At 36.4% G+C, this 115,343-nt stretch carries 121 protein-coding genes, 2 tRNA genes, 1 other RNA gene, 2 pseudogenes and 1 CRISPR repeat array (2 of these 127 cut by a window edge); of the genes and pseudogenes, 17 read left to right on the plus strand and 109 right to left on the minus strand.

Annotation, left to right across the window (positions count from 1 at the left end; all coding sequences use genetic code 11):
- Window positions 1-1,727, minus strand: partial view of an LTA synthase family protein gene (locus IGL93_RS07935; protein ID WP_033625033.1) — the 5' portion only. 109 nt of this gene lie to the left of the window's left edge; the window shows 1,727 of its 1,836 coding nt (coding positions 1-1,727); the start codon lies at window positions 1,725-1,727; the stop codon falls past the left edge of the window.
- Window positions 1,728-1,935: 208 nt separating this feature from the next.
- On the opposite strand from IGL93_RS07935, the gene IGL93_RS07940 reads away from it, so the two are divergent.
- Window positions 1,936-2,085 (plus strand): hypothetical protein, encoded by a 150-nt coding sequence (locus IGL93_RS07940; protein ID WP_002357118.1) that lies wholly within the window; start codon window positions 1,936-1,938, stop codon window positions 2,083-2,085.
- Window positions 2,086-2,235: 150 nt separating this feature from the next.
- Entirely contained in the window at window positions 2,236-2,595 is a 360-nt protein-coding gene (locus IGL93_RS07945) for an iron chaperone (protein ID WP_002400669.1), read from the plus strand.
- Between the two features lie 199 nt (window positions 2,596-2,794).
- Here the strand turns inward: IGL93_RS07945 and IGL93_RS07950 are convergent, their stop codons facing one another.
- The 29 genes and pseudogenes from IGL93_RS07950 to IGL93_RS08090 all read right to left on the minus strand — a co-directional run bounded on the left by IGL93_RS07950 (window position 2,795) and on the right by IGL93_RS08090 (window position 31,692).
- Window positions 2,795-3,145, minus strand: a complete 351-nt coding sequence (locus IGL93_RS07950) for a DUF2200 domain-containing protein (protein ID WP_010775947.1) — start codon at window positions 3,143-3,145, stop codon at window positions 2,795-2,797.
- A 73-nt stretch (window positions 3,146-3,218) separates the two neighbouring features.
- Window positions 3,219-4,223, minus strand: coding sequence for an SIS domain-containing protein (locus IGL93_RS07955; protein ID WP_002369188.1), 1,005 nt, complete (start codon window positions 4,221-4,223; stop codon window positions 3,219-3,221).
- Window positions 4,217-5,293: an SIS domain-containing protein gene (locus IGL93_RS07960; protein WP_010713284.1), complete on the minus strand. Its 1,077-nt coding sequence runs from the start codon at window positions 5,291-5,293 to the stop codon at window positions 4,217-4,219. Before IGL93_RS07960 ends, IGL93_RS07955 begins: the two co-directional genes overlap by 7 nt.
- Window positions 5,294-5,303: 10 nt before the next feature.
- Complete coding sequence (locus IGL93_RS07965) at window positions 5,304-6,137, minus strand: PTS system mannose/fructose/sorbose family transporter subunit IID (protein WP_002384383.1); 834 nt, start codon at window positions 6,135-6,137, stop codon at window positions 5,304-5,306.
- Window positions 6,118-6,909: a PTS mannose/fructose/sorbose/N-acetylgalactosamine transporter subunit IIC gene (locus IGL93_RS07970; protein WP_002357107.1), complete on the minus strand. Its 792-nt coding sequence runs from the start codon at window positions 6,907-6,909 to the stop codon at window positions 6,118-6,120. Before IGL93_RS07970 ends, IGL93_RS07965 begins: the two co-directional genes overlap by 20 nt.
- Window positions 6,910-6,924: 15 nt before the next feature.
- The gene (locus IGL93_RS07975) at window positions 6,925-7,395 is read right to left on the minus strand and encodes a PTS sugar transporter subunit IIB (protein WP_002357106.1); all 471 of its coding nucleotides are present in this window, start codon (window positions 7,393-7,395) and stop codon (window positions 6,925-6,927) included.
- Between the two features lie 11 nt (window positions 7,396-7,406).
- On the minus strand, window positions 7,407-7,826 hold the full coding sequence (locus IGL93_RS07980) for a PTS sugar transporter subunit IIA (protein ID WP_002389037.1): 420 nt from the start codon (window positions 7,824-7,826) through the stop codon (window positions 7,407-7,409).
- Window positions 7,827-7,897: 71 nt separating this feature from the next.
- Window positions 7,898-10,669: a sigma 54-interacting transcriptional regulator gene (locus IGL93_RS07985; protein WP_010707389.1), complete on the minus strand. Its 2,772-nt coding sequence runs from the start codon at window positions 10,667-10,669 to the stop codon at window positions 7,898-7,900.
- A 143-nt stretch (window positions 10,670-10,812) separates the two neighbouring features.
- Window positions 10,813-11,028 (minus strand): hypothetical protein, encoded by a 216-nt coding sequence (locus IGL93_RS07990; RefSeq protein ID WP_002357102.1) that lies wholly within the window; start codon window positions 11,026-11,028, stop codon window positions 10,813-10,815.
- A gap of 221 nt (window positions 11,029-11,249) precedes the next feature.
- Window positions 11,250-12,887, minus strand: a complete 1,638-nt coding sequence (locus IGL93_RS07995) for a DUF6119 family protein (RefSeq protein WP_033789360.1) — start codon at window positions 12,885-12,887, stop codon at window positions 11,250-11,252.
- A gap of 70 nt (window positions 12,888-12,957) precedes the next feature.
- A pseudogene (locus tag IGL93_RS08000) lies at window positions 12,958-13,041 on the minus strand (toll/interleukin-1 receptor domain-containing protein); the annotation flags it as partial.
- 354 nt (window positions 13,042-13,395) lie between these two features.
- Window positions 13,396-14,694, minus strand: a complete 1,299-nt coding sequence (gene eno / locus IGL93_RS08005; RefSeq protein ID WP_002357098.1) for a phosphopyruvate hydratase — start codon at window positions 14,692-14,694, stop codon at window positions 13,396-13,398.
- A 131-nt stretch (window positions 14,695-14,825) separates the two neighbouring features.
- Window positions 14,826-15,581 (minus strand): triose-phosphate isomerase, encoded by a 756-nt coding sequence (gene tpiA, locus IGL93_RS08010; protein ID WP_002362045.1) that lies wholly within the window; start codon window positions 15,579-15,581, stop codon window positions 14,826-14,828.
- Between the two features lie 48 nt (window positions 15,582-15,629).
- The gene (locus IGL93_RS08015; RefSeq protein WP_002357094.1) at window positions 15,630-16,823 is read right to left on the minus strand and encodes a phosphoglycerate kinase; all 1,194 of its coding nucleotides are present in this window, start codon (window positions 16,821-16,823) and stop codon (window positions 15,630-15,632) included.
- A gap of 126 nt (window positions 16,824-16,949) precedes the next feature.
- Window positions 16,950-17,951 (minus strand): type I glyceraldehyde-3-phosphate dehydrogenase, encoded by a 1,002-nt coding sequence (gap, locus tag IGL93_RS08020; RefSeq protein WP_002357093.1) that lies wholly within the window; start codon window positions 17,949-17,951, stop codon window positions 16,950-16,952.
- Between the two features lie 39 nt (window positions 17,952-17,990).
- Window positions 17,991-19,028 (minus strand): sugar-binding transcriptional regulator, encoded by a 1,038-nt coding sequence (locus IGL93_RS08025; protein WP_002357092.1) that lies wholly within the window; start codon window positions 19,026-19,028, stop codon window positions 17,991-17,993.
- 420 nt (window positions 19,029-19,448) lie between these two features.
- Window positions 19,449-20,327 (minus strand): YitT family protein, encoded by an 879-nt coding sequence (locus IGL93_RS08030; RefSeq protein ID WP_002357090.1) that lies wholly within the window; start codon window positions 20,325-20,327, stop codon window positions 19,449-19,451.
- A 142-nt stretch (window positions 20,328-20,469) separates the two neighbouring features.
- Window positions 20,470-21,039 (minus strand): TIGR01440 family protein, encoded by a 570-nt coding sequence (locus tag IGL93_RS08035; protein WP_002365825.1) that lies wholly within the window; start codon window positions 21,037-21,039, stop codon window positions 20,470-20,472.
- Complete coding sequence (locus IGL93_RS08040; protein ID WP_002395212.1) at window positions 21,036-21,542, minus strand: ECF transporter S component; 507 nt, start codon at window positions 21,540-21,542, stop codon at window positions 21,036-21,038. Before IGL93_RS08040 ends, IGL93_RS08035 begins: the two co-directional genes overlap by 4 nt.
- A complete protein-coding gene (locus IGL93_RS08045; protein WP_002385835.1) occupies window positions 21,526-22,362 on the minus strand; it encodes a bifunctional hydroxymethylpyrimidine kinase/phosphomethylpyrimidine kinase in 837 nt (278 codons plus the stop codon). Before IGL93_RS08045 ends, IGL93_RS08040 begins: the two co-directional genes overlap by 17 nt.
- 149 nt (window positions 22,363-22,511) lie before the next feature.
- A complete protein-coding gene (aspS, locus tag IGL93_RS08050) occupies window positions 22,512-24,281 on the minus strand; it encodes an aspartate--tRNA ligase (RefSeq protein WP_002360034.1) in 1,770 nt (589 codons plus the stop codon).
- Between the two features lie 17 nt (window positions 24,282-24,298).
- Window positions 24,299-25,600 carry a histidine--tRNA ligase gene (gene hisS / locus IGL93_RS08055; protein WP_002362049.1) on the minus strand — a complete coding sequence of 434 codons (1,302 nt, stop codon included), beginning with the start codon at window positions 25,598-25,600 and terminating at the stop codon, window positions 24,299-24,301.
- Window positions 25,597-25,818, minus strand: a complete 222-nt coding sequence (locus IGL93_RS08060) for a hypothetical protein (protein ID WP_002383130.1) — start codon at window positions 25,816-25,818, stop codon at window positions 25,597-25,599. The genes hisS and IGL93_RS08060 overlap by 4 nt, the downstream gene beginning before the upstream one ends.
- A 139-nt stretch (window positions 25,819-25,957) precedes the next feature.
- Entirely contained in the window at window positions 25,958-26,404 is a 447-nt protein-coding gene (gene dtd, locus IGL93_RS08065) for a D-aminoacyl-tRNA deacylase (RefSeq protein WP_002357080.1), read from the minus strand.
- A 23-nt stretch (window positions 26,405-26,427) separates the two neighbouring features.
- A complete protein-coding gene (locus tag IGL93_RS08070) occupies window positions 26,428-28,641 on the minus strand; it encodes a RelA/SpoT family protein (RefSeq protein ID WP_002357079.1) in 2,214 nt (737 codons plus the stop codon).
- 214 nt (window positions 28,642-28,855) lie between these two features.
- Window positions 28,856-29,608: a 16S rRNA (uracil(1498)-N(3))-methyltransferase gene (locus IGL93_RS08075; RefSeq protein ID WP_010775951.1), complete on the minus strand. Its 753-nt coding sequence runs from the start codon at window positions 29,606-29,608 to the stop codon at window positions 28,856-28,858.
- A 1-nt stretch (window position 29,609) separates the two neighbouring features.
- Window positions 29,610-30,557, minus strand: a complete 948-nt coding sequence (gene prmA / locus IGL93_RS08080; RefSeq protein ID WP_002357075.1) for a 50S ribosomal protein L11 methyltransferase — start codon at window positions 30,555-30,557, stop codon at window positions 29,610-29,612.
- A gap of 15 nt (window positions 30,558-30,572) precedes the next feature.
- Window positions 30,573-31,058, minus strand: coding sequence for a DUF3013 family protein (locus IGL93_RS08085; RefSeq protein WP_010713278.1), 486 nt, complete (start codon window positions 31,056-31,058; stop codon window positions 30,573-30,575).
- Complete coding sequence (locus tag IGL93_RS08090) at window positions 31,015-31,692, minus strand: DNA-3-methyladenine glycosylase (protein ID WP_002364174.1); 678 nt, start codon at window positions 31,690-31,692, stop codon at window positions 31,015-31,017. The genes IGL93_RS08085 and IGL93_RS08090 overlap by 44 nt, the downstream gene beginning before the upstream one ends.
- 128 nt (window positions 31,693-31,820) lie before the next feature.
- Here IGL93_RS08090 and IGL93_RS08095 point away from each other — a divergent pair, with 128 nt between their 5' ends.
- The 4 genes from IGL93_RS08095 (at window position 31,821) to IGL93_RS08110 (ending at window position 34,355) form a co-directional block, all read left to right on the plus strand.
- A complete protein-coding gene (locus IGL93_RS08095; protein WP_010775952.1) occupies window positions 31,821-33,098 on the plus strand; it encodes a replication-associated recombination protein A in 1,278 nt (425 codons plus the stop codon).
- A gap of 72 nt (window positions 33,099-33,170) precedes the next feature.
- Window positions 33,171-33,364: non-coding RNA, 6S RNA (ssrS, locus tag IGL93_RS08100), on the plus strand.
- A gap of 7 nt (window positions 33,365-33,371) precedes the next feature.
- Window positions 33,372-33,704 carry a hypothetical protein gene (locus tag IGL93_RS08105; RefSeq protein WP_002357068.1) on the plus strand — a complete coding sequence of 111 codons (333 nt, stop codon included), beginning with the start codon at window positions 33,372-33,374 and terminating at the stop codon, window positions 33,702-33,704.
- Window positions 33,705-33,881: 177 nt separating this feature from the next.
- Entirely contained in the window at window positions 33,882-34,355 is a 474-nt protein-coding gene (locus IGL93_RS08110; protein WP_002357065.1) for a universal stress protein, read from the plus strand.
- 111 nt (window positions 34,356-34,466) lie between these two features.
- Here IGL93_RS08110 and IGL93_RS08115 read toward each other — a convergent pair whose 3' ends face one another.
- The 47 genes and pseudogenes from IGL93_RS08115 to IGL93_RS08345 all read right to left on the minus strand — a co-directional run bounded on the left by IGL93_RS08115 (window position 34,467) and on the right by IGL93_RS08345 (window position 69,620).
- Window positions 34,467-35,654, minus strand: coding sequence for an acetate/propionate family kinase (locus IGL93_RS08115; protein ID WP_002357064.1), 1,188 nt, complete (start codon window positions 35,652-35,654; stop codon window positions 34,467-34,469).
- A gap of 24 nt (window positions 35,655-35,678) precedes the next feature.
- The gene (locus IGL93_RS08120; protein WP_002425943.1) at window positions 35,679-36,686 is read right to left on the minus strand and encodes a class I SAM-dependent methyltransferase; all 1,008 of its coding nucleotides are present in this window, start codon (window positions 36,684-36,686) and stop codon (window positions 35,679-35,681) included.
- Between the two features lie 128 nt (window positions 36,687-36,814).
- Window positions 36,815-37,168, minus strand: a complete 354-nt coding sequence (gene comGG / locus IGL93_RS08125) for a competence type IV pilus minor pilin ComGG (RefSeq protein ID WP_002362054.1) — start codon at window positions 37,166-37,168, stop codon at window positions 36,815-36,817.
- Window positions 37,168-37,602: a competence type IV pilus minor pilin ComGF gene (gene comGF / locus IGL93_RS08130; RefSeq protein ID WP_010707381.1), complete on the minus strand. Its 435-nt coding sequence runs from the start codon at window positions 37,600-37,602 to the stop codon at window positions 37,168-37,170. The genes comGG and comGF overlap by 1 nt, the downstream gene beginning before the upstream one ends.
- Window positions 37,592-37,918: a type II secretion system protein gene (locus tag IGL93_RS08135; protein ID WP_010775953.1), complete on the minus strand. Its 327-nt coding sequence runs from the start codon at window positions 37,916-37,918 to the stop codon at window positions 37,592-37,594. The genes comGF and IGL93_RS08135 overlap by 11 nt, the downstream gene beginning before the upstream one ends.
- Before the next feature lie 801 nt (window positions 37,919-38,719).
- A complete protein-coding gene (hemH, locus tag IGL93_RS08140; RefSeq protein WP_129193377.1) occupies window positions 38,720-39,661 on the minus strand; it encodes a ferrochelatase in 942 nt (313 codons plus the stop codon).
- A 29-nt stretch (window positions 39,662-39,690) separates the two neighbouring features.
- Window positions 39,691-39,764: transfer RNA gene (locus IGL93_RS08145), tRNA-Ile, on the minus strand.
- 612 nt (window positions 39,765-40,376) lie between these two features.
- Window positions 40,377-40,649 (minus strand): hypothetical protein, encoded by a 273-nt coding sequence (locus IGL93_RS08150; RefSeq protein WP_002378444.1) that lies wholly within the window; start codon window positions 40,647-40,649, stop codon window positions 40,377-40,379.
- A 71-nt stretch (window positions 40,650-40,720) separates the two neighbouring features.
- A complete protein-coding gene (locus tag IGL93_RS08155) occupies window positions 40,721-40,921 on the minus strand; it encodes a cold-shock protein (RefSeq protein ID WP_002357053.1) in 201 nt (66 codons plus the stop codon).
- 852 nt (window positions 40,922-41,773) lie between these two features.
- The gene (locus tag IGL93_RS08160; RefSeq protein ID WP_284954752.1) at window positions 41,774-43,033 is read right to left on the minus strand and encodes a LysM peptidoglycan-binding domain-containing protein; all 1,260 of its coding nucleotides are present in this window, start codon (window positions 43,031-43,033) and stop codon (window positions 41,774-41,776) included.
- A gap of 12 nt (window positions 43,034-43,045) precedes the next feature.
- On the minus strand, window positions 43,046-43,426 hold the full coding sequence (locus IGL93_RS08165; RefSeq protein ID WP_002378446.1) for a phage holin family protein: 381 nt from the start codon (window positions 43,424-43,426) through the stop codon (window positions 43,046-43,048).
- A gap of 10 nt (window positions 43,427-43,436) precedes the next feature.
- Window positions 43,437-43,559, minus strand: a complete 123-nt coding sequence (locus IGL93_RS08170) for an XkdX family protein (RefSeq protein ID WP_002368228.1) — start codon at window positions 43,557-43,559, stop codon at window positions 43,437-43,439.
- A 1-nt stretch (window position 43,560) separates the two neighbouring features.
- Window positions 43,561-43,956, minus strand: a complete 396-nt coding sequence (locus IGL93_RS08175) for a hypothetical protein (protein ID WP_002363385.1) — start codon at window positions 43,954-43,956, stop codon at window positions 43,561-43,563.
- Between the two features lie 18 nt (window positions 43,957-43,974).
- A complete protein-coding gene (locus IGL93_RS08180) occupies window positions 43,975-44,427 on the minus strand; it encodes a hypothetical protein (protein ID WP_002363384.1) in 453 nt (150 codons plus the stop codon).
- Window positions 44,428-44,443: 16 nt separating this feature from the next.
- Window positions 44,444-45,184, minus strand: a complete 741-nt coding sequence (locus IGL93_RS08185; RefSeq protein WP_002363383.1) for a hypothetical protein — start codon at window positions 45,182-45,184, stop codon at window positions 44,444-44,446.
- Window positions 45,185-45,189: 5 nt separating this feature from the next.
- Window positions 45,190-46,635: a phage tail spike protein gene (locus IGL93_RS08190; RefSeq protein WP_002378447.1), complete on the minus strand. Its 1,446-nt coding sequence runs from the start codon at window positions 46,633-46,635 to the stop codon at window positions 45,190-45,192.
- Window positions 46,635-47,357: a hypothetical protein gene (locus tag IGL93_RS08195; protein ID WP_002363380.1), complete on the minus strand. Its 723-nt coding sequence runs from the start codon at window positions 47,355-47,357 to the stop codon at window positions 46,635-46,637. Before IGL93_RS08195 ends, IGL93_RS08190 begins: the two co-directional genes overlap by 1 nt.
- Window positions 47,354-51,808, minus strand: coding sequence for a phage tail tape measure protein (locus tag IGL93_RS08200; protein WP_002402500.1), 4,455 nt, complete (start codon window positions 51,806-51,808; stop codon window positions 47,354-47,356). Before IGL93_RS08200 ends, IGL93_RS08195 begins: the two co-directional genes overlap by 4 nt.
- Window positions 51,795-52,100, minus strand: coding sequence for a hypothetical protein (locus IGL93_RS08205; RefSeq protein WP_002364305.1), 306 nt, complete (start codon window positions 52,098-52,100; stop codon window positions 51,795-51,797). The genes IGL93_RS08200 and IGL93_RS08205 overlap by 14 nt, the downstream gene beginning before the upstream one ends.
- Window positions 52,101-52,168: 68 nt before the next feature.
- A complete protein-coding gene (locus IGL93_RS08210; RefSeq protein ID WP_002409775.1) occupies window positions 52,169-52,567 on the minus strand; it encodes a tail assembly chaperone in 399 nt (132 codons plus the stop codon).
- Between the two features lie 62 nt (window positions 52,568-52,629).
- Window positions 52,630-52,938 (minus strand): hypothetical protein, encoded by a 309-nt coding sequence (locus tag IGL93_RS08215; RefSeq protein WP_010784736.1) that lies wholly within the window; start codon window positions 52,936-52,938, stop codon window positions 52,630-52,632.
- A 2-nt stretch (window positions 52,939-52,940) separates the two neighbouring features.
- The gene (locus IGL93_RS08220) at window positions 52,941-53,546 is read right to left on the minus strand and encodes a phage major tail protein, TP901-1 family (RefSeq protein WP_002364302.1); all 606 of its coding nucleotides are present in this window, start codon (window positions 53,544-53,546) and stop codon (window positions 52,941-52,943) included.
- An 18-nt stretch (window positions 53,547-53,564) separates the two neighbouring features.
- A complete protein-coding gene (gene gp17 / locus IGL93_RS08225; protein WP_002363373.1) occupies window positions 53,565-53,957 on the minus strand; it encodes a tail completion protein gp17 in 393 nt (130 codons plus the stop codon).
- Complete coding sequence (locus IGL93_RS08230; protein WP_002363372.1) at window positions 53,954-54,292, minus strand: HK97-gp10 family putative phage morphogenesis protein; 339 nt, start codon at window positions 54,290-54,292, stop codon at window positions 53,954-53,956. The genes gp17 and IGL93_RS08230 overlap by 4 nt, the downstream gene beginning before the upstream one ends.
- Window positions 54,289-54,564 (minus strand): hypothetical protein, encoded by a 276-nt coding sequence (locus tag IGL93_RS08235; RefSeq protein ID WP_002363371.1) that lies wholly within the window; start codon window positions 54,562-54,564, stop codon window positions 54,289-54,291. Before IGL93_RS08235 ends, IGL93_RS08230 begins: the two co-directional genes overlap by 4 nt.
- A complete protein-coding gene (locus IGL93_RS08240; protein WP_002363369.1) occupies window positions 54,561-54,893 on the minus strand; it encodes a phage head-tail connector protein in 333 nt (110 codons plus the stop codon). The genes IGL93_RS08235 and IGL93_RS08240 overlap by 4 nt, the downstream gene beginning before the upstream one ends.
- 70 nt (window positions 54,894-54,963) lie before the next feature.
- Entirely contained in the window at window positions 54,964-55,860 is an 897-nt protein-coding gene (locus IGL93_RS08245; protein WP_002363368.1) for a hypothetical protein, read from the minus strand.
- 12 nt (window positions 55,861-55,872) lie between these two features.
- Entirely contained in the window at window positions 55,873-56,508 is a 636-nt protein-coding gene (locus IGL93_RS08250; RefSeq protein WP_254064286.1) for a DUF4355 domain-containing protein, read from the minus strand.
- Between the two features lie 122 nt (window positions 56,509-56,630).
- Window positions 56,631-57,557 (minus strand): minor capsid protein, encoded by a 927-nt coding sequence (locus IGL93_RS08255; protein ID WP_284954749.1) that lies wholly within the window; start codon window positions 57,555-57,557, stop codon window positions 56,631-56,633.
- The gene (locus tag IGL93_RS08260; protein ID WP_010784607.1) at window positions 57,550-59,034 is read right to left on the minus strand and encodes a phage portal protein; all 1,485 of its coding nucleotides are present in this window, start codon (window positions 59,032-59,034) and stop codon (window positions 57,550-57,552) included. Before IGL93_RS08260 ends, IGL93_RS08255 begins: the two co-directional genes overlap by 8 nt.
- The gene (locus IGL93_RS08265; protein ID WP_002369892.1) at window positions 59,034-60,317 is read right to left on the minus strand and encodes a PBSX family phage terminase large subunit; all 1,284 of its coding nucleotides are present in this window, start codon (window positions 60,315-60,317) and stop codon (window positions 59,034-59,036) included. The genes IGL93_RS08260 and IGL93_RS08265 overlap by 1 nt, the downstream gene beginning before the upstream one ends.
- Window positions 60,298-60,732: a terminase small subunit gene (locus IGL93_RS08270; protein ID WP_002364295.1), complete on the minus strand. Its 435-nt coding sequence runs from the start codon at window positions 60,730-60,732 to the stop codon at window positions 60,298-60,300. Before IGL93_RS08270 ends, IGL93_RS08265 begins: the two co-directional genes overlap by 20 nt.
- 31 nt (window positions 60,733-60,763) lie before the next feature.
- Window positions 60,764-60,994: pseudogene (locus IGL93_RS08275) on the minus strand (hypothetical protein).
- A gap of 584 nt (window positions 60,995-61,578) precedes the next feature.
- Complete coding sequence (locus tag IGL93_RS08280; protein ID WP_002383811.1) at window positions 61,579-62,049, minus strand: hypothetical protein; 471 nt, start codon at window positions 62,047-62,049, stop codon at window positions 61,579-61,581.
- Window positions 62,050-62,073: 24 nt separating this feature from the next.
- The gene (locus tag IGL93_RS08285) at window positions 62,074-62,997 is read right to left on the minus strand and encodes a DUF6731 family protein (protein ID WP_002383810.1); all 924 of its coding nucleotides are present in this window, start codon (window positions 62,995-62,997) and stop codon (window positions 62,074-62,076) included.
- Between the two features lie 266 nt (window positions 62,998-63,263).
- Window positions 63,264-63,335: transfer RNA gene (locus tag IGL93_RS08290), tRNA-Trp, on the minus strand.
- Between the two features lie 379 nt (window positions 63,336-63,714).
- Window positions 63,715-64,131: an ArpU family phage packaging/lysis transcriptional regulator gene (locus IGL93_RS08295; protein ID WP_129193381.1), complete on the minus strand. Its 417-nt coding sequence runs from the start codon at window positions 64,129-64,131 to the stop codon at window positions 63,715-63,717.
- Between the two features lie 907 nt (window positions 64,132-65,038).
- Complete coding sequence (locus IGL93_RS08300; RefSeq protein WP_185774506.1) at window positions 65,039-65,473, minus strand: RusA family crossover junction endodeoxyribonuclease; 435 nt, start codon at window positions 65,471-65,473, stop codon at window positions 65,039-65,041.
- Window positions 65,474-65,481: 8 nt separating this feature from the next.
- Complete coding sequence (locus tag IGL93_RS08305; RefSeq protein WP_010712210.1) at window positions 65,482-65,781, minus strand: MazG-like family protein; 300 nt, start codon at window positions 65,779-65,781, stop codon at window positions 65,482-65,484.
- Window positions 65,782-66,084 carry a hypothetical protein gene (locus IGL93_RS08310; RefSeq protein ID WP_002357013.1) on the minus strand — a complete coding sequence of 101 codons (303 nt, stop codon included), beginning with the start codon at window positions 66,082-66,084 and terminating at the stop codon, window positions 65,782-65,784.
- Between the two features lie 3 nt (window positions 66,085-66,087).
- Entirely contained in the window at window positions 66,088-66,945 is an 858-nt protein-coding gene (locus IGL93_RS08315; RefSeq protein ID WP_284954747.1) for a helix-turn-helix domain-containing protein, read from the minus strand.
- Window positions 66,945-67,145: a hypothetical protein gene (locus IGL93_RS08320; protein WP_108355526.1), complete on the minus strand. Its 201-nt coding sequence runs from the start codon at window positions 67,143-67,145 to the stop codon at window positions 66,945-66,947. The genes IGL93_RS08315 and IGL93_RS08320 overlap by 1 nt, the downstream gene beginning before the upstream one ends.
- Window positions 67,146-67,149: 4 nt before the next feature.
- The gene (locus tag IGL93_RS08325; protein ID WP_129193384.1) at window positions 67,150-67,791 is read right to left on the minus strand and encodes a putative HNHc nuclease; all 642 of its coding nucleotides are present in this window, start codon (window positions 67,789-67,791) and stop codon (window positions 67,150-67,152) included.
- Window positions 67,792-67,795: 4 nt separating this feature from the next.
- Window positions 67,796-68,530 (minus strand): ERF family protein, encoded by a 735-nt coding sequence (locus tag IGL93_RS08330; RefSeq protein WP_002383799.1) that lies wholly within the window; start codon window positions 68,528-68,530, stop codon window positions 67,796-67,798.
- A complete protein-coding gene (locus tag IGL93_RS08335; protein WP_002383798.1) occupies window positions 68,523-68,840 on the minus strand; it encodes a hypothetical protein in 318 nt (105 codons plus the stop codon). The genes IGL93_RS08330 and IGL93_RS08335 overlap by 8 nt, the downstream gene beginning before the upstream one ends.
- 195 nt (window positions 68,841-69,035) lie before the next feature.
- Window positions 69,036-69,374, minus strand: a complete 339-nt coding sequence (locus tag IGL93_RS08340; protein ID WP_129193386.1) for a hypothetical protein — start codon at window positions 69,372-69,374, stop codon at window positions 69,036-69,038.
- Between the two features lie 36 nt (window positions 69,375-69,410).
- On the minus strand, window positions 69,411-69,620 hold the full coding sequence (locus tag IGL93_RS08345) for a hypothetical protein (RefSeq protein ID WP_002381721.1): 210 nt from the start codon (window positions 69,618-69,620) through the stop codon (window positions 69,411-69,413).
- A gap of 54 nt (window positions 69,621-69,674) precedes the next feature.
- On the opposite strand from IGL93_RS08345, the gene IGL93_RS08350 reads away from it, so the two are divergent.
- Window positions 69,675-69,863 (plus strand): YegP family protein, encoded by a 189-nt coding sequence (locus IGL93_RS08350; RefSeq protein ID WP_002357001.1) that lies wholly within the window; start codon window positions 69,675-69,677, stop codon window positions 69,861-69,863.
- Window positions 69,864-69,888: 25 nt separating this feature from the next.
- Here IGL93_RS08350 and IGL93_RS08355 read toward each other — a convergent pair whose 3' ends face one another.
- From IGL93_RS08355 to IGL93_RS08365, 3 genes are read right to left on the minus strand one after another with little or no spacing between them, the layout of a single operon-like run.
- Window positions 69,889-70,614, minus strand: a complete 726-nt coding sequence (locus tag IGL93_RS08355; RefSeq protein ID WP_002381720.1) for a Rha family transcriptional regulator — start codon at window positions 70,612-70,614, stop codon at window positions 69,889-69,891.
- Window positions 70,615-70,652: 38 nt separating this feature from the next.
- A complete protein-coding gene (locus IGL93_RS08360; RefSeq protein WP_002381719.1) occupies window positions 70,653-70,964 on the minus strand; it encodes a hypothetical protein in 312 nt (103 codons plus the stop codon).
- Window positions 70,965-70,974: 10 nt separating this feature from the next.
- Window positions 70,975-71,151 carry a helix-turn-helix domain-containing protein gene (locus tag IGL93_RS08365; protein ID WP_002364354.1) on the minus strand — a complete coding sequence of 59 codons (177 nt, stop codon included), beginning with the start codon at window positions 71,149-71,151 and terminating at the stop codon, window positions 70,975-70,977.
- Window positions 71,152-71,462: 311 nt separating this feature from the next.
- Between IGL93_RS08365 and IGL93_RS08370 the strand changes: the two genes are divergently transcribed.
- The 4 genes from IGL93_RS08370 to IGL93_RS08385 all read left to right on the plus strand — a co-directional run bounded on the left by IGL93_RS08370 (window position 71,463) and on the right by IGL93_RS08385 (window position 74,168).
- On the plus strand, window positions 71,463-71,795 hold the full coding sequence (locus IGL93_RS08370) for a helix-turn-helix domain-containing protein (RefSeq protein ID WP_002364355.1): 333 nt from the start codon (window positions 71,463-71,465) through the stop codon (window positions 71,793-71,795).
- A gap of 16 nt (window positions 71,796-71,811) precedes the next feature.
- Window positions 71,812-72,156, plus strand: coding sequence for an ImmA/IrrE family metallo-endopeptidase (locus tag IGL93_RS08375; RefSeq protein ID WP_002378467.1), 345 nt, complete (start codon window positions 71,812-71,814; stop codon window positions 72,154-72,156).
- Between the two features lie 35 nt (window positions 72,157-72,191).
- Entirely contained in the window at window positions 72,192-72,920 is a 729-nt protein-coding gene (locus tag IGL93_RS08380) for an ion transporter (protein ID WP_002392356.1), read from the plus strand.
- Window positions 72,921-73,019: 99 nt separating this feature from the next.
- The gene (locus tag IGL93_RS08385) at window positions 73,020-74,168 is read left to right on the plus strand and encodes a tyrosine-type recombinase/integrase (RefSeq protein ID WP_002381716.1); all 1,149 of its coding nucleotides are present in this window, start codon (window positions 73,020-73,022) and stop codon (window positions 74,166-74,168) included.
- Window positions 74,169-74,195: 27 nt separating this feature from the next.
- Here IGL93_RS08385 and comGD read toward each other — a convergent pair whose 3' ends face one another.
- From comGD to IGL93_RS08445, 12 genes are all read right to left on the minus strand, one after another.
- Window positions 74,196-74,639 (minus strand): competence type IV pilus minor pilin ComGD, encoded by a 444-nt coding sequence (comGD, locus tag IGL93_RS08390; RefSeq protein WP_075578573.1) that lies wholly within the window; start codon window positions 74,637-74,639, stop codon window positions 74,196-74,198.
- Window positions 74,636-74,911 (minus strand): competence type IV pilus major pilin ComGC, encoded by a 276-nt coding sequence (gene comGC, locus IGL93_RS08395; protein WP_002356991.1) that lies wholly within the window; start codon window positions 74,909-74,911, stop codon window positions 74,636-74,638. Before comGC ends, comGD begins: the two co-directional genes overlap by 4 nt.
- Window positions 74,911-75,957 carry a competence type IV pilus assembly protein ComGB gene (comGB, locus tag IGL93_RS08400; protein WP_002356990.1) on the minus strand — a complete coding sequence of 349 codons (1,047 nt, stop codon included), beginning with the start codon at window positions 75,955-75,957 and terminating at the stop codon, window positions 74,911-74,913. Before comGB ends, comGC begins: the two co-directional genes overlap by 1 nt.
- On the minus strand, window positions 75,914-76,882 hold the full coding sequence (comGA, locus tag IGL93_RS08405) for a competence type IV pilus ATPase ComGA (protein ID WP_002364362.1): 969 nt from the start codon (window positions 76,880-76,882) through the stop codon (window positions 75,914-75,916). Before comGA ends, comGB begins: the two co-directional genes overlap by 44 nt.
- A gap of 240 nt (window positions 76,883-77,122) precedes the next feature.
- Window positions 77,123-78,451, minus strand: a complete 1,329-nt coding sequence (locus tag IGL93_RS08410) for an APC family permease (RefSeq protein WP_002396609.1) — start codon at window positions 78,449-78,451, stop codon at window positions 77,123-77,125.
- Window positions 78,452-78,740: 289 nt separating this feature from the next.
- Window positions 78,741-79,814 carry a 23S rRNA (adenine(2503)-C(2))-methyltransferase RlmN gene (rlmN, locus tag IGL93_RS08415; protein ID WP_002356987.1) on the minus strand — a complete coding sequence of 358 codons (1,074 nt, stop codon included), beginning with the start codon at window positions 79,812-79,814 and terminating at the stop codon, window positions 78,741-78,743.
- Between the two features lie 125 nt (window positions 79,815-79,939).
- Window positions 79,940-81,769 carry an ABC transporter permease gene (locus IGL93_RS08420; protein ID WP_010775955.1) on the minus strand — a complete coding sequence of 610 codons (1,830 nt, stop codon included), beginning with the start codon at window positions 81,767-81,769 and terminating at the stop codon, window positions 79,940-79,942.
- Window positions 81,759-82,508, minus strand: coding sequence for an ABC transporter ATP-binding protein (locus IGL93_RS08425; protein WP_002384339.1), 750 nt, complete (start codon window positions 82,506-82,508; stop codon window positions 81,759-81,761). Before IGL93_RS08425 ends, IGL93_RS08420 begins: the two co-directional genes overlap by 11 nt.
- A gap of 117 nt (window positions 82,509-82,625) precedes the next feature.
- On the minus strand, window positions 82,626-83,327 hold the full coding sequence (locus tag IGL93_RS08430) for a GntR family transcriptional regulator (RefSeq protein ID WP_002356983.1): 702 nt from the start codon (window positions 83,325-83,327) through the stop codon (window positions 82,626-82,628).
- A gap of 130 nt (window positions 83,328-83,457) precedes the next feature.
- Window positions 83,458-85,881 carry a DNA translocase FtsK gene (locus tag IGL93_RS08435; protein WP_002366902.1) on the minus strand — a complete coding sequence of 808 codons (2,424 nt, stop codon included), beginning with the start codon at window positions 85,879-85,881 and terminating at the stop codon, window positions 83,458-83,460.
- Window positions 85,882-86,194: 313 nt separating this feature from the next.
- Entirely contained in the window at window positions 86,195-87,406 is a 1,212-nt protein-coding gene (locus IGL93_RS08440) for an NAD(P)/FAD-dependent oxidoreductase (RefSeq protein ID WP_002360017.1), read from the minus strand.
- Between the two features lie 28 nt (window positions 87,407-87,434).
- Window positions 87,435-88,340: a prenyltransferase gene (locus IGL93_RS08445; RefSeq protein ID WP_002360016.1), complete on the minus strand. Its 906-nt coding sequence runs from the start codon at window positions 88,338-88,340 to the stop codon at window positions 87,435-87,437.
- A 121-nt stretch (window positions 88,341-88,461) separates the two neighbouring features.
- Here IGL93_RS08445 and IGL93_RS08450 point away from each other — a divergent pair, with 121 nt between their 5' ends.
- Window positions 88,462-89,442: a polyprenyl synthetase family protein gene (locus IGL93_RS08450; RefSeq protein WP_002360015.1), complete on the plus strand. Its 981-nt coding sequence runs from the start codon at window positions 88,462-88,464 to the stop codon at window positions 89,440-89,442.
- Window positions 89,443-89,521: 79 nt separating this feature from the next.
- Here IGL93_RS08450 and cydC read toward each other — a convergent pair whose 3' ends face one another.
- The 8 genes from cydC to IGL93_RS08490 all read right to left on the minus strand — a co-directional run bounded on the left by cydC (window position 89,522) and on the right by IGL93_RS08490 (window position 101,299).
- Window positions 89,522-91,288: a thiol reductant ABC exporter subunit CydC gene (gene cydC, locus IGL93_RS08455; protein WP_016627602.1), complete on the minus strand. Its 1,767-nt coding sequence runs from the start codon at window positions 91,286-91,288 to the stop codon at window positions 89,522-89,524.
- Window positions 91,285-93,018 (minus strand): thiol reductant ABC exporter subunit CydD, encoded by a 1,734-nt coding sequence (cydD, locus tag IGL93_RS08460; RefSeq protein ID WP_010775957.1) that lies wholly within the window; start codon window positions 93,016-93,018, stop codon window positions 91,285-91,287. The genes cydC and cydD overlap by 4 nt, the downstream gene beginning before the upstream one ends.
- 4 nt (window positions 93,019-93,022) lie before the next feature.
- On the minus strand, window positions 93,023-94,036 hold the full coding sequence (cydB, locus tag IGL93_RS08465) for a cytochrome d ubiquinol oxidase subunit II (RefSeq protein WP_002356976.1): 1,014 nt from the start codon (window positions 94,034-94,036) through the stop codon (window positions 93,023-93,025).
- Window positions 94,033-95,451 (minus strand): cytochrome ubiquinol oxidase subunit I, encoded by a 1,419-nt coding sequence (locus tag IGL93_RS08470; protein ID WP_002356974.1) that lies wholly within the window; start codon window positions 95,449-95,451, stop codon window positions 94,033-94,035. Before IGL93_RS08470 ends, cydB begins: the two co-directional genes overlap by 4 nt.
- 472 nt (window positions 95,452-95,923) lie before the next feature.
- Window positions 95,924-96,949: a CRISPR direct-repeat array (repeat unit 36 nt; unit sequence GTTTTGGTACCATTCTAAACAACATGACTCTAAAAC).
- Window positions 96,950-97,106: 157 nt separating this feature from the next.
- Window positions 97,107-97,970 (minus strand): AraC family transcriptional regulator, encoded by an 864-nt coding sequence (locus tag IGL93_RS08475; RefSeq protein ID WP_010775958.1) that lies wholly within the window; start codon window positions 97,968-97,970, stop codon window positions 97,107-97,109.
- An 84-nt stretch (window positions 97,971-98,054) separates the two neighbouring features.
- A complete protein-coding gene (locus tag IGL93_RS08480) occupies window positions 98,055-100,136 on the minus strand; it encodes a DNA topoisomerase III (RefSeq protein WP_002388224.1) in 2,082 nt (693 codons plus the stop codon).
- Window positions 100,137-100,266: 130 nt separating this feature from the next.
- Window positions 100,267-100,632, minus strand: a complete 366-nt coding sequence (locus IGL93_RS08485; protein WP_002356966.1) for a DUF1033 family protein — start codon at window positions 100,630-100,632, stop codon at window positions 100,267-100,269.
- A gap of 97 nt (window positions 100,633-100,729) precedes the next feature.
- The gene (locus IGL93_RS08490) at window positions 100,730-101,299 is read right to left on the minus strand and encodes a TetR/AcrR family transcriptional regulator (RefSeq protein ID WP_002379584.1); all 570 of its coding nucleotides are present in this window, start codon (window positions 101,297-101,299) and stop codon (window positions 100,730-100,732) included.
- A gap of 132 nt (window positions 101,300-101,431) precedes the next feature.
- Here IGL93_RS08490 and IGL93_RS08495 point away from each other — a divergent pair, with 132 nt between their 5' ends.
- Together IGL93_RS08495 and IGL93_RS08500 are read left to right on the plus strand one after the other, a co-directional pair.
- Window positions 101,432-101,947: a YbhB/YbcL family Raf kinase inhibitor-like protein gene (locus tag IGL93_RS08495; RefSeq protein WP_010775959.1), complete on the plus strand. Its 516-nt coding sequence runs from the start codon at window positions 101,432-101,434 to the stop codon at window positions 101,945-101,947.
- 16 nt (window positions 101,948-101,963) lie between these two features.
- A complete protein-coding gene (locus IGL93_RS08500; RefSeq protein ID WP_002356962.1) occupies window positions 101,964-103,202 on the plus strand; it encodes a multidrug efflux MFS transporter in 1,239 nt (412 codons plus the stop codon).
- 179 nt (window positions 103,203-103,381) lie between these two features.
- On the opposite strand, the gene mnmA is transcribed toward IGL93_RS08500, so the two are convergent.
- The 4 genes from mnmA to IGL93_RS08520 all read right to left on the minus strand — a co-directional run bounded on the left by mnmA (window position 103,382) and on the right by IGL93_RS08520 (window position 107,420).
- Window positions 103,382-104,506, minus strand: coding sequence for a tRNA 2-thiouridine(34) synthase MnmA (gene mnmA, locus IGL93_RS08505; RefSeq protein WP_002362075.1), 1,125 nt, complete (start codon window positions 104,504-104,506; stop codon window positions 103,382-103,384).
- A gap of 225 nt (window positions 104,507-104,731) precedes the next feature.
- The gene (locus IGL93_RS08510) at window positions 104,732-105,076 is read right to left on the minus strand and encodes a DUF1831 domain-containing protein (RefSeq protein WP_002356959.1); all 345 of its coding nucleotides are present in this window, start codon (window positions 105,074-105,076) and stop codon (window positions 104,732-104,734) included.
- 67 nt (window positions 105,077-105,143) lie between these two features.
- Window positions 105,144-106,289 (minus strand): cysteine desulfurase family protein, encoded by a 1,146-nt coding sequence (locus tag IGL93_RS08515; RefSeq protein WP_002360007.1) that lies wholly within the window; start codon window positions 106,287-106,289, stop codon window positions 105,144-105,146.
- Window positions 106,290-106,445: 156 nt separating this feature from the next.
- Entirely contained in the window at window positions 106,446-107,420 is a 975-nt protein-coding gene (locus IGL93_RS08520; protein WP_002362076.1) for a ribose-phosphate diphosphokinase, read from the minus strand.
- A 212-nt stretch (window positions 107,421-107,632) separates the two neighbouring features.
- Between IGL93_RS08520 and IGL93_RS08525 the strand changes: the two genes are divergently transcribed.
- The 3 genes from IGL93_RS08525 to IGL93_RS08535 are packed head-to-tail and all read left to right on the plus strand — an operon-like array spanning window position 107,633 to window position 110,161.
- Entirely contained in the window at window positions 107,633-108,382 is a 750-nt protein-coding gene (locus IGL93_RS08525) for a metal ABC transporter ATP-binding protein (RefSeq protein WP_002360005.1), read from the plus strand.
- Window positions 108,379-109,248, plus strand: coding sequence for a metal ABC transporter permease (locus IGL93_RS08530; protein WP_002369145.1), 870 nt, complete (start codon window positions 108,379-108,381; stop codon window positions 109,246-109,248). The genes IGL93_RS08525 and IGL93_RS08530 overlap by 4 nt, the downstream gene beginning before the upstream one ends.
- A complete protein-coding gene (locus IGL93_RS08535) occupies window positions 109,235-110,161 on the plus strand; it encodes a metal ABC transporter substrate-binding protein (protein WP_002360002.1) in 927 nt (308 codons plus the stop codon). The genes IGL93_RS08530 and IGL93_RS08535 overlap by 14 nt, the downstream gene beginning before the upstream one ends.
- Before the next feature lie 54 nt (window positions 110,162-110,215).
- On the opposite strand, the gene IGL93_RS08540 is transcribed toward IGL93_RS08535, so the two are convergent.
- The 5 genes from IGL93_RS08540 to IGL93_RS08560 form a co-directional block, all read right to left on the minus strand.
- Window positions 110,216-111,754 (minus strand): ABC-F family ATP-binding cassette domain-containing protein, encoded by a 1,539-nt coding sequence (locus tag IGL93_RS08540; RefSeq protein ID WP_010775960.1) that lies wholly within the window; start codon window positions 111,752-111,754, stop codon window positions 110,216-110,218.
- A gap of 369 nt (window positions 111,755-112,123) precedes the next feature.
- Window positions 112,124-113,317: an amidohydrolase gene (locus IGL93_RS08545; RefSeq protein ID WP_002410522.1), complete on the minus strand. Its 1,194-nt coding sequence runs from the start codon at window positions 113,315-113,317 to the stop codon at window positions 112,124-112,126.
- A gap of 14 nt (window positions 113,318-113,331) precedes the next feature.
- Window positions 113,332-114,165, minus strand: coding sequence for a MetQ/NlpA family ABC transporter substrate-binding protein (locus tag IGL93_RS08550; RefSeq protein WP_002401303.1), 834 nt, complete (start codon window positions 114,163-114,165; stop codon window positions 113,332-113,334).
- A gap of 18 nt (window positions 114,166-114,183) precedes the next feature.
- Complete coding sequence (locus IGL93_RS08555; protein WP_002366918.1) at window positions 114,184-114,864, minus strand: methionine ABC transporter permease; 681 nt, start codon at window positions 114,862-114,864, stop codon at window positions 114,184-114,186.
- 18 nt (window positions 114,865-114,882) lie between these two features.
- Window positions 114,883-115,343: the final stretch of a methionine ABC transporter ATP-binding protein gene (locus tag IGL93_RS08560; protein WP_010713268.1), read on the minus strand. The gene runs 610 nt beyond the window's last position; only the last 461 of its 1,071 coding nucleotides appear in the window; its start codon lies off the right edge, out of view; it ends in the stop codon at window positions 114,883-114,885.

Consider the following 115,343-nt stretch of genomic DNA (forward strand, 5'->3'; position numbering starts at 1 on the left):
GTTTTTTTCCATTCCCCACCGAGATAGTAATTCCCCTTTTCAAAAGCAGGCAATTGTCCTTGTACCTCATTTAACATAGCGTAAAATCCCGATTGCGGTAAACCGCTTTGTTGGAAAAGTGAGGGAGCAAAATAAAATGGACTAATAGTTGCTTGATGCTGATTTTTTTCTATTAACTGGTTCGCCGTATCATACATTAGAAATTCTGTCTGGTGAAGGGCTGCCCCTTCATTCAACGCTTGAATGTTTTCATCATAAATACTTGGTAAGTGATCTCCCCAAAAAACGACTAATGTGCGTTTGGGCATTTTTTCGATTTCTTGTAGGAAATTTTTCAAAGCTTCGCTACTGTAGGCAATATCTTGCAAGTAATTATTGAGCGCGACTTGATTGCCGTTTCCTTGAGAAAAATAATTGGACGTTGTGTATTTATTTTCATAGGGCATATGTGTTTGCATAGTAACTAAATGAATGAATTGCGGTTGCTCTTTTTCTTTAAGCAGTGTCGTCACTTCCTGATACGCTGCTTGATCTGAAATGTAAGGATTATTTTCTAGTTTATCCGTATAGTTCATTGTTTTTTCATTGATAAATTGATCAAAACCTAAAATTTTATACACATCTTTTCGTTTATACATAGATGTATTGTACGGATGAATAGCCGTTGTTTGGTACTTTTGTTCCTTAAGTAATGAAACAATGGAAGGCAATTCCGTCATCTTAGGAATCATCATCGTATAAGGTGTAGTCATTTGGGCATTCATTAATTCCATCGAAAAACTTGTTAGGGCTTCAAATTCAATATTCGCAGTTCCGCCCCCGTAGTTTTGTGAAAGCATCTGGCCACTGTAAGTTTTATCAGCGATTTGCTGATAATCAGCTAAAGGGTTACCAATAATGGACAAACCTTTCAGATGATCTGGATTTGAAAAACTTTCACTCATGACAAACACAATATTGGGTTGCTCATTGCTCGGCACTGTTTTCGCCTCGGCCAACTTTTGATATTTCTGAGTAATTTCTGAAATAGCTTCTTTTGAATAACCCTTTGGTTGGTCCATAGCCTCTACTTTTAAATTATATAGAAAACCACCAATAAATCCTGTATTGTAGTAATTCATTTTTTGGCTGTAAGGAATCCATAACGCGGTTTTATTATAGGCTTTACGTAACAAATTTTGCGGATTGTTAAAATCACCAATATATGAAAATAGACCAATCGAAAGAACAAGACTTAACACACGAATCGTTTGTTTTTTCTTCGATAAAAAGAAACTTTTATAAAAGGCTTTTCCTAAGAAAAAAAGTGCTACACAACCTAACGCTACCACAAAAATAAACGGCCATAAACCAACCATTTCTTTTAATAAACTAACTTCTGTGATCATTTTTAAGTCGTCTGGGTAAATAGGTTCGACACGATAAAACATCTTTTGATAGTCCGCAAATCCTAAAACACCTATTATGACACTATATAAAAGAGCGCCAACTCCTAATGAACCTGCCAAACTACATAAAAAAAGTAAAAAAACGCTTAGCACAAAACAACCTAAGAAAAACTTTTCCGTATGCCACGAAAAAGCAAACTTGAAGGCTAAATCAACAGACAAGTTATTCTGACACCATTGCAAATATAAATTACTAAAAATAATTAATAAGATGAACCCGATTCCATACAAAAGGTAGCGGTAGGGCCGTCGTCTAAATTTCTCAACTCTCTTTTTCACATCGATCTCCTATTCAAAAACTAGTAATGTATTTATTTTATGCTTCTTGAAAAAGAATGTAAAGAAGTAGCTAGCAAAGAAGTCTAAGGAATGGTAAAGAAAAAATGTTATTTGTTGCAAAAATAATTTTCCAGTGGTATAGTAACAATGGAATTTCGTTATCAGTTATCGTCGCCTTTTTAGAGTACTTTATGAAAGGAGAATAACTATGACTTACAAAGTAAAAAACATTCAATACCGTATTCAATTAGACACAGACAAAAATATTTTCATTGTTTTCGATGCAAAAAATGAAAGTAAAACAGCAACTGGTCACACAATTGAAGAAGCAATTGCACACTTAAAACAATTAAACTAAGGAGTGACAAACATTTCCATGCAAGACCCTTTAGGTAGTTATTTAAGCTAAAAGCCGTTTAGTAAAGAAAAAATACTAGACGGTTTTTTTGTATCCTCTTCGCCTTTTATTTTTTACATAGTATACTGAAACAAACGAAGGTGTTTTTAGATGACCATCATTGCAAACTATATACGCCAGCAATCCCAACATCAAACACAGTTAACAGAAATCTACCAAGCAATTTTAGCGGTTGTTCCTCAGGAGACTACTGAAAAAATTGCTTATGGAATGCCGACCTTTTACTTAAATGGCAATTTAGTGCATTTTGCGGCGGCCAAGCAACATTTAGGTTTCTATCCTACGCCATCAGCCATCCAACGTTTCAGCAAAGAATTACGCCCTTTTAAAACCTCGAAAGGTGCCATTCAATTTCCCTACACGCAAGAGTTACCTCTTTCGTTAATACAGGAAATAGTTAAATTCCGTGTACAAGAAAACATGAAGAGCGTGGGACAAAAATCACTTTGAATTTTTGTCCCACGCTCAAAAACTGATAAACGGCGGGAACAGAAGCAACTCCTTCGGAAATAAGCCGAAATTCTCCAAAAATTAAAGAACAATTTTCGGAAATTCCTTCTTATTGCTGAGAAACACTATTTGCAAAGCAAATAGATGTTAAACAGTACCTACTTGGTTCTCGGAGTTAAACACTTCTGTCCCGACCTCTTCATGTTCTTAAAATTTTTTCCATCGCTTTTCCCTTGGCCAATTCGTCGATTAATTTATCTAGGTAACGGATTTTTTGCATTAAAGGATCTTCAATTTCTTCCACGCGATAGCCACAAATTACGCCTTTGATCAATTGGGCGTTTTCATTAAAATTGGGTGCTTCTTCAAAAAATGTTTCCATCGTTACTTTTTGAGCCAATTGTTGTTGCAAGCCTTTTTCATCATAACCAGTTAACCAGTAAATAATTTCGTCAACCTCCGCTTGCGTTCGATTTTTACGTTCTGCTTTTTGGATGTATAGCGGGTAAACACTGGCAAAGGTCACTGTATAGATTTTCGGTTTTGTCATTGGTTTTCCTACTTTCTGAAGTATTCTCTCTTCAGTCTACCACAGGCTTGCTGGAAAAAGAGGCTATTTTGTCTTAGTAATCAAATTGACGATAATAACGACGAATCTCTAATGGGTGACAATTTAATTTTTCTACATGCGCATCAATGCGTTGCGTTACCGCATGCATTAGGAGAAATGAAACAACTCGGCCACGATATTTTTCACTAATTCCTGGAAGTTCATACGCTTTCGAATCAATAATTGTATAATTGGCACAGATTTTCGGCAATAATTTTGCTACTCGTTCTGCCAACGGTCGCTGCTCGTCTTCTCCAATAAACAACGTTACTGGCGTAGTTTCATCTACAATTTCTAGCGTTCCATGTAAGAACTCTGCTGCATGAATTGATTTTGAACGAAGCCAACTTTGCTCTTCCCAATAGCACATTGCATAAGAATAGACCGCTCCCCATTGGTTTCCTGCGCCAATAAAATAGTGAATGCTATCATGACGATGTTTTTCCGCAAAAGCTAAGCCAAACGCATCGGCACTTTTTTCGGCTTCAGCTAAACCTGTAGGCAAATATTCTTCCAATTCTTGGTAATAATTTTCGTAATCTGTAAATTCGTTGTTTTTTTGCATTAAACGATCAGCTACCATAAAGAACTTGATTTGCTCAGTTCCTGGAGCTGGATAAGTCACCACATAATCACATAAATCTGCTAAAAGACTGTCTTTTGCATCGATAAAACCAAATAACGTTGCGCCGACCTTTTTGATTTCTTGAACGGCTTGCACCACTTCTTGTGTTGTCCCAGTAACGGAAGACAAGATGACGAATGATTTTTCTGTTAAACGTTTATTGCCTGTTGTGTAATACTCAGCAGCATGTTGAACATAGATTGGTAAATTACTTTTTCCATTCGCATAAGTAACTGCTTGCATGGCTGAAGCATAAGTACCGCCGATTCCTAAATAATAGACCGCATCAAATCCTTTCGTCCAAACTTGATCAACAACTTTTTCAACATCTGAACGCAAGGCTAAGGCACCTCGTATGTCTTTGATTTGTTGTTCTTCATTAAATTTTAACATGGCTGATCTCCCTCTTTCTTTGCTATTTTACTTTTTAGGACACAATCAAAATCATCAAAAATCCGTTGAGATAAATCAATTCCTTTACTTGTAGCTACTTGATACGCCAAATATTGAAATGGAATAACTAATAATAAAGGACTAATTTTTTCTTCGACATCACTTGCTAACTCTAACGTATTTAATGCTCTCGTTGAACGCGTTGTAATTGTGTAACATTGGCCAACATAACTGGCTAGATAGTTTTTCAAGGCTTGGCTACGTGCTTGAATAGGACTTTGATTTTCAATAAAAAACAAAAGATGTGTAGTATCCGCTTCAAGATAAGGCCCATGCATATAGGCTTCGACTTCAAATCCTTGGGAAGGTAAGCGAACTGTTTCTGTAAACTTCGTCTCAAACTCTTTTGCCGTACCAATATTAGGCCCATAACCAATTGCGATAAATCTTGTCCCCTCTGTTAATTCTTTTTTCGTTTTTTGCCAAAATTGTTCGGTTTTATAAATCACCGAATCGATTTCCTGAATTGCTTTGGCAAGTTTTGCTAATTCTTCTTCAACCTCTACTTTTGTTAATTGATGCTTTTGATAGCCCAGTTTCAAACCAAATAGAAATAAATTTAAAAGTGTTGCCGTATAGCCTTTTGTGACAAAACCAACTGTTTCAAGCCCCATTTTTAAATCCAGGACTTCATCCACAACCTCCGTAATCGGGCTGGTGACATCACTTGTCAAGGCCACTGTTTTTACAGACGTTTGGTTTTTAATTTTTGCAATGGCATCAATTGTTGAAGCACTTTTACCACTTTGCGAAACCGCTACGACCAGATCAAACCGATCATCCACTTTGCCATAATGAGCAAAATTGAACGGCTCTTGGATTTCCACATAAATAGGCGCCACTTCTTCAAGGTAAACTTTAGCCGCCTGACAAGCATTATGTGACGAGCCAGTTGCTAAAATTAGACAGTGCGTGACCTTTGAAACGTCTGTATCAGTTAATTGAAATTGGTTAAGAATCTGAGTTAGGGCTACTTGCTCCTCATTTATATAATCCAGCATCGTTTTCATATTTTGCCTCCTAAAATAGACCAATTAATGAGCCAAGAATTCCGACAATTGCCATGCCACCTAAAATCGCTAAAGGTTTTACTTCTTTTTTCAATAAATAAAAAACAAAACCAAAGGATGCAAGCGGTAATAATTTAGGCATGATATCGTCAAAGATACTTTGAACCGTGACTGCATTTTTGCCACTTCCGCTGATTGTAATCGGGATAGTTAAATCAATCATGGAGGCGGTCATAGCACCTACCACCATCAAGCCAATTATTGAAGCGCCTAATGTGAGACTTTCCATCATGCCATTTGCTTGAATTTTTTTGAGAAAACCAGTTCCTAATTTATAGCCCCAACGATTCAGTAAATAACGAACAATCACATGGGGGACGTTAAAAATGAGTAAAAATAGAATTGGCCCTAACACATTCCCTTGTAAAGCTAACGAAGTTCCAACACCTGTTGCAATCAAGCGTAAGGTTCCCCAGAAAAAGGAATCACCTAAACCAGCTAAAGGTCCCATTAACGAGGTTTTAATACTATCGATTGTTCCAACTTCAAAATTTTCGTCCAGAACATTTTCTTCTTCCATTGCAGCATTAATTCCTAAAATAAACGTCACGATATGCGGCGTGGTATTAAAGAAAGCAAGATGCCGTTTTAAAGCTGCCGCCATCTCTTCTTTTTGAGGATATAATTTCTTTAAAATAGGGATCATGGCATAGACATAAGCCATATTCATCTGACGTTCATAATTCCATGAAAATTCCATTTGGAATGAACGCCAAAAGACTTGATTAAGTTCTTTTTTTGTAATTAAGTTTTCTGTCTTAGTTTTAGAAGTCTTCGTCATCATCAATTACCTCCCCACTTGTTGTTTGTATTGTTTCATTCTTTCCTTTGGCATAATTCATGATATTCACAACAATTACTGCTGTAATGGCACCCAAAATTGCTACTCCTGTTACAGGTAACTTAAAGTAGGCCATTAAGACGAAGCCTAAAAAGAAATATGGCGCTACTTGTTTGTTAATCAGTAAGCGTGCAAGCATCGCAAATCCTAGCGCTGGAATAATCCCCGTTGCAACAGACAACCCATGTTGAATAAATTCAGGGATCAGATCAAGTAAGCCTTTAATGGTGTTGCTGCCCACGGCAAATGAAATAGTTACAATGAGCGCTAGCATGAACGATAAGCCAAAGCCTGCAAGTAAATGCATGCGCTCCACCCCTTTATATGCTCCTTCTTCAGCATACTGATCAGCTTTTTGACTCATGATTGGGATGAGCAAACCCAAATAAATATTTTTAAGAATCAACGTTAACGTTGCGATTGGCAAGCCTAAGACTAAGGCTGTTTCTGTTCCTGCGCCAGCAGTAATAGCAAACGCTGTACCAAGAATCCCACCAGTCACTACATCAGGTGGGATTGATGCGCCCACTGAAAAAGAACCGATGAAAGCTAACTCTAAGGTCGCGCCCATGATTACGCCCGTTTTGACATCACCTAATACAATTCCGACAAATAAACCGGTTACAATTGGTCTTGAAAGCAACGAGGTTCCTAAAGCATATTCCGACTGCGCAATAAAAGCGATGCAACCTAAAAGAATCGCTTGTCCTATCATTTTTATTTCTCCTTTCTACAAGACATTTAATGCTGCTACTTTTTTGTCATTTGGGACTTGTCGAATTTCAACTTCACAACCATTTGCGACCAATTCTTTAACCATTTTTTCTTCATCCGGTGTGATATTAATTGCTTTAGAAATGTTTCGAGTATTTTCCCTTACTTTCATCCCTCCTAAGTTAATTTCTTTTATTTCTGGATAAGCAGTAGCCAATCGATAAGCATCTTCCACACTCTCAACTACAATAAAAAGTTTGTATTTTTCTGTAACACCACTTTTTAGTGCGGCAATCGCATCTTCAATCGTTTTAATGACCAGTTTTACTCCTGCTGGCTTAGCTAGCTTAATGGTTGTTTTTCGAATATCATTTTTAGGTACGTCATCATTTGCGATTAAAATACAATCGGCGCCTAAGCCTTGGGTCCATGAAAAAGCCACTTGACCATGTAACAATCGATGATCGACTCTTAACAATTTAATCATTTCATTTCCTCCTAAAATTCTTCTTCTAAAATTTCTTTACTAGATAACTCATTACAATAACAAAGACTTTCTTGTCCGTTTTCAACGGCACGTTTTACTAAATCAACTAATGAATCAACAGTATTTATTTGGGTATATATTTCAATTAATGTTGCTAAATTTAATCCTGAAATTAAATGCATTGCTTGTTTCCCCACATAATTAAAGAATTCGTTATTCACGCTTCCGCCAAATAGGTCTGTAATCACAATTAATTCATTTTGTTGATTGTTCTTTAAAATGTCTTTGACCGTCTTGGCTAAATCATAAGGTTGTTCCATATAAGCGCAAAGACATTCCACATTCTTTGTTTCACCACAAATTAAAGCTAATGATGTCTGAATCCCTGCAGCGAAATTACCATGTGTTGCCAGAATAATTTTACGTTCCATTTTCTTCACCTCACTTACTTCTTTATATAGCAAAAAGAGTGCCAAAAAAGTGGCACTCCCTCCTTTTTATTTTAAAAATCGCTTTCTGCGTTGTTAAACTCCGTTTTTCCAAACAACACATCATAGACATAAAAAAGCTCCGATTCAGGTATATTGACACTATAAACTTTTTCAATGACACTAAACGCCTCTTTTAACTCTTGCAAGACCGTTCTTTGACACTGCTTTAATTGTTCGGCGCCATTATAATTTTCAATAGGTTCATTCCGGATTAATCGTTCAATTAAACAACTGACATGGACATATACCGCTAATTTACGATCATTTTGAATTGTTTGTTGCCACCGCTCTTCTAATTGAATTAAAAAGACTTCTACTTGTCGAATAATTTTTTCTGTATCTAAAATCGTCACTGATTGAATGACCCGATCTAATGAAAAGTTACGAATCAACTCATGATTTACATAGGACAGCATATCTTTAGTTAATTCTCTCTTTGTCCATTCTAAAAGGGTCGTAATTCCTTTTCCTGCAATCAACTCTTCTAAAGAGATATACGGGAGGTCATTTGAAGACGGGTTGTTTGTACCGATGATGCCGACAATCTCATATTCTGGAAAACTTTCTTTGATCGACTCTGCATTACGTAATTGATTATACTCACAAGGAATAATCTTTAATTGTGCTTCCGCAGGTAAACTTTTTTCAAGTAAATCTCTAATTTTAACGGCTGTGCCAATTCCGGTACTACACGTTGTTAAAATGACACGTTCCGTTTTATTTTCAGGTAATATGATTTCCCATTCATTTGGATGAACCGTTAACGCTTTTTGGGGCAATTCTTCAAAAGAAACTTCGTCTTTAATGGCTTCTCCTATAGACAGAGCCAAGCTTGTTGTCACATTATTCATTAATAAAAAAGGACCTTCTTCTTCTGCCGGAAAATACTGATAAATTTCTTTCAATGAACCCATATCAAAAAGAATTACTAAACCATTCCTCGTTTCTTGACGTTCCATATAGTGAATTAAGTGTTCGGAAATTTTTTTGGGAGTAACATCTAACGGCATGTCAAACGATTGAAAAATTGGCACATCTAACAGCCGATTTGCAACATTCGCAATACTACTTGCTGTGGCATATCCGTGGGCAACAATCACCGCTTTCGGATAGTGACTTTCCTTTACTGAACCCGAATAGTGAAGATAAATGGTGACAATAATTCGATCCATCTGGGATAGTTCAATATCTAATGAACGTTTCACTAAAGTTAACAGTTGTTCAGCGTAGCCATAACTAGTTGCTAATTTAGTTTGAACTTCTGTTAAAAGTTCGTCAATGACTGTTGTAGGTTCTTTTTCTGGAAACCAATCAATACATCTTCGTTGAAACAGATAGGTGCTTAATGCATAGACTAAACTGCCATTAAACCGAATTTGATAAGACGATTCAATCGTTTCCAATAATTGACGGATATTTTGCGTAATAAACAATAACATTTCGTGATTTTTCTCTCGCTTCTTTTCAAATAATAAATCATCGAATAAGCGTTCAATTTCTTTCGAGATGTCGTTATTAGCAGTGGAAAGATGATGATGGTGAGAGACATAAAGACGAAGGATTCGTTCATAACTCTGGATAATTTTTCTTTGCGCAAGCTCTGTTTCCTCTAACAAACTAACCAGATTTGTTTGCTCATCTAAACGAATAGGCAATTCATTTTCATCAGGAGCTAGTCTGATCGATTGATCCAGAAATTCTTTCGGTAGATCGTGCAAAGTGATTGGAATAACACGTTTATCAAGATTGGCGGCAAAGCTGCGTGCAGTAATAATTTTTATATTATTTCTTAATTCACCTACATTGCCTACATAATGGTGATTTTCTAAAAGTTGGATAACTTGTGGCGTGATAGTAACTGCTTTTTGAATAGCTTGCTGTTCCTCATAAAATGCTCGCATAATTAATTGTTTTCTTTCCGCTTGAGTGCGTTCAGCAAGACTTGGGATTTTAATTTGAATAGGAATTCGTCTTAAAAATGTCGTTAAAAAGGTGCTAGAAATTTCTTCAGTTGTGGCAAAGCACAACCGACACGTAACAGGAATGGGCCGATTGGTTTCACCCATCCGATAAATGATACCCTGATCTAAAAATGTAAACAATTTTTCCTGCCCTTCAGGACTCAAACGATGAACTTCATCTAAAAATAAAACGCCCCCTTCTGCACTTTGAAAGGCCCCAATTTTATCGGAATCTGCTCCCGTAAAAGCGCCTTTAAGATGCCCAAATAATTGACTAGTTAAAAGCTCTGGATTGTTGGCATATTGCGCACAATTAACTGTCACAAAAGGTGCTGAATCGTCAAGTAGTTCTTTTGAAAGACAAAACTGATAATATAAGGATGCTAAAAAACTTTTACCCGTACCACTTTCACCTGTAATTAAGACAGGCAATCCACCGCCAGGATAAAGCGCTGCCATTTTTAATTGTTCGATGGTCTGAGCTAAACTACCGCGATAACCAATGACCGACTGAAAAAAATCACTTTTGCGATCAAAAACAGGCTGTTCATCGATCATTTCTTGGAAACTTTGATAAACAGTTCTTTTTAAAAGATAGTTTTGTTGTTGAAACGCTTCTTTATGAAAAAAGTAAACTGGTCGTGTATTGATCTTAACTAGAATCCCTTCTTCGTTTAACTGATTTAAATAGTGACTAGCTGTATTTCGTTTGATAGAAAATGTCGTTGCAATATTGCTTGCTGTGAAAATTTCACTGACTAAAGATGGTTCAAAAAAAGCTGTTTGATTGCGTAAATAATCAACAATTTGCATTTTTAACATAAAATCACCTCTCATTTATCATAACGTACCTAAAAAAAACGTCAATATTCAAAATTTCTTTTGTTATTTTTCTTTATATAAGGAGCCCATTTTTTATGTTATTTAATCACAGGAACCTGATTCTATCATTGCAGAATAGGCTTTCATTCAGTATACTGTAAATAGAGGAACAAGAAACGAATTGGATAATTAGGCACTGAAAGAACGCACCACCGTTCTGAATGTTTCGAAACACACAACAGGTTATCGAAATGGCCATTGGAGAAAAATTCCTTTTTCTCCGAGGTTAGCGATTGTGACATGTTGCAATCGTTTTTTGTCCTTAAAATGTTGAGAAAAAGAAAAAAGGCACTTTGCATGTCAGCACCACCTGACAAACAAAGCCCTTCATAGACAGCACAACCTATCTATTCCAGTTGCCTTTTTTGCTAGTTACACTAGCTAATTTTAGTGTACCCGATTTTCAGTGAAATTACTAGCATCTTTAAAATTTTTACTGAAACGATCAGCCTGTGCAATGAACTAGTTTTCTTCAGCGGCGGCAACCGCTGAGAAGCTTTTTCTCAAATTTTAAGTTGCTCTACTCTATCATATAGTTTATATAGATAACTGGCTTTTTAGAAGAATATAATACATGTTTTTTCCAATTGTCTAAATAATTTTTGAATAAAAACATTTTCAAATATGTTAAGTCTGGTATTCCTTTTTCTCGCTCAATCAACTTAGTCTTCTTGTCTAATACAAGCCACAAACCTATTTTTTCTACAGACGGTATATCTTTTACTAATCCTGAGCGAATAATGTCTAAAGAAGCAAGTGATTGAGTAACTGCATAACTTAGCTTGGATGATGCATCACCGATTTTAACTGCAAATAATGTTTGCGTTTCTTTACAGTATATATCTGCAATCTCAATGTCTTCATTATTAGATAGTTTGGTCAACTGACGATCATAATTCTCTAAATGTTCATTTTCTTCTGCTAGCAAGAGATTATAAACTCTTTCTTTATAGTATTTTCTTTTTATTGACTCTTTAATCTCTTTCTTTGTTTTGCCAGTAAAATCAGATCTATTTTTTTCTTCTTCATATTTCTTAGCACAAAAAGTTTCATGCCTTTTTTTAGAAAAATCATACTCAGGATTATAGATTACTGGAATTTCACTAAGTGAATCATTTAAATAATCTAGATAGTCATTATTATAAGAATACCACTCACCATTTAGTAGTGTATAACGCTCTTCTTCATCTGTGTAATCTAATATTTTCTTTATCTCATATTTTTTTCTCTTGCCTTCAATTTCTTTACCTATAAAGATTTTAAAAATATCTTCGCCTATTAATTTGTTTTTTTCAATGAACATGCGTAAATCATTGATGTCAAATCCATCTAAAAAAACCGGTTTTCTATTTAAATAATGTACTGTATATTCCGTACTATAATCATTAAAACTCTCTATGTTTCCTATAATATCAAAATCTGAAAAATAAATAGGTGTTTCTCCATCAATTATTTTTTTTATTAATTTCCCATCTAATTTCTTAATAAGATTATCATCATTCTTGTCCAATTTCTTCAATAATGGAATTTTTATTTCTTCTTTCTCAGATGTAATGATTCTTTTTGCATAAAATACAAGCGCTAACATGTGTGTTAGACAGTCATTTTTCAACTCAACAGATAAAGCATCCCCAATTTCGATATTTTCTTTATATATTCCAAAATCTCTTGGTAATTTTTGGGTAGCTTTAACTTTTAAATAAGCTTCACCACTATCAAAATCAAAATATTTATTATCTTTAAAAGCATCAATCATCTTTACCTTAGAACTATGCGGCGCTGCTTTAGCTGTACGCTTTACTTCTTTGTAGTCTAACTTTCTCGCAAAACGAAAGGCAAATTCTTTATCTGCAAACTTATGAACACAATGATGCGCATGACTAAAAGAAAACGCATATAACTCATCATCCAAAGAAACTGTTAAAATTCCTTTGGGTGCTCCATAAGTTTTTAGATGTATTCCTTCTGTTAATTCATCAATTATCCATTGCCATTTTGGAGTTCCCTCTAAGTTATTTCGATCAATATATAACTGAATATGTACACTTTTTTGTCTATATTGACGAACTTCATCGCTTTCCATTTTATATTCTAAATTAATTTGCTCAAAAAATTCTTCCTTTTTTTCAGTTAAAATTTTATATAAATTTACTTTCATTTTTAGGACCTCCTTTAAAATTATTTCAGGATTCTAAACAAAATGCAAAAGTAGCTTTACATTTATTTATTTTTTTCAATAATTGGATAAACGCATCCACATATTCTTGATCCTTTGAACTATGACTAATAAAAATCTTTTTCCCGTTGCTCACTACTCAACATCCTCCAAGTTAAATTTGTGTTTTCATTTTTTTGTGAAATTCTATACTATTTCTTTAAGCGTACAGCGTTATCTGAAACCAGTCAATACTAAAATTATAAAATAACAATTATTTTGTTTTATTAAATTTTTATATAATGTTGTTTTGTTAATGTTTTGTTATTTTTAAACAAGTGATTATAGAGCGATGTACGGTTGAAGTTATTTCTAATCTATTTTTTTCAATATTTTTATAAATATAAAAAAAACACGCCTTTCTTTGCAGAAAGGCGTGTTTTTACGTCCGAGTATAAGGAGAATTGGTTCATTAACCAATTGTCCCTTTAAGCGTTATTCATTAAATGAATTATTTGTTTTTTAAGTTGTAGAAAGATTTTAAGCCTTTGTATTCAGCTACATCGCCTAATTGATCTTCAATACGTAATAATTGGTTGTATTTAGCAATACGGTCAGTACGGCTTAATGAACCAGTTTTGATTTGGCCAGCGTTTGTTGCAACAGCGATATCAGAGATTGTTGAATCTTCTGTTTCACCAGAACGGTGAGATACAACTGCAGTGTAGCCAGCTTCTTTAGCCATTTCGATTGCTTCAAATGTTTCAGTTAAAGTACCGATTTGGTTAACTTTGATTAGGATTGAATTAGCGATACCTTTTTCGATACCTTCAGCTAATTTAGTTGTGTTTGTTACGAATAAATCGTCACCAACTAATTGAACTTTGTCGCCTAATACTTCAGTTAATTTTTTGAATCCGTCCCAGTCGTTTTCGTCTAAGCCGTCTTCGATTGAAATGATTGGGTATTTAGAAACTAATTCTTCGTAGAACGCGATCATTTCTTCAGTTGTTTTTTCGCCTTCTCCTGAGTCAGCTAAAACGTAAACGCCTTTTTCTTTGTCGTAGAATTCTGAAGAAGCAGCATCCATAGCAAGAACAACGTCTTTACCAGGAACATAGCCAGCTTTTTCGATAGCTTCGATGATTACTTCGAAACCTTCTTCGTTTGAACCTAAGTTAGGAGCGAAACCACCTTCGTCACCTACTGAAGTAGCTAAGCCGCGACCTTTTAAGATTGAAGCTAATGCGTGGAATACTTCTGCACCCATACGTAAAGCTTCTTTGAATGTAGGCGCACCTACAGGCATGATCATGAATTCTTGGAAGTCAATACTGTTGTCAGCATGTGATCCACCGTTGATGATGTTCATCATTGGAGTTGGTAATACTTTTGTATTGAATCCGCCTAAGTAATGATATAAAGGCACTTCTAGGTAATCAGCAGCAGCACGAGCTACGGCGATAGACACACCAAGAATAGCGTTAGCACCTAATTTACCTTTGTTAGGAGTTCCATCTAAATCGATCATTGCTTTATCGATAGCCATTTGATCGCGTACATCGTAACCGATGATTGCTTCAGCAATGATGTTGTTTACGTTATCTACAGCTTTAGTAACACCTTTACCTAAGTAACGAGCTTTGTCGCCATCACGTAATTCAACTGCTTCGTATTCACCAGTTGAAGCTCCTGAAGGAACCATTCCACGGCCGAAAGCTCCGCTTTCAGTGTAAACTTCTACTTCGATTGTTGGGTTACCGCGTGAGTCTAAGACTTCGCGTGCGTAAATATCAGTAATAATTGACATGTTTTGTCTCTCCTTTGAGTTTGTATTTATACTAAGGGGATTCCCTCATGTATGATTGTAGTTAATTCTCGCAAACTATGCAAACATTTTTTTGCAAAAGTCATTGAGAAAACGTTACCGTTAGTGATTTCTTATTTTACAGCATCTAATAAAGCTAGGAATGAATCTGCTTCTAAGCTTGCGCCGCCGACTAAAGCACCGTCAACGTTTTCTTTTGCCATATATTCAGCGATGTTTTCTGGTTTAACAGAACCACCGTATTGAATACGAACAGCTTCAGAAACTTCTTTGCCGTATAATTTTTCAACTGTTGAACGAACAACACCACAGATTTCATCTGCAATATTAGCATCTGCAGATTTACCAGTTCCGATTGCCCAGATTGGTTCGTAAGCGATAACCATTGAAGCAACTTGTTCGTTTGATAAACCAACTAAGCCGTTAGTGATTTGACCTTCGATCCATTCCGCTGTTTTACCAGCTTCATACGTTTCTAAAGTTTCACCACAACAGAAGATTGGTGTCATACCATTTGCAAAGATTGCTTTGGCTTTTTTATTGATATCTTCATCTGTTTCGTGGAAATATTCGCGACGTTCAGAGTGTCCGATAATCACATAGTTTACACCTAAATCGGCAATTGCAGCTGGTGAGTTTTCACCAGTGAAGGCACCAGCGTTTTCCCAGTAGCAGTTTTGTGCAGCTAATTTCACTTCAGAATCTTTTAGGTTCCAAGCTAAAGGAGCTAAGAATAATGCTGGAGATCCAATCACAGCGTCAACAACGTCGTTTGATGGAACAGCATTTTTTACTGCTTCTGCAAAGCTTTGTGCTTCGCTTAAAGTTTTGTTCATTTTCCAGTTACCAGCGATAATTGGTTTGCGCATGAAAAGCACATCCTTTTCTTTTTTTAAAAATATTGTCTTTTAAACTGATTATTTATCGTTAATAGAAGCTAAACCTGGTAAAGTTTTGCCTTCTAATAATTCTAAACTTGCTCCGCCACCTGTTGAGATGTGAGAGAATTTGTTTTCGTAGCCTAATTGAATTGCTGCAGCAGCAGAGTCCCCACCACCGATGATTGTTGTTGCGTCTTCTAAATTAGCAATCGCTTCACAAACACCAATTGTTCCTTTGGCAAAGTTACTCATTTCAAATACGCCCATTGGTCCATTCCAAACAACTGTTTTCGCACCTTGTAATTCGTTAGCGAATAATTCAATTGTTTTTTCACCGATATCCAAGCCTTCTTCATCATCTGGGATTTCAGTTGAAGGAACCGTGTGGAAAGGAGCGTCATTGCTGAACTCTTTAGAGACAACTGTATCAACCGGTAAAACTAATTTGTCGCCAGCTTTTTCCATTAAGCTTTTCGCTAAGTCCACTTTATCTTCTTCAAGTAAAGATAAACCAACACTATAGCCTTGTGCTTTCATGAATGTGTAAGCCATACCGCCACCGATTAAAATTTTGTCGGCTTTTTCAATTAGGTTTTCAATGACAGCGATTTTGTCAGAAACTTTTGCGCCACCCAAGATTGCTACGAATGGACGTTTTGGATTTTCAACAGCTTCGCCGATGAATTTAATTTCTTTTTCCATTAAGAAACCAGCAACTGTTGGGATACCAGTTGAAGCAATTCCAACGTTTGAGGCATGTGCACGGTGTGCAGTACCAAAAGCATCATTGACAAATACATCGCCTAAAGAAGCCCAGTATTTACCCAATTCAGCGTCATTGCCGCTTTCTTTTTTGCCGTCAACATCTTCAAAACGAGTGTTTTCAAATACTAAAACGTCGCCGTCTTTCATATTGTTAACAGCGTCTTCTAATTCTTTACCACGTGTTTCTGGAACAAAAGTAACTGGTTGACCTAGTAATTCGCTTAAACGTTCAGCCACTGGTTTTAATGATTTGCCAGCTTTGTCTTCTTCTGTTTTTACACGACCTAAATGAGAGAAAAGAATTGCTTTTCCGCCATTTTCAATCACGTATTTGATTGTTGGTAAAGCCGCTACGATACGATTATCGTTTGTGATCACGCCATCTTTTAACGGAACGTTAAAGTCAACACGGACAAGGACTTTTTTGTCTTTTAAATCTACATCTTTAATTGTCTTTTTAGCCATGAGTAGACCTCCTGTATTGTCAATTTTAGGATTTTTCTTTTTTAAAAAAAGAAAGCGGAGAAGCGCGTTGCTTCCCCGCTTATTATTTCACAATTGTTCAAATTTCACTAATGATAAGAATGAATCTTATAAGTTAGCGAAGTATTCTAAAGTACGAACTAATTGAGCAGTGTATGACATTTCGTTGTCATACCAAGCAACAGTTTTAACTAATTGTTTGTCGCCAACTGTCATAACTTTTGTTTGAGTTGCATCGAATAATGAACCGTAAGTCATACCTACGATATCAGAAGAAACGATTTCGTCTGTGTTATAACCATAAGATTCGTTAGCAGCTTTTTCCATTACTGCATTTACTTCATCAACAGTAACTTCTTTGTCTAATACAGTAACTAATTCAGTTAATGAACCAGTAGCTACAGGAACACGTTGAGCAGCGCCATCTAATTTACCGTTCAATTCTGGGATTACTAAGCCGATTGCTTTAGCAGCACCAGTTGAGTTAGGTACGATGTTTGCAGCAGCAGCGCGCGCACGACGGAAGTCGCCTTTAGGATGTGGTCCGTCTAATGTCATTTGGTCACCTGTGTAAGCGTGGATAGTTGTCATTAAACCTTCAACAACACCAAAGTTGTCATGTAAAGCTTTAGCCATTGGAGCTAAGCAGTTTGTAGTACAAGAAGCGCCTGAAATTACAGTTTCTTCTCCAGTTAATGTTTCATGGTTTGTGTTGTAAACGATTGTTGGTACATCGTTACCACCAGGAGCTGAAATAACTACACGTTTTGCACCAGCAGTTAAATGTTTTTCAGCAGCTTCTTTAGAAGTAAAGAAACCAGTACATTCTAAAACGATGTCTACGCCTAATTCGCCCCATGGTAATTCTTCAGGGTTACGGTTAGCTAAAACTTTGATTTCTTTGCCGTTAACGTTGAATGAACCTTCGTGAACTTCAACTGTACCGTTGAAACGGCCTTGAGTTGTGTCATATTTTAACAAGTGTGCTAACATTTTAGCATCTGTTAAGTCGTTGATTGCAACTACTTCGATTCCTTCTACATCTTGGATACGACGGAAAGCTAAGCGTCCGATACGTCCAAATCCATTAATACCTACTTTAACTGTCATTAAAGATTTCCTCCTTATGAAAATCAAAAATTTTTTATTTTAAAGGGTTACCCCTTTTAAAATCTCGTTTGCAGCAGCTTCATCTGTGATGAGCCACGTTTGTTTTGGTGCATTTTTCATATATGCGCGAATGGCTTTGGCTTTCGTTTTGCCGCCCGCAATTGCGACGACATAGGGAATTTCTTGTAAGTTTTTTAATTGAAGACCAATTCGTGGAATTTTATAGACCACTTTTCCTTCTTCATCAAAGAAATAACCGAACGATTCTGCCACGGCATTTTTTTGTTTGAGCATAACCATTTCGTCATCAGACATTTTTCGGCGTGCCGCCATGTGCAACGCTCGACCAATACTGTGCACCACACAGTTGGCATGACTAATTAACGTAAGAACTTCTTGAATCGAGGGTTCTTGTAATAAACTATTATACGTTTCACGACTCAATTGTTCTGGGACATATAACGCCCGGTAGTTACCACCCGTTTTGTTGGCCATTACAGCACTAATTGAATTGGCTTGGACAGAAACTGCTTCACCAATCCCTCCTCTGGCTGGAACAAACAAATTATGACGTTTTTCAGTTTCTAGTGATCCCATATTTTCGGCCACCATGGCCATTGTTGTCCCACCCATAACCGCAATTGTATTCTCACCATTTGGTAAGAGTAAATTCAGCGTATTGGTTAAGACATCTCCAAAGTCCGAAAGAACTTTCTTTTGGATATCACTATCTCCTGCAACAACGATACAACGTTGAATGCCAAAGTACTGTGTCATTTCTTTTTCGATTTGGTGCATGCCAAGCAATTGATTCATGACTAATTCTAAGCCTTGGTAGACTTCCAAACCGCGTTCTGTTAATGTCATTCCGCTTTTTGAAGGTTCAATCAGGTTGAGCTGCTTCAAAACATCTGTTTCTGTACGCAAGACTCGCTCTGTAATTCCCATCGTTTCTGATAAACTTCTACGTCCAATAGGTTGCATCCAATAAATATTGCGAAGAATTTGGAATCTTTCTTGTAATACATCGAGCATATCTGGAGCAACTGCTTCAATCATTTTAAATTCTTTTAACATGATGCGCTCCTTTTGTGGGTCGAAATATGTCCAAGTAAGACTGAAAACGACCTATGAACTTTAAAAAAATAGAATTGATGTTCGTTTTTCCTACTATTTATTCATAACAGTATTAAAAGTACTTATCAATTACACACTTAGTGTACCAGTTTTTTTGGGTCTTTTCAATAAAAATGATTCTTTTTTCATCGTTTTCTTTCAAATCCAAACAAAGCATTCGTTTGCGAGAAACAATAGCGACTTATTTCCGAATAATTAGATTTAATTAAACCAAAAGCAAAGGAATTCACGAACGTCTTTCAATTAACTTCTTGTTTAAATGGGAATTTCAGGTCCTCACACAAAGCATTTTTTTACTTATTTTTCAAAAAAAGCAACGAAAGAATAGACACAGCCATTCTCTCGTTGCTTCATATCCTTTTATTTGTAATCTTCTTCGTAAAAACGTCCTAAAATTTTAACATTATCTGAGATGCTGACAAAGGCATTCGGATCACTTTCTTTCATGGCTGCTTCTAAACTTGGCAACTCAAAGCGTGTCACAATAGTTAGCAAAACAGTTTGGCGATCGTGGCGATACGCCCCTTCCGCTTCATGAATAATTGTAATACCGCGGCGCATTTTCTTTTGAATCTCATCCACGACTCGATCTGGGTTTTTAGTGACAATCATAACTTGCATTTTCTTTTGCTTAGTATAAACGGCATCTGTGACCTTCCCACTTACAAAAATTGATAACGCACTGTAGAACATGTACTGCCAGCCAAATAAATAACCTGCAACGAAGACAATTAGTGCGTTAAAATAAATTGAAATCGAGCCAACGGAACGCCCCGTTTTTTTCCGAATGGTAATGCTTAGAATATCTAAGCCCCCAGAAGAAACCCCGTTTTTTAAAACAAAACCAATTCCTGATCCAGAAATCGCCCCACCAAAAATAGCACAGATAATTGGATCTTGAGTCATCACCGTTTGCGGAACAATATGCATAAATAATGAAGTTAAAGTCACGGTAATGAAAGTAAAAATTGTAAACTTCTTACCTATTTTTTTCCACGCAATAAAGAATAACGGCACGTTTAAAAGATACAATGTAATGGAGACAGGCACATTAAAACCGACAATTTTTGTTGAGAGGGTTGTTAAAATTTGGGCCAAGCCTGTTAAGCCACTGGAATAAATATTTCCTGGTTGATAGAAAAAGTTCATGGCAATTGATGCAAGAATAGCATAGACAATCGACACGGAAAATTTTGTTGTATAGTCATGAACTGGCAGTCCGTCATAAATTTTTTTCATAAATAATAGCCTCGTTTCAGGTTTTCAATAAATTACATTTCTTTTCATATTATACGTGGTTTACCGAGAGAAAAAAAGAGATTCCTATAATAATTACGGAAGATTCATCAAATGTTTATAGAAATGAAAAAAGAACGAAATCTTAACGATTTCGTTCTTGGGTTGTTTCATAATGGGCTCTTGGTCCACCAATATATTTAGGACGAGAATATAATGCTGTAACATGGGCCGCACCTAACGTTCGAATGCTCAAGCGAAGAGGAACTTGCACATGTTTTACATGCATACCGATAGATGTATCGCCAATGTCAATCCCTGCTTGAGCAACAATATGCTCCACTTCCACAGGTTCATCAAATTTTTCAAAGGCAGCCACTGAACAAGAACCGCCAGCATGTAATTGTGGTACTACCGAGACAATTTCAAAGCCTTTTTCTTCAGCCACACGACGTTCCATCGCTAAAGCACGATTAATATGTTCGCATCCTTGGACAGCCAAAGAGATGCCTTTTTTATCTAATTGTTCAATTAAGGTTGAGACAATCCATTGTCCTACTTCGGCACTGGAATTTTTACCAATGACGCCACCTACTACCTCGCTAGTGGTACAACCTAAAACAAATAGGTCCCCTTTTTGTAAATTTCCTGCTGTAATGACTTCTTCTGTAATTGTCACTAACTGTTCTTTTAACATTTTTTCATCGATAGTCATTTGTTCATCCTTCTTTCTTCTAAACGACCATTTTTTGGTAACACACGTTTTAATGTTTGACTAAGAGGCAATGCTACAATCACCCCAAATAAGGATTGAATGATATTCCCTGGTAATGAGGCAATCCCCGCACCCACGCCATAAAGCCAGCTAGTCGCTAAAGCATACCCGCTAATCATGAGGAGACTGGCTAAAAGTAATCCTAGCGTTTGCATCTTTTTACTTTTATTAAAGAAGTGACCTGCTAACCAACCTTGTCCGCCATGAATCAATAACGAAAAAACGAACCATTGTGGATAGCCTGACAATAAATCAATTAAACCACCGCTTAAAGCTCCGACTGTCAAGCCACCAATCGGACCAAAAAGTAAACTAGCAATGTAAATCCCTGCATCCGCCAATGTAACAAAGCCATTTGTTGCTGGGACGGGGATAATAAAGACCATTGACACAGCCACTGTTAAAGCGGTAATTACTGCATATAGACTAATTTTTCTTGTCATTATCCGCCACACCTCCTGCTAGTAATCCTTCATGCCACACACTTCCAAAAGCTGCATTTAGCTGGACCCCAGAAACAATGGCTTCATGAACGTATGTTTTTGCTAAATCAACTGCTTCAATTAACGGATATCCTTTAACTAAATTCGCACCAATTGCAGAGGCAAAGGAACAACCAGCGCCATCAATGGTGTGGGCCATTACTTTTTCTTTGACCAATTGAATATGTTGTTGTCCATCATAAAAAAAGTCACGTGCTTCTTGGCCAAGCCAACGATTACCACCTTTAATCACCACCGTTGCCGCTCCTAAAGAGTTTAACTCTTCCGCCGCTTGTTGAACTTCTTCGACGGTTGTTAATTTTCTGCCAATGAGTAATTCTGCTTCTTTTAAATTAGGCGTTATAATCGTTGCGAATGGAAAAAGTTTTTCAATCAATAACTGCATGTATCTTTTTTCATAAACTGAAGTCGTTTCTTTAAAAGCCAAGACAGGATCCAACACCACCGGCAGACCTGCGTGCTTTTTCAAAAAGGTTGCAATTTGTAGCATACTTTCTTCACTGTGAATCAAGCCAATCTTGATGCCGTCTAAACTCCCGGCAGGTATGGAAGCGAGTTGCTCTTTCACCAAAGAAGTCTCCAGGTCATGAATCTGAAAATGATTCTTGGGGGCTGTAGCAAGGCAAGTTAAAGTTGATAAGCCAAAGACTTGATGATTTTCAAACGTTTTTAAATCTGTTTGAATCCCGCCACCTGAAAAAGGATCGGAACCGCCAATTGTTAAAATTATTTTTGTCATTTGTTTCGCTCCTTTATACACTCAGTTATCATACAAAGTTTTCTAAAAAGAAAAAACAGCCAATTGGCAGATTTTTAGCTCAGCCACTTTTTATTTTGTTATCCTTTTCCTTCCCAAAGAAAGAGTGACCTCATCCGTCAATGAAGTCACTCTTTCTTTAGATTTAACATTTATTCGTCAATGGCTGTTACATCAATGTTTAATTCAAACAATTGTAATGGAGAAACTAAACTTGGTGCGTTGTTCATTGGGTCAATTGCTTTCCCGTTTTTAGGGAAGGCAATCACTTCACGAATATTTTCTTCCCCAGCCAATAGCATTGCTAAGCGGTCTAGCCCTAAAGCAATCCCTCCATGTGGCGGGAAGCCGTAATCTAATGCGTCTAGCAAGAAACCAAATTGGTCTTGTGCTTCTTCTTTTGTAAAACCTAACGTTTCAAACATTTTTTCTTGTAATTCTCGTGTATGGATCCGTAATGAGCCACCGCCTAATTCGTAGCCGTTTAAGACAACATCGTAAGCTTCAGCATACACAGAGGCTGGGTCTGTTGCTAAGCGGGCCACATCCTCTGCTTTTGGTTGTGTAAATGGATGATGAGCAGAAACATAGCGGCCAGCTTCTTCATCATATTCAAACAACGGCCAATCCACAATCCATAAGAAATTGAATTTCGATTCATCAATTAAACCTAATTCTTTACCTAAACGTGTACGTACCGCACCTAAAGCAGCGGCTACGATTTCAGGTTTATCGGCACCAAACATTAAAATATCACCGACTTCTGCATTGGTAGCAGCAATTAATTCATCACTAACTTCTGTTAAGAATTTAGCAATTGGTCCTTTTAAGCCATCTTCTTCAACTTTTAACCAAGCTAAGCCTTTTGCACCAAATTGACTCACATACTTACCTAAGTTATCCATATCTTTACGAGAATACTTATCTGCGGCGCCTTTAGCATTTAAAGCCTTCACATGTCCGCCATTTTCCAACGCTGCTTGGAAAACTTTGAAGTCTACGTCTTTCACTACATCTGCGACATCAATTAATTCCATAGCAAAACGAGTGTCAGGTTTATCGCTACCATAGCGTGCCATTGCTTCGTCATAGCTCATTCGTGGAAACGGAACAGAAATCTCAATTCCTTTTGTCTCTTTCATCACTTCAGCCAACATATTTTCTGTATATGTTTGAATTTCTTCTGGTGTTAAAAAGGTCGTTTCGATATCGATTTGTGTAAATTCTGGCTGACGGTCGCCTCGTAAATCTTCATCACGGAAACAACGAACGATTTGGTAATAGCGATCGAAGCCTGCCCCCATTAATAATTGTTTAAAGAGTTGTGGTGATTGTGGTAAAGCATAAAAATGACCGGCATGGACACGAGAAGGAACCAAATAATCGCGAGCGCCTTCTGGTGTTGATTTGCCTAAATAAGGAGTTTCAATGTCTAAAAAGTCATGATTATCTAAATAGTGACGGATTGTTTTCGTTACTTGGTGACGTAATTTAATGTTGTTTGTCATTGATGGACGACGCAAATCTAAATAACGATATTTCATGCGCAATTCGTCATTAACGTTATTGTCATCTTCAATGGTAAATGGCGTTGTTTTCGCAGTATTTAAAATCGTAATGTCAGTCGCCATCACTTCAAACTCGCCAGTTTTCATTTTGGGATTAATCGCTTCTTTATCACGATAAACGACTTGACCTTTAACTTCGATGACGTATTCACTACGACATTTATCAGCAATTTCCCATGCTTCTTTTGACTTTTCTGGGTTAAAGACCACTTGGACGATTCCTTCACGGTCACGTAAATCAATAAAGATAACGCCTCCTAAGTCACGACGTTTTTGAACCCATCCTTTTAATACAACTTCTTTTTCAATAAATTCGGCAGATACATTGCCGCAATAGGTTGTGCGTTTTGCCATTTCTCAATCTCTCCTTTTTATTCTTCAATCATTTTTGTCATCATTTCGTCATACACTTCATCAAATGAATCATGAATAGCACTTAACGGGAAGGCTTTTTCTTCGCGTGTTGCCATTGATTTTACGTTGACAATGCCTTCATTCAATTCATTTTCACCGATTGTTAAAACTAATTTTGCTTGTAATTTATCGGCCGTTTTAAATTGCGCTTTTGGTTTGCGATTCATGTAATCACGATCAGCTGAGAAACCAAAGTTACGAATGCTTTGAACAAGTTGCAAAGCTGCGACGTTGGTTTCTGAACCAATCCCAACCACATATGCGTCTAATTCAGATAACGCTGGAATCACAACTTCTTCAGCTTCCATTGTTAACAACACTCGCTCAATGCCCATACCAAAACCAAAACCTGGTGTGTCTGGGCCGCCTAATTCTTCAACTAAACCATTGTATCGGCCTCCTGCACAAATAGTTGATTGCGCACCCATTTTAGGCGCTTCACTCATAATTTCAAAAATTGTGTGTGTGTAATAATCCAGGCCGCGAACCATATTACTATCAATTTCATAAGGAATTTCTAGTAAATCTAACATATCAGTTACTGCTTCAAAATGTGCTTTAGATGGTTCATTTAAATAATCTAAAATGGAGGGCGCTTCTGCGACGATCACCTTGTCTTTTTTATCTTTGCTGTCTAACACCCGCAATGGATTTTCGTGTAAGCGACGTTGTGAATCCTCGCTTAATTCTGCCATATGGGGCTCTAAATAATCGATTAATGCTTGACGGTACGTAGCACGTGTTTCTTTATCCCCTAAGGAATTAATAACTAATTTGATTTGTTGGATGCCTAATTGTTTGAAGAAGTCCAAAGCCATAGCCATAATTTCAACATCCAATGCTGGGTTTTCACTACCAAATGCTTCCACACCAATTTGATGGAATTGACGCAAACGACCAGCTTGTGGGCGTTCATAGCGGAACATCGGCCCCATGTAATAGGTTTTATATGGTTTCGTATATTCCGGACCATATAATTTATTTTCAACGAAGGCCCGAACAATTGGCGCTGTCCCCTCAGGACGTAGCGTCACGTGACGGTCTCCTTTATCATAAAAATCATACATTTCTTTTGAAACAATATCTGTAGTATCGCCAACACTGCGAGATATCACTTCATAATGTTCAAAAATCGGGGTTCTGATTTCTTGGTATTGATAATCTTTAAAAATCAAACGAGCTGTTTCTTCCACAAATTGCCATTTTTCAGAAGTTCCTGGCAAAATATCGTTTGTTCCTTTTGGTTTTTGATAACTCATTGTCTTTCTCTCCTTCTATCATTCCACAAAAATGTGTGCGCCATTTTCTTTTTTCTAAAAATGAAAAAAGCCCTTGTATGTTGAACATACAAGGGCGTAAAAGTCTCTTTTACACGGTACCACCTAGTTTTGAAAGATTTGACTCTTTCCTCAACGATTAACGCTCGTAACGGGACGGCTTTTCTTCCGTCCATCTCCAGAATGTCTTTCACTTTCACTGTTGAAGTTGCTCTCAGCCACGGCAACTCTCTCTTCGCAGACAGATGAAACTTACTCGTTCCTTCGTAGATTTTTAATATTATCTATAAACTACTAAAGTTCTCTTAGAAAGTCAAGGGTTTCCGACAGGAAAATCAATTATTTTTCTCGTGTATCAATCACAATGGTCACTGGACCATCATTGGTCAACGACACTTGCATATCCGCGCCAAATTCTCCTGTGGCTACCGCTATTCCTTCTGCTTCTAATTGTTGATTAAATAATTCATACAAAGGAATCGCCACATCTGGACGAGCCGCTTCAATAAAACTGGGACGATTGCCTTTTTTAGTTTTTGCATAGAGGGTAAATTGAGAGATACTCAAAATTGATCCTTCAATCTCTTGAATACTGCGATTCATTTTTCCTTCGTCATCTTCAAAAACACGTAATTTACTGATTTTGCCAACAACATAAGCCACATCTTCTGGCGTGTCTTCTTGATGAATGCCCACCAGCACCATGAAGCCTTGTTTGATTTGTCCCACTATCTGCTCTTCTATCGCAACTTGTGCTTGACTGACTCTTTGAATAACTACTTTCATCTTTTTTGCCTCACTTTTAACACTTACCCATTGGTTCGACGAACACTATAAACATCTGGTACACTTTTAATTTTGTCAACGATGGTTTTTAAATGAGAAAGGTTTTGAATTTTCACAGTGACATGAATCTGGGCCATCTTATCTTTGGATGGACGAGCTTCAACGCCGACTAAATTTTTTGTCATCGAACTAATGACTTGTAAAACATCACTCAGTAAGCCACTACGATCATAGCCGTAAATCTCCAAATCGGCAGCGTATTCTTTGCGACTGTGCTCGGTATCTTCCCACTCAACTTCAATTAGACGTTGTGCTAGTTCTTCTTGATGTTGTACGTTAGGACAGTCCGCACGATGAATTGAAACGCCCCGTCCTTTGGTAATGTAACCAACGATTTCATCACCAGGCACTGGATTACAACAGCGGCTTAAACGAATCAATAGGTTGTCCACCCCTTGAATCACGATGCCGCCTTCATGACGAACTTTCATTTTTTCTGATTCTTTTTTAGCTGGCTGATTTAACAACTCTTCTGCTTCTTGGCGTTGACGTTCCAACTCTTGTTCGCGGCGTTCTTTTTCTGTTAAACGATTGCACACTACTTGCGCACTTACTTCGCCATAACCTACTGCCGCAAATAAATCATCTTCCGTTTGAAATTTAAATTTATCTAGCACTTCCGCCATTTTATTCTTCGTTAAAAATTCTTTCGGTGTAAAGCCGATTTCTGTCATGTATTTAATGACAGCATCATGCCCTTTAATAATGTTATCTTCACGGTCTTGTTCTTTAAAGAAACGTTTGATTTTATTTTTGGCTTTACTTGTTTTAACCATTTTCAGCCAGTCGCGACTAGGTCCGAAAGAATTCGGTGATGTTAGGACTTCAATAATATCCCCATTTTTTAGGACATAGTCTAACTGTACCATTTTGCCGTTGACCTTCGCGCCAGTTGTTTTATTCCCAATTTCAGTATGGATACTGTAAGCAAAATCTAGTGGTCCGGAGCCTTTTGGCAGTTCGGTTACATCTCCACTTGGCGTAAAGACATAGACTTTGTCGCTAAAAATGTCTTCTTTCACACCTTGCATAAATTCAGAAGCATCATAGCTTTCATCTTGTAATTCAATAATTTCATGGAACCAATCGACTTGCTTCGTCAGTTCATCTGTTTCAATTTTTTCCGCTTTGCCTTCTTTATAGGCCCAGTGAGCCGCCACCCCAAATTCGGCGATTTGGTGCATCTCATGGGTCCGAATTTGGACCTCTACTGGATTCCCTTTTGGCCCAATAACTGTCGTATGGATAGATTGATACATATTCGCTTTTGGCATAGCAATATAATCTTTAAAGCGACCTGGCATTGGTGTCCAACGTGTATGAATCGCCCCTAACACGGCATAGCAATCTTTAATGGAATCGACAATAACACGAATGGCTAATAAGTCATAGATTTCATTAAACTGTTTCTTTTGGTCCTTCATTTTACGATAGATTGAATAAATATGTTTTGGTCGACCATATATTTCTGCGTAAATTTCTAAATCTTCCGTAGCTAAACGAATATCTTCGACTGCTTCTGCCACATAAGCTTCACGTTCATCACGTTTACTTTGCATCAAATTAACAATTCGATAGTATTGGTTGGGGTTAATATAACGTAAGGCAGTATCTTCTAATTCCCATTTAATTCGACTAATCCCTAAGCGATGTGCTAAAGGCGCATAAATTTCTAAAGTTTCTTGCGCAATCCGTCGTTGCTTATCTTCACGTAAATGTTTTAATGTGCGCATATTGTGCAAACGATCGGCTAGTTTCACCATAATGACCCGTAAATCTTGCGCCATTGCCAATAACATTTTCCGATGGTTTTCGGCTAATTGTTCTTCATGAGATTTATATTTAATTTTTCCTAGTTTCGTTACGCCATCGACTAACATTGCGATGTCTTCGCCAAATTCTTCTTTTAAATCGTCCAGTGTTACGTCCGTATCTTCGACAACATCATGTAAAAATCCTGTTGCTACAGTATGGGGATCCATATGTAATTCAGCCAGAATGCCTGCCACTTGAATCGGATGGATGATGTAAGGTTCACCTGATTGTCGGACTTGACCTTCGTGTGCTTTTTCAGCATAAGTTAATGCTTTTTGAACCAACTCAACATGTTCTGGTCCCATATAGGTACTTACAATTTTGATGACCGCTGGGCCTGTCAGTATTTCTTCTTTTGGCATGGTATTCACTCCTCTATGAAGGTGACCTTTGGATAAAGAACACTTCGTTCACGTTTTATCTATTTTAATAAAAAAGAAAAGTACCACTTGAAACAGTAGCACTTTCAACAACTCTATTATACTAAATTTCCCTTAAATTTCAATCACTGTCGCTTTTTTACTCTCTGTTTATTCAAAGAGAATGCCTACAAGAATTTTACAGGCGGGCTTTCGTTTAATTTAAAAGTTCCATTTGGTAGCTAACCGCACTTAAAAGATACAACGGTGCTGTTTCTGCTCGTAAAATTCTCGGACCCAACCCGCAAAGTTTCGCCCCAGCCTGCAGAAATTGTTCAATTTCTTGCGGTGCAAAGCCACCTTCAGGTCCAAAGAGCACACACAAACATGCGCCTGGCTGGCAAGTGGATAATACTTGTGCTAATTGACTTTTTTCTCCTTGTTTTGCTGATTCTTCATACGCAACCAAGACTGTGTCATATGAGTCAAATTGCGCAATGATTTCTTGTGTTTTTTCCACCAAAGAAACATTTGGTGTCTGCTGCCGATGCGATTGCTCCGCCGCTTCTGTGGCAATTTTTTGTAATCTTTTTTCTTTGGCTGCTCTTTTTTTGTGGTCCCATTTGACAACGGAAGTTTTCGCAGGAAAGCCGATAAACTGATTGCCACCTAGCTCCGTGCCTTTTTGAACAATCCATTCTAACTTGTCCCCTTTTGGTAACCCACACGCAATCGTCACTTCAATTGGCAATTCTTTGTCCATTTCTTCTTTACTAATTTCTTTAAAGTAAACAGACGTTGGATCAATTTCCACAATCTCAGCTAAAATGGCAGTTTTATTTTGAAATACTAAATAACAACGATCATTCGGCGTCATTCGCATAACCCGCACAATATGATGATAGTTTTCATCTGCGACTTTATACAAATCTTTTTCTTGATAATCTTCTTTCATGAAATACCGTTGCATTTTACTCTTCCTCTGGTTTCTTCAAGATAATCGCATACCAGTCGCCTTGATTAAAGAGTTGGTCCACCACAAAACCGACTTTCGTTAGTGCTTCTAAAACCATTGCTTTTTTATCTTCAATAATTCCAGAAATAATGAAGGTACCGTCTTGTTTTAGCAAACGCCAAGCATCTTCAATCATTAACACAATAATATCTGCCAAAATATTTGCGACGATTACATCAGCAGAATGGTCAATCCCTTTTAGTAAATCATTGGCTGACACATGAACATCGGCCGCAATGGGATTTAAATCCATATTTTCTTTTGCCGCTGCAACTGCTACTTCATCTAAATCATATGCGTAGACGTCTTTAGCCCCTAAATAGCGACTTGCAATACTCAAAACACCAGAACCCGTCCCTACATCTAGAACTGTTTCGCCACCACGTAAAACAGTTTCTAAAGCTTGCAAGGTTAAACGAGTCGTTGGATGCGTGCCTGTACCGAAAGCCATGCCCGGATCCAATGTGATAATTTTTTCTGCTTCATCTTGTGCATGATAGGCTTCCCAACTTGGCACAATCGTTAAGAATCGTGTGACACGGACAGGATGATAATATTTTTTCCAAGCAGTTGCCCAGTCGCTTTCTGCTACTTCACTAATTGTCATTTCGTTTTTACCAATGGATAAGCCGTACTCAGGCAAGCGTAAAATATTTTCTTTCATAAATGGTAAAATTTCTGGTAAGAAGGTTGTTTCAGGAAAATAAGCCATCACAATCGCCCCTTCTTTAATGTGGGTGAATTGCTCTTTATCTAAAATTTCCCCATACAGATCACTTTCAAAATTTTCAATGTCCAACGCATCTTCAATGGCCACGCCACTTGCGCCAGCTTCCATCATAATGTTTGAAATTGCTTCAACTGCTTCGCTAGCCGTTTCTACTTTTACTTCTGTCCACTTCATGTTCTCACCTCTAAATTAATAACTTGGATACGCAATCCATTGTTCTTTTTCTGTTTCTGCCACTTTTTTAATCATCGCTTCAAAATCTGCTGGCTCCCAATGCAATTCAAAAACTTCCGCTGTTTCATCTGATAAAAAGTCTAACAAATCACTTTGCCCTTCATCTAAAACCACTTTTAAATAGTGAATGAATCCGTCTAAAACTGCTTTGCGTAGCCCTTTTTTTCCTTCATAAGGAATTGTGACTAAATACTCTTCATCATCAACGACTGACTTTTGCGGATTATAAAATAACAAGCCATCTTCAAATTCAATGAATTCTTCTTCTGAAAGCGTACCGTCAACATCATCAATCGCCACTTGTTCATTGTTTTCTGCATATAAACGAACAATGACTTCGATGGTATGGTTTTTGCGATCCCAATCAAGGCCTACTTCGTAATCTGCTAAGTGTTTTTCAAGTTGTTCCTCTAAGTATGTGAGCATTGTTGCTTTTTTCATTTTCTTCATCCTTCCAGCCAAAATCTATTTGGTCTACTGCTGTTCTTTTTTGTTTAGAAATATATGGATTGCCAGCCACGACGTATCTTAAAGGTAACTCTGTCCAACGACCTTTATTGGGAATTCCAATTCGTGGTAGTGCCTCAATTTTTTTCGGAAATTTTCGTTTTTCTGGCACGAGCCGTAACGAACTAGAAAAAATCGACTGCCCATATAATTGCTTATCAATTCCTAAGGCTGCAACTAATTTACCTGGTCCATTGGTCAATTCCACGCCTTGACGTCCTTGGCGATTTTCAATCATTTTGTCGACACCTTCAACAGGTTCAATCGCGCGGATCATCACCCCTTGTGGTTTGCCTTGTTCTTGTGTCACCATATTTAAAATTAAATGCGTGTGCATAGTATATAAATAAATCGTGCCTGGTTTGTCATACATGGCTTGTAAGCGTGGCGTTTTTCTCAAGCCAAAGCTATGGGCCGCCTCATCATCAGGACCTAAATAAGCTTCTGCATCCACAATGTACCCACCTAAAACGCCTGTTGCTGTTTCGTGCTCTAAGTACATCCCTAACAAGTATTGTGCCACTTCTTCAGTTGTTTTTGTGTTAAAGATATTTATCGTTTCTTTCATTTCTTTCACCACTCCCTATCATACACGAAACCTTCCGCTATATCCATCTAAAACCCAAAAAACCACCAAAAAGCGAATGTACGTTCTTTATGTTATAATAAGATGATTATGAAAAAGGAGGTCCTTTTATGCAACAACCTTTAGCCTATCGAATGCGACCTCGTCACTTAGACGAAGTAGTTGGTCAACAACATTTAGTCGGCCCTGGTAAAATTATTCGTCGGATGGTCGAAGCCAAAATGCTTTCATCGATGATTCTTTATGGGCCGCCTGGTACTGGTAAAACCAGTATTGCCAGCGCAATCGCTGGTTCAACAAATTATGCCTTTCGCATGTTGAACGCGGCCACAGACACCAAAAAAGATTTACAAATCGTTGCTGAAGAAGCCAAAATGAGTGGCACAGTGATTTTACTGCTTGATGAAATTCACCGATTAGATAAAACAAAACAAGATTTTTTGCTCCCTCATTTAGAAAACGGACGAATTATTATGATTGGAGCCACTACCGAAAATCCATATATTACAATTAACCCTGCGATTCGTAGTCGCACGCAAATTTTTGAAGTAAAGCCCTTAACAGAAACAGACATTCAGCAAGCGATTCAAGAAGCCTTAACCGATAGCACACGTGGCTTAGGCGATTATCCCGTCCACTTAGAAGAAAAAGCATTACAACATTTGACACGCGCAACGAACGGTGACTTACGTAGTGCGCTAAATGGACTAGAATTAGCTGTTAAATCAACACCCAAAAATGAACAAGGCGAAATTAAGATTACTTTACCGATTATTGAAGAGTGCGTGCAACGAAAAGCCTTAACCCATGATAAAGATGGCGATGCCCATTATGACGTGATTTCCGCTTTCCAAAAGTCGATCCGAGGAAGCGATGTAGATGCTGCACTTCATTATTTGAGTCGCTTAGTTGAAGCAGGTGATTTACCGATTATTTGTCGTCGTTTAATGGTCATTGCTTATGAGGATATCGGTCTTGGGAATCCTGCGGCCGCCGCTCGGACAGTCACCGCTGTTCAAGCCGCCGAAAAGCTAGGGTTTCCAGAAGCTAGGATTCCTCTAGCTAGTGTCGTCATTGATTTATGTTTATCGCCAAAATCAAATTCTGCAGTCACAGCGATTGATGCTGCTTTGGCAGATATTCGACAAGGCTCTGTGGGAGACGTTCCTGATCATTTGCGTGATGCCCACTATGCTGGAGCCAAAGAATTAAACCGTGGCATTGGTTATCAATACCCACATAATTTTGAAAACGGTTGGGTCAATCAGCAATACTTACCTGACAAATTAAAAGAGGCACGTTATTACGAACCGATTGATATTGGTAAATATGAACAAGCCTTACATCAGCAACTCAAGCGTATCCAAGAATGGAAACAGAAAAAATAACAAAATAATACGCTTTCAAAAAAAGAAACAATCTCGTTGCCGATTTTGAGAGAGTATGCTATTATAAAGATGGTAAATCTGTGATGTACGCGTTGTCCTTTCACTGTGTTGACCGAACATTTTTATTGATATCTAGGGATCCTGCTTGTATCAAAGTTGGTAACATGCCTTTTCTTTTGGTAGTTCAATACTGCGATCGAGGAACCCACCTGCTTATCTTGCGGGTTCAATACTCTAGGACGATTACCGGCATCGACGGATTTTACCATTTTTATGAAGATTTCTAAACAATTTGCTCTGGCAAGTTGTTTTTTTTTGGAGGACAAGATGATTCGTATACTCGTACTATTACTCGCCGTTGTCACAGGCGTAGCCAGTTATTATTTGATGAAGAAAAGTGCAGCTTTTTTACCACTCTTAAAAAAAGAAACTGCAACAGAAAGTCAACAGTTTATCGAACGTTTTGGGCGTTATTACTTGATTATCGCCATTCTAGGTGTTCTAGCGGCTATTTTTAATCGCCCGTTATTGTCAATTGGTTTTATCTTTTTTGTTTTATTACTTTCAACGTTGTTTAGTTTAACTTTTGCAAAAAAAATGTCATAAAAGACGATGAATTTAAAACTTCGTTCAAAAAGATTTTTTTGAACGAAGTTTTTTTTACAAAAAAATGCCAATATTCAGAAAAAAAGAAGCGGTTTCAGTTTCTTTTTTTCTTTATTTGTTTTACAATTATTATAGAAACAATTAATGATTTTTTTTACGCTGAAAGGAGCGGTTATTATGTTACAACAATATCAAAAAATTATGATAGCAATCGATGGTTCTGACGAAGCAGACTTAGCCTTTAAAAAAGCGGTCAACGTCGCTAAACGAAACGATGCTGAATTACTATTAGCACATGTTGTTGATACGCGCTCTTTCCAATCAGTGTCCTCTTTTGATGGTGCGCTAGCAGAAGAAGCAATGTCAATGGCAAAAGAAACCTTAGACACCTACCAACAACAAGCGGTGGATATGGGACAAACAAAAGTCTCTAGCGTTCTAGCCTATGGTTCTCCTAAGAACATTATTGCCAAAGAATTACCAAAAGAATACAACATTGATTTAATTATGTTAGGAGCAACTGGATTAAATGCCGTTGAGCGTTTATTTATTGGCTCTGTCTCTGAATCAGTTATCCGTAACGCTAGTTGCGATGTTCTCGTTGTACGGACGGATTTAGACAACAAATTACCAAAAAATGAAGAAAAATAAAAAATAAAAAGAAACTGAGCCAACTATCACTTTTGATAGTTGGCTCAGTTTTTTCTTATTTACCTATTAAGCACACCTTGTGAGAGCGTCTCACAAGGTGTGTTCGTTTAATTATTTTAGACGTTCTACGTCACGGGCAATCATTAACTCTTCGTCAGTTGGTACTAATAGAAGCTTGATTTTTGAATCATCAGTTGAGATAACTGCTTCTTCACCGTGTACATTATTTTTGTCATCATCGATTTCACAACCAAACCAAGTCATGCCATCAATAATATCTTTACGAACGCCCACTGCATTTTCACCGATTCCAGCAGTAAAGACAATCGCATCAACGCCATTCATAACAGTGACATAGCTACCAATGTATTTACGAATACGATCGATAAAAATGTTGTATGCTGTTTGAACTTCAGGTTTATCTAGGTTTGATTGAATATCGCGCATGTCGCTTGATAAACCATTTGTTAAACCTAATAAACCAGATTTTTTGTTTAAAATATCAACCATGTCTTGTACATCAGTCAAGCCAAGTTTTGTCATTAAATAAGGCAATAGTGACGCATCAACATCCCCTGAACGAGTCCCCATTGTAACGCCAGCAAGAGGAGTGAAGCCCATTGATGTATCGACTGATTTACCACCATCAACTGCAGTGATTGAAGCACCATTTCCTAAGTGACAAGTGATAATTTTCAAGTCTTCAATTGGACGTCCTAACATTTCTGCAGCACGTTGAGAGACATAACGATGACTTGTTCCATGTGCCCCATATTTACGTGCAGCAAATTTTTCATAATATTCACGCGGTACACTATATAAATAGTTGTGTTCTGGCATTGTTGTGTGGAACGACGTATCAAAGACTGCCACGCTAATGATTTCTGGTAAGATATGTTTAAATGCTTTAATTCCCATTGCATTCGCTGGGTTGTGTAAAGGTGCTAATTCAGATAAAGCTTCAATTTTTTCTAATACTTCGTCTGTAATAACAACAGAATCTTTAAATTCTTCTCCACCAGCAACTACACGGTGACCAACACCAGTAATTTCATCATAAGAACCTAAAATGTTTAAGTCGATTAATTGGTCTAGTAACATTTTTACAGCCACTTCATGGTTATCAATATCAACAATTACTTCATATTTTTGTCCTTCACCATATTTAATTGTGAAGATAGAATCTTTTAAGCCAATACGTTCAACGATTCCTTTAGCGATCACTTCTTCATTTGGCATTTGGTATAATTGCCATTTTAAACTTGAACTACCTGCATTAATTGCAATTGTTTTAGACATAATTTTCTCCTCTTCGTTACTATTTTATTTTAAATTTGAAGCTTTCCAAGCTTCAAATTGTTTAAAGAACTCCGTTACTTTATTGATATCTTTCAAAGAGGCAAGTTTTGCTAACAAAACTTCCTTCACTTGCTCAGCATCTGCACCCTTGTTTTGAACAAGCAAGATACTTTTACGTGATTGTTCTGACTTAAACAATTCATCAGGTAACTGTATCATTCCTTGTAAATAGACATTTTTTGTCAACCAATTTTTAAAGAATTCACTTTGCTCAGTCTCTAAAATATTGGTCGGGATTAAGAATAAGCCAAACCCTGCTGGCTTCACGTATTTCATAGCTTGCTCCATTAATAAATGATGCGCATAACTATGGCCTTCCTCAGCAGCAGCAGCAAATCCCTTTGCTCGCTCATCATTTGGATAATAGCCAATCGGTAAGTCACTTAATGCTAAATCAACTGGATCCAATAACAAATCTTGCAATCCGTCTTGATGGAACAACTGAATATTAGCTTGTGACCAAGCATTGTTCACAGAAGATACTGCCAAAAGTGTTTCATCGATATCCACACCATAACCAGAAACTTTGTAACCAGCTGTTTCAAGGTTCAGCAGAACCGTTAACAGTAAATTTCCCATTCCTGAAGCAGGATCTAAAATTTTTAATGTCTCTGATTTATTTGTTAATTGTTCTACTAAATAAACAAACAAAAAGCCAATACCATCTGGCGTCAATTGATGATTTGCTTGAAGCTGCTCTTTTCTCGTTCCTTTTAACAAAAGTAATTGGGACAAGCGTCGCACATCTTCAGGAGCTAAATCAATATTTTTAATCGTATGATACAGCGTTTCTAATTGTTTCACTGTCTCTGGATTAGGTACTCCGTCAAGTACTCGTACTTGAAAATCATCTAAAATATTTTCACCATTTTCAATATACGCATCTAAAAAAGAAGTATCCAATGACTGTTGCAATAACTGGATTGCTTGTTCCATTGGCTCGAAAGCCTCTTCAATTTTTTCTGGGAACAAATTAGCACCTCTATTCTATTCAAAATGTAACAACTTCCATACCTGTTTTATTTTAACGAAAAAAGAAAGAATAATCAATGCCTTTACTGTCTTTCTTCTAAAATCTAATAATTTGTAGAAAAGCAACGCTATTCCAGCATTGTTTCCGCTTTTTTTTGATGAGAAACTCTCTCTTGATATTGGTATTTTCGACCAGATTTGTTTAATAAAACAGTTATTCTTAATTGTTCATTTTTATATGTATAATCGAGGGTTACTTGCTCGTACATGAGCTTTTCTTCTGTTTTTAACTTTCGTCTATTTTGTTTAACATCTGCAAGAAATAAATGAAGGATACTTTTCCCTGCATAGTATTCCTGGGTAGCTTGCGTAAATTTTTGTGTTAACTGACGTTCTTCTAGTAACTGAAGGGCGAGAAAACTCATCAAATAAACAAAGGCCATGGCCGTGAACAATAAGTTTCCTGAATATTTTTGCCTCATTAAAATTCTCCCTTTATCGGAAAAAAACTATCAAATGTTTTTCCAGAAGTAAAAGTAATTTCCAAAGTAAACGATTGTCCTTCATTTTTAAACTGTCCATTTTTGATACCAATTAACAGCGGTTGGTAACCTTTACCATTGACTCGCTTAATAATTTTATCTTCTTTGATTTGAATTGAAATAGTCTTGTTTGTTTCTGAGTCGAGGAAAGAAATCTCTTGAGCAGAGCCTGTTTGGAAAACGAGCTTTTGACATTCTTTTTCTAATTGAATTAAAAAAATATGCCAGGATTTCGAATCATTGTTTTTCAAATATTGATTTCCGATAAAACTTTGTTGAATCATCAACTGAAATAATTGACACATACAACTTAAAACGACTAGTGCCACTAAACACTCTAACATCGTAAAACCCGCATATTTTTTATTGACCAATCAAAATCGCTCCTCTTGAATCTGTGACTTTTAGTATCCTTCTTCCCTCGTTCTCCATCAAAGAAAATCGGTAAGTTTCTCCTTGATATATCCGCTCTTTGAAACGTAAATCACCCGTCTGCTCTAAAAATAAAATTGCTTCGTATCCTAGACGAGTGCGCGTTAATTCTTGCTCCCGTTGATAATTTTGCTGAATTAATTGTGTAATAGTCAGGGAGAATATCCCTGCTACCACACATACAATACTAAAACTAACGAGACTCTCTAATAAAATAAAACCGCTATAAATAGTTAATTTTCTTCGTATATTTGCCACTCCCCATCTGGAAATTCCGTAACAATTTAAGGAACAAAAACATCATACAATACGCATTAAATAGCTGTTTTGTCATTTTTGATAATCTAAGATATGTAAATAATACCGCAAATCTGTGGTAAATTTTGTGGTAAAAATACACGTATGAGTATTTGACATTTTATTGAGTTTAGAATACGGCTAACTGAAATAGTTTGCCTACAAGGCGACTACGAAAAAAAGACCTTATTCTTAAAAGAATGGAGGTCTTTTTTGTATTATAATAATAAGCACACCAACTGACTTTTAGGCTTTTGTTTCAATTTTGTAAGTCAATCGTTAGATATATCAATGGATAAGTAGAATATTTCATTCTATTCTCTTTTTGAGGTGAATATAATGAAAAAAATAATTAAACATTTTATGAAACCTGTTGAAATTTTTGAAACATTAGATGATGACATTGGGATGTTTTTAATCATTTCTATTTGCACAGCTCTGATCTTTACTTTCTTTAGTAAATAAAAAATGTGTTAAATAAATTCTCAGATACTTTCCGCAGTATATCAAATTAGGAAGTCAAAAATATCTCAAAAGAATTGACTTTTCATACAACGTATTTTTATGGATCATACAGAACTCGAACTGCAGTGCAAAAAAAATCAAGCTTTTTTAAGCGGCTTATTTCCTATGCTGAACTGGAGATAAGCCGTTTAATTTTTGCTTAATTCTACTATATGCTATACCAGTAAATATATTCGTGCAAAACCTGAATAAATTGTTTAATAAATTCAAACTAAAATAAAAAACTGAAACAAATTACTACAAAGAAATAATGCCCTTTACTAATTTTGCAAATTCAATATCCCCATTAAATGGATGAACATATTTGTAGAATTCCCCACCATTTTCTAAAAAATAGTTTCTGTTTTCGTGTTCCAATTCTTCTATTGTTTCTAGACAGTCTACAACAAACCCTGGTGCAACAATTAATATATTTTTAATACCTTTTGATGGTAATTTTTTCAAGGTATCATCAGTTGCTGGTTTTAACCATTCAGATGGCCCAAATTTCGATTGATAGGTTTGATAATAAGGAATATCTCCTAATTTATCCATTATTAATTTTGTTGTTTTAGTACATTCCTCCGGGTAGTTATCCCCATCTTTTACATAAGACATAGGAATTCCGTGGTATGAAAAAACGATAGCATCTATTGGACTTTCATTCAAAGCTTCATTTATTTTTTTTGAAAAGTAACCTATATACTGTGGATTATTGTAAAATGATCGAATAAATTTAATATCCACTATCCTATCACTTTTTATAAAATAATTCATAACGGAATCAAACACTGATCCTACCGTTGTCCCAGAGTATTGCGGATACATTGGTATGACATTGAGTTCTTCAATCTCTTTTGATAATAATGTATCTAGAGCAGTTTCTATACTCGGTTCACTGTATGACATTCCAATTGTAACTTCCACTTCTGGACATATATTTTTCAAATTTTCCATTTGTTTCTCAGTATATTCCAAAAGAGGAAATCCATTTTCAGTACAAATTTTTTGATAGAGTTTTGCTGATTTTTTTGGACGTATATTCAAAATAATACCGTTCAAAATCGGTTTCCAAATTATAGGATGTATTTTTATTACTCTTCTATCTGATAAAAAAGTTTTTAAATACTTCCTTACTTCCGTCTTGGAAGAATCTTTTGGTGTTCCTAAATTCACTAAGAGAATTCCTGTTCTTTTCAAAATATTTCACTACCTGTCTAATTCTATTATCGACCATGATGAATTCGAACCATCGACCGAATGGTCATGAGCCTTTTGCTCTAACCAGCTGAGCTAATGGTCCAAGTAATAACTAGCTTATTGGGGATAAAATAGTTCTTACTGGTTATAGCTTAATATATAATAATTTTACTTTACTGATTTTCAATTTTCAACAAAAAAACGACCGTCTTATTGAGAAAAGGCGGTCTGCGTAAAAAATAAGAGTTTAAATATGTATCAATATTTTACAATATCTATTTTTTTAGTTCAATATTTTTATGTAAAAAGATGCCGCCTCATTGGGGAAAGGCGGCAAGAGGTAGTAATAAAATGAAAAATAAAATTGTTTGGTAAAGATATTTTACCGCTTTCTTTTTTAAATTTCAAGTTTTCATTTTACAAAACAATTGTATTTTATTTATAATTCAAATATACAATTATAAATAAACACCTACTAAACATACACAACTTGGGGAAGTACTGTGCGTCTTCAGTAGGTGTTTTCTATATACACATGATAATTTCGTTTTAACTACTATGATAAATTCGAACAATCAACCGAATGATTACGAACCATTTGCTCTAACTAGCTAACAATTTTTAAATAAAAATAACAGATCCTTTAACACGTAAAGAATCTGTTTAGAAAAAAGAGCATGCCATAAATCCTTGTCTTAAGTTTAACACAAAGACCCTAATCTAAACTAGGGTCTTTTAATTGATACATCGATAATAGTTTCTCATAACTAATTACTGTTTTTTCTTTTTTGTTTTTTGGCTTAGAACTGTCTATAATGTTAATTACTGCTGAATTAATTAATAAAACAGCTATTATACCACTTCTAATTTCTTTTCTGTAAATAAATGATACTTTCTGTCCTTCTTCAAACTGTTTACTTTTATCTGATGGTATAACTTCTTTCCATTTTCCAAATCCCATATGATGATCTCCTTTCGTTTTCAACATTCAGAGCCTATCAATTTAATCTTATAAAAAAAACGTTCCAATTAAATTGGAACGTTTTACCAAAACCTTTATTATGCTTTAAAAATATTAACAGCTTGCATACCGCGCTGTCCTTCTTCAATATCAAAAGTTACTGCTTGTCCTTCTTCTAATGACTTAAAACCATCCGCTTGAATTGCTGAAAAATGAGCAAATACATCATTGCCATCTTCACCTGTAATAAATCCAAAACCTTTGTCTGAGTTAAACCACTTTACTGTACCGTTGTTCATATATGTTTCCTCCTTGTGCATACCCTGTATGCGATTTGTTGCAAAAAATGTTTGATAAGCAAAAGGAGAATTATAGTCTTATGTATAGCGCTCTCGTTACATGTCAAAATTGATTACTTATTTATAATACCATACTACTTCATATAAAGCAAATGAGTGTATTAAAACATGATGGATCAATACTATAAAAAGGTTATAATCCATCTACTCTAGACATGAAATATAAATATAAATATACGATACAAAAAACCCCCTTGCACAATTATGATACAAGGGGCCTGTAGTCTTTTACTACAAGTAATTGCTTTATTATTCTAGCAAATTAGTTTTGTTAATTCAACCAATAAAATTATTCACAACTTATTAACATTATTAACAAAATTGTGTTTGGCTTTAAATTAGAACTGGGATATTAAGGAATATCGCTAAAGTAGCTGTACTACAATTTTCCACTTATTTAAAAGGAAACTGTTCTCAAGTAATAGTAGCTTAGAAATAGGCTAATTCTATTTTTTATTAGGATAAATTCCGTACACATTATCCTTTTCATAAATTCAAGCTTAACCTTGTTATAAAAAAAGAAAATCGGTTATGATTAACAAGTAAAATCTAAAAAAACACCTACCGCACAGACAACTGCTTGGGGAAGTACGTGCATCTGTGGTAGGTGTTTTCTTATGTAATACAATAGCTTTAAACTAAGCTACGTATGAGTAAAATTAAAATGCTCCTACCTAAGGACTTGGCATAAGATAGGAGCACCTCTTTTCTAAATCGAAAAGAGTCATAATATGAAAAGGTGATTCTATTGTAAATGAGGTACCTCTAAATTTCAACCGATTTTGCAAAAAATCAATAGCTCAATGTTTGACCAGGATAAATCAAGTTAGGATTTGCTAATCCGTTTAATGCAGCTAAGGTTTGATAAGTCGTACCAAGCTTAGCTGCAATGCTTGATAAATTATCACCGTATTGAACTGTGTAAATGTTGCTTACTACTGATCCATTTACTTTCAAAATTTGGCCAGGGTAAATAAGATTTGGATTTGTCAATCCATTTAATGCAGCCAATGTTTGATAGTTTGTTCCGTATTGATAAGCAATGCTTGATAATGTTTCGCCGTATTGTACCACATGAGTCGCTTCTGGTAGTTTATCAGGAACAGTTGCCGCATCTGGCAATAATTCAATATCGCCTTTGCTGATCCATGACAAGATACCTTCAAGCAATACTCTGCTCTCAGTTACTTCTTGTACTATATAGCTGTTTCCTTTTACCCAATCTGGAATAGCTTCGCCTGTTGCCCAAGCATCTACATTAAATTTCACTTTGACGGTATCGCCAACTTTAACATCAGAATTAGGTATTTTTTCAATTTCTTCGCCTGCATCTGTTGCTGGCGTGTCCGTTTCTGGTTTATTGGTATCTGTATAACCACTATCCGTAATTCCTATTAAATCTACGTTACCATCTAACCCACCTGCAATATAAGTGGATGTAAATTGCCAAATACCAATGCCCTCCATACTTGGGAAATAAGCATACAATGGTTCTGGCGTTACTTCATAGCTAGGATAAGCAGCAATCCATAAAGAGTTAGGGAACTCTTTAATAATTCGCTGATAGTCCACATACTGCAACGTAAAAGGCTTGTATGAATAATACATTGGTGTATACCCTGCTTGTTTAATACGGCGCATACCGTACAGGATTGTTTCCGTATTTGCGTTTACGTCAGAACTAGCACCATACTCAAAGTCTAAAGCAACGATGGAATTTTTAGGCGTTTGAATACGTGGTAAGAAGTAATCCATTGTTGTTTTTGCAATATCCATGTTTCCCCAAGTGTCATACCAAATATAGGTATGCGCACGTTTACCTTGTGCAATAGCACTCGCTACTTGTGATTTATATGTGTATTGTTCATAAATACCGCTAGCATTGTAGCCACCAATCTGGGCAATAGCGAATTTATCATGTGCATAGCCAAAACGGCCTTGTTCGCCTTGATAAATCGCCCAGTCAACGCCTTGATCACCTTTTGCAGCGAATACATTTAAAGGAGTAACTGCTACCAACGCTACAATAATCAACGTTACAATTTTTTTCATAAAGACACCTTCCTATTTTTTATTTTTTAAATTTTTTATGAAATCTTCAAATAGCTCCGTAACTACTCCCATCTTCTGATAGTTCTCAAATATCGATTTAATTTCCATCATCAGATAGCCAACATACAGAACATATAATAGCCCCACACCAGCGCCACCAGGTACTAACGGTGCTAAGGGAATGAAAAAAAGCAGCAAGACAATACTTGCTACTTTCCTTAATATTCCGTTGATCCCTATTTTACTTTTAAACTCAATTTCTGGATTTATCTTGGCTGCGATAGTGCCGCTAATAAAATCAATAGTCATTGCAATACAAATCAACATTAAAACATATACTGCTTTATAATCTGGGTCTGCTACAAAACGCTCCAAAAAATCAAATAACGCCAAACCTACTTACCTACTTTCCGACAATTTCTTTCGCTTCTTTTTCTGTAATGCAAAGTGGGACAAACTCCATTACTTGTTCATCTGTAAAACAGCCCCAGTCATACATCATTTTAATGTCATCAAATGTAAACATTTTATTCCACTCCTTCTGCTAATTTTTCGTTAATTTCTTTTACCTGATTGGTTAATTGATTAATCGCAAGCATTGATTTTGCACTAATTTGCGCAAAATTATCTGCTTTTTTCGTTACTTCTGAAAGCTCTTTTTTTAAATTCACGTCATTAACCATGAGTTTTGAATTCAATTGTTTTAATTCCGCATTTTCGGCTTGTAATACCTCAATGTCGGTTGGTGGTGTTGGCTCTGGTTGTGGTGCATTTTCTGGATCATGAATCAATTGTGCGCCATCATAACGCCAATTCATAAAATCAAACGGTTCTTTTTTCACTTCAAGCTCAACATTATCTGGTTGTTCCATTGTAGAATAACCTTCTAAATAGCCAATTCTATTTTCAATCCAAATTTTCATAGCTAACTTTCTCCTTTCTTAAATTGCATACACCCGTGTCAATACAAAAGTTTTTGAAGCAGTATTATTATTTTTATGGCCTAAAATTTGCGTATTGCTTATATAAATATATTTGTTGTATTTTGCTCCATTCAATGTTTCTAAATGATGAACAACCGCACGACCTCCAAATTCCACTATATGCGTTTTTGGAACAAATACATAGTTCAAATCCCAATTGTCTCCTAGGCTTGTACTTGTGTTATATGGTTGATATAAAAATAACCAGCCAGAAAGACATTGATCCAATGGTAAACTCGGATTAATTGATTGATTTTCCCCCATATACCATGCTCCTGACCAAACTTTTTTACCTACATTTAAAATATTTGTTTCAGATAACTTATTTAGTAACTTTTCAAGACTATCAAAATTTTCTTCAATAGCTTCTGCTCCGTTCTCCATCCCTCGATAAATTCTGGTTAATTCCATATTCTCAACATCCTTTCTATATAATTAAATCAAACACTATGGATCGACTATTTTTTTCATCTATAAGTAAATATTTATATTCATTAATTTTTACTGGTAAAAATTCCGTTGTATAATCCAAAGGAATAGATACAATGCACTCTGAAGAATTAACATGTCTTACAGTGCTTTGAATTGATTGAGAAGCACTACCGCCAAATAACCCTGTTGGTTCTGTACCTAAAGGCAGTACACCTATACCATGTGTCCAAGTACGAACATTAACGACTGGTTGAGCTCCTAAATTGTGAACAATAGTTACATCAAAACCAACTGGAATTACAGAAGCAATAATATTTTCAAAATATTCTAGCCGTTCATCCAACGTTTTAAAATTCCCCAAACGTTCACTACTTCGAGCATCGATAACTTCGCTATCTGTTGTAGCATTTGCGATTACATCTTTAAAACGTTCCTCTAAATTGGTTTGACGTTGTTCTACTTTAGATTGGCGTTTTTCTGTATTTTCAGAAATAGCCTTTATTTTATTAAATAAAACACTGGTATACTCCATCATACGAGCTAAAGATTCTCGAACATGTCGTCGATACATCTTTGTTCGAATCCACAAAGCGAACGTTTGAGAAATAGGATCAATCACACCGTTTTTTATTTCATCTTGCACCTCATCAACATCGGTCGGGTCTTGATAATCAACTGTTGTATTTGGTTCATTTGTTGGTCGAGTATCCTTAAATTCTTGTGCCAACCGTCTCACCTCTCTTATTTTTCTAATTTCTCTACGCGCTTAATTAAATCGTCTAACGCCTTTTTCATCTCAGTTTGAGCAGTACCTACAGATTCGACTGTATTTGTTAAATCACTTGCTAATTGTTTAAAGGCTTCCGTCGATTCTGTCACGGTTGTTGATAATTCACTGGTTAAGTCTTCCAAAGAACTAACTTTACTACTTTGAACAGATAAATCATTGTCAAATTCTTCCTGTCTTTTTATCAACTCTGATATGTTTTGAACTCCTGCCGTCGCAAATTTTTTTACGTTTACTAAATTGGATTGAATAGCTTTTATTTCGTTTTGATAATCGGTCAGTTTTTTCTTTTTCGAACCAATAGTCAAAGTAACCTTTTGCGGTTCTAAAATACTAAATTTTTTCTCAATCACTTGTAATCGTTCTACAGCATATATAAATTGATTATCTACTTTATAACTGTTTCCTAAAGTGATTAATTCATACCGTTTATCCAATAGCCCTAACTCAATGGCTTCAACTGTCCAAGTTACCAGCATCAAGCTTTGGTCTTTTAGCCATTGCAACCCTCGACGTTTTAAAATTGATGGGTCTTTGACATTTGAAAATTCTACAATGCCCGTGTTTAATCCAAATTTTTTGATTAACGCTTCATCATCAAGGTAATTCTTACCGCCATTTACTTTTTCGATGGTGTATTTAGGTCGTGAAAAATCTGTTCCCACTTCAATATCAGTATTTGACGTATCTTCAATATCTTGACCGACGGGCACAATCCTTGTAAACAATTCAGAAATATCAATATCTCGAGTAGCACTTTTTAGATTTTTGGTTAACTGTAAAGGAGTTTCACTGTTCACACCATAATTAGATAGATAATCTAAATAATTTATATTTCCAACGCGTCGAAGTGTTAACGTACCGCCCAGCCTATCCAACAATTTTTCTTTAATGGTATCAGCTGTACTTTGATAGCCTAATCCTCTTAGCAAGTCCCCATTATCTACAACATTCACTTCACCAAGCCGAAACTGCTTATGCGCTTCAACTTGTTTATTGTGTGCATCGAGTATTTTTTGTAAATAAGCAGATACAGTCATCCGTGTTGGTTTCATATAGGTTTGAACAGAATCATATAAAAAAGCTTTCTCATCCTCCGCTAAAAGAGTTTGAGAAAAGCTTCCTGATGCTTCCATTTTATTCGTGATTTTAGCAACTCTACCATAAAAAATTTCTTTATTTCTTGTAACATCCAGAATCTGGATAAAGTGAATAATCGGCTCAATCTTTTGATAGTATTTATTGTTAATATTAAAGGTAAATTCAAAAGTAGAAATTCCTAATCCGTTAAGCGATAAATATACTTCACTATCTTTGATTTTCTCACCATAGCTATATGGCTCATGAACAATCTTTGGATTCTTTCTGTTCGGATTATCAAACAATAATACTCGATACATTAGACCATCACCTCACTAGACATAAAGAAAGAGATATGACCTTCGCCATAAATAGTTAAGTGGTTGGTCCCTCTTTTTAATTTAAAGAAATAATCTTGCGATTCGCCTTTCGGAACTTTTATTGTTGTTCCGTCATCAGTAGTTAATTGCATTGTAGACGTTGCCTTTATTGTTGGACTAGAAGCATTCGCTCCCATATTGATAAGAAAAATTTCTCTTTTTCCGTGAATATAGTAGCCTGTCCAATTGTCGGCGCTATCGTCTGTGAAATAGTCCTCGTCAAAGACATCGGAATAAGAAATATTTTCCCTTAAAGCAAAAGGATACACGTCAAATTCTACGGTTAACGTTAATGAATTACTTGACGAGTCATCTTCTGCTTTCACACTTTTGCATTTTCCATACCAGCGAAGCCCTGAACGTAACCAAGAATCATCAATGTAATCAATTCCATCCATCATCAACTCTTCTTTTACTTTCGCCTCTAATGCCTTTCGTTCTTCGTATGGCGTATTAGGTCGCCAAAAAGTAACAGTGACAATGCGATTACTAAAAATTCGTTCTCCTGTAAGCATGGAAAAATCATACTGACCTTGCATGAAAGGGATCTGTTCAATAATTTCCACTTCTTCCGCTGAAGGAGCATCGTGTTCAATAATGTAGAAACCATGTTCTTTGCTATTAAAACGACCTTTGGCCATATATTCTACAATTTCAATCAACTACGATACCTCCCATCTTGCTTTTGTTGTTCTGCTAAATTAAGATTCATTGGGCTACCTAGCGCTCCCACTACTTGGCCAGTATCCATCACGACAGTTAAATGTCGTATTTCTTCTAAAATTTCTACCATTTTTCCCATTGGCGTATTATCTATAGAGTGTTTTACCTCAATTGCATTTGAACGTTTCATCAAACGGCTACCCGTAATAGATTGATGAATACTTGAAATCATATCTTTTGCACTTTGTACGGCAACCGACGTATCTTCTCGAATACCTGCAGCTACACCTTGTGCAAGGAAAACACCAACATCATATTTCAATAGGCGTGATGGTGATTTAATTTTTGCTTTTTTCTGTGCTTCTGCATTAACGGCGGCTACTAAATTTTGCATAGCAGCCACTGCTTCGCCCTGACTTGCACGAATACCAGAAGCAACACCTCTAGCCATATTTGAACCTACAGGGCTCATATCTACAGAACCTGCACCCTGACTTACCGCATTTCCTAAAGACCTTCCAGCATTATTTGCAGGGGGTAACTGAGTTAAATATCCTTGAATTGTTGCCGCACCTAGCTGACTTCCAGAATTCTTCGCATTTCCTTTTTCAGAATTCGTTCCAGCATTTGTCTGTTGAGCATTGCTTTTACCAGCATTTTTATGTTCATTACTTTTACTTCTTGTTCCAGAAGCAGCTGCACTACTATTATCAGCGGCAGCTTTCTTAGAATTAGATTTTTGCGAAGATTGACCACTATTCATCGAAGACATCAATTCTTTACCAACATTATTAAGTTGTGTTTTTCCAGAGTTTAATCCATCAATTAACTGGTTTTTCCCGTCTTGACCATTTCTAAATAAGTCAGGAGGCAACGCTTGTAAAGTATTCACAATGTCAGCTCTTGACATATTCGCCCACTTCGTTGGATCATTACTTTGCAATCCCTGAACCAGTCCGTTAGAGCCATCAATCCCTCGTTGACGTAGCATTCCTGCCAATAAAGCCATTTGTTGGTCAATGCTAGCACCATTATTTACATAAGATTGATAAATGCCTAAAAGCTGTTGGTCTGTAACGCCTTTAAGTTGTGCTAAATTATCAGCTGTCACTGCAATTTTATTTGCACCATTTTGTGAAATAATCGATAGAAGTTGAGCTCCTTGCTCTAATTCACTTTGTCGTATTTGAGCATTTTGCGTTTGTAATTGTGTAATTTGATTTTGGAAAGCTGCTTTTTCAGATTCTGTTTTTGCTTGGTTCTTTTGTGTTTCTAGTTGCTGAATTTGGGCGTTATTTTCTTGCACTTGTTGCGCTTGAATTTCCCCAAGCGTTCGCAAGCTTGTCAAAGTTTGTTCTTTTTCTTGCTCGCTTAATGCTTGTTTATTAGCCAACTTATTCATACCAGCCTCAACAAATTGTTGGTTCTGTTGTAATAATTGATCACGAATAATATTCGTTTGATTTTGCAAAGTAGCTCTTTGCTGTTCTGTCAATTCTTGACCCTCTACTGTTTTATTATTCTTCAATTGGTTAGAATAATCAGTATATACCTTCAATAAATCACTATTATTCGTTTGAACAGCTTTCATATACTGGCTTGAAGCATTGGCAAAAATCTTTTGCTTCTCTGCTTCTGATTTTCCTTCTGCCGCTTCAATTTGCTTGTTATAGGTTTCAACAGCCTTTTTCTGTTGTTCCTTTAAATTCGTAACTAAATCAAGTGTATTCTTGAAATAAGTTTCTACGCCAGCCGTACTACCATTTTGCTGTGAGAAAAGTTCAGTCATTGCCTGTTTAGCTTCATCAAGTTTTGAAGAATAATTTTCAACACTTGAAGAGGCTTCTTCCATATTTAACGAAATTGCTTTAGTAGTGTCTTTGGACTTTTTACCTAATTCTTCGGTGCTTTTAGCAGCTTTTTTTAAGGCAGAATCAGAAAACATTGTATCCCAATCTTTTTCAATATCAGATAAGCTTTTCTTCATATCTTTAAATGCTTTATCAGCACCTTTAGAATCGCCTTTTAATCGTTTCCAAAGTCCTTTTACACCGTTTGAAATTGCCATTATTGCATTTACTACCGTTTTTCCTACAGTAACGATAGTACGTAAGCCATCTACAAAACCTGCTATTGCAAAAGTGACACCAACAATTGCGCCAGTACCTAACCATTTAAATGTATTTCCTAATCCTTTTATTGTTTTAGTAACACTCGCAGAGCTAGGAAGTACACTTTTAAACGATTTTACTATTCCGCTAAAAGCAGTTTTCACGTAGCCTTGAATGTTCATAAAATTGGATTTCCAAGCTTGCACTACACCAACTATCGTAGCGGTTATTGCTACTAAAATTGCTGTTATGGGATTGCTCAACATAGCTCCTGTTAAACTAGCTATAGATCGTATACCCGTTACCGCAAATGTTCTAAAACCTCCACCTGCTTTTGAGGTGGCTACGCCAAGCCCTGATAAAACCGTTCCCGATTTGCCAGCTGCAGAGGATAGGTTTCTTAGCGACCCTACAGGATTAATAACAACAGAGGCAAATTTCGCTAATTTGCTGTTAGATAATTGTAAAGAAGCAGAAAAAGAACGGAAAAAGTTAGTAACTTTATTCCCTTCCCCTAGCATATTTAGCTGTCTTTGACTTGCTCGTAGATTTGCTCTAAATGTATCTAGCGTAGGAAAAAGACCTGAAATAGTCTCTCCTAACGTGGTAAATCTTGTTAATACATTTACATTAACTCCTGCGCTTTCAAGCCCTGCTAGATTTGATTTATATTTAGAAACAAACCCTTTTACAGCTTGTAATGCACTACCAGAGCCATTAACAATAGGTTTAGTAATAAATTGCTGCCACTTGCTATCAATATTCCCTGCGGTTTCAAACATTGTCGAAATCGTTTTGCCGAAAAATCTTGTCATTTTCCCAAAAACTTTTAACACAGGGCCAGCAGAAGCGGCTAACGCAGCCATTTTCAAAATGAACTCTTGCGTTTTTGGATCAGCTGATGCAAAAGCTTCTGCCATATTTGCTAAAGCTTCAATCATAGGCTTAGCAGCACTTATCGCGCTATTTAATGCGGCTACTAATGGACCGCCAAACGTAATTGCTACATCATTTAATTGACCACGTAAAATCTTTAACTGTGATTCTGTAGTTCCGTATCGTTTACCAGCTTCTTCTGCTAGAGCTGTATTTTCGTTAAACGCTTCGTTACCTCGTTTTACAGCCCCTTCAAAGACATCACTTGCATTGGCTGCACGTAATAAACTATCACGTAATCTAACTTCTGTAATTCCCATATCGTCGAGCACTTTAATAGCTGATATTCCGTGTTTTTCCGAGTCTTTTAAGCCCTGGATAAATTCAATTAGTGCTTGAGATGGATTGCTTTTGAATAATTGTGCAAACTCTTCACTAGTTCGACCTGTTACATTTGCAAAATCTTCCAGACTACCTGATGCTTTGCTAGCTTCTTTATACATTTTCTTTAATTCTGAGGTAGGTATTCCCATTTGCTTAGAAACTGCCGTCAGTTCTTTTCCACCCCAGTTTACAGCATGCACAAAAGATTCCCAAGACACGCCTTGCTCTGCTACTGCTTGTTTCAGAGGCGCAAAAGCTTCAACTCCTGTTTCAGTTGCTAATTGCATTTGTACCATTAATCTAGAGAATGCCGATCCGCCCGCTTCGGCTTCTATACCAACAGATGATAACGCCGCCGCAAAACCTACAATGTCTCCTTCGGTCATGCCAATTTGTTTTCCTGCACCTGCTAAACGTAAGCCCATCTCTGTAATCTCTGATTCGGTAGTCGCTAAATTATTACCTAAGTCAACTATCGCTGAACCAAGATTGCTAAATTTATCTTGTGACATTTGCGTAATGTTAGCAAAACGAGCTAGGGATGTAGCCGCTGTATCTGCAGACATATTTGTTGATTCGCCCATATCGATCATTGTTTTAGTAAATCCGACAACTTTATCAGTTTTTATTCCTAACTGTCCAGCTGCTTCTGCTACTTTTGCAATTTCTTCATGACTAGTGGGTAATTCTTTTGCTAAATCTCTAAGGCCTTTTTCTAAATCATCATAAGAATAAATGACTTTACCGTTAGAATCGACCATCTCATCGTTGGTCTTTTTAACTCCAGTAAAGGAACTTTCCCATTTTACCGCTGCGGTTGTTACTGCGCCAACGGCACCCGCAATTGGGAGTGTAATACCTTTAGTCATCGAACCGCCGACTTTTTCAATGCTTTGGCCGATACTTGCGGTTTTATCACCGAAACTTTTCATCGCACCATTCACTGTATTCAAATTACTAGGAATATCAGAAGCATTTGAATTAAGTTTTTTTAGCGAAGACACAGCGCCATTCATCGCACTGGTAAAATTGTTATCACGTGCTGTAAGTATAGCTGTTACCGTTTTACTTTGTGTCACGTTGTTTCCTCCTTTCCTCAACAATTTTTCTTGCTTGTTCTAATCGACGAGCGTTTTCTTCTAGCTCACTTAGCTTTTCCACTTCTCGTTGCGAGATTTCCCCTCGCACATCGCGTTCAAGCTTTTCAAAGTCATAGACATCTTTCACTTCGTTAAAAATATAGCGTTGCCCTTTTTCATCTGGTGTTGTAAAAATACGTGTAGCTAACGCGTTAACGTATAGTTTCCTTTCTTCGTTAATTGCACGTAAATTTACAGCTTTTATCCGTAAATTAAATTCATAAGGAGTCATACGCTCAATTTCTTTTAAAGTGATATTGGGGAAATGTTGAAAACAAGTGACAACTATTTCGTCATAATCTAGGCTGTCGTTTCTTGTTGATTGGCTTGTATCTGTTCCATGTAAGCCATGATTTTTTTGATTGCTTCTAGTGATTTTTTCGTCCGAAGAGCCGTTAACGGTGCTTGCTCCAAGAAAGAGATAAAATTTTCAAACAACGTTAAAGCCTCTTCCGACGTTTCTAAGTAGTCGTCAATTTCTTTCGTTGTTAAGTCATCATAAGTAATTAACGCTGCGTGCATTAATTTTTGAAAGGCAAAAGCGTCGCCATCTTGTAACCCACCAACCAATTGAACGAAGCCGTCTACTTCTTCAACGTCAGGTTTTAATGCGTTAATTTCGTTTAAAAATTTAAAACCGAAAATCAAAGGATATTTTTTTCCGTTAATTGTTGCGACAGGTTTTACGTTTGTTGACATGTAAAATTCCTCCTAAAAAAGCGACAATGCCTTCACATTGCCGCCTACTTCCTGATTTTTAATTATGGTACTAATGCTAATAATTCTGTTTTCGTTGTTTTTCCTGTAAAATCAATACCGTGAGCGGTTAACCATTCTTTGATTTCAGGAATAGTATTTGCTTCTGTTGGTTTATTTTCCAAAGAGCGCCCCGCCAATACGGTAAAAGCTGGAATAGCTACTTTTTCAGATTCTTTTTCATCTTGCACACGTACAATATGGTACGTTCCTGCTGCTACTTTTGCTCCTGCATCAAGTCCTGTAATAGTTAATGGACTTGCTCCTTCAACTACTTTTTCACTACCTTTGTAAATACGATAAGTAATTGCCATGATTATTCTTCCTCCTTCACTTTTACAACGGCGCCATCTGATGTCGGCGTTACACTTTCAACTTTAGGTACTTCAATTGTTTTTGGTGTGTATTTTTCTACAGGCTCTTCTGGTTCCGCACCAGCCACTGTGTCGTAGAAGAAAGCACGCGCAAGTTCTTCATTTTCGGCGTCAACCGTTGCCCAACCTTCTACTAGGTCACCATTTAAAACTAGAGTTGGTTTAATACTTGAATTAGAATCGGACTCGGCAGAATCTCCGAATGAATCCAACAAGCCTGTGCCAAATTCCGCTTCGTATTTTCCTGTTTTTGGGTCTTTTTTATCAAAATTAATGCGCCATACATCAATTTCTAGCCCGTTACGATACGCATATTTCAACATGTTGTAAGTTTCTGTGCCTGTCCGTAAAAATTCCATTTCGATGGAAGCTGACGGCATTCCTGATGTAGGAACATTCCCGTCTTTTGTTGATTGTGTATCTGTTTTTGTTTCTGACTTATATTCGTGTGAAATTTCTAAAGCTAATAACTTCGCTGCTGTTGTCGCACGTTCACGTGTTAGTCGAAACATTAACTTAATTTTTTTACCTTGAATTGCTTTTTCCATTTCGAGTTTCCTTCTTTCTTATTCAAATTCTAACGTGATGTCAAGTACACCGTGTGCAAGGCTCGTACCAAAATTGGTTGTATTTTCATAAATTACTTCTGTGCTACTTTCTGTCACTAACCAATTAAAGTTCTTAGTCTGATGCAATTCATGAACGATTTTTCGCACATCGGCTAATACTTGATTTAATTCTCGACGTTTGTCGTCATGATCATAAACATGAATCATAATATTTGTTGAACCTAACGTTCTTGTTTTTGTTTGTCTATCCTTAGACCATTGTTCACCTAAGAAAACAAACGGGTAAGAAGCGTCGTCATCTGGCAAATGCCCATAGGTTTCATAGCCTGTTTGCTCCAAAGTGACAAATAACGCTTCGTAAAGTTCTGAATACGGGTCTTTAAAGGTCATTTTACTAACGCCTCCATATTATCAAGAAATCTTTTAGCTGCTGCTGTATGCCCTTTTTTCATATAGAAACGTCCGTACATATAACGCGTTCCATATTCTACATATGCTGAATAGTCAGCCATCGCTTCAACTTCGCCAGTCATTCCGTCATCTTTAATAGAAGGTGTCTCACTTCGTTTTAAGTATCCACTTCTGACTGGTGTTTCTTCTGCAATTTGATTTGCCATATAAGCAGTATCATTTTTGACGACCTCTTTTACATCGTCTAGCTTTTTCGCTTCTTCAATCGCTTCGATTAAATCATCCAATCCTGAAATATCTACTCGGTAAGTCATCGATATTCGCTTCCATAAACCGAAGTTCCTTTGCTAACACGCAAATTTTTAACAACGGTAAATTTTCGATTTTTTTGTTCTTCTTCGTCGTAGTATTCAAGAAATCCTGAACGAATAGCTAGGCGGTCTCTAAAACGAAAAATGACCATCTGCTCCTTTATGTTAGGGAAAATGGTCATTTGTTTTTCCGTTCCGACTTCGGTTACATTACCTATCAGTTTTTCCGAAATTAGCACGTGTTTTTTGTTGTAGTAATCAATACATGTTCTCATAAAAAGGACACCTTCCTTTTACGAATCAAGCCTTGTTCTTCAAGATAATCGTTAATCTCATCTTGAAATTCCCCGAAGTCATCCAAATTATAAGAGATTGTTTCTTCTGATTGAGAGTGTTGTTCCATGCCTTCAAAACCTAAACGGTTATATCGTTTCACTACAATTGACGGAACAATATAGTCCAATTTTTCTGGTATTTTATCAGCTTTCAATTTTACTCGCAGCTGTTTTTCAGTAATGTCCCAGATTTTGATAATTTTTGCCTTATCTTTTTCGTAGGTATCCTCTGAAATATCCAGTAGTACGCGATAATCTGAAAGAGTCATTTTTTCACCTACTCTGCTTCAACAACTGCCCCATCTGCCGTTGGTGTTACCTTTTTAACGGTCGGGGCGCTTACTTTGAATCGTAAGAAACGTAAATGGCAGGACGAGCTTTTTCAGTTACGATAGCATCATAATAGTTTAATCCTTTGATGGTATCTCTGTAGCCGTCACGGTCTTGTGAAGCTGGAATTAGATCAATAGAGTTGTATTTTTCAACTGGCGAACAAACCATCAAAGGCACAAGAATATAATTAATTTTCTTCGTAGAATCTACCTGTAAACGAGATTTTGCAACTTTTTGAATAATAGTATCGGAACCGTCTAACTGCGCAACTTTACGGTTAATACCTGAAATTTGTTGCTCGTTCGTAGTAAATGTTTTTGAAACACCTTTTGCATTTTTTAATGCTGAATAGTAGTCAGTGGATGCAAACATAATAAACGGACCGACAATTTCTGCATCTGTCATATACGCTTCTGCTGCGTCATAAGAAGCTAAAGAGTTTTCTGTAGTAATGGTTTCTTTTACCGTTTTTCCAACGTATTTTCCTTCGCTATCATCATCCGCAGCCTCAGCAAATGCCGCTTCTAATAAGCGTTGTACAGCAGTTCGATCTTTTTCAGGAATCGCAATTAAACGAGTATGCTCTTCCACAAGCGCTTGAACTTCGTAGGAAGCATTTTCTGATTGATCTAATGTGTCTAAGTCATAACCAAACCAACGCTCTTTCTCTAGTTTAAACGTTTCTTTTGCCACATCAATTTTAGAACGTTTATTGTCTTCGTTACGTTTATAATCACTAGCAGTAAAACCTTTCATTTTGTTGATGCGGACTTCTTTTGCGCCTACAAAATCCGCTTCAGTTACTGCAGCAGCTCCACCTTTCAATAAATCCCAAACCTGAGAGCCTGCGGCAAATTCTTTGTCAATTGCTTTTAAATCTTTGCTATCTAAAATAACTGGCATAATTTTCATCTCCTATTTCTTTTCTAAATTTTTAGTCAAATTGCTGCGCCAATCGGTCTCTTTTGTTGCTGTAGCAACGTTTACAGTTTGACCTTTCAGCAATTCTTTTTGGATACCATCTCTAGCTTTTGAAATAATTTGTTTTAATTCATCTACAGCTTTCTTTGTATCCTCGTCCGTATCTTTCACAAGCAATAAATCGGCTTGTGCAGCACTTACGTAGTCGGAAAGACCATTCTCGGATAAATCATTACGAACAGATTCGGCACGCGTTAAACGGTCGAGGCGGGCTTGGGCTTCCATTTCTCGTTTTTCCGCTAGTGCTTCTTTGTCAGCGGCTTCTTGTTCTTTCGCCTTAACACGTTCTTCCGCAGTCATTTGCTCGTAAGATTTTTGCTTTTCCCAATCAGATTTTGCTTGCTCCACTGCTTTCTTAGTTTCTGCTGCAATCATTTTTGATACATCTTCACGGGTAAAAGTCTTTCCAGTTTCTTTTCCGTCTGGATTTTCATTTTTGGGATTTTGAGAATTCTTTGTCGATAAATTCCCAGATTCGTTTGAATTGTCAGAGTTTGGCTCATCAGAATTTGGCTCATCTGCAAAAAATTGTAAATCCATCGGTAATAATAAGTGTTTTTCTTCGTTCATGTTAAAACCTCCAACCATTACGTGGCTAATCGAAATTAATAGGTTACGCCTATCAATCGAAACAGCTTTCTCTTTAACGCCTGTAAGCAGTAAGAAGGCAAATAAAAAAAGCCTAACTTTCGCTAGAACTTTTTGTCTTTATAAGCAGGTGCAGTACTACACCGACACCAGTTGTGAATGGGACTTGCGTTGATTCCTGGACTCATTTCAGAAACCTTATGTGGATTTGCACTTGCTATTCCTACACAAATAGGACAAGCGCTTGGTTCTACAATTAGGTTGTATTCTTCATACCCATATTTTTCGTAGCTTTGCTTTTGTACTTCACTTTGTATTCTTGCGGATTCACTAATCATTAGTCGACGTGCGACATAATCAGCCGTTTCCTTTCCTCGCAAGCTGTCAATCACAACTAATTTGCGTAATTCCCTAGCTAGAATATCTGGATGCTTACCTGCTACTAACCCAACTGTTAATAAGCGATCGATACTCGCTTTCAAAACATCTTGGTTTGCCCACAAACGTTGAGAAAATGTCGTGTTATGAAACGCCCCCTCAATAATCGCTTTAGCAAACAATCGATAAGTTTCTTCGGAAAGAACAGACTCGCCTAATATCCCCGCTTGTCGTACAAACTCCGCTACAGATTCCTCTGTTAACATTGCTGTAAAATAGGTCTGTAGCTGATTAGTGTTGTCTGTTAAATACAAACCTATTTTCGATTTTAAAAGCTCTAAACGATTAACCTTCATCGTTAAATTGTATAACCTTAATTGCTCGTTAGCTTCTTTTGAAAAATCTCTTGTTTGTACATAACGTTTCGCTTTTTCCGCGAAAATTTGTACGTCATGTTTACTTGCACGTCGTTTCGCTTCATCAATGCTAATCTTCTCTTTCCCTGCATAAGCGACGTAAAACTGTTGAATTTCTGCTTCTATCGTTTTCCATAACTGTAAATACCGTCTATGAATTTCTTGTTCGTAATTCACATGTCGTTTCAGCATTTCTTCGATATGTTTTGCTTCTCGTTCCGCCCAATAATTACTCATGTTCTTCGGTCACTTCTTCCGTATTTCGAGTAAATTTACCGAAATCAACTTGTGGATTTAAACGTTCTTCCGTTTCTTCGTCCTTTATACGTTCCATTTCTTGAGTTACGTCAGGAACAATCGATAATACGCCTAATTGCGTTTCTCTTGAAACAATCCCTTCAAGTTTTTGTGCAGTTTCCGCTTCGTCTTTAATATTGCGCGGAATATTAAAGTCAAAAGTGTATTCTAAATTAAACCATTCCTTAGCTTTATTAGCAGGTACATTCGTAGGCAATGAAAAAATCATTTTGTACATTTGCGCATATGCTTTTTTAAACTTCCTAGCTTTCGCTTGTGCTAAATTCCTAGGATTTTGCATTTTAAATTCTAGCGAAATCCCAGAAGCGTTATTGCTAAAACTTTCATCGTTTGCATTATAAGTCATAGACATTTGATAAATTAACCGCTCTAATCGGTCTAATAGATTTTCTTGTGTTGTATCTGAACTAGGTTTATCTAAAAAATTAATATCTACCGATTCGCCTTCATTTAAAGGCTCGGCGCTGTTAATCACTCGGTTATCACGTAAATAGGAAGCGACGTTTTCGTCAGCTAAATCTACCCCTATCATTTTTAAGTAGGCATCCGCAAAATAACTCACGTCGTTCGCTTTTTCTGATAGAGCTTCATTGTAATTATTAATCAGCGACCACACAGACTCAATGCGTCCTTGTCGTTCGTCATTTTCCATAAACTCAATCATAGGCACTTCACCGTACGGATTAGCGATTGCCTCTTTTCCACCTAATAAATAAGACAAGGCTTTCTGAAAAACGGTTGGTCCTCTCTTAGTTTCCAATCGTTTAGAAGTCTTGTCTTGTGTAAAAATAAACGTTTCTGTGCTATTTTGTGGATAAACAGTTGCTGTTAGCTCGTCCTTTGTCATTTTGTTGTAAAGAACCGCAAACATAGGCGCTTTTAATAAGTCATCTGCGTAAACAATGAATCCTTGCGTAGGTTTTAAATAAGTCACGCACGTTTCTGCTTCTTCGTTTTGATATAAAAGCTTATAAGCATGCCCATAAATAGCAGTTAGCTTAGAAAGCTCTGCATCGTTGTCTTCTTCCTCATTTCGTTTACGGAAATTTTGAACAAATTCTTTTACCTCACCATCTGGATGAGTAATCTTTGTTGGTTTACCGTTAAAGAAAGCTGCAGAACTATCTACAACATAACGGGCAAAGTTGACTGCAATTCGATGGTCAGGTTTTCCAATTCCTTTATTTTTTTGATAATAAATATCATGTTGACCGTTGTAGAGCTTTTCTAATTCTTCGTAAAACCCAATTAATTTCCGATGCTTATTGATGTATTTATCCACCAAGCGTTCGTCAATCTTTGCGTTTTTATCACAATAAAAGACACGATTTCCTAAAAGGTCAACGAATTCACGTATTTTACTTTCAGTATTTGGTCTACTTACTTTTTCTGTCATTAAATAACCCCCTTCACGCTCTGTAGCTTAATTCCTCGTGCTTTTTTACTACGATGTTCTACTGCGTATCGTAAAGCATCTATCACGTGATTATAGCTATCAATAGGTTCATTGGTATACTCCCCTGTTTTCTTGTCTTTAGCCCATGTGTAGTTTTCTAATTCCTCAATCAGTTTTACGCAACGATCGTCTACGATTAGCTCATATTGCAATAAAAAAGAAAGCCCCTGTCGTATTGAATCAGGGCCTTTCTTAGCTGCACGTATTCTAGTAATTCCGTTCTTCTTGATTTCTGCAATAGATTTCTTTTCAGCTGAATCTGCAGTGATAACTTCTTTTGCATAGCCTAAATCTTTAATAACCGTTGAGATTTCATCATTCAGCAAGCCTTTTTTGACGTATTCTTCAAGAACATAAATACGTTTGTTCTTCTCGTCTACCTTTGCATGCACAAAAGCGGAAGGGTCGTTTACATACCCAAAGTCTAAGCCAAAATCTGAATCAATCTGTCTTAACAGTTCGTCGTGCTTGTCTAATCGTTTTCTCTGATAGTTTGGAAATACAAGTTTATCTAGCGTAGCAAATTCTCCTAAAGCATATATGCGATAATACGCTGGGTTTCGTTTGGCTAAATCCTCAATCACCTTTTTATTTTCACTATCAAGAAACCGATTGTCTTTATAGGTGCTGTGATAAATACCCGTTCTTCGTTGATCGACTTCTGCTTCCTCATCAAAGAAAGATTTATATACCCAGTTCAGTTTAGAAACTGGGTTAAACATTAAAAAGATTTGACGTTTCACATGCTTACGTTCACGTAAACGCAAAGTAAGCTGTGTATAATCTTCTAGTGTAAATTCTGTTGCTTCTTCCATCACGACGTCAGACAGCCCTTTGATGGATTTTATTTTCTCTGGGTCATCCATTCCCTTGAAAAGAAACTCTGCGCCGTTTGGTAACGTGATTCTAAAATCAGTGTTATTTACTTTACACTTGTCTAGCAGTCCCCAATCAGAAAGACACGCTTTCACATCCTCGAAAATAGAGTCTTTTAAGCTACGCCCTACTTTTCTTGTAAATAAAATCTTTCTTGGTTTCTTCCATCTTTGACATGCTTTAAAAACAACCTTTTGAACGACACCGTGACTTTTGCCAGATGAAGCGCCGCCCCAATAAACCTCGGTGAATTTAGAATAATCCACCAATCGATCATAAAACGATTTGTTAAAAACTCTTGACGGGAAGTTAAACTCTAAAACGATATTACGTTTCTTCGTCTGCATCCCACTCACCAACCTTAATCACAATATCGCCCGTTTGTAAATCGACTTTATCAGTGAACAGCGCATGACGTTTACCAAGAAGCTCGGCTGCTTTTAAACGGTCTTTTGCGCCCACATCGATGTCTACAACGGCTTGTGCGCCTTCGCCTACACCAATTAGCGTTGCTTCTTTGTACTCGCCACGCATAACAGCTGTTAGGTACTCTAGCACCTCTTGGGCATCGGCTGTTCGTTCGTTTTTCAGTTCTGCGAGGCGTTCGTCTATATAAGCTCTGAGGTCAGGTTTAGTCAAGTTTTCCTGTCCTATCTGCTTTGCAGTCTTTTCGCTATATCCCGCTCTGATAGCAGCCTCTTTGGCATTTCCTGTCTCGATGTAAAAGTCACAAAATCGTTTCTGTTTCTCGGTCATTCGCATGTTATTCACCGCCTTTCTGTCTAATAATTTATCACTTCACATACATTTCTATATTCTCTTGTATATGCTTATCTTTCCAACTACCATAACCACAATAAACTAGCTTGCACGCATCAATTTCCTTCGGCGTGGCTTCTCTCGTCATTTCAACAATAGATGCATTCTTTTTTATCTGCACAGACATTACAACACGCATTGAAACAGTTGAGTGCTTCGGATGTGGATATTCATGTGTTAACGATACCTACCAATAGCTTTTCATGTTCTCTCTCCTAATTGTTTTTATGTATATTTGTTTATTGTAAGACAAACACTTTAATCCCTGTTATACTCATTGAAAGACAGCAACTCCTTTTTCCTTCATGTAACACTTCCAGTTATTTCAAAACATAATCTGCTGTCTGGCCACTAGATATTTTATCTGGTGGTTTTTCATGCGAAAACAATCCAAATATCCGACAAAACTTGACAGCTATGTTACACTTGTTTTAGGTAGCACTCTTTCATAATAGCTAAAGTTCATAAACTACAAGTGACACGAGATTTTCACTAACGCTACCTAGCCACTAGATCCCATTTCTAGTGGCTTTTTTTGCACAAAAAATAAGTTTTGATGTGAATAAACGCTCTTTTATTCTTTATTCTTATTTGATATAATTTTTTTAGGTAGCAACTCCTTTTTGTAAATAGCAACCAACAAAAATTTTGCACGAATGCTACCTAGCCACTAGATCCCATAGTCTAGTGGTTTTTTTATGTACGAAAAAAAGACCACTCACTGAGTGATCTTTATATCGACGTGGCAGGAGTTGAATCTGCATGCCATTGATTAAAAAATAACTGTTCTTATTTATTAATGAACCTTTTCTTTTTTGGTTCAGATTCAAAAACTATTTCTAAACTCAAAATAATAGTCTGTAAAGACAACGCCATAAACAGCCCTGAGAAAAATGTCCATATATAAAATATTAGGATTGAAGCAAAGGTCTCTTTATACTGAAATATTTGGAGCATCATTGATAGTATCAAAGTAGTAAATGCACTTAATAAAGATATAAAGAGTTGATATTTTAATTTTTTTTCTATAGCAGATCCTCGTATATTCTTCATAAAACTAGTATCTTTTATAGTTATAAGAATTCCATAAAAAGCCGAATAGAAACCTATAATGATTGAAGTAAAATTAATCATAGAATCTAATAAGTTATCAAACCCTTTGTCATTATAAGAAAATTGGGTTAACGAACATATCAAGACAAATACAGCACCAGTTAAAAATGGAAAAATCCAAAAAAATATATGATGTTCCTTGTTCATGATATCTCACCCCTCTTCTTTAAACTATTTTACAGCATCGATAATTTGTTTTCTATACCCACCTTCATTAGGATGAAAATAATAATTTTTAATATTGTCTATAACACTATCTGATTTTAAAAATGCACCATCTGGCAAATCAAAAGAACGATACACATAGAGCTTTCCATTTATTAAATCATACTTTTCAACAGGTACCTCTTTTGATTTTTTTGCTGAAACAATTGCTGAACTAAATAAACTCTTATCTTGTTCAATTGCTGTTATTACTTCTTTCATTTGATCTTCTGATAAATCTTTTTTTGATCTCCCTGAACTAATTTCTATAACAAAATTTGTACCTTCAAATTTCTCAAATAGTTCCATAAAAGGACCTAATACTTTTCTCAATCCACTTCTATCACTAGTTGTATTCATAGAACCTGCTCTTAACTCTAGTTTACGAAATTTTTCATTAGCTAAGGCTTTACTAATAATCTCTTTATTTACAACTGGCAATAATTCAATCTCTACTAAATCATCACTCATTTCAGTAAAATAATCTTCAATACCTGAAGGTGACAAACTATGAATATTTCTTTGTACCATTAAAACAGATAGCTCTCTATCATACAAGCAACTAATATCCTCAGCAATATATTCTCCAGGATTTAACGGAATTTCTTTCAAAACTTCATTATTTAATTCTACATACGCAGGTTTATCATTTCTTAATCTAGTAAAATGCATTGCATATAATTCTGGACTACTAGAAACCTCAAAAAATCTGTCCATTCTAACTTTTTCCCCAAAAAGAATAACATCTCTATCAGTATAGTTACTTATACTATTTATCCTATCAGCTAATGGATATAGATCGAAAAGTCCTTTTACAATTTTTTCTCCTTCTTGAGCTTTTCCATTGACCTGGAAAAATTCAAATCTTACTTGTCTCTTCTTGTTTACCATTTAATAAACACTCCTTATTTAATTATACCTACTAAAATAATTAAATCAAAAAGAAGACAGAAAAACAAGCATTTTTCTTGACTTCTTTCTAGTAGATATAATCATAAGGATTACAATTTATATTATAAACGAGAACGAACGTTCGGTCAAGTGTAACTAATACTTACAAATAAAAAAGAGACGCCAGCTTGCTAGTGTCTCATAATGAATGTAGTAGAAACATCTATTGACGATCCTAATTTTATTTAAGCAGCAAAAGCTACTTACTGGAACAATAGGAGTCGAACCTATACCGACGGTTTTGGAGACCACTGCTCTACCAGTTAAGCTATATCCCATTAACACTCACAAACCTGTAGAAAAAAGAGAGAGGAATTACACCTCATTTCTTTTAGTTTGAGAACGTCTGATTTGTGAGTGATCATTGCAAACTACATAGCGCTATCTTGACAATTGCTTTCAGCGTACGTCTACGTGTAAGCTTCATGCCAAGTTTATTGCAATATTTGCTACCTAGACTAAACGAGACAGAAAGAACTGGACTTTCCACATCCTTATTCTTTATTTTTTTGTAGGTAGCCTCCAAAGATAAGCGAAACGGAGCTAAGATAGGTAATGCATGCCTTACCCTCGTCTCCTTATCTTTCGACACTACCATAATAACATCTAAATATTGATAAAAACCGCCAACTTTCCGCCAAAAAACCGCCAAAAATTTTATTTATATGCAATTATTTTTCCATTTCGATACGCTTCGGCAAATTCAATTAAAGCCTCTGACTTCATTCGTTGAATACTTCTTTCGGAATATCCAACTTCCCTAGCTATCTTGTAATTAGAGTAATGATCCTGCACACAGAAACTATAATGCAAAATTTGTCTGCTAGTTAGGCTCAATGCCATAAGCGCAGATACAATTGCGTCTCTTTCTGCTTCTGCATCTGCTAATTGTACTAGCGCATCTTCTGCTTTATTCCCGTGACTTTGGCTTTTAGGCATATCTGTAATAATTGGTGATTTTAAATCTATCAAAGAGCGACCAGCTATTCGCTCTAAACGTCTAAAACTCTTCAACACATTTCTAGCATTCGCTTTTGTTTGTCGAAAATCTACTTCTTTTAACAATAGAATCAAGTGAAATCGCTCCTTTTATGGTATAATAATTTATAATAAACATATCATCATTTAAGAGTTGCTTAGCGGAAACTAAGTAGCTTTTTTTATTTATCCAAACATATATAAGAAATGCTTATTCTTTGCTCATCAGCGACTCCATATGATATAAATTATACTAAGAATACTATTCCAATAGCTATTCACTTCTCAGCCAGTCGGCGGAAACCGACTGGCTATTTATTTATCAAAATATTCATCACTCATACATGTTTGTAGTCAACAAATTATTGGTTGACTATAAAGAAAACAATAATAATTCTACAATATTTTACAATCTTCCATTCGTCATCTTTCACATCATCTTTATTCATTTGATATTTTCCATCTAATAAATATTTTTGGCATAGAAAGTATTTTCAAATCTATTTTTCAATGGTATAATCACTTTAACTTTCTTGGGGATTTTATTTATGAAATAAATTTCCTCCTTTTCTACATTAACTTCTGGTAAACAGTTAATAGTAGTACACGTCTCTACAAGAGATTTATTGTCGATTTTTAATCGGCTATTTAATAGCACTTTATTTGGGGAAAGTGCTAACTCACACCTAAAGAACAACTGGCGGAAAACAGTTGTTTCTACCACATAAGTCAGCTAGTGGTCAGCTGGCTTTTTTTGTTGCCTTAAATTTCATAGTAATGTATTATTAATTGTCTCTATCTGAGATGAAAATGTATCTATAACTAGCTAGCGGAAACTAGTTAGTTTTTTTATACTATTTTTTGTTGGTTTTAAAACTACTTAGCCTTTTTATATAAATGTGAACGTCGAATAATTGAATATTAAATTCTTTAAATTTAAGCATCTTCTTTACTCGCTTTCTAACCGAATAATTCTCTTTGATCTGTTTACCCGTTTTACCCACTACACTTGTTCCTCCAAACTTGTAATTTCTAGTTCTGTTCGTGGTCGTATACTGTACAACTTTTGACAAACCATTACAGCAATTTGACCATCGTTTTTATATAAAATACCTTCGGCAGCATCAGTGACTGCTTTGAAATAATTATCCAAATCAGGCTTTTTATCGCAATATTTCCGCTCTAATTCCACTTCTAAGCGTTTCTTATTAGAGCTTAGTACATATTTAGGAGCAGAAATATAAAACATCACATGTGCGAAAACTGGCCCTTTTTCAATCAACTTTGCTCTTGATTTACGAAGATAATTCTTTACTTGATTTTTGTATTCTTTCATCGCTCGATCTTCGTAGGTTTGAACATAATTTCCGCGCCTTGCGAATCTTGGGCGACTTTGTGGCTTAGGCTCAATCGGTAGAATAATTCGCATCTTTTCCACCTCGAACCTTACAAATCGGCTTCTTTGACGAATACTCCGTTTACCATTTCCCCTTGGCGATTTTTGATTTCACTATATGCTTGATTTAGGCATTCGTATAAGTCCATGTTATTTTGCATAGCGAGAATAATTAATGTCACAACCACATCACCGATACCATCTCTTAGGTCGTTTTCGTTGTTTCTTGCCAATGCAGCACCAACTTCTCCGACTTCCTCAATCACTTTTAGCATTTGCTTTTCGGGTTCCGCTTTATCTAAACGCTTTTCTTTCGCCCATTCTTCCACTAATTTAACTAATTCATTCATCTAAAATTCCTCCCCGAAATCTAATTCACGTTTTAGCTTGCTGTGAATCGATTCTAGCTCTTTTTTGTATTCTTTGACTGTTTGTATTGTTTTACCACTAGAAAGCACATAATCGCGTTCTATTGCGACGAGAGCCTTACTTAAATTGCCATAATAACCAATCAAAGCGAGAGACTCTTTTTCTGTACCGTCTTTATCAGTCAAAATGGTTAACTCTCCGTGTTCGTTTCGTCTCGCTTTATTTACGATTACTTGCTTATCATCGCTAGTAATTCGATAATCAAGTACCTTCATTTCAATCATGATTTACTCTCCTCCCGACAATTCTTGTATTTGTCTTTTTAGAGCTGCTTGCTCTTCTGGTGATAATTTTTCCTCTTCTTGTTTTGGTTCATTTACCCAATCTGGTAATTGCTCTTGTCTAACTGGAGGATTCGTATATCTTGCTTGCGTTGTCGTTTCAGACAAGTCGTATTCATCGTTAAAACGTTCATCACGTATCCAGCGGAACAATTCTTGTGGATGATACCAGTCGTTTAATTTGATATACTTAAGATAATCTTTGTATCCTGTTTTAAACCGTTCGAAATCTTCATCTGACTTAATTTTCTTTAAGAATTGCTCTTTGGCTTTTTTCTTATTGGTTTTCTTCGGATATGTTTTCCAAACTTTTTCAAATAATTCAGACATGGTTGAACTTTGTTCAACACTATATATATTCTTTGTATTATTCTTTGTATTATTATTTAATGTATTATTCTCTATGAAGTTTTCTTCACTAGGGGTAGTGAAATTTTCTTCATCCCCCTCCTGATGATTTTTTCCATAGGTGATGAAATTTTCTTCACTAGGGGTGTAAAATTCTGTATCAGTTGGATACGGTAAGATATAGATATGTCTCCGATCTACCATTTTGCTGTTTGGCTTATAAAAAATTTGCATTTTTATATAGTTTCTTTCTTCTAACTGTTTCAGCCATGAAATAATTGTTCGCTTGCTAACTTTATACAGATTTGCAAAATATTGATTCGTTGCCCAACAATAGCCTTTTTCATTTGCTAATGCTGTTAGCTCTCCATACAATAATTTTGCATTCCCATTTAAGTGGTTATCATAGCGAACAATCGCTGGGATAATGGCGTAATATCCTCTATGTTCATTCACTAGTTATCCTCCTCATCAACAACGACCGTATAAACATATTTATGCTTAATTTCTCCGTTAACGACTTTTTTTATTGTTTGTGCTTCAATAGCTATTCCTTTACCATTTCTTGAACCGATATAGACAAATACTAATAGTTCAAAAAATAGTTTTTGACTCGATGTTAATTGCCTGTATTTTTCAAGTAATTCCTCTACCAAACTGTTAGCCTCCGATATTCAACTTCTTACGTTCTTCAACGTTTAGTTTTACTGGTTTAATTTGATACTTGTTTAAAAAGTTCTTAGTACCTATCTGATGTTCTTCTTGATGATGTTGACGACAACCAGCGTAAAAAGTAAATGTTTCGTGATTAATCTTTTGACGATTTCGCCCCGTACCGACTACCTCGATATGACAAACATCGGCATGTTTCCCACAAATACAACACTTACGGTATTTAAGGCAGTAATAAAACCATTTGTTATTTTCTAGCAAGTATTGGTATCTCTTTTCTAGTGGTACATCATTTTTCAAAATGAATTCGATTAAAAAACTAATCCATTCTGTTGCTTCATGTCGTGTAGCCTTACTATGTTCAAAATACACACCACTTTTAGTTTCGTAGTAATACTTTAAAACTTCCTCTATCCATTTGGGTTCGTCATAACTCCAACGAGCTATATCAGCTATTAAAACGTGAGAAAGTGCATTCTGTTTTTGAGACATTTGTCGATTATCTAATAGTTCAACTTTTACTAAATTGTCATCGTTGTTAGCTAGGAGTTTGAGGAAATTCGAGTTGATCTCATCCTCAAACTCAATCGCCAATTTATTTCCTTTGTGTTTTATGATTTTTCCAATCATTCAATCACTTCTTATCTTCTTGAACCTTCTGCCTAGATTCATAAAAATTTATCCACTTCGCAAGCAATTTAGAAATAACACCATAATCATAAGCACTATATTCTTCAAATGCTTTTTTAGGATTCAAATCAGAATCATTTATAGCTAACGATTTCACAGCTTCAAATTCTTGCCCTGCCAGCTCGGCTACTCTACTAATTGATGCGTTCAACATATCAATTTGCCGTTCAGTAATTGTAGTATTTTTTAGCTGTTCTTTTTGGTATTTATCAGGATCGTCATCATCTGTTGCAATATTAAAAAATTTCAATAAAAAATATTTTTCCGCATACGTTAGTGCTTTTCCTACCCCCTTTTCTCCTTCAATATCTACTCCTTGGCTATACCATGAACAAGCAACAATCTCAGAAGGATTATGAATATTAATCCATGTCATCATTAACTCTAGCTCTGTAAAATACGTTGTACGTTTTTTGGCTACAGGCTCTTTCTTTACTTTATCCGCTTTCCATACCTCATCTTGTGATTCCCGAACTTGATGAGCAACAATTTCTGGCTTCAAAATTAATCCAACTTGATTTATGACTGTATTTAATGCGGATAGTACATCGCTTGACCCCACATAGCTGTACTGCTGGCCACGTTTACTTTTTTGAATATATGGTGCTTTTTGTCTCACATACGCTAATTTTTGATAAACATTCAACTTAGAAAAATCTGTTTTGGTTGCTTCAGTCATTCAATAAGCCCTCCTTATATCTTTTTCCTGAACTCACATATTCAATTAAATACACGTTTTCTTCGCCTAATTCTTCTATCAAATCAACGATTGTATCTTGTGTAGCAATTTTTTTACAAGTGAGTACTGGTTGTCCTGTATAAAGACATTTCATTGCAAAAGTTATCTCAAACACACCGTCTTCATCAGCAATTTCATTTCCAAAATAATCAGTAGTATCCACTGGATCATCTTCATAGGTTTCCTTATGTGGTTTTTCAGTCGGCTCTGTTAAATATCTGTCTAGTGCATTTGCTTCTCTACGATTCATTCACAAAACCTCTTTTCTGTGTTACAATTTTTCTAGTATAATTTTGTATGCGACTATTTGCTTGGCGGCGTAGTCGCTTTTTTCATCATGCAATCCCTCTGTGCTCTTTTTGTTGCGCAATGTATAGTTGACTTTTTTGTTGTTTGTACCATAAATCAGCTAATCTTTTTGCTTTGTTTAACTTTTCTTTTCTAGTCATTTCAACTCACCTCGAAAAATCTTCGATAATATATCCATCAAATCGTTTGGATCATCTGTGACAAAAGTATGTGTATTTTTAGTCGTAGTTTCTGTTTCAATACCGTACATCTCTTTTAATAAACGATGTTTTGGACAATCACAATCTGATTGTTCCAGTTTTTCTTTTGTTAGTGTATATTGGCTATGTGCAGCAATGGCTACTATCGTGCCTTTTCCAACTTGAGATATTGCCATCTCTCCTTCTAAATCGATAGCTGCCAAAGATAAAGCTACATCTTCTTTCTGGCATTCTTTTGCTAGTTTTTTAATCAATTTTTGAATTTTATCGTTCATTTTGGTATACTCTCCTTAGTTCATTTTGTATGTGTCCTAATCGTTGGCAGACGATTGGGGCTTTTTATTTTGTCTTTTTTGAAAATGCTGATACTCCGCTTCATCCCAGTTGAAAAACCAACGGATAAAAAAAGGTACACTTATTGTTGCCAACACTGGAACTGAAAAGTGGATTTTCAATAACACACCTAGCGCAATCATCAATAAAAATGCGCCTATCAATCGTGATTCACGTATTGCTTTCATATTTACCCTCCTATAGTTTTTTTGATATAATTCAGTTGAAAGTGGGGTGTCAAAATGTTTTTTGTAATAAAGAAAGCTTCTAATAAAAAATACTATTTTGTAATTAAAACCGAAGAAAATGAAGTAATCGCATCAAGTAAGACTTATTACTATAAATCTTCTGTTTTAGAAATTATTGAATCTATCAAAAGTGATATGGATCAAAAAGCTATTATTGTTGACACTACTTTTAACTGGGGATAAGTTAAGGCTTATCCTTTTATCATTACTAGCCTATTTCTTTAAGCATATCTCCATTACCATTAGCCTTATCAATTCTTGCTTGTAATTCTAAGTTAGGCTTCCATCTAGGAATTAGAGCTAAAGCTTCTTCATATCGAACTTTTGGAATGTCTACATAAGAGGCTACATCGAATAATGCTTTCAATTGTTTATAGCAATTACTAAAGGCTGATTGCTTAATACTTGAATCCTGATAAGCCAATGTTTTTTTGCCACCTAATACTTTGATAACGGTTGATGAAACTAGCCCTTGTATCTTTCGTTGTTGGCTTCTATTAATTGTAGTTTCTGTTTCTAGCTTATCTAAACGTTGATTTACAAGAGTCAATCCACGTTCATGTTTTAACGCAGCTTCTAATAACAATTCTGTGTTATTAATCGGTAAGTTTGATTGAGTTTTAAGCAATTCCTCCATTTGGTTAAAAGCTTCAATGTATTTCAGTTTGAATGAATCTGCTTTTTTTCCAGTGAATCCAAATGCAATGAAAGAAAAGCCATCTCGATTCATGTAGTACAATCTTTGTTTTCTACCTCTTGAATCTTTGTATTCTCCTTCAGCAAACATGTTTTGGTAATAAGCCGAATTTTCGGCCGATTGAATTTTAGCCTCTATTGCTTCAATAACATGCTTATGTTGTTTTTCAAATACTTCAGCAACTTGTAAACTAGTTGTTACTGCTTGTTGGTTTTTCATAATTACTAAGTTGTCCATTTTTTCCTCCTTAAATTGTTTCTGTATCGCTCTTTCCTTTAATCCCAATGATTCATGATGTCATTACAAATTTTTATAGCTTCTTTAGCAGGCCAATATCTTTTTCCCTTGCTAGTACCAGGCTTTCTTTTCTCGATCATTTGCATACGTTTATCTTTTACAAAATTTTGTTCAACTTCGGGAACAGACATTGAATACCTTGACGATAATTGTTTGATGTCTAAATACTCGGCACGTTCATTTAATCCTTGGCTAGCTTCATCTATTACTTGCTCAAACATTTTTCTTAGAATCTTTTCTATAATGTTGTATAGAAAGTTTTTTGAAGATGAATCTAGAAAATTTTCCATTCTAATCACCTCACTTGATATTTAAGATTTTTTTGATTTTCTGAACTTGCTCTTCTGAACGTCTGCGGCCATGAAGTATATCTGATAAGTACGGACTTGAAATCCCTAGTTGTTTTGCTAACCAAGATTGGTTTTTCCCTGCACGAATTAGAGCTGCTCTAACATCAATCGCTAAGTCTTGTGACATATTTATTACTCACTCCCTTTTATTTTTAAATTGTAAGCTAAAAAATTAGCTAATTTAATAAAATCCGTTGACACTTTCTAACACATATTGTAAAATGAACCCATAGCTAAATAAGACTTTAAAAGCCTTCTAAATCAATACTTTTACCGTTCCCCAACGATTTTTAAGTTTTATTTGTAGGTTTTATTTGAGAACTTATTAGCTAATAAATTAGCTTACGTGATTATATTACTAACAAATATTGTAAATGTCAAATGTTTTTACTAACTTTTTTTGTAAATAACACGTAACTAGAAGGAGAATGCATTCATATGAACCTCTTGGAACGTATAAAAAAACTAGCAAAAGATAGAGATGTGTCTATTTATCAGCTTGAAGAAGAAATAAATATTGGACGAAATACTATTTATCAATGGAATAAGCGAACACCTTCTTCGGATAAACTTGAAGCTGTAGCCAATTATTTTAATGTTTCTGTTGATTATTTATTAGGTCGTACTGAAAATCCAAACCAAGCTGGTGCTAAACCATCTGATGATTTAGATGAAGTATTAGACAATGTGATGAGTTTCGATGGTGAGCCTTTGGATGATCATGATCGGGAAGTTATTCGTGCTTATTTGAAAGGGAGATTCGGAAAATAATTTAAAGGTGTGCTATATGAAAAGTATCAAAGAGTTGGTGGAAGAATATGAAGTAGAGTTAGTTTTCGCTCCAATAAATAAGCGCGCATGTTACGAGCCAGTCAAAAGAATAATTTTCGTAAATCAAAATTTATCTATCGAAGAACAAGAAGAGTCTATATTCCATGAGTTCAAACATGTTGTCTCCCATTCGGATTATATTGAGTTATATAAAATTCCTTCTTTTAGAAATAAGATGGAAGCTGAGGCAGATTATCATATGTTTAAATGTCTTATTGAAAAACATGACGGGCAATTTAATTATTCTAATGTGATTACTCATTACAATTTAAAGATGGGACAGGAAACTTATTTAAATTAAAAAAAGCTTGGTATTTAGAGAGTGAGAGAATTTCATTGAAGATAAATCAAAAAATCTATAATTACTCTGTTGTTGTCTTAGCATTAATTTCAATTGCTTTAGTTATTTTTGATTTTTCAAATGTTATTAATATTAGTGATCCACCATTTAACATTATTGATAATTTTATCTTAATCACATTTACAATTGACTACATTGTTAGATTCATTATTTCAAAAAATAAAATCAAATTTTTTAAAGAAAATATTTTTGATCTGATTGCAATAATTCCTTTTGATGCTATTTTTTCTTTCTTTAGAATCGCTAGGTTATTTCGAATAGCTAAAATAGCTAGACTTGCAAAGCTAACAAGAGCGATAGGTGTGGTTGGCAAATTAACAAGAAACACTAAATCATTTTTAAATACGAATGGATTTTTAAACGTGATTTATTTAAGCTCAGTTCTTATTGTTATTTCAGCAATGATTTACTCATATGCAGAAAATGTCCCGTATATTGATGCATTTTGGTGGGCTTTAGTGACAACAACTACTGTTGGTTATGGCGATATTTCACCAGCTACGCCATTAGGTAGAGTTGCAGCAATCATTTTAATGATTTTAGGAATTGGATTTATTGGTATGCTTACTTCAACTATTACAGAATATTTTAATAAAAGTAATAATAAAGATGAAGAATCAAATGATAAAATTGAAATACTAATTAATAAAATTGATCAATTAGAAACTACGATTGAACAACTAAAAGAGGAAATAAAAAAATAACGCACCCTCTCCGACCAAGAAGTTAGTGCGTTAAAAATAGAAACAAAATAGGCTTATTTTGTTACGCCTATTTTACCACAAAGAAAAGGACGTGAAAATATGGCGAAACTAAATTGGTCCAAAAAATACAAATATGTTTTTTCTTACTCAAATAAAAAAGGAACTTTTTGGGGATATCGCTATCCTTATTACAACTCTCTAAAACACCGAAAAGAAGCTAGCAAACGTGGATTTGAAAGCGAAAGAGCAGCGAATAAAGCATTGCTAAAAATCCAATATGCTTTAGAAACACAAAACACTTCCTTCATCGAAAATAAACAACTCACCATAGATGAATGGATCGATGTATGGATACCTTACGCCCAAGACAATTGGAGTGTTTCAACTAAACAAAACATTGAATCTGCTATCAAATTTCACATATCACCATTAATTGGAAATCAAAAACTATCTTCTTTAAATAAGATTACCTATAAACGAGAATTTATTGATAAATTAAGACAAAAAAACAAATATACAGAATCTACCATCCAAACTTGGCATAAAATTGTAATGAGGATGATTAACGCTGCAGTACACAATCAAATCATCCCTAGCAACACGCTAACAGGCTTTAAATTTGATTTAAGTAATAATGTTCGTTCGTTCTCTAAAAAGGAATTACAGCGATTTGTGGCGGTTTTAGAAAACGAAGATATTCAAACACAAGTTATATTTTTGACTCTGCTAAAATCTGGAATGAGAAAAGGTGAATTGATGGGGCTTCGTTGGAATGATATTGATTTAAACGAAAAATATTTCGATATCAATTCTACACGTGGTGATTACGGTGAAAACAAACCTAAAACAAAAACCAGTATTCGTAAAGTTTATTTTGACAACTCATTACTCACTTTAATAAAAAAATACAAAAATCACGAGAAAGAACGGCTTCTTAGAGAAGGTATAATTTTAAGAGAAAAGGACTATTTTATTTTAAGTTCTCGAAATTTACCTATCAAACAATCAAGAATTACGTATATATTTCGCCTGTTATGTGAAAAGGCAGAAGTTCAAAACATAACCGTGCACGGGCTAAGACATACACATGCAACGTTTCTAATTGAAGCAGGAGCAAACATTAAATATGTTTCAACCAGGTTGGGACACAAGAATATTAATATAACTTTGGATGTTTATAGCGATGTATTAAAAGAAGAAGAAAAAGAAACAGCTGATATGATGGATAAACTTATTGAGAACTTGTGATTTGTGGTAAAACTGTGGTAAAAACATTCAAAACCATTGATATATAAGCACTCTACCACTCCCCATCTGAAATTGTAAAATAAGTTGCTGTTTCTTTTCAGTCCAAGTAAAAATATATTTCACTAAACGGCCATTGTTCCCTGACGAATGAAGAAAACTGAGTTTGCTTGGGCCACTCACTGTCATTTTTTCAGGTACAGCTAGTAAAGTCCTTCGAGCTGATTGGTTCAATTTATCAGGAAATGAAAAGCTTTGTTGTTCTTCAAAAAACCAAACTTCTTGTGTTTCCTCTAAAACAATTGCTTGCTGTTGCGCAAAACGAAGTTGTTTTTCTACCGTAGCAAGAAACTGTTCAATTTTTAATGTTTCTTGCCAGCGGTGAATAGCGAGTGTTGGGAGCATAGTCATAAAGCAAACAATCGTTAAACTAGCAAGTGTTTCCATTAATGTGAATCCTGCTGACTTGTTCATTGCTTTTCTGCTGTATATTTATCTAACTGCTCTTTAGTAATGTAGCCTTCGTTGACTAATTCATTTAAGGAAGGCGTCTTATTTTTTTCTAGTGTGTAGAGCTCGATTTGTGATTCTACAATTTTTACGATTGCTTCATTGCCTTTTTTGTCAACTGTTTCTTTATGTTTCGCTAAGTTAGGGACAAAAAGTAAAATCAATACGGAAATAATCAATAAGACAATCAACATTTCTAATAATGTAAACCCCGCGTATTTTTGTTTCTTTTTCATTATAAAACTCCTTCCATATTGCCATAAATAGGCAGCAACATTGCCCCATAAACACCGATAATTAAACAAGCAATTATGATAAAAATAAGTGGTTGAACGAGAGTAATGACTCGTTCAATTTTTTTGAAAAAACCTTGGAAACAGACATTACTATAAACCATCAACTCCTTGCCTAATTTTCCTTTTACTTCTCCTTGTTGAATCATTAAACCCAATGCTTTTGTAAAAAAAGGATAAGCAGCTAATTGTCTATGTAAGGTTTCACCAACTAGCAGTCCTTCACTAATCGCTCCAGCTAATTCTTTCATTAAGGGGTAATTGGTTGTATGGCGCATCAAATCGATGACCTCTTTCATTTCTAATCCTTGCGCAAGCAACTTCCCCCATTCTAGTGCAAAAAAAGCACTGACGTATTCCCGATAAAGGCCACGGATAATGGGCAGTTTCAGATATACGAAGGCCCGCTGAATAGCAGACTGATGCTTCAAATAACGATTTAAAATGAAGAAACTAAATGAGAGGACAAAAACTAAGGTAACCAGAATGTATGGACTGTAAACAATCAGAAGAATCCCAATATTTTTAGAATAACTATTGGCATCATTTTCCATTAATTGGGGCAATAAAAATTGCCGAATACCAACAATGACGAGAATCAAAAAAACAATCAGGAGCAGCGGATAACTAATTATTTTATAGAACTGTTGCCGATATTTTTCCGTTTGAAAAAAATGTTCGGAAATCGCTTGTAGTGTCCCTACCAAATCCCCGTGTGCGGTAGCAAACGACAATTGTGCCGAGACCATTGTTGAAAATCCTAATTCTTCGACTAAAGCTTGTAAGGCAATGCCTGAGGAAAAGCCTTCAACTAAAAAAGTTATACTGTGCTGAGGTAATGCGTTTGATTTTTTCATGAAGGAAAAACTTTCTTGTATATTAAAACCATTTGCAAGTAAATCCGCTAATAGTTTCAGAAAAAGCTGCTGTTGTTTTTTCGTTAATTTATTCGATGGCTTGAAAATACGTTTTTTCTGTAATAAACCCATACGCCCACGCCTTTCTTAGATTCTTTTGCCAACTACTCTTTATAACGGCTTCCTTAAAGAAGAAATAATCATAAAGAATTCCCGCTACTTGTTCCTTATTAATCGTGGTTGTCAAAATCTGTTGATAAATGATACCTTGCAAGCATTCAGCCAATTCATGCTCTGGGCCACCTAATTCTATCAAACGCCGTTGCACCCCCAATAAGTTACGGGCGTGAATTGTCGCAAAAATAGTATGACCCGTTAAGGCGGCTCGAATAACTGCTTGAGCCGTCTCGCCATCACGAATTTCACCAATAATCAAAATATCAGGATGATGGCGCAAGCAAACTTTGATTAAGGCTTCATAAGTTAACTGAATTTTTTCATTTGTTTGCAACTGTAAAAACTGCTTTTCCTCAATTTCAACAGGATCCTCAATCGCTATCACTTGTTGTTCGCCACTTCTTTGTTTAGCCACACGATACATGGTTGTTGTTTTCCCAGAACCAACTGGCCCACTGAATAAATAAAGTCCTCGTTTCTGACAAGATGCTTCAATTTCATTTAGCTGGTGGGGAAAGAAAAAATGTTCAGCTTGTTCACCAAATCGGTGCAAAAAACGAATTACCAAGCTCTCTCGATTCTGAAAATCTCCCACAGATGATAAACGCAAGCGTTGCTTCGTCTCGCCAATTAGATAAGTTGTCGCGCCTAATTGCGCTTTTCGTCTTTCTCCGACATCCATACCACCGATAAATTTAAAGTGGAAAATTAACTTTTCGCCTATTTCTGCGGAAACTTGTGTGTAAAGTGTCCGTTGCATCCCTGTCCGAAAAGAGATAGCTATTTCGGTATCATTGGGTAAAAAATAAACGTCTTGCGCCCCATGAAGGACGCCCCATTCAATTAATTGATGAGCTAATTTTTTTACATTTTCAGTCATTCATTTCCTCCTCTCACTAATAAACTACGCATTTATTTTATGATTTCAGCAAAAAAAAGAACCTTCACCAGTAAGATGAAGGTTCTTTTTTTGAAGTTTGCGCTGTCCATCTATCTTCCCCAAAATAGTGGAACTCCTAGACACTTAGTATTATACTAAAAAAATCTTGCGTTTAGTTTTCAAAAATTTCTCTGAATCACAAAATTTTTGAGAAAAACTATGATAATTCGATTGGATCGTTTACGTTTTTGGCTTCGTTTTTTGTTTATTAACTAAATAAACTGGAATTCCTAGAAGCGTAATTCCTATACCAATCAATGCTAGAATAGGCTGTGTAATACTCGTTGTAACCAAGATGAAGATACCACCTAGACTTGCGATAATTGGAATAATTGGATAGCCAGGAACCTTATACGGTCGTTTTAATTCAGGTTCTCGTTTTCTTAAAATAAAAACGGCTAAGAAAATTAATAGATTAAACAACCACATAACAAAAACTAACATATCCGTCAATAAATCGAAGGTCCCGAAAAACATCATGATAATGGCTACAGCTAACTGGAAAATTCCAGCAACGTAAGGAACAACAAAGCGTTTAGACAACTTTTGAAACTGACGACTAAAAGGCATCAGATTATCTAAGGCTAAGGCATAAGGAATCCGAATCCCTGTCATTGTGTAGCCGTTTAACGCACCATATACAGAGATTAAAATCCCAATAGTTACGATTTTGCCGCCAATTGGTCCAAAAATAGCCACAGAAGCATCCGAAGCTGCATTCAAATTCCCAGCGATTTGCTCAATTGGTAATGTTTTTAGAAATACAAAATTAATTAAAGCATAAATTAAAGTAATCAATAACAAACCAAAAATAATGGCTTTAGGCAAGTCTCTTTCTGGTCGCTTCATTTCACCAGCCACGTTACCCACACCTAGCCAGCCATCATAAGCAAACATGGTGGCAACTAAGGCGCCACTAAAAGCAACTAAAAAGCCAGTATTCGCTGTTGTTTCAATGGGAAAAAGCGAAACAGCTACTTGTCCTGGAGTAAATAACCCCACTAAAGAAATCAAGGCAATTGGAATCAGTTTTACTACCAATGTCGTTGATTGGACCAAAGAAGCAATTTTTGTTCCTAATAAATTAATTACGGTGATACTGGTTCCCGCAAGAATGGCAATTGGAATCAATAAATTTGCCGATAAATGAAACAAATTGATTAGTTGTGTACTAAAAATAATGGATAACGCCGAAATGTTGGCAGGATAATAAATGATACTTTGTGCCCACCCTAAAAGAAAACCAGCTAATTTACCATATGTATATTCAATATACTTCACTGCGCCACCTGTTTCAGGGATTGCTGTAGCAAGTTCGGCGCTGGTTAATCCTGCACAAATGGTTAAGGCACCACCTAACACCCAAGCAAAGATAGCTAAACTAGCTGACTGTGCGTGTCCAACGACACTCGCAGCTTTAAAGAAAACACCAGCGCCAATCACCGTACCCATTACCGTGGATAACGCACCAAACGTTGTTATCTCTCTTTTTAATTGCTTTTTCTCCATAGACTCCCTCATTTCATTTAAACTAAAAAAGCGTAACAAAATTTCACTTTCTTGAAAAGATAACGAAAATAATAGCTGTTTTCATGAAAAATTCTGTGACGATCTCTTTTCAGTATAGCTATTTCTTTTAGAATTTCAAGTTTGAAAACCACAAAAAGAAAATTTGTCATAAAAGTTTTAGAGCATTCATCTTTTGTTTATAAACAAGAATTGAAAAACCGACGATTTTTTATTAAATAAACGAAAAATCGAATCAAAAAGAAACCTTTCTGATCCGATTTTAACTATGTTATTGGTTTTTGACTTTTTCTTTTTTCATTTGTTTACTGCGTAATTGTCCGCAAGCCGCATCAATATCTGTTCCGTGTTCTTTACGAATAACACAATTGATGCCATTCTTTTTGAGTACATCATAAAATTTTAAAACCGCTTCTTTAGAGCTTCTGCTATATTGATCGTGTTCACTCACTGGGTTATACGGAATCAGATTAACATAAGAAAGTTTTTTCTTATTCCGTAATAAATCTGCTAATTGTTGAGCATGTTCTGGTCGGTCGTTCACTTGACTCAACATAATATATTCAAATGTAACACGTCGGTTGGTTTTTTCAATGTATTCATCAATTGCTGCCATTAATTTTTCAATTGGAAAACTACGATTAATCCGCATAATTGATGTACGGACTTCGTTGTTAGGAGCATGTAATGAGATTGCTAAGTTTACTTGTAGTCCACTGTCTGCAAATTCACGAATTTTTGGCACTAAACCACTTGTTGAAACTGTAATATGACGGGCACCAATAGCCAAGCCTTTATCATCATTAATCGTTCGTAAAAAGTTCATGACATTGGCATAATTATCAAATGGTTCACCAATTCCCATCACAACGACATGGCTAACACGTTCATCCAACCCACGTTCATCGAAATAATGTTGCACCCACATAATTTGGGCTACAATCTCGCCAGCAGTTAAATCTCTTTGTTTTTTTAATAGCCCACTAGCACAAAATGTACACCCAATATTGCAACCAACTTGAGTGGTCACACAAACAGATAATCCATATTCTTGACGCATCAAGACTGTTTCAATCATATTTTTATCTGGTAATTCAAATAAATATTTTACGGTACCATCTTGTGCTTCTTGCACAATGACTTGTTTTAATGGATTTAATGAAAAATTTTCTTCTAATAAAGTCATCAACGATTTAGAAATGTTCGACATTTCACTAAATGAAGCAACACGTTTTGTATACAACCATTCCCACACTTGTGTTGCGCGAAATTTCTTCTCGCCATGGGCTAAAAACCAGTCCACAAGCTGTTCTCTCGTCAGTCCATAAATGGATTCTTTCTGCATTTCTTTTCCTCATTTCTGCTATTACATTAGCTTCATAACTATAACGTATTCTCACTTTGAATGCAATATCACGAAGAGCCTCAAAAAAAAATCGTTAAGCGTGCATGCTTAACGATTTTTTATAATTAATCTTTCACTAAGTGATAAACTTTTTTGAAGTAGAACGTTCTAGCAATTAAATAGTAAACGACCTGAATCAATAAGAAAACACCTAAAACTTCCCAGCCAGCTAATTGCATTGGCTGATCTAAGACAGCATACATTGCTTTCAAAGCAACAGCTCCATGAATAAATGAAACAACAATTGGGGTAAAGAATAAAATACCTACTTGTTGGTAAATCATTTTCTTCAATTCTTTTTTCGTCAAGCCAAGTTTGTAAATCATCTTGAATTTTTCAACATCCGTATTCATATCACTGTATAAACGGAAGTATAAGAAACTACCCGCCGAAACAAAGAACACGATACCGATAAATAGTCCGACAAATAGAACTGGCGTATAAAATTGCGTAATACCTGCAACTGTAGCCGCGGTTCCTAGTAACATGGGATACTTGTCACCAATAATATTTTCAGCATCAATTAAGGTTTCTTTATCTGTGCCTTCTTTTGGTTGCCAAATTGTTTCTGTTTCCGATTTGATTCCATCTGTTGAGGTACTATCTGGGATAACAACCACACCGCCAAAAGTCGGTAATACATTGGTTTCTTCTGTTTTATCAATGTTTAAAACTTGATCATTTCCCAATTGAACAGATTTGACATCTACTGATGCAGCAGAAGGAGCATCTTTTTGTGATAAATTAACTACTTTCTCACCTGTTAAAGTTGGTTCATCTATAAATTTTGCGAGTTTATTATATTCAGATGTTTTGATTAATTGGATACCGGCACTTGTTTTGTACATTGTGTAATCAATCTGATCAAACTGAATATTTTTTTCTTGGAATGTTTTTGTCGCAAATTGTTTCATTTCTTGATTTTCTGGGTTGGTCGAATCAGACAATGTCAGTTCGTACGGTACAGAACTTATTCCTTTAAAAATCATCTCGTTCACGCCGTATAACGTTCCAATGGCAGCAAAAGCAACCGTTGATATCACCGAAACCAAGAAGAACGAACGTGCATTATCTTTCATGCGGAATGCTAAATCTGATAAAACGACCATATTGGTTTTTTTCCAAAAGATTTTTGGTTTCCGTTTTAAACGTTCAATGACAGAAACACTCAATTGGTCAAATAAGAATTTTGTCCCTAAAATAACTAAGAAAATTACTGGGAACATCACCATTAAAACTAACTGTCCCTTAGCAACTAAAGCAATTCCGTAACCGACAACTAAAAGCAACACGGCTAAGAAAGATTTAACTTTAGAGCTTTTGATTTCACCTTTACCCATTTCCCCTGCTTTTAATAGCTCTTGAAGTGTCGCTTTTGGCAAGCGGAATTGAATAAAGAAAGAAATTACTAAGAACAAGACCGCAAATGAAATGACAGTAATGATAAACGGCATCACTGGCAAATAAAAACCTAAACCTAGATGCATCAATAAATTGCTAATCCATAAAATAAACTGTGAAAATCCAACACCTAAAATGCTACCAAAAATTGTAGCAAAGAAACCAATCACTAAGTTTTCAATAAAAATCATTTTCTTTAACTGTTTTGGACTCATCCCTTGAATCATCAAGGTTCCAAACTCTTTTTTCCGAGATTGGATAAAGACATCCATCGAGTATAAAACGAATAAGAAAGAGAAACCATAGATTATAATTGCCGCAGCCGTCATTCCCATTTGTGCTTTAGGATTTAAACCATTAGCTAAGGCTGGGTGAAAGACAAAACCAGTGAACGTAAAAAAGATCATCACAGAAAACATTGTACTTAGGAAATAAGCCAAGTATAAATGCTTATTTCGAATCGTGTTTCTTATAACAAACTGATTAAAATTCATTATCGACACCTTCAATCTCAGCCAGTTTCACCATGATTAAATCGTAGAATTCTTTTTGGTTGCCGTTTTGGATAATTTCATCAATTAATTCACCATCTTTAATAAAGACAATGCGCTTGCAATAACTTGCGGCTAGCGGATCATGGGTCACCATTAAAATAGTCGCCGCTTCTTCTTCGTTTAATTGTTGTAACAAGCCCATCACATCCTTAGATGATTTCGTATCTAAGTTTCCTGTTGGTTCATCAGCCAATAATAATTGTGGATGATGAATCATTGCCCGAGCAACGGCGACCCGTTGTGCTTGTCCACCAGAAATTTCTGCAATTCGTTTTTTCAACAGATGATTGATACCTAAACGCTCACTTAATTCTGCTAATTGTCGTTTCATTACAGAGACTTTTTCTCCATCAAGCGTCAATGGCAAAATAATATTTTCTTCAACAGTTAATGTTGGCATTAAATTAAAGCTTTGAAAAACAAATCCTAATTCTGTACGACGGAATTTAGCAATTTGTTCTTGATTCAAATTGTTTGGATTTTTTCCATTTAAAAGTATTTCACCGTCTGTTGGACTATCGATTGTTGCCAACAAATTTAAAAGTGTACTTTTTCCACTTCCAGAAGGTCCCATAATACCAATAAATTCACCATCTTGGACAGTTAAATTAATCCCTTTTAAGGCTTCATATTTAATTTCGTTTCCGTAAACTTTTTTCAAATTTTGTACTTCTAACATATTTTCCACTCCTATTCTTCTCACTCATTTAGTGTATCGAAAACGAAAAAAAACGACAATAGAAAAGAATAACAATGAACTTACATTACTGTAAGTGCACTGTTATTCTTTTAAAAGTTATGCTTCATATTCAATCACATAAGGATGAATCTTCGTATTATAAATAGCTTCTGAATATTCTACGCAACGACCTGTTGGGCTTAACGAACGCCGAATTCTTTTTAAGCCCGTTGTTTCAGTTGTTTGCAACATCTTTTGCTCTGCTTCTGTCAAAGTTGCAACTTCAAAACGGTCTTCAAATTTATAAATTTCAATGGCATGTCGATCCATCAAACGATACAAGGATTCTTCTTTGTATTCAGTCAATGATACGTCTTTCATGGCAGCTGGCAAATAGTAATTAAAATAAATATAGGGTTGTTCATCGATTAGATATAACCGTGAAAGGTGAACCACTTCTTCTCCTAAAAATTGATAAGCCGGCATCTCTTTTGACAACGTCAAGTTTTCAACTTGTAAAACTTTTTTAGTGACTTTCTGACCTGATTCATTCAAAAATTCAGTGAATGTCCCTGCTTTTGATAGTTTATTATAGGGACGATTGCTTAACACAGTTGTGCCTCGGCCACTTTTTTTCTCAACAAATTCTTCTGTTGCTAACATTTCGATTGCCCGCCGAATCGTAATTTTACTAACGTTAAACATCTCTTCCAATTCTGTTTCTGTTGGTAAAAACGTTCCTACTGGATACTTGCCACTCAAAATATCTTCTTTAATCTGATCTGCTACTTCTAAATAAAGCACGCTCTTTCTTCTCATGATACGCTCCCTCCCAACCGCACTATTCCTTTCTATTTTACCAGAAAATGATGATTATAACATGATGCTTTGCTGAAATTATAAAAAAAGAACAAAAATAGATAAATTTATCTATTTTGGTTCTTTTTGTTTATTGTTCTGGTGTTTCAGGTGCTGCCTCTTCTGATTCCGCTTGTAGAAAGACTTTTCTTGGTTTGCTACCTTCTGATGGTCCAATAACTCCGTGTGCTTCCAATTCATCTACTAAGCGAGCCGCACGATTATAGCCAATTCTAAAACGTCTTTGTAGCAATGAAATACTAGCTGTTTGCATTTCAACTACCAAGTTTTTCGCTTCTTCAAACAACTCATCTTGAGGAGCTTCGCCACCGCCTGAAGTGGTCGGTTCATCCGTTGGCATCATGCTTTCTTGATATTCAGCTTCTTGTTGGTCCGTTACAAACGCAACCACTCGTTCGACTTCTTGATCAGAGATAAAGGCCCCTTGGATACGAATTGGTTTATTTTCTCCCATTGGTAAGAAGAGCATATCGCCTCGACCTAATAGTTTCTCCGCCCCGTTGGTATCAATAATGGTACGCGAGTCTGTCCCACTTGAGACCGCAAAAGCCATTCGAGAAGGGACATTTGCTTTGATGATTCCTGTAATGACATCCACACTTGGCCGTTGTGTCGCTAAAATCATATGAATGCCCGCTGCCCGTGCCATTTGGGCTAAGCGGATAATCGCATCTTCTACTTCGTTACTTGCCACCATCATTAAATCAGCTAACTCATCAACAATGACAACAATAAATGGCAGAATCGGACGATTTTCGCCATCTTCCGCATTTTTCTGTTGAATTAGTTGATTGTAACCAGTGATATTTCGGACGCCTGTTGCTGCAAATTTTTCATAACGAAATTCCATTTCTTGAACTACTTTTTGCAGGGCTTGTGCCGCTTTTCTCGGATTAGTAACCACTGGCGTTAATAAATGAGGAATCCCGTTATACACATTCAATTCCACCATTTTCGGGTCAATCATCATTAATTTTACTTCATGGGGTTTCGCTTGCATCAAAATACCTGTGATGATGCCATTGATAGCAACCGATTTCCCACTCCCTGTCGATCCTGCAATTAATAAATGCGGCATTTTTGATAGATCCGCAGTTTGAACCATCCCTGAAATATCTCGACCTAAAGGTACTTCTAGTAGTTTATCTGGATGACTTGGTTGTGCCTCAACAATATCTCTAAAGGATACTGTACTAATTGCACTATTAGGAACTTCAATCCCGATTAGTGATTTCCCAGGAATCGGGGCCTCCATACGAACATCTTTGGCCGCAAGCGCTAAAGCAATGTCATCCGTCAAGTTAACAATTTTGCTAACTTTTACCCCCACAGCGGGTTGAACTTCAAATTTTGTGACAGATGGTCCTAAACTAGCTTTGACTACTTTAGCATCAACACCAAAACTCTTGAAGGTTTGTTCTAAGACGCCAATATTTTTTTCGATTTTTTCATATTCACCACTTTGATCCGTTGCTTGAATTGTATCTAACAAATCAGTTGGTGGTAGTTGATAATCACGATCTTCCGCTTCTTCAGAAATTTCAAATTCGAGAACACCAGCTTCATCTGACGCCTCTTCTTCCTGCTCTCGTTGCGGTTTTGTTGCTGCGATTGGTGGTACAGGCATCGCCTGATTTTGCTGTTGAAACGAATCAATTTGAACAGGCGTTGGTGCGGCCGGTTCTTCCACCATTGGTTGGTGGGTTTCAACTGGTGTTTTTGTTAAGCGCTCGGCTGCCGCTTGTTCCATACGTTCCCGCTCTTGTAATTTTTGTTGGGCAGCGGCTTCAATTTTTGCTTGGCGTTCTGCAGCTTTGGCTTCTTTCTTCGCTGCTCGCTTCGCCTCTTTTTCTTCTTGTCGCGCCTGTGATTTTGCCGAAACATGACTTAGGCGATCTTGAATACTTTGGAAATGATCAACGATTTGCTGAAAATCCCACATACTCATCAAGAAAATACCCGCTAACAATAGCAATGTAGCAATTAAATAGCTACCAAATTGTGCCACCAAAAAGTACGTTCCTTGATAAAGCAGCGCGCCAATCATACCGCCCCCTACGTTTTGCGTCACTTGGTTAGCTTTTAGATCGCTTTGTAAAAATTCCCAAGTGTTACCTAAAATATCTGGTTGACTGCCACTAACATTTCGAAACATAAAGGCATGGAAAAATAACAAAACACTAATATAAATCAGAACAGCCCCAAAAATAGGGCGCCCTCTTTTTAACGGAAAATCTTTCCCATAAATCATGACTAATAAGCCATACAGGATTAGTAAAATCGCTGCAAATGGAAAGGTATTACCTACAACTAAGCGTAAACAATTCGCTAATAACGTGCCTAAAAACCCTAAGCGAAAGAGTCCAAAGACACCGAATAAAATAAAAATCAGGCCAAGAAACATATAATTTAAACGTTCTTGTTGTTGCTGTTGTTTTTTGGTCTTTTTCTTTGTCGTACTTTTTTTCTTATTTGTTGCTCTTTTTTGTGCCATTTAACTTCCCTCTTTCCATCACTTCTCATTATACATAAAAATGGAATCGAACAAAAGTGCCCACCTCATTTTACTTGAAAAATCATGGAAATTTTTTTAAAACTTTCATTTAAGAAAAATGAGCGTGGGACAAAAATCACTTTGGATTTTTGCTCCACGCTCAAAAACTGATAAACGGCGGGAACAGAACCAACTCCTTCGGAAATAAGCCGAAATTCTCCAAAAATTAAAGAGCAATTTTCGGAAATTTCTTCTTATTTCTCGGAGCTAAACGGTTCTGTCCCGACCTCATTATTTCTTATTTTGCTGATTCTTAATGGTATAAGTCGAAACGACCTTTAGCCATCATTTCTTTGGTACCACCTGTTTCAAAGAGCGCTTTGTTCATGATAATTTTTTTCATGAATGAAGCTGGGTATCCTTTAATGTCTGTTTTACCAACAATTCCTAAAGCACGTGTATTTCCGACAGAACAAACAGAACCTTGTGATTTAAAGCTGAAAGGTTTAGTTGCTTCCCCTTTCAATTGTGCTTGAATATTTTTAGCAGCATGAGCGCCCATCTTCAAGGCGATTTGTGCTGTCGTTGGGTAAGGTCGATTAGTTTCTGTATCCATAACTGCTGAGCAGTCACCAATAATATAGACGTTGCTATGGTTCGCATCTGTTAAATCTGGTTGAACCATGACACGACCACGACGAGCTTCAAAGCCAGAATCGCCTACAACGTGGCTTCCACTAACACCCGTTGTCCAAATAATTGTTTTAGCAGAAAGTTCTGCCAAGTCGCCTGCTTCGTTATCTTGATAAACAACTGCGCCTGGTTTGATTTCTTTAATCGGTTTACCTAATAATAAATGAATAGCTGAATCTTTTAATAATTGCACACCATAGTTCGCAAGTTTTTCGTTAAACATCGGCAATAGGCGAGTAACTGCTTCGACACAATAAATTTGGATTTGATCTGCTGAGACACCTGCGATTTCAGCAAATTTTGGTTTATTTTCAACAAGAGAACCTAATAATTCAATCCCTGTAAAGCCTGCTCCGCAGACAACAATTTTTAAGAATTCTTCGTTTTGAGTTGCTTTGTATTGACGCATTTGTTCTTGGATATGTTCATACACGTTTAAAGCCGTTTTCACATCTACCATTTGTAGAGCATGTTCTTGCACACCAGGGATACCAAATGATTCTGATTCAAACCCAAGAGAAACAACTAAGTAATCATAATTGATTGTTTGGCCATCTTCTAAAGCAACTGTTTGTGTTGCAGCATCAATTGTTTTAACTGTTCCTTGGATAAAGGTTGTCATTTTTTCATCGACAACATCCATAATATTGTATGTGATTTTTTCAGCTGGTTGTGTTCCAGCAGCAACTTCATGCAAGTCCGTTGCTTCGTAGTGATAGTTATTACGATCCACTAAAGTAATTTCGACGTCTTTGGCGCCTTTTTGTAATTCGCGTAATGTTTTTAAGCCTGCGTAACCAGCACCTAAAATAACAACATGTTTCTTATTCATTTTGATTCCCTTCCACTCTATAAAAAATTTACAGCCACCACAAACCTATGGCAAAAAATAGCACTTGTGCAGTTGCTCCCACAGCTAAGATCTTCACAGCACAAACAAATGTTTTACTCTTCACTTGTTCCTTCAGTAAGGCTTGGGTTTGTTTCCGTACAAAAGGTAAAGTTAAAAGCATGAGTAACATTGTTGGCGGGGTTAATCCTAAACCGACAGCTAACAAAATGGCTAACATTGCTATTGTATTTAATCCGACGAATAATTTCAAAGAACTTGCTTTGCCAAGATAATGAACTAATGTATATCTCTTGTTATTTTCATCTTCCTCTAAGTCACAGATATTATTTGCTAACATTAAGTTAGCAATGTAACAAGTATTAGGTAAAGCGACTAAGAAAATCCCCCATAAATTAGCTGCTGACCAATTGAAAACTTCAAACGTATTAATGTAGACACAAATAAGGGTAATCATGAACCCCATTGTAAATCCTGAGAAAACTTCCCCTAATGGTAGACTGGACAAAGGTTTCGGTCCTGATGAATAAAAAATACCAATTAAGTAACAATAAAGACCCATAATTAATAACGGCCAGCCAACAATAAATGACAACCCAATCCCCATTAAAGCAGAAACGAGAATCATCCAAAAAATCATTTTGCGTATTAATGGCAAAGATAAATTTTCTCGACCGATAATATTCGTTTTTTCCTTATAATCATGAACTTCTGTAGCATGATGGTAATCATTATAATTATCTAAAATATCGACCGCCATATTAAAAATAAACATCGCAATGAAAAAAATTAAAACATAACCAACATGGAGCCGCCCATATTGGTACCAACTAAAACAAATTCCTAACAAAAATGGCAAAACACTCGCTGTTTTTGCTTTTAATTCTACTAATTCAAAAAATATTTCTCGATTCAAACTATCCCTCCGCTACTTTTTTACAAACTTTGTTACTTTTAAAACTTAATTACTGTATTTCTGTCGCCAATTCGTATACAATCAAATAGTATTGAACCACTGAAAGGATCGTAGTATATTTATGAACACATTTTGGAAGTCGTTTCCTGACGTTGAACGTTCTTTAACGGAAACATGTGAATTAATTGAACAAACGTTGCATACACGCAACGAAGACATTGAAGAAGCCTTAGTAACTTTGGCTCGTTCTGGCGGCAAATTATTACGCCCCGCTTTTTTCTTTCTTTTTGCTCAACTGGGTGATGAAGAAAAACAAGAGAAACAACAACTATTAAAAATAGCTGCATCTTTGGAAATCCTACATATGGCTACGTTGATTCACGATGACATTATTGACGATTCTCCATTGCGCCGAGGCGCTGTGACTATTCAATCACAATATGGTAAAGACGTGGCTGTTTACACAGGTGATTTACTATTCACTGAATTCTTTACTTTGATTGCAGATGCCATGAATGGCTCTGAATTTATGAAAATCAATGCACAAGGAATGAAACGGTTATTACTTGGTGAACTCGATCAAATGAGTCATCGATTTGACCGCCGCATGTCGATTCCTGCTTATTTAAGAAGTGTCAACGGCAAAACAGCCGAACTTTTTTCACTAAGCTGTCTTGAAGGGGCCTATTTCGGTCATAGTTCAAAAGAAGTCCAACGTTTAGCTAAACGAATTGGCCGTCATATTGGCATTGCTTTTCAAGTCTATGACGATATTTTAGATTATACTGCTGACACGGAAACCTTGAAAAAGCCCGCTTTAGAAGACTTGTCACAAGGTGTTTATACGTTACCCCTTCTCTTCGCTTACCAAGCAGCACCTGACGTATTCAGCCCTTATTTGGATAAAGGACGCGCCATTACCTTAGAAGAAGCAGCTGAAGTTGCGGCGCTAGTCAACGACTATCATGGCGTTACAGAAGCACAAGCTTTTGCTAAAAAAGTAACCAACAAAGCAATCACTGATATTCAACAATTGCCTGATGGCACAGCAAAAGAAACCTTACTTTCCTTAACTGAGCTCTTATTACATCGTTCATTTTAAACGTTTTATGGAAGAATTGCCATTAATTGAAATAGAAAAACGACTGATTGTTTGCTTTAATCAACAACCAGTCGTTTTTTTATTCCTCGAAAGAACTAATGCCACGATCAATTCGGTAAAGTTTTTGATAATGCGCATTGGTTGCAAGTAATTCTTCTGGTGTACCACTCATCTCTAATTGGCCATCTTCAATAAAGATCACTTGATCCATCAAAGTTACGCCTTGCAAATGGTGGGTAATCCAGATGACGGTTTTATCTTTTAATGCCTCAAAAAAGGTTTCCAGCAATTGCTGTTCTGTAATTGGATCTAAACCAGTAGTTGGTTCGTCTAATAACACAATTGGTGTATCTTGCAAAAGAATCCGCGCTAGTGCCAAGCGATGTCGTTCGCCACCAGAAAAACGCAAACCTGCTTCATCCACCATTGTTTGTAAACCTTCTGGTAATTGGGTAACCATTTCTTTTAAGCCAACTTTTTCTAAAACCGCCCAAACTTCTGCTTCGCTCGCTTCTTCTCTACCAATCCGAATATTATTTAAAATGGTTGTTCGAAATAGGTACGGCGCTTGGTGCATAACACCAATATATTCAGTCATCGTCTCACCAAATGCCTCAGTTGGGATGTTTCCTAAAAGGATTTCTCCCGAAGTAGGTCGTAAATCACCACGAATGAGCGAAGCCAACGTACTCTTTCCGGAACCACTGCGCCCTAAAATCGCTAATTTTTGTTTTTCAGGAATTGTTAACGATAAGTCATTTAATACCTTTTTCTCTTGATTTTCATATGCAAAAGACAAATGTTCTATCGATAAACTGGTGCCATTTGGCTGAACAGGCGCTTCTGTTGAGTCATCTTCCCCTTCAGGAAGCTCATTAAAACGACGAATGGAATCCTTATAAATCGTTGTTTCCTGTGCTGCAGCAGGAAGCGGAGCAAAAGCATCAATTAACGGAAACACGGTTAAAACAAAGGCACCAATCCAATTGGCTGCACCCCCATGATTACCTGGAAACCGCACACTAGTCCAAGCTAAGACAGCAATCGCAATCACACCGAACAGAAGTTGTAAAACAAAGTCTCGGCCACGGTTAAATTGCTTCATTTTTTCATCTAATGCACGAACGTTTGCTTCATCTGTTTCATAACGAGCAACGAATTCAGAGCCTCGTTGACTAAATACCCAATCAGACACACCTAGAATATTGTCGGTTAGTGTTTGATATAACTCATTTTTGGCATATTTATGTTTTTCTTGACGCGCACCATTCACTAGAACTGAAACAAGTGGTAATAGAAAAACAACCACTCCTAACATCAGTAACATGCATAAAGCAAACCACCAAGAAAAGAAACCTAATGCAATCACTAAAAAGATATACAAAATCCAAGCAATAACGGTTGGGAAAATCGTTCGTAAATACAAGTTTTGGATATGATTAATATCCTCCGAAAGCAAACCTAAGATATCCCCAGTGCGATATTTTGTCTTAAAGAAAATCGCATCTTTTTCTAGCACATTATAAAGTTTCAAGCGCAAATCAGAGGTCATTTTTAACACCCAGTTATGACTCGTTAGACGCTCCACATAACGAAAAACAGGACGGCCAATCCCGAATGCTCTTGTTAAAACAATGGGAATATAAATTAATAAAATATTCTCTGGTAAGGAAGCCGCACGACTGATTAAGTAACCAGACGTAAACATTAATGCCCCTGCGCTAAAGAACGTCAAGAAGCCTAAAAGTAAGGCAAAATACAAGGTTTTTTTATAGCGTTTTAAGAAAGGACGAACCCATTGATCGTTTTTCCAAACGTCTTTCGTTGTCGGCTGTTTTTCCATCATTGGCGTCCTCCTCTCATTTGCTTCATTAATTGAACATAGTAGCCATCTTTTTCAATCAACTCTGCTAGCGTTCCTTGTTCCACTAATTGACCTTTTTCCATCACTAAAATGTAATCCATTTCTTCCATCCAATGCAGACGATGTGTCGCAAAAAAGACAAGATGATTGTTCATTAATGGCAACATGCGCTCTTTCATTTCAACTTCTGTTTCAATATCCAAATGCGCTGTCGGCTCATCAAACAGCAAGACGTGGCGTTTTTGATCGACAAAGGCGCGGGCCAACGCTACTCGTTGCGCTTGTCCCCCACTTAACATTCGACCACTTTCCCCAATCAAGGTATGAATTCCTTCGGGAAGGTCTTTAACCAGCTCTTCTAAGCCAACTAACTGAATCGCTTGCTGAATCGCCTCATCTGTTGCTTCAGGTGTATAAAAGCGAATATTGTTTGCCAAAGTATCTTGAAAAATATATGGTGCTTGCGGAATATAAAGGATTTGTTTTTGCCAGTCTTTTTGTAAAAAATGTGGAATCGTCTGACCATTTATTGCCAATTGACTCGTTTCTTCTGTTGGTAATAAAAAGCCACTTAATAAATTAATTAACGTTGACTTACCAGAACCACTCGCCCCGATAATTCCAATCTTTTTGCGACCATCAACAGAGAATTGCAACGATTGAATTGCTTCTTGCGTTGCATCTTCATAGGAAAAATTTAACGCGGTGACTGACAACTGACTTTCTTGATGCCAATCATCTAACGTGAGCACATCGGTCTGTTCTGCTTCTGGCAATGCTAATACCGCTTGGATCGCTTGAAAAGAGTTTTTTCCATCTAAGGTTGCGTGATAATCACTTGAAAAATCACGAATCGGTAAAAAGAACTCGGGTGCTAAAATTAAAGTAACCAAGGCAGGAAATAATAAAATCGTGCCGTTTAATAAACTTAATCCAAGGAAAACTGCCACAACAGCTACCGATAATGTCGTAAAAAAGTCTAACGCAAAAGTTGATAAAATAGCAATTTTCAACGTACTCATGGTCGCTTTTCTGAATCGTTCACTTGTATGGTAAATACTCCCAGCATATTTTTTACTCAACCCAAACAGTTTCAGTGTGTCAATTCCTCGCAAGGAATCAATAAAATGATTGGAAAGCATTTGAAACGCCGCATATTGCTTGTCCGCTTTACTTTGTGCTGCATAACCTAACACAATCATAAAAATAATAATAATCGGAAAAACAATCAGCAATGTTACGCCTGAGCGAATATCTTGTGTAAAAACAAAGGCCAAAATAATCCAAGGAATAATCATCATATTCATCATTTTTGTCAAAATCAATTGTAAATAATTTTCGGTTTGACTGATGCCTTCTAAAGCCATAGTAACCATATTTCCAGTTCCATTTTTTTGAACAACATTTGGCCCCAAACGGAAAATTTTAGTTAATAATTGTTCGCGTAATTCTTTCGAGCGTTCATAACTAAATGTATCGAGCATTCTCTCACGAAAATACGTAATAACATGTCGACCAAGATAAAAAATAAAAAAGAGTAAAATACTCTGTAGTTGTTGGTTAAGATGCCCGCCACTCCAAAGGCCGACAATGGCTTTTGAAAGAAAAAAAGCTTGCCCAATTATAAAGACTGCTTGCAGGAAAGAAAAACCTGCAAGCAAGACAAGAATTTTTTTGATTTTAGGCATCTGTAAGATGTCTTTATCAATCATAGATTTAATACCCCTCTGGTACGGCTGTCTGTGAAATACGTTTTCTGAAAATATAATAGGACCAAGCAGTATAAGCTAACACGAATGGTAAAATACTTAAAGAAATCCACGTCATAATTTTTAGTGTATATGGTGTGCTTGTTGCATCTTTAATCAACAAATCAAAACCTTCACTACCAATCATAACACGTGGGAACAAGCCACTGAACAAGAGAGCAACTAGTACAACTAATGTTAAACCACTCGCTAGAAAAGCTAACATCTCTTTGCGTTTAAACACCCCAACATTAGCAATGACCGTTAAGACCACAATTGCTAACGTTAAAATTAAAGTGACCGCAAAGTTCTTTTCATAAAAGTCCGTTTTGAAGTACATCAACACTGCAAAAACAACTAAACCGACATATAAAACGCCGTATAAGATTTCTGCATAATTTCGAGCACGTTCGCGAATTGGGCCTTCTGTTTTTAAAGCAATATAGTTCATGCCGTGTAAGTAGCAAAGTAATGTTAAGGCTACTCCACCAACAATTGAAAACAGATTAAAATAATCCGTAAATTGCGCATGCATATTGCCGTTTGCATCTAAAGGCATCCCTTGGACTAAGCTGATAAACAAAATACCAAAGAAGAACGGTACAAGGAAACTACCAATTGATAGCGTCCAGTTCCACATCCGACGACGTTTACCTTCCGGCATGTTGTGGCGGAATTCAAAGGAAACTCCGCGAATAATTAAGCCAAATAAAATCGTAAATAGAATTAAATAGTAGCCACTAAATAATGAAGCATACCAATATGGGAAAGAGGCAAACATTGCGCCGCCCGCTGTTAATAGCCAAACTTCGTTTCCGTCCCAAACAGGTCCAATTGTTGCAACGACTTGATCTTTTTCGTCGTCATTGTGTGCCAACGTTTGAACGGCCATTCCAACACCAAAGTCAAATCCTTCTAAGAAGAAGAAACCTGAGAACAAGACGCCGATAAGGACAAACCATAATAATTGTAGTGTACTCATTCGCCAAATACCCCCTTATCAAATGGATCCAACGCTGGTTCATTTTCTTTCGCTAATTTTTTCGCTTCATAGTCTGGTCCTTTACGTAATTCTAAAATGACCAAGTAAACCATGACACTACCTAAACCAGCAAATAACAAGAAATAAATGACATTTGACGTAATTAATGAAGCAACCGATACATTTGGTGAAACACTTTGTTCAATCGTAAATAATCCATAGACAGTCCACGGATAACGACCTAATTCAGTGACTAACCAACCTGTTGTATTGGCAAGGAATGGTGCGAATGTACATAAAGCAACAATCCACAGCATCCATTTCTTCTCGTACAGCGATGGTTTTTTCTTCCTTGTAAAGAATAGTCCTAAGGCAGCAACCAATAACATTAAGGCACCAAAACCAGCCATGATACGGAAGCTCCAGAATAAAGTGTTAACTGGTGGATAATAATTTTTATCATCCCCATATTTTTCTACCAAACGCTTGTTGACTGTATCCATTCCATCAACCGAACCTGATAATTTGTTATACGATAAAATACTTAGCATATATGGAATATCGATACCAAAAACTTGTTTATGTTCTCGTTCATCTGCCCAAGCAATCAATGTCCAAGCAGCAGGATCATCAGAGTCTTCATAGGCCCCCTCCATCGCCGCAAATTTCATTGGTTGTCCTTCAATTAGAGCTTTCATTTGCAAGTCGCCAGCTAATAAAACGCCGATTGAACCGAACAAAGTAACCCATAAGCCAATGCGCATAGATGCTTTGTGGAATGAAATATCCCGTTTTTTCAACAATTGGAAAGCAGCCATACCAGCTACTGCCATGCCACCCAATGTAAAGGCACCCATGATAACGTGTGAAAATTCATACCAAACTTTTGGATTGCTGATGACAGCTACAAAGTCCACCATTTCAGCACGGCCATTATTGATGACATAACCTACTGGATGTTGCATAAAACTATTGGCAACTAAAATCCAGAAAGCAGACATCATTGAACCGAATACGACTAACCAGATAAACGTTACGTGAACTTTTGGATTCATTTTATCCCAAGTAAAGATCCACAAACCTAAGAATGTTGACTCTAAGAAGAAAGCTAAGAGCGCTTCTACCGCCAACGGTGCCCCAAAAATATCTCCGACGAATCGAGAATAATCAGACCAGTTCATCCCAAACTGAAATTCTTGAATAATCCCGGTTACAACCCCAACAGCGAAGCTTAATAGGAATATATTTCCCCAAAACTTGGCCATTTTACGATAACGTTCCTCTTTTTTCACAACGTACATTGTTTCCATAATTGCTACAACAAGTGCTAATCCTATTGAAAACGGTACGAAGAAAAAGTGGAAAACTGTTGTCATCGCAAATTGGATTCTCGCCAATGTTACAATATCAAACATATTATTTCCTCCCTGATTTGCCTCCACACAAAGAAACAAGCTTACCTGAATTGTTCATTTCCATTAGCGATGACTCCTTTTATCTACGAAACTAAAAGAAAATTCAAGTGAACTTTTCCAAAAAGTGTGAAAATGCATGTAATATAGAATAATTCCAATCTAAGTATACAACTTTCTGAGGCAGAAACCAAACAATACAGAAGCATTTCTCACAATTTTTTTAGGTGCTACCAAGATTTCTTCCCTTTCTTCTATCAATAAAAAAAGCCCTTCCTAAAAAAAGGAAGAACTAATCTCAATCTATCAACATTTTGACTTATCACTTGATTAGTTTTTGAAAATTGAAGCAGCTCGTCTTTGATGATAAAAATTCTAATCTTGTGATGAAAATTACGGATTGCTTGAGGTGATAGTTTGTTTTTTAACAACATGACTATAAAACAAGGGAGAAAAAGCCAAATCAAAAAAGTTTGTTTTGGTACCATTCTAAACAACATGACTCTAAAACTAATCGTGCAGCATTGGTGTGACGGCCATCGTTTTGGTACCATTCCAAACAACATGACTCTAAAACTTTCTAATGGAAAATTGTTTAATAATTGAAGTTTTGGTACCATTCTAAACAACATGACTCTAAAACTTTCTAATGGAAAATTGTTTAATAATTGAAGTTTTGGTACCATTCTAAACAACATGACTCTAAAACCCAAGAATGAATTTATATATGAAGAGAAATGTTTTGGTACCATTCTAAACAACATGACTCTAAAACCTGTATGTATGACTTAAGCCACAAGTTCGGGTTTTGGTACCATTCTAAACAACATGACTCTAAAACTAATAGGTCCAATAACCATCATCGTGTTTAGTTTTGGTACCATTCTAAACAACATGACTCTAAAACTTATCCAATTTGGGCAACATTATCTATTGCGTTTTGGTACCATTCTAAACAACATGACTCTAAAACTCAGCGAAGACGATGCAAAACAAAGCAAAGGTTTTGGTACCATTCTAAACAACATGACTCTAAAACGATAATACAGATGGTGAACTAGATTCAGTAGTTTTGGTACCATTCTAAACAACATGACTCTAAAACTCCATTCGCTTTGCGTGCTAAAATTTCTTCGTTTTGGTACCATTCTAAACAACATGACTCTAAAACGGGCTTAATTTTATAAAATTTAACACACTAGTTTTGGTACCATTCTAAACAACATGACTCTAAAACAAGCGGCCAAATATTTTATTTTTTGATATTGTTTTGGTACCATTCTAAACAACATGACTCTAAAACATCGGTATGCGCCGTTCTTTAGTTAATGCTGTTTTGGTACCATTCTAAACAACATGACTCTAAAACAAAGCTATCGTCACAAAACCAAAATTGGAAGTTTTGGTACCATTCTAAACAACATGACTCTAAAACACCAATGTAGATTTAGCTAATCCAGCAAACGTTTTGGTACCATTCTAAACAACATGACTCTAAAACCTCGGAGAAGTATTTTTTCTCCATGATTCCGTATTCGCATCACTTATCCATAGCTAGATTTCAGTTTAGAAGGTCTGATTTTTTTCTTCACGTTTATTATACCAAACTTTCTCCTTCTTGGCGGAAAAACCCACCATTTTTCAATGGTGGTTTTTCTTTATTTAGTAGCTGTAACAGCGAGCCAGATTTCACTATACTTAGCTTCTGCTGGTCCTTGATATTGCGTAAACGAAATTTCTGGTGCTGCAACGACTTGGTAACCAGATGAAGGCAACCATTCAGAGAATATCCTTGCCCAGGTTTCTTGTAAAGTTTGTGGGAAAGGACCTTCATTTGGAAAAACCGCCCATGTATGAGCAGGTACGCTTAGTTGCTCCAAATCTTCATAGGTATTTTCTTGCAAAGTGGCAAAGCCAATCATGTGTGTCATTTCTCCACCTTCTGTTGTTCGTCCCTCTTGAAAGTCAAAAGAAGCATTTACTACTTGATGAGGATATATGTCATCAAATGTATGCATTTCCGCTCGTTGTTGTGGTGTAATGCGCTGTGCTAATTCCATGATTGCTTGATTTTCCCCTTGATACTGCAAGGGAACCTTCTGACTAACTCCGACTATTTGAAACGCTGGTTTTTCAATCAATTTAACATCCATTGATTGTCCTCCTTTAATATCAATATAGAAAGAGAATTTAGGGAACGTTTTTTGGATTTGTGTTTTCATTACTTCAGAAGGGGCTTGTCCTGACCAATCGCGAAAGGCTCTTGAGAATCCTTCAATACTTTGATAACCATATTTAAAAGCTACATCTGTCACTTTTTCACCAGCAAGTAATGCTAAATTTGCTTCCGCCAAACGTCTCTTTTTAATATATTCAGCCAGACTCATCCCCGCAATAAACGAAAAAGTTCGTTTAAAATGGTAAACAGAAATCCCTGTCTTTTTTGCCAATTCATCGAAGGATACTTCTTCCGTTAAATGTTCTTCAATATAATCCATTGCTTGATTTAAATTTGCGAGCATCCGTGTCCCTCTCTTTCTATTTGAAAGTTTACTAAAGACCAACAAGGATGACTTGATTATTTAGAGCCAACATTCGTCAAGTCGCTACTCTTGATTCATAGCGGCTTTTAAGGCCTGCGCTAAAGCACTTTCTTCTGGTTCGTCTGGTTGTGAATATTTTTTCATCAAACGACGTTCTTCATGTTTAGTCATTTTTTGTTTTCGTTCTTTTTTATCGGGAATTTTTTCAGTAATCGAACAGAATTTACATTTGAAAGAACGACCATTTTTTCCTTCTATGATAACCATTTTTTTATGGCATTGTGGGCAACGGTGATTGGATACTTTAGGATCTTTTCGCCGACGATAAGAACATTCTTGGTTTGTACAAACGTAAATCTTCCCATCTTTCGTATTTTTTTCCCGTAAGTTTGAGCCACAATCTGGACATTTTTTTTGCGTAATGGAAAAATCTTGATATTTTTTCTCGCTTTGTTTAATTTCACGGACTAATTTTTTCGTATCCTCTTCAATATCCTTTAAGAAAAGTTGACTCTTTTGTTGACCCGAAGCGATTGCTTCGAGCGACTTTTCCCATTTTTCCGTTAGTTCAGGTGTCACAAGTGATGGATTCACCAAGTCTAATAGTTGCTTTCCTTTGGCAGAGACACTTAAACCGCTATTGGTTCGTTCCATCAATTCTGATTTAATCAGTTTTTCAATGATTTCAGCTCGCGTTGCCGGTGTGCCTAAACTGTGTTTCTCCATTTTTCCTAACAACGTTCCTTCGGTTAATGGTTTTGGCGGCGACGTTAATTCTTTGTTAATGGTAAAGTTTGGCGCAACGGTCATGCCTTTTTGCCATTGGACAGTGGATAGCGGCTGTTCGGCTGTTGTTTTCCAACCAGCAACAACTACTTTATTTTGATGAAAGACAAATGTTTCTTTTCCAAAAGCGACTGTAACTTTTGTTTGTTTGGTTTGATTTGGCTCAGCAAACAAACCTAAGAATCGTTGAACAATCATTTGATAGATTTTTTGTTCATCATTGCTTAGTTTTTCATAACGAGGACGTTGTTCAGTTGGAATCAACCCATGGTGATCCGTGACTTTTGCATTTTGGAAAACTTTTTGTTGTTTAACAACGGCCCCATTTTTAAGGTAGCCTTTCACTTCTGGTGAAAAATCAGCAATAGCTTGAAGGCGCTCTTTCATCGTTCCTTTCATATCCGTCGTTAGATATTTGCTGTCAGTTCGAGGATAGGAAACAATTTTATGGGTTTCGTATAAACTTTGTACAAGAGACAACGTTTTCTTTGCAGAAAATTGGAATCGCTGGTTGGCTTCACGCTGGATTTCGGTTAAATCATACGGTAACGGCGCATTTTCTGTTTTAACTTTTTCTTGGATATCGGTAACTAAGCCCTTTTGTTTTGAGAGTTCTTTGACTAATTGTTCTGCTTCCTGCCGTTCTTTTAAAGCGTATGGATTTTTTTGGGTCATCTTTGCTTTTTCTGATTCAACAGTTAACGAGATAGTAAAATAAGTTTGAGGCTTAAATTGTTCAATCGTTTTTTCTTGTTGGCGTACCATTGCTAAAGTTGGTGTTTGAACACGACCTGCGGATAAGTTATCTTGATATTTCACTGTCAAGGCCCGTGTGACGTTTAGCCCAACTAACCAGTCAGCTTTTGCGCGCGCCAAGGCAGAGTAATACAAATTATCGTAGTCTTTCGCTGGGCGAATTTTCTTAAACCCGTCTTTAATGGCTTTGTCTGTTTGAGATGAAATCCATAAGCGTTTGACTGGTTTGTTAAAACGGACATATTCTAAAATCCAGCGGGCCACTAATTCACCTTCACGACCAGCATCAGTGGCAATCACGGCTTCAGAAACATCTTTACGATTAGCTAATTGTTTAATCGCTTTTAATTGATGTCCCGTTTTCGGTAACGGTTTAATCCCTAAATTCTTAGGAATCATCGGTAAAGTTTCCATTTGCCACGTTTGCCATTCTTTGTTTAAATCTTCTGGCATTTTTAGTCCTAAGAGATGGCCTAAAGCCCAGGTGACAATCACGTTGGGTCCTTCATAATAATTCTTATTTTTTTGATTTGCTCCTAAAACGCGGCTTAAATCTTTTGCTACGCTAGGTTTTTCAGCAATAATTAATTGTTTTGCAACCACTAGTTTCGCTCCTTTTTGAGTGCTATCTTTTCGTATTATACCAAATATTGGTTCGATTTTCTCTAAATTCCGAGAATAGAAAAAGAGTTTAAAGAAAATTCCCTGAGGTTTTTCTTTAAACTCATGCGTTTCAAATAACTTTCCGTTTGCAGAATTTTGTTTTGCCAAAATGATTGGATATTGTGGTAAACTCAGCTTTATTTTCAAAAGTAACTGCATGATGATTTTCTAGTAATGCTAAACCGAAGTATTGTTGTAAATCTTCATCGCATTCTTCACACCAGCGTTCTTCCCCATCATTCCAGAAAGCCGTTAAATAATTAGGCTTTGTGTTGACGTATGTATAATTCTGAGAAAGTTTTTGCCAAACTTCCACATAATATGTCTCTGCATCGGTCAAGTTATCGAAGGTTTTTTCTTGAACAATGTCCTCTTGCCAATCATCAAAAAACCACCAAGGTTCATTGTCGCCATACATTGTAATTACTTGATACATTGAACCGCTCCTTTTTTTGCTACTGTAGGTATCATAGTCACTTTCTGAAAAAGTTGCAAGGATTTGGTTTCGGACTGAGAAATTTTTGAAATTTATTTTATCCTGCCACTTCTAAAGAAACAATAAAATCTTCAATCATGCGACGATAACTTTCTTCTGGCGTGGCTTCTTCGCGTTGAAAATAACCTAAAAAACGTAAGGTAATATAACCATGGATTAAGCTACGTAATTCTCGACTTTTATGCAGTCGTTCTTCATTATTAAATGGATAAAAAGCTAAAAGTTGTAAGATAATTTGATTGGTTTCATGGATGCCTTCAATTAATTGTTGGTTTTGCGTTTTCGGCACACTGATAAGTAATTCATAGACTGCAGAATTTTCAAAAGCAAATTGTTGGTACGTTTCAGCATATATCCGAATTGCTTCTGCGCCACTCTTACCCACTAAGGCTCTTCGCAATGCATCATTTAATTCTTGAATTAACAAGTCCACTAGAGCATTTTTTACTTCAGCAATATTTTTAAAGTGATTATAGAGTGAAGGATACTTGATGCCTAAATCAACGGCTAAATTTTGAAAGGTTAATTGTTGAACGCCCAATTCTTCCGCTAGGTTGCGGGCACTTTCAAGGATTTTGGCTTTCGTTAAATTCCGTTTTTTTGCCATCTTTCTGACGCCTCCAATTCTTAAATTTTGGACAAGTATTAGTTTATCATATCTATTGACTCTTTTTAAACTATAAATTATAGTTTATAATAATAATTTGTAAACATCATTTTTGAAAGAAGGCTGTTTGGCATGCATATTACCAACCGTTCTCATTTGGCCGATCGTTATGGCAAACGAACCAGTGCAGAATTTTTATTACACGAACGTCCTATTTTATCTTTTCCTATTTCTTTAGCGGCCATTCCTAAAGAAGCCCGCTATTTATCCTGGGAATTAATTGATTATGACACGATTCCTCTAATCGGTTTCCCTTTTATTCATTGGTTAGCTGCCAATGTTCCTGTAACCAATGAGATTCCTGAAGACTTTAGTCGAACAGCACTCAAGCCTACCATTCAAGGAAAAAATAGTCTTGCTTCTCCTTTGGGGAAACAGATGATTCCAGCGCTTGCCACTGAAACGTTACCTGAGTTAACCGAACGTTATCTGGGGTTAAGTCCTCGCTCTGGTGTGCACACCTATACGTTATATGTATACGCTACAAAAAATCCACTAAATTTAAAAGAAGGCTTTTTTTCGAATGAATTGCATCAAGCATTGAATGATCAACGACTCGCCAAAGCCAAATTTGAATTTCTTTACTAGAAAGTGAGGAAATAGAATGTATGAATTAATTAAAAGTAAAATTTTCCGTCCAAGACAACCTTGGGAAAAAAATCTGCTTGTTTTATGGTTTGGCACATTTATGGCTGGTATTGGCTTTAGCTTAGTGATGCCATTTATGCCTCTTTATATCAACACATTAGGTACTTTTACCCACCAACAATTGAATTTTTGGAGCGGAATCACGTTCTCCTCCACTTTTTTAGTCACGACCATTGTTTCACCTTGGTGGGGCCGTTTAGCCGACCGAAAAGGACGCAAGTTAATGTTATTACGCGCTTCATTAGGGATGGCTATCGTCATTAGTTTAATGGGCGCAGTCACAAGTGTTTATCAATTGATTGGCTTACGCTTATTACAAGGTGTTTTTTCTGGTTATATCAGTAATGCGACTGCGTTAGTTGCTACAGGCACACCTAAGGAAAAAAGCGGTCAAGTGCTTGGTACTTTAGCCACTGGTTCTGTTACCGGCACGTTGCTTGGTCCTCTTTTGGGCGGTGTCACTGCTTCTATTTTCGGTTATCGGCCAACCTTTTTCATTACTGGTACGATTTTATTACTCGTTTTTGTTTTGAGTCTCGTCTTTGTCCATGAAGAGTTTGTGCCAATTGAAAAAAATCAAGCCGCATCTGGGAAACAAATTTTAAAAAAACTAGAACATCCCCACGTGATTCTTGGAATGTTTATTACGACATTAATCATTCAAGCTTCCAATAATTCAATTAGTCCCATCATCAGTTTATATATTCAACAATTGTTGGGTGGTCACGGAAATGTCACCTTAATTAGCGGAGTCATTGCTTCTATTCCAGGGATTGCAACGTTAATAGCCGCCCCTCGTTTCGGCCGGTTAGGCGATCGTATTGGCAGTGAACGCATCTTGACAATTGGCTTAATTTTAGCCATTTTCGTTTACCTACCAATGGCCTTTGTTCAAAATGTCTGGCAGCTTGCCATGCTTCGTTTCTTAGTTGGGATTTCCGATGCCTGTTTACTACCAGCTGTTCAAACGTTGATCACTCGTTATTCCCCAAGTGACGCTGCAGGTCGTATTTTCAGTTACAATCAATCTTTCCAAGCGACAGGAAATGTGATTGGTCCTATGATTGGTTCAAGCGTATCTGCCGCTTTCGGTTATCGTGGGGTCTTTATTTCCACTTCTTGTCTGGTTCTCATTAACCTTCTATGGGTTCGTCGAAGCACCGCCGAATTAAAAAAAGAGAAAAATGATGACTAAGTTATACACAGAAAAGTTATCCACAATTTGAATTTTTAATTTTTCTCTTTTTCTTATTTTAAAAAAAATAGGCATATAAAACAAAAAAGAAAAGCGGATATTTACTGGTTTTATGACCAGCATATCCGCTTTTCTTTTGGTTAACTCTGCGCTTTTTGTTTCACAACTCGTGAAACTTTTTAGACGTATTGTAGTTCTTTTTCATCTTGGTAGGCGCGATCAATTAAGCCGCCCCCTAAGCATTCCATTCCATCATAAAAAACAACAGCTTGACCTGGAGTGACTGCGCGGGCTGGTTCCTTAAACGTAACGGTTGCTTTTGTGCCATCTTCAGATAAGGAAACATGCACTGGAATATCTGCTTGACGATAACGGAATTTAGCCGTACAGTCAAACTCTTTTGGCATTGGTGTATCAACAGTAAAATGAACCTCACTGGCTTCTAAATGTGTTGCATATAGTTTTTCATGGTGAAATCCTTGTCCCACATATAATGTATTGGTGGTTAAATCTTTCCCAATTACAAACCAGGGTTCTTGTGTTTTACCGCCGCCACCAATTCCTAAGCCTTGGCGTTGACCGATAGTATAATACATCAGACCATCATGTTGTCCTTTGATTTCGCCATCTTCTGTCACCATGTTGCCTTTTTTAGCTGGTAAATAATTACTCAAAAATTCTTTGAAATTCTTTTCACCAATAAAACAAACGCCCGTTGAGTCTTTTTTCTTGGCTGTGGCTAATCCAGCACGTTCAGCAATTGCACGAACTTCTGATTTTTCCATACCACCCAATGGAAACATTGTTTTTGCCAATTGGGCTTGTGATAATTGGCTTAAAAAATAGGTTTGGTCTTTATTATTGTCAATTCCACGTAACATATGCACTACGCCATTTTCATCCGTTTCTACTTGCGCATAGTGGCCAGTTGCAACATAGTCAGCGCCTAGTTGCATAGCATAATCTAGGAATGCTTTAAATTTAATTTCTTTATTACACATGACATCTGGATTTGGTGTCCGTCCTAACCGATATTCTGCTAAAAAATATTCAAACACACGGTCCCAATATTCTTTTTCAAAATTGACCGAATAATACGGAATCCCAATTTGATCCGCTACTTTTGCGACATCTTTATAATCCTCAGTTGCGGTACAGACACCATTTTCGTCTGTATCGTCCCAATTTTTCATAAAGATTCCAATTACATCATAGCCTTGCTCTTTTAAAAGCAACGCTGTGACAGATGAATCGACACCGCCACTCATGCCTACCACGACACGCGTTTTGCTGTTATCTGCCATTTTATCACCATCATTTCAATTAGATTCTGAAATCATCCACGATTTGAAGGTCGTAACTTTTCAGTGCTTTTCATTATACTATTTTTTTGAAATAAGTAAAGCAAGCCGGGCGTATAATGAGAAAATACTGGGAACAAAGACACAGCCAACAAGCTGTTGCTTTCAAAGAAACAGAAAACCTGAAGGAACAAGCTACTTTCACTTGTTTCTTCAGGTTTCTCTAAGTTATTCTACTTTCTCTAATACACCACGGCTAATTAAGCCATCCATTAAGAAAAAGTATTTTTCTTTACTCATTTCATGTTGTTCATTCTTGAAAATATTCATTGGTTTTAAACCATTTGCCGTTGTAATGGACATTTTCAACTCTTTTAGATCAGCAGTGATCGTAATTTTCAATTTGAAGCCTTCATTTCTCTGAGGCGTTGGATCTAAGGAACGAATCAATTGAAAGTTCCCTGATTTTGTTTCAGTAAAGCCGTTATCTTTTAATGTATAGCGTTTTGCACTAGGATGTACTTTGTAAAAAACTGTTGAGCCTTCAACAGCAGCCGTTGTTGTAAATGCCATGGGTTCCACCTCATTATTTTCATTGTTATCTTCATTATAGCGAAAACCTGTAGCTGCCGCAATCAGATTATTTTTTCAATTGTTGAATCACTGCAACTAGTACTTCAGAAAAAGTCGCAATTTCTTCTGGTGTGTTCCCGTAGCCAAAACTAATCCTGATTGATTCTTTAATAGCTGAGGAATTTTCTCCATACATCGCTGTCAACACGTGCGAAGGATCCACAGTTCCCGCTGTACAAGCCGAGCCTGTTGAAATCGCAATACCTCTTAAGTCCAAATGCATTAAGAGTAAATCACTGGGAATTCCTTTTAAATGAAGATTTAAGACATGCGCTAAACGATTGGTTGGTTCACCATTAATTGAAAAATCAATATTGGCTTCTTCTAACGCTTTTAAAATAATCGTTTGAAAACTTTGATAGGCTGTTTTTCTTGCTTGCTTTTCTGCAGAAGTTAGTAATGAAACGGCAGTACCCATGCCAATAATTCCAGCTAAGTTTTCCGTGCCCGCACGTCGTTTTTCTTCTTGTTCCCCACCATGTAAAAGAGGTGGTAATTGGATTGCATCGCTTTTAAATAAAAAACCTACGCCTTTTGGACCATTGATTTTATGAGCGGAAATACTTAATAAGTCGATCCCTAATTCATGAGGTAAAATGACTTCACTTCCATAAGCTTGGACGGCATCTGTATGAAAAATCGCCGAATGATTTTTAAGAATTGCACCAACTTCAGCAATCGGTAATCGATTTCCAATTTCATTATTGCCATACATCATTGAAACCAAGATCGTTTCTTCGCGTAAAGACTTTTTGAATTGATCCATTGAAATCTGACCATTTTCATTCACAGGTAAGTAAGTCACTTCAAAGCCTAACGTTTCTAAGTATTCCATCGTTCGTAACACAGCGGGATGTTCAATTGCCGTAGTAATAATATGTTTTCCTTCCTTTTGACGAGAAAAAGCAACTGCCAAGATGGCTGTGTTATCCCCTTCTGTGCCACCACTATTAAAAATAATTTCGTGGGGTTTGGCTTGTAAGCTCTCGGCAATCGTTTGACGCACTTCTTCCAGAAGACCGTGTGCCTTTCGTCCAAACTGATGAATACTTGATGGATTGCCAAAAGTCGTTTGCATATTTTCAGTCATCGCTTGAATGACCGTTGGATGAAGCGGCGTTGTTGCCGCATGATCTAAATAAATGGGTTCCAAATGACTCGTCCCTTTCCTTATGTTCTGGCGTTATTCTAGCATAAAAAGCTTAAAACACAAAATCAGAATACTTTCTCTTCTATTTATAAAAGAGATAAGAAAAATAGGCCCAACACTATTAAAGTTGTTAGACCTATTTTTAGTTTAAGGAATCACTTATTCTCCTTTTGGTTCTAAACGGAATAATGGACTCATTGGTTTATTTTCATGAATACGAAGTAACGCTTCCCCCATTAACTCAGCGCAAGAAATAATATTCAAGGTTGCTGGTTGGCGGTCTGCTGTCGTATAAACAGAGTCAGTAATACTAATTTCCTTAATTGGCGCATTTTCTAAGGTTGCTTTTGCGCCTTCTGATAACAAACCATGCGAGGCGCAAGCATACACTTCTTGCGCACCATTTTTCATTAAAACTTCCGCCGCTGTGGCTAACGTTTGACCAGTATTCAAAATGTCATCAACAAGAATACATTTTTTCCCAGCGACATTCCCAATAACGTAACCTTCTTGACGCACCCCATCAATCTCTTCATGGTCGACAATTGCTAAGGTCGCATCTAAGTACTCCGATAAACTACGTGCGCGTTGAACGCCACTGTTTTTAGGCGAAACAATCACAATTTCTTCCCCTACTAATGCTTGTTGACGATAATAATGAGCAAACAAAGGCATTGTAAATAAATTATCTACTGGGATATCAAAAAATCCTTGGACTTGAACAGTATGCAAGTCTAATGTTAACAAACGTGTTGCGCCTGCCTCTACCAACATATTAGCAACTAATTTCGCAGTAATGGGTTCTCTTGGTTTCGCTGTGCGGTCTTGGCGAGCATAACCATAGTAAGGCAAAATAACATTAATTGTTTTTGCGCTAGCACGTTTTAATGCATCAATTAAAATAAGCAATTCCATCAAATGATCATTTACAGGAGCATTCGTTGCTTGGATGATGTAGACATGATCGCCACGAATACTTTCTTCAATATTAATTTGAATTTCGCCATCACTAAATTGGCGCACGGTGCTTTTTCCTAATTCTGTTCCTACTGATGCTGCGATTTTTTCAGCAAGTGGTCGATTTGCATTTAAACTGAAGATGCGTAAGGTGTCATCTTGATAGTTTTCGGTCATGATATCCTCCGTCAATATAAAATAATAGTCGTTTTCATTCATATTCTACCATTTTTTGTTATAAAAATCATGGGATCCTCCTTAATTTATTGAAAGAAACGGTTTTCTTTGTGAAAAAAGCGCTTGTATTTAGGTGCACCTAAAAATTATTTGCATTTTCTTAAACTATCCCTTATACTGATTTTAAGGCAAACCTAAAAAGGAGGAATTTCATGAGAAAAAGCTTTAACTTAGCTGTTCAAGCGTTAACCGTTCAATATCAAGGACGGACCGCTTTAAATAATATCCACGTTACTATTCCTTCCGGTAAAATTACTGGAATTATCGGACCAAATGGTGCTGGAAAGTCAACATTTATTAAAGGGTTATTAGGCTTGATTAAAACAAAGGAACGTGATGTTTTGTTAAATAATCAAGCGATTGACCAACAAAAAACAACCATTGCCTATGTAGAACAACGTAGCGCCTTGGATCTTAGTTTCCCAATTAGCGTTTTTGAAACGGTCTTGCTAGGAACCTATCCAAACTTGGGACTATTAAAACGCCCAGGAAAGAAAGAAAAGCAAGCAGCCATGGCTGCATTAAAAATGGTGCAATTAGAAGACTATGCGCAACGCCAGATTGGCGAACTTTCTGGTGGCCAATTACAACGTGTGTTTATCGCCCGTGTTTTGGCCCAAGGTGCTGAGGTGATTTTTTTAGATGAACCTTTCGTCGGCATTGATATGTCTAGTGAAAAAGTGATTATGGATATTCTCAAATCATTAAAAAATCAAGGTAAAATGATTATCATTGTTCACCATGATTTGCACAAAGTGTCCCACTATTTTGATGAATTAATCGTTTTGAAAAACCGGCTAATTGCTGCGGGTCCTGTTGAACAAACGTTTACTGCAGAAACGCTCCAAGAAGCATACGGTGATTTGTTAGGTGATTTATTAATACAGGGGGTTGCAAAATGATTGCTGCATTTATTGATGGTTTATTCCGTTATCAATTTTTACAAAATGCCCTTTTGACGTCTGTAATTGTCGGACTCATTTCAGGGGTAATTGGTTCATTCATTATTTTACGTGGGATGTCTTTGATGGGTGATGCGATTTCCCATGCCGTTTTACCAGGGGTCGCTGTTTCTTATATGTTTGGTTTCAATTATATTTTTGGCGCTTCTATTTTTGGCTTACTAGCTGCATTATCGATCGGCTTTATTACCCAAAAAAGTCCACTAAAAAATGATACTGCCATTGGTGTTGTCTTTAGTTCTTTTTTTGCTTTAGGGATTATTTTTATCTCTTTTGCAAAAAGTTCCACCGATTTATATCATATTCTGTTTGGAAATGTATTAGCGGTCGCAGATACCGATATTTTAATTACTTGTGTCGTCGGCGTGATTGTTTTGATTTTTGTGGCATTGTTTTATAAAGAGTTGCAACTCACTTCTTTTGATCCCACAATGGCTCAGGCCTATGGTTTAAATATTCAATTTTTCCACTATGCATTGATGTTTTTACTAACATTAGTCGCTGTTTCTTCTTTGCAAACCGTCGGAACTATTTTAGTCATTGCCATGCTGATTACGCCAGCGGCAACAGCTTATCTATTAACAAATCACTTACCGACAATGATTGGCTTAGCCTCTACTTTTGGGATTTTAAGTTCAGTGATTGGCCTATTCTTTAGTTATTCTTATAACTTAGCTTCTGGTGCGACGATTGTTTTAACCGCCGCCTTATTCTTTTTATTGGCTTTCTTTTTCTCACCAAAGAAAGGCCTAGTATTTGTAAACCGTGAGAAAGAAATGGAGGAATCAACGAATGAAAAAATTTAGTTTATTTTTTTTAACACTTTTAGCAGGGTTAACGTTAGCTGCTTGCGGGAATCAAGCCGCTGAAAAGAAAGAAAAATTAGCAATTGTGACAACGAACTCGATCTTATCCGATTTAGTGAAAAATGTTGGGGAAGACAAAATTGAGCTGCATAGTATTGTGCCAATTGGGACAGACCCTCACGAATATGAACCGTTACCAGAAGACATTGCGAAAGCTTCTGAAGCGGACATTTTATTCTTTAACGGCTTGAACTTAGAAACAGGCGGAAATGGCTGGTTTAACAAATTAATGAAAACGGCCAAAAAAGTTGAGAATAAAGATTACTTTTCTACAAGCAAAAATGTTACGCCACAATATTTAACAAGTGCCGGTCAAGAACAAACAGAAGATCCGCATGCTTGGTTAGACATTGAAAATGGCATTAAATATGTAGAAAACATTCGTGACGTGTTAGTAGAAAAAGATCCAAAAAATAAAGATTTCTATACAGAAAACGCGAAAAATTATACCGAAAAACTTAGCAAACTACATGAGGAAGCCAAAGCTAAATTTGCTGATATTCCTGATGATAAAAAATTATTAGTTACAAGTGAAGGTGCCTTTAAATATTTCTCCAAAGCTTATGATTTAAATGCCGCTTATATTTGGGAAATTAACACAGAAAGTCAAGGAACACCTGAACAAATGACCACGATTATTGATACCATTAAGAAATCAAAAGCACCTGTGTTATTTGTTGAAACCAGTGTCGATAAACGTAGTATGGAACGGGTCTCAAAAGAAGTGAAACGACCAATTTACGATACACTTTTCACAGACTCTCTTGCCAAAGAAGGAACAGAAGGCGATACGTACTACAGCATGATGAACTGGAATTTAACAAAAATCCATGATGGCTTAATGAGTAAATAAATAATAAAGAAGAAAGAACCAAGTTGACTCCCCCTCAACTTGGTTCTTTCTTCTTTATTTAACTAATTCCTCAATATCAATTACTCGATCCACAATTTCCTCATAAAAATCTGCTTCATGGGAAACCAGAAAAACCGTTCCTGGGTAAACGTGAATTGCTTCTTGTAAACTTTTTTTGGCCGCTTCATCAATATGATTGGTTGGCTCATCTAAAAATAACAAATTACTTGTTTGCATCATTAGTTCCGCTAGTTTTACTTTTGTTTGCTCACCACCACTTAACAGGGCTAACGACTGCATTGCTAGCTTATCTGGTAAACCTGCCCTAGCCAAATGACTTCTTCGCTCTTTAATCGTTGTATCTGGAAAACGATCTGATAAATAGTCTAGCGGCGTTAACTGCTCATTAGGCCACGCTAAGTCTTGGGTAAAATAAGCAATTTTTGTATTCAACGGATAATGAAATTCTCCATCTAATGAAGGAATCACTTTCGTCAACGTTTTAATTAATGTTGATTTGCCAATCCCATTAAAGCCTTTCAATACGACTTTTTCACCGACATGAACCATTAAATCTAACGGTTCTAACAAAGGTTCCCGATAGCCGACAACTAACTTCTGAGTCGTTAGTGCTTGCGTTGCAACTAACCCTTGATAAGGAAATTCAATCGCCGGCTTAGTCAAGGAACCAGGCGGAGTCAATCGTTCCAACCGGTCCAATTGTTTTTGTCGACTTTTAGCCATCGTTGCTCGATTTCCAGCTTTGTATTTACGAATATAGGCTTCCATTTTTTCAATTTTTTCTTGTTGGGCCTGATACTGTTTCAAATAGGTTTGCTTATTCTGCTCTTTTTGTGCAAAAGATTTTTCTACATTTCCAGTATATTTGGTTAATTTGCCAAACTCAATATCTGCGATGCAATTCGTCACTTCATTTAAAAATTGATAATCATGGGAGACTAATAGAAAGCTTCCTTCAAAATTATTCAGATAGCGAACAAGCCATTGAATATGTGTATCATCTAAATAGTTGGTGGGTTCATCTAAAAGTAACACATCAGGGGCCTCTAACAATAATTTTGCTAAAATCACTTTTGAACGTTGACCACCGCTTAGCTCCCCTAACTTTTTATCCAAACCAATTGCTTGTAGTCCTAACCCATTGGCTAAATCCTGAATAATCGTGTCGATTTGGTAAAAATTACTTTCATCTAAATCTGTTTGTAATTTGCCTGCTTGTTCTAAAAGTTTTTCCGAAGCCGTTTGACTGTATTCTTCATAAAGCTTTGTCAGTTTCGCTTCTTTATCAAAAAGTTCTTGAAAGGCTTGTTTCAAAAAATCAACCATCGTTAGTGATTGTTCTACAGAAACATGCTGATCCAAGTACCCAATCTTGCAATTTTTTTGCCACTGAATCGTTCCTTCGTCTGGCAATACTTCCCCCGTTAAAATTTTAATTAAGGTGGATTTGCCGACACCATTTTGGCCAGTTAAGCCTAAATGATCCCCTTTATTCACTTGCAATGAAGCCTCTTCATACAAGACCTTTTCGCCAAATCGATGCGTTAAATGTTCAATAGTTAAAATACTCATTTTCGTCACTTCTTTCTTGTTAACTGATTATTTTGGGACAACAAAAAAAGAACCACGTCTGCACGTCGTCCATCCTGACAGAAATCCCGACAACCGCTTGTACGTACACTCAAATAAGACTAGCTTTTCTAGTCAAAAAATGTCCTATCAAGCGATGAAGAAATTAATTGCTCGGCTCCACAACAGTGCTTCATCTGTTCTTAAACTATCGGGAGCTACTTTTCTTGTTAATTTATCAGTTAAAACAAAAAACATGTGAATCACCTTTCTTATGCTTGTATTCTACCATAGAATGACAAGAAAGCAAGCCACGTTGGTTTATAACGAAAGGAGCCCACAAACCATCATTTTGTCGGCTCCCTATCCCTATTATTCTGATAAATAGTTTAATGCATAGCGTACGTGGTACTCTGCTGCTAAAAGTAAGGCACGTTCATCAATATCAAATTGTTCATGATGGTGTCCAAAATGAGTAGCAGGATTTTCAGGGTTTCGTGAACCGACCCGTCCATAGATACCAGGAATTACCGCTAAGTAATCAGCAAAATCATCCGCCCCTAAACTTTTAGGATGATCGGTCACAACATTTTCAAAACCAACAATTTCACTGGCTACCTGCTGTGCACGGTTGGTTGCTTGTTCTTCATTAATTAATGGATTCGCTGCTGCATAAACAGAAAAATCAGCAATTTCTGTGCGATGAGACTGGGCAATTTCATGGGCAATTTCTTCGACTCGTTGTAAAACAAATTGGCGCGTTTCCTGACTAAATGTTCGAACAGTACCTTCAATGGTTGCCTGGTTTGCTACAATATTATAGCGTGTTCCTGCTTGTAAAACGCCAATTCCTACTACGACAGAATCTAAAGGATCAATCTCGCGAGCTACAATTTTTTGTAATTCCACAACGATACTGGCCGCTGCTAAAACAGCATCCCGGCCATTCTGTGGTTGGGCGACGTGACTACTTTGACCACTGACTTCAATTTTAAAAATATCACAAGAGGCGTTGGTGGCGCCTTTGGTAGCGACTAATTTTCCGACCGGCACACTAGAATCTAAATGAATCCCAAACACTTGGTCGATTGCTTCTAAATAATTTCCTTCCACAAATTGTCGCGCGCCTGCACCAATTTCTTCAGCGGGCTGAAAGGCCAGTTTAATCGTTCCTGAAAAGGTATCCTGATGTTTTTTGAGCACTTTAGCTGCACCTAGCAATGCTGCCGCATGACCATCGTGTCCACAAGCATGATTGAGTCCTGGATTTTTAGAAGCATAGGCAGTACCTGTTGCATCTGGCAATTCCAACGCATCAATATCTGCACGTAACAAAATCGTTTTGCCAGCGCCAAGACCTCCTTCAATGGTTGCTAAAACACCCGTTTCCCCTACTTCTACAAAAGGAATAGCTAAGGCTAGTAGTTCTTCTTTAATTCGCTTAATCGTTTCATATTCTTTTAAACTTGCTTCAGGGTATTGATGAAAATGACGTCTTAAATGGATTATCCATTCCTTTTCTGTAGCAATAGCTTCTTGGATTGTTTGAATCGTTGTTGTACTCATTATAAATGCCTCCTTTATTTTTTACCAAATGTTTCCCAGGCTGGAACATTGGCGCCTTTTGATGTTTCTGCAATGACCTTTTTCGTTTCTTCTTGTTGATATTCTTCTACAACTTTTTGATAAAGTTTATTCTCTTGATCTTCTTCTCTGGCCACGACAATGTTCACATAAGGTTTCGCTTTTTCGTTTACAGGTTCTAAGAAAATTGCATCTTTATCTGGTGTATACCCAGCATCGACAGCCATGCCGCTATTGATCACTGAAGCATCGACATCTTGTAAAGCACGCGCTGTTTGCGTAGCATCTAATTCAGTTATTTTCAATTGGCGTTTATTTTCAGTAATATCACTGACAGTCGGTAGTTGCTGTTTCGCAGGATCAACTTTTATCAGTCCTGCAGTTTGTAATAAAATTAACGCCCGCCCACCATTCGTTGGGTCATTAGGAATAGCAATTTCTCCGCCGTCTTTAATTTTCGTGATATCTTTCAATTTATTAGCGTAAATTCCCAATGGTGCATTGACTGTATTGCCAATTGATACTAATTTCGTCCCATGTTCTTTATTGTAATTGTCTAAAAAGATTTGATGCTGAAAGGCATTTAAATCAATTTCTTTTTCTGCTAATGCTGCGTTTGGTTGCGTATAGTCTGTAAATTCTACCAATTGTAGATCAATATTTTTCTTTTTCAAACGCTCTTTGACCGATTCCCATTCATCGTTTTTTGTTCCTACAACGCCTAGTTTAACAGTTTCTGTCTTAGTATCCTTCGCAGTCCCCGATGCACAACCTGCAATCGTAAAAGCTAATACCCCAATAAGTCCAATTAATTTACTAAATTTTTTCATTTGTCATTTCTCCTTTTTCTAATGTGATGTTTTTTTGATTAATTGATTACTAATGGCTTGACTGATAAATACCATAATTAAAATAATTAACGTGGCCATAAATGTCACATCGGTTTGAAAGCGATTGTAGCCTCGAGTAATCGCTAAGTTGCCCAGACCACCAGCCCCAATCGCTCCTGCCATGGCTGTTAATCCAATTAAATTAATAATTGTCACCGCTGAAACACGAATAATACTTGGTAACCCTTCAATTAGATAAACCCGAAAAATAATCCCTAAGGGACTCGTCCCCATAGCTTCTGCCGCTTCGATAACGCCAGGATCCACTTCTAATAACGCATTTTCAATTTGGCGCGCGAAGAACGGGATTACGCCAATAACTAATGGGACTAACGCTGCGGTTGTACCAATTGTCGTTCCTGCCAAAATTCGTGTTAATGGTTGAATCAGTGCGAGCATAATGATGAAAGGAATAGAGCGGCAAACATTAATAATTTTTTCTAAGACACTATACAGGGGTGGATTTTTCAAAACACCACTGGGGCCAGTACTGACAAGCACGACACCCAACAAGACTCCTAACACACCAGCAATCAAGGCTGTCCAAAAAACCATGTATACTGTTTCCCATGTACTTTGAAGAAACTCTTGTTTTAATTGGACAACATTCGGAAAATATTTCTCAAATAATTGATACATTCTCAGTTCACTCCTTTTTTAAATCACCTGTAAATTCTGCTTTTTCTTCGTTTGCTGATAGGTTTTCAAAACATTGGTTCGCACGCCTTGTTTCGCTAAATAAGTAAGGGCTTGTTGACGCTGGGCCTCATCACCAGAAAGCACCACAATTAAATGGCCAATAGGAACATTTTGAACAATTTCGACATTGCCGTAAAGGATATTCGTATACACCTGATATTGGCTATACAATTGTGCAATTAATGGCTCGTTCGTTTGATCTCCCACATAAGAAAACTCAATTAATTCTTGATTTTTATCTAAGTCAGCTAATTTAGGATGTTCAAGAATCGTGGTTAATGCTTGATCAATATGAGTTGCTGTCCGAATAAAATCTTTGGTTAAAGGTTGTTGGGGTTGACTAAAAATCGAAACAATATCGTTTGATTCGACAACGCAGCCATTTTCCATCACCGCGACTTTATTACAAATTTCTTTAA

The sequence above is a fragment of the Enterococcus sp. DIV1328a genome (assembly GCF_050536905.1).
Classification (GTDB): domain Bacteria; phylum Bacillota; class Bacilli; order Lactobacillales; family Enterococcaceae; genus Enterococcus; species Enterococcus faecalis.

Coding starts and splice junctions, on each gene's coding strand:
- IGL93_RS07985 (WP_010707389.1), bottom strand. CDS start 10,669: ATGTTAAAAATGCAAATTGTTGATTATTTACGCAATCAAACAGCTTTT.
- IGL93_RS07960 (WP_010713284.1), bottom strand. CDS start 5,293: ATGAAAACGATGCTGGATTATATAAATGAGGAGCAAGTAGCCCTAACT.
- IGL93_RS07980 (WP_002389037.1), bottom strand. CDS start 7,826: ATGGAACGTAAAATTATTCTGGCAACACATGGTAATTTCGCTGCAGGG.
- IGL93_RS08220 (WP_002364302.1), bottom strand. CDS start 53,546: ATGGAAAAAGCAATTCAAGGTAAAAAAATTAAGTTAATGTTTCGACTA.
- tpiA (WP_002362045.1), bottom strand. CDS start 15,581: ATGCGCAAACCAATTATCGCTGGTAACTGGAAAATGAACAAAACTTTA.
- IGL93_RS08495 (WP_010775959.1), top strand. CDS start 101,432: ATGCATATTACCAACCGTTCTCATTTGGCCGATCGTTATGGCAAACGA.
- IGL93_RS08255 (WP_284954749.1), bottom strand. CDS start 57,557: ATGAGTAATTATTGGGCGGAACGAGAAGCAAAACATATCGAAGAAATG.
- aspS (WP_002360034.1), bottom strand. CDS start 24,281: ATGGCAAAACGCACAACCTATTGCGGCAATGTATCTGCCGAATTTATT.
- IGL93_RS08345 (WP_002381721.1), bottom strand. CDS start 69,620: ATGAAAGCAATACGTGAATCACGATTGATAGGCGCATTTTTATTGATG.
- IGL93_RS08040 (WP_002395212.1), bottom strand. CDS start 21,542: ATGACAAGAAAAATTAGTCTATATGCAGTAATTACCGCTTTAACAGTG.
- IGL93_RS08115 (WP_002357064.1), bottom strand. CDS start 35,654: ATGTCTAAAACAATTGCAATTAATGCAGGTAGTTCAAGTTTAAAATGG.
- IGL93_RS08310 (WP_002357013.1), bottom strand. CDS start 66,084: ATGATTGAAATGAAGGTACTTGATTATCGAATTACTAGCGATGATAAG.
- IGL93_RS08365 (WP_002364354.1), bottom strand. CDS start 71,151: ATGTCACAAGACTTAGCGATTGATGTTAGAGCAGCTCTAATTCGTGCA.
- IGL93_RS08470 (WP_002356974.1), bottom strand. CDS start 95,451: ATGTTTGATATTGTAACATTGGCGAGAATCCAATTTGCGATGACAACA.
- IGL93_RS08545 (WP_002410522.1), bottom strand. CDS start 113,317: ATGAGTACAACAACGATTCAAACAATCCAAGAAGCTATTGCTACAGAA.
- cydC (WP_016627602.1), bottom strand. CDS start 91,288: ATGATGGAAAAACAGCCGACAACGAAAGACGTTTGGAAAAACGATCAA.
- IGL93_RS08205 (WP_002364305.1), bottom strand. CDS start 52,100: ATGACTCCTTATGAATTTAATTTACGGATAAAAGCTGTAAATTTACGT.
- IGL93_RS08210 (WP_002409775.1), bottom strand. CDS start 52,567: ATGTCAACAAACGTAAAACCTGTCGCAACAATTAACGGAAAAAAATAT.
- IGL93_RS08250 (WP_254064286.1), bottom strand. CDS start 56,508: ATGAACGAAGAAAAACACTTATTATTACCGATGGATTTACAATTTTTT.
- IGL93_RS08330 (WP_002383799.1), bottom strand. CDS start 68,530: ATGACTGAAGCAACCAAAACAGATTTTTCTAAGTTGAATGTTTATCAA.
- IGL93_RS08375 (WP_002378467.1), top strand. CDS start 71,812: ATGAAAAGTATCAAAGAGTTGGTGGAAGAATATGAAGTAGAGTTAGTT.
- IGL93_RS08150 (WP_002378444.1), bottom strand. CDS start 40,649: ATGTTGAAAACGAAAGGAGATCATCATATGGGATTTGGAAAATGGAAA.
- IGL93_RS08550 (WP_002401303.1), bottom strand. CDS start 114,165: ATGAAAAAATTTAGTAAATTAATTGGACTTATTGGGGTATTAGCTTTT.
- comGA (WP_002364362.1), bottom strand. CDS start 76,882: ATGACTGAAAATGTAAAAAAATTAGCTCATCAATTAATTGAATGGGGC.
- cydB (WP_002356976.1), bottom strand. CDS start 94,036: ATGAGTACACTACAATTATTATGGTTTGTCCTTATCGGCGTCTTGTTC.
- IGL93_RS08410 (WP_002396609.1), bottom strand. CDS start 78,451: ATGGAGAAAAAGCAATTAAAAAGAGAGATAACAACGTTTGGTGCGTTA.
- IGL93_RS08490 (WP_002379584.1), bottom strand. CDS start 101,299: ATGGCAAAAAAACGGAATTTAACGAAAGCCAAAATCCTTGAAAGTGCC.
- IGL93_RS08340 (WP_129193386.1), bottom strand. CDS start 69,374: ATGAACGATAAAATTCAAAAATTGATTAAAAAACTAGCAAAAGAATGC.
- comGB (WP_002356990.1), bottom strand. CDS start 75,957: ATGGGTTTATTACAGAAAAAACGTATTTTCAAGCCATCGAATAAATTA.
- IGL93_RS08190 (WP_002378447.1), bottom strand. CDS start 46,635: ATGTATCGAGTATTATTGTTTGATAATCCGAACAGAAAGAATCCAAAG.
- IGL93_RS07970 (WP_002357107.1), bottom strand. CDS start 6,909: ATGATAGGACAAGCGATTCTTTTAGGTTGCATCGCTTTTATTGCGCAG.
- mnmA (WP_002362075.1), bottom strand. CDS start 104,506: ATGGCAGATAACAGCAAAACGCGTGTCGTGGTAGGCATGAGTGGCGGT.
- dtd (WP_002357080.1), bottom strand. CDS start 26,404: ATGAAAGTAGTTATTCAAAGAGTCAGTCAAGCACAAGTTGCGATAGAA.
- IGL93_RS08475 (WP_010775958.1), bottom strand. CDS start 97,970: ATGCTCGCAAATTTAAATCAAGCAATGGATTATATTGAAGAACATTTA.
- IGL93_RS07995 (WP_033789360.1), bottom strand. CDS start 12,887: ATGAAAGTAAATTTATATAAAATTTTAACTGAAAAAAAGGAAGAATTT.
- gap (WP_002357093.1), bottom strand. CDS start 17,951: ATGACAGTTAAAGTAGGTATTAATGGATTTGGACGTATCGGACGCTTA.
- IGL93_RS08535 (WP_002360002.1), top strand. CDS start 109,235: ATGAAAAAATTTAGTTTATTTTTTTTAACACTTTTAGCAGGGTTAACG.
- cydD (WP_010775957.1), bottom strand. CDS start 93,018: ATGATTGATAAAGACATCTTACAGATGCCTAAAATCAAAAAAATTCTT.
- prmA (WP_002357075.1), bottom strand. CDS start 30,557: ATGAAGTGGACAGAAGTAAAAGTAGAAACGGCTAGCGAAGCAGTTGAA.
- IGL93_RS08510 (WP_002356959.1), bottom strand. CDS start 105,076: ATGGCATTTACAACAACGGCTGCTGTTGAAGGCTCAACAGTTTTTTAC.
- IGL93_RS08260 (WP_010784607.1), bottom strand. CDS start 59,034: ATGACAGAAAAAGTAAGTAGACCAAATACTGAAAGTAAAATACGTGAA.
- hisS (WP_002362049.1), bottom strand. CDS start 25,600: ATGAGTTATCAAAAACCAAAAGGAACAAACGATATTTTGCCAGGAACT.
- IGL93_RS08350 (WP_002357001.1), top strand. CDS start 69,675: ATGTTTTTTGTAATAAAGAAAGCTTCTAATAAAAAATACTATTTTGTA.
- IGL93_RS08235 (WP_002363371.1), bottom strand. CDS start 54,564: ATGAGAACATGTATTGATTACTACAACAAAAAACACGTGCTAATTTCG.
- comGG (WP_002362054.1), bottom strand. CDS start 37,168: ATGAGGCAAAAATATTCAGGAAACTTATTGTTCACGGCCATGGCCTTT.
- IGL93_RS08450 (WP_002360015.1), top strand. CDS start 88,462: ATGAACACATTTTGGAAGTCGTTTCCTGACGTTGAACGTTCTTTAACG.
- IGL93_RS07965 (WP_002384383.1), bottom strand. CDS start 6,137: ATGATGACGAAGACTTCTAAAACTAAGACAGAAAACTTAATTACAAAA.
- IGL93_RS07975 (WP_002357106.1), bottom strand. CDS start 7,395: ATGATTAAATTGTTAAGAGTCGATCATCGATTGTTACATGGTCAAGTG.
- IGL93_RS08155 (WP_002357053.1), bottom strand. CDS start 40,921: ATGAACAACGGTACAGTAAAGTGGTTTAACTCAGACAAAGGTTTTGGA.
- IGL93_RS07940 (WP_002357118.1), top strand. CDS start 1,936: ATGACTTACAAAGTAAAAAACATTCAATACCGTATTCAATTAGACACA.
- IGL93_RS08180 (WP_002363384.1), bottom strand. CDS start 44,427: ATGGAATTAACCAGAATTTATCGAGGGATGGAGAACGGAGCAGAAGCT.
- IGL93_RS08435 (WP_002366902.1), bottom strand. CDS start 85,881: ATGGCACAAAAAAGAGCAACAAATAAGAAAAAAAGTACGACAAAGAAA.
- IGL93_RS08070 (WP_002357079.1), bottom strand. CDS start 28,641: ATGCCAAAAGAAGAAATACTGACAGGCCCAGCGGTCATCAAAATTGTA.
- IGL93_RS07990 (WP_002357102.1), bottom strand. CDS start 11,028: ATGCAAAGTGCCTTTTTTCTTTTTCTCAACATTTTAAGGACAAAAAAC.
- IGL93_RS07955 (WP_002369188.1), bottom strand. CDS start 4,223: ATGTTAAAATTTAATGAAGAACAACAAATCAAAGACATACGAGGTGCC.
- IGL93_RS08265 (WP_002369892.1), bottom strand. CDS start 60,317: ATGCAGACGAAGAAACGTAATATCGTTTTAGAGTTTAACTTCCCGTCA.
- IGL93_RS08035 (WP_002365825.1), bottom strand. CDS start 21,039: ATGACTATCGATGAAAAAATGTTAAAAGAACAGTTAGTGACAATTACA.
- IGL93_RS07945 (WP_002400669.1), top strand. CDS start 2,236: ATGACCATCATTGCAAACTATATACGCCAGCAATCCCAACATCAAACA.
- IGL93_RS08090 (WP_002364174.1), bottom strand. CDS start 31,692: ATGAAAGAAACGATAAATATCTTTAACACAAAAACAACTGAAGAAGTG.
- IGL93_RS08425 (WP_002384339.1), bottom strand. CDS start 82,508: ATGTTAGAAGTACAAAATTTGAAAAAAGTTTACGGAAACGAAATTAAA.
- IGL93_RS08110 (WP_002357065.1), top strand. CDS start 33,882: ATGTTACAACAATATCAAAAAATTATGATAGCAATCGATGGTTCTGAC.
- IGL93_RS08030 (WP_002357090.1), bottom strand. CDS start 20,327: ATGAAAAAAATTTATGACGGACTGCCAGTTCATGACTATACAACAAAA.
- eno (WP_002357098.1), bottom strand. CDS start 14,694: ATGTCAATTATTACTGATATTTACGCACGCGAAGTCTTAGACTCACGC.
- IGL93_RS08240 (WP_002363369.1), bottom strand. CDS start 54,893: ATGACTCTTTCAGATTATCGCGTACTACTGGATATTTCAGAGGATACC.
- IGL93_RS08285 (WP_002383810.1), bottom strand. CDS start 62,997: ATGGTAAACAAGAAGAGACAAGTAAGATTTGAATTTTTCCAGGTCAAT.
- IGL93_RS08420 (WP_010775955.1), bottom strand. CDS start 81,769: ATGAATTTTAATCAGTTTGTTATAAGAAACACGATTCGAAATAAGCAT.
- comGD (WP_075578573.1), bottom strand. CDS start 74,639: ATGAACAAGTCAGCAGGATTCACATTAATGGAAACACTTGCTAGTTTA.
- IGL93_RS08270 (WP_002364295.1), bottom strand. CDS start 60,732: ATGCGAATGACCGAGAAACAGAAACGATTTTGTGACTTTTACATCGAG.
- IGL93_RS08440 (WP_002360017.1), bottom strand. CDS start 87,406: ATGAATAAGAAACATGTTGTTATTTTAGGTGCTGGTTACGCAGGCTTA.
- IGL93_RS08335 (WP_002383798.1), bottom strand. CDS start 68,840: ATGAATCGTAGAGAAGCAAATGCACTAGACAGATATTTAACAGAGCCG.
- IGL93_RS08175 (WP_002363385.1), bottom strand. CDS start 43,956: ATGAAAATTTGGATTGAAAATAGAATTGGCTATTTAGAAGGTTATTCT.
- IGL93_RS08245 (WP_002363368.1), bottom strand. CDS start 55,860: ATGCCAGTTATTTTAGATAGCAAAGATTTAAAAGCAATTGACAAAGAA.
- IGL93_RS08305 (WP_010712210.1), bottom strand. CDS start 65,781: ATGAATGAATTAGTTAAATTAGTGGAAGAATGGGCGAAAGAAAAGCGT.
- IGL93_RS08025 (WP_002357092.1), bottom strand. CDS start 19,028: ATGTTAAAAGAATTTAAAATGATTGAAGCAGTTGCTCCAGATATGCTC.
- IGL93_RS08530 (WP_002369145.1), top strand. CDS start 108,379: ATGATTGCTGCATTTATTGATGGTTTATTCCGTTATCAATTTTTACAA.
- IGL93_RS08160 (WP_284954752.1), bottom strand. CDS start 43,033: ATGAAAAAAATTGTAACGTTGATTATTGTAGCGTTGGTAGCAGTTACT.
- IGL93_RS08215 (WP_010784736.1), bottom strand. CDS start 52,938: ATGGCAATTACTTATCGTATTTACAAAGGTAGTGAAAAAGTAGTTGAA.
- IGL93_RS08355 (WP_002381720.1), bottom strand. CDS start 70,614: ATGGACAACTTAGTAATTATGAAAAACCAACAAGCAGTAACAACTAGT.
- IGL93_RS08500 (WP_002356962.1), top strand. CDS start 101,964: ATGTATGAATTAATTAAAAGTAAAATTTTCCGTCCAAGACAACCTTGG.
- IGL93_RS08555 (WP_002366918.1), bottom strand. CDS start 114,864: ATGTATCAATTATTTGAGAAATATTTTCCGAATGTTGTCCAATTAAAA.
- IGL93_RS08105 (WP_002357068.1), top strand. CDS start 33,372: ATGAAGATTTCTAAACAATTTGCTCTGGCAAGTTGTTTTTTTTTGGAG.
- rlmN (WP_002356987.1), bottom strand. CDS start 79,814: ATGCAGAAAGAATCCATTTATGGACTGACGAGAGAACAGCTTGTGGAC.
- IGL93_RS08170 (WP_002368228.1), bottom strand. CDS start 43,559: ATGTTTACATTTGATGACATTAAAATGATGTATGACTGGGGCTGTTTT.
- IGL93_RS08015 (WP_002357094.1), bottom strand. CDS start 16,823: ATGGCTAAAAAGACAATTAAAGATGTAGATTTAAAAGACAAAAAAGTC.
- IGL93_RS08230 (WP_002363372.1), bottom strand. CDS start 54,292: ATGACTTACCGAGTAGATATTTCAGGATTGGATGATTTAATCGAAGCG.
- IGL93_RS08370 (WP_002364355.1), top strand. CDS start 71,463: ATGAACCTCTTGGAACGTATAAAAAAACTAGCAAAAGATAGAGATGTG.
- IGL93_RS08085 (WP_010713278.1), bottom strand. CDS start 31,058: ATGAAAAAAGCAACAATGCTCACATACTTAGAGGAACAACTTGAAAAA.
- IGL93_RS08540 (WP_010775960.1), bottom strand. CDS start 111,754: ATGAGTATTTTAACTATTGAACATTTAACGCATCGATTTGGCGAAAAG.
- IGL93_RS08385 (WP_002381716.1), top strand. CDS start 73,020: ATGGCGAAACTAAATTGGTCCAAAAAATACAAATATGTTTTTTCTTAC.
- IGL93_RS08075 (WP_010775951.1), bottom strand. CDS start 29,608: ATGCAACGGTATTTCATGAAAGAAGATTATCAAGAAAAAGATTTGTAT.
- IGL93_RS08485 (WP_002356966.1), bottom strand. CDS start 100,632: ATGTATCAAGTAATTACAATGTATGGCGACAATGAACCTTGGTGGTTT.
- IGL93_RS08280 (WP_002383811.1), bottom strand. CDS start 62,049: ATGAACAAGGAACATCATATATTTTTTTGGATTTTTCCATTTTTAACT.
- IGL93_RS08325 (WP_129193384.1), bottom strand. CDS start 67,791: ATGATTGGAAAAATCATAAAACACAAAGGAAATAAATTGGCGATTGAG.
- comGC (WP_002356991.1), bottom strand. CDS start 74,911: ATGAAAAAGAAACAAAAATACGCGGGGTTTACATTATTAGAAATGTTG.
- IGL93_RS08430 (WP_002356983.1), bottom strand. CDS start 83,327: ATGAGAAGAAAGAGCGTGCTTTATTTAGAAGTAGCAGATCAGATTAAA.
- IGL93_RS08525 (WP_002360005.1), top strand. CDS start 107,633: ATGAGAAAAAGCTTTAACTTAGCTGTTCAAGCGTTAACCGTTCAATAT.
- gp17 (WP_002363373.1), bottom strand. CDS start 53,957: ATGACCTTTAAAGACCCGTATTCAGAACTTTACGAAGCGTTATTTGTC.
- IGL93_RS08360 (WP_002381719.1), bottom strand. CDS start 70,964: ATGGAAAATTTTCTAGATTCATCTTCAAAAAACTTTCTATACAACATT.
- IGL93_RS08095 (WP_010775952.1), top strand. CDS start 31,821: ATGCAACAACCTTTAGCCTATCGAATGCGACCTCGTCACTTAGACGAA.
- IGL93_RS08520 (WP_002362076.1), bottom strand. CDS start 107,420: ATGACCGAAAACTATCAAGATGACACCTTACGCATCTTCAGTTTAAAT.
- IGL93_RS07950 (WP_010775947.1), bottom strand. CDS start 3,145: ATGACAAAACCGAAAATCTATACAGTGACCTTTGCCAGTGTTTACCCG.